The sequence below is a fragment of the Stenotrophomonas sp. B2 genome (assembly GCF_014947095.1).
Taxonomy (GTDB): Bacteria; Pseudomonadota; Gammaproteobacteria; order Xanthomonadales; family Xanthomonadaceae; genus Stenotrophomonas; species Stenotrophomonas maltophilia_P.
In genome coordinates, this window is the sequence record NZ_JADCQA010000002.1 from 58,248 (window position 1) to 173,590 (window position 115,343).

93 protein-coding genes (2 of these 93 cut by a window edge) are annotated in these 115,343 nt (G+C 67.4%); 42 read left to right on the forward strand and 51 right to left on the reverse strand.

Annotation, left to right across the window (positions count from 1 at the left end):
- The 15 genes from recF to IMX13_RS02385 all read left to right on the forward strand — a co-directional run.
- A protein-coding gene (recF, locus tag IMX13_RS02315; RefSeq protein WP_193395676.1) for a DNA replication/repair protein RecF crosses the window boundary here: on the forward strand, positions 1-1,018 show its 3' portion. 77 nt of this gene lie to the left of the window's left edge; 1,018 of the gene's 1,095 nt are visible here — the last part of the coding sequence; its start codon lies beyond the left edge, outside the window; it ends in the stop codon at positions 1,016-1,018.
- A 112-nt stretch (positions 1,019-1,130) separates the two neighbouring features.
- Entirely contained in the window at positions 1,131-3,590 is a 2,460-nt protein-coding gene (gene gyrB, locus IMX13_RS02320; RefSeq protein WP_065174070.1) for a DNA topoisomerase (ATP-hydrolyzing) subunit B, read from the forward strand.
- Positions 3,591-3,657: 67 nt separating this feature from the next.
- The gene (locus tag IMX13_RS02325) at positions 3,658-4,503 is read left to right on the forward strand and encodes a CPBP family intramembrane glutamic endopeptidase (RefSeq protein WP_053517218.1); all 846 of its coding nucleotides are present in this window, start codon (positions 3,658-3,660) and stop codon (positions 4,501-4,503) included.
- Positions 4,504-4,573: 70 nt separating this feature from the next.
- Positions 4,574-5,380: a M48 family metallopeptidase gene (locus IMX13_RS02330; protein ID WP_053517217.1), complete on the forward strand. Its 807-nt coding sequence runs from the start codon at positions 4,574-4,576 to the stop codon at positions 5,378-5,380.
- Between the two features lie 132 nt (positions 5,381-5,512).
- Positions 5,513-6,706 (forward strand): tetratricopeptide repeat protein, encoded by a 1,194-nt coding sequence (locus IMX13_RS02335; RefSeq protein ID WP_128987818.1) that lies wholly within the window; start codon positions 5,513-5,515, stop codon positions 6,704-6,706.
- Between the two features lie 254 nt (positions 6,707-6,960).
- Positions 6,961-7,518, forward strand: a complete 558-nt coding sequence (locus IMX13_RS02340; RefSeq protein ID WP_180876273.1) for an energy transducer TonB — start codon at positions 6,961-6,963, stop codon at positions 7,516-7,518.
- A 92-nt stretch (positions 7,519-7,610) separates the two neighbouring features.
- On the forward strand, positions 7,611-8,372 hold the full coding sequence (gene exbB / locus IMX13_RS02345; RefSeq protein ID WP_053517213.1) for a TonB-system energizer ExbB: 762 nt from the start codon (positions 7,611-7,613) through the stop codon (positions 8,370-8,372).
- A 61-nt stretch (positions 8,373-8,433) separates the two neighbouring features.
- On the forward strand, positions 8,434-8,859 hold the full coding sequence (locus IMX13_RS02350) for a biopolymer transporter ExbD (RefSeq protein ID WP_053517212.1): 426 nt from the start codon (positions 8,434-8,436) through the stop codon (positions 8,857-8,859).
- Between the two features lie 3 nt (positions 8,860-8,862).
- Positions 8,863-9,276, forward strand: coding sequence for a biopolymer transporter ExbD (locus tag IMX13_RS02355; RefSeq protein ID WP_053517211.1), 414 nt, complete (start codon positions 8,863-8,865; stop codon positions 9,274-9,276).
- A gap of 160 nt (positions 9,277-9,436) precedes the next feature.
- Positions 9,437-10,900, forward strand: coding sequence for a cardiolipin synthase (gene cls / locus IMX13_RS02360; RefSeq protein WP_193395677.1), 1,464 nt, complete (start codon positions 9,437-9,439; stop codon positions 10,898-10,900).
- Positions 10,901-10,940: 40 nt separating this feature from the next.
- Entirely contained in the window at positions 10,941-11,210 is a 270-nt protein-coding gene (locus IMX13_RS02365; protein WP_053517208.1) for a hypothetical protein, read from the forward strand.
- Positions 11,211-11,219: 9 nt separating this feature from the next.
- Positions 11,220-11,963, forward strand: coding sequence for a pyridoxine 5'-phosphate synthase (locus tag IMX13_RS02370; protein WP_065182131.1), 744 nt, complete (start codon positions 11,220-11,222; stop codon positions 11,961-11,963).
- A gap of 77 nt (positions 11,964-12,040) precedes the next feature.
- On the forward strand, positions 12,041-13,132 hold the full coding sequence (locus IMX13_RS02375; RefSeq protein ID WP_193395678.1) for a PA0069 family radical SAM protein: 1,092 nt from the start codon (positions 12,041-12,043) through the stop codon (positions 13,130-13,132).
- A 199-nt stretch (positions 13,133-13,331) separates the two neighbouring features.
- Positions 13,332-16,580 (forward strand): DUF6531 domain-containing protein, encoded by a 3,249-nt coding sequence (locus IMX13_RS02380; protein WP_193395679.1) that lies wholly within the window; start codon positions 13,332-13,334, stop codon positions 16,578-16,580.
- Between the two features lie 14 nt (positions 16,581-16,594).
- Positions 16,595-18,808 (forward strand): RHS repeat protein, encoded by a 2,214-nt coding sequence (locus IMX13_RS02385; RefSeq protein ID WP_193395680.1) that lies wholly within the window; start codon positions 16,595-16,597, stop codon positions 18,806-18,808.
- 348 nt (positions 18,809-19,156) lie between these two features.
- Here the strand turns inward: IMX13_RS02385 and IMX13_RS02390 are convergent, their stop codons facing one another.
- The 3 genes from IMX13_RS02390 to IMX13_RS02400 all read right to left on the reverse strand — a co-directional run bounded on the left by IMX13_RS02390 (position 19,157) and on the right by IMX13_RS02400 (position 22,403).
- Positions 19,157-19,867 (reverse strand): 2OG-Fe(II) oxygenase, encoded by a 711-nt coding sequence (locus IMX13_RS02390; RefSeq protein WP_193395681.1) that lies wholly within the window; start codon positions 19,865-19,867, stop codon positions 19,157-19,159.
- A 107-nt stretch (positions 19,868-19,974) separates the two neighbouring features.
- Complete coding sequence (locus IMX13_RS02395; RefSeq protein ID WP_053516088.1) at positions 19,975-20,991, reverse strand: class 1 fructose-bisphosphatase; 1,017 nt, start codon at positions 20,989-20,991, stop codon at positions 19,975-19,977.
- 209 nt (positions 20,992-21,200) lie between these two features.
- Positions 21,201-22,403, reverse strand: a complete 1,203-nt coding sequence (locus IMX13_RS02400; RefSeq protein WP_053516086.1) for an amino acid aminotransferase — start codon at positions 22,401-22,403, stop codon at positions 21,201-21,203.
- A gap of 172 nt (positions 22,404-22,575) precedes the next feature.
- On the opposite strand from IMX13_RS02400, the gene IMX13_RS02405 reads away from it, so the two are divergent.
- Positions 22,576-24,690, forward strand: a complete 2,115-nt coding sequence (locus IMX13_RS02405) for a TonB-dependent receptor (protein ID WP_128987640.1) — start codon at positions 22,576-22,578, stop codon at positions 24,688-24,690.
- A gap of 25 nt (positions 24,691-24,715) precedes the next feature.
- On the opposite strand, the gene IMX13_RS02410 is transcribed toward IMX13_RS02405, so the two are convergent.
- Positions 24,716-25,060, reverse strand: a complete 345-nt coding sequence (locus IMX13_RS02410; RefSeq protein WP_053516103.1) for a hypothetical protein — start codon at positions 25,058-25,060, stop codon at positions 24,716-24,718.
- Positions 25,061-25,205: 145 nt separating this feature from the next.
- Here IMX13_RS02410 and IMX13_RS02415 point away from each other — a divergent pair, with 145 nt between their 5' ends.
- The 3 genes from IMX13_RS02415 (at position 25,206) to ligD (ending at position 29,086) form a co-directional block, all read left to right on the forward strand.
- Positions 25,206-25,604 (forward strand): hypothetical protein, encoded by a 399-nt coding sequence (locus IMX13_RS02415; RefSeq protein ID WP_053516083.1) that lies wholly within the window; start codon positions 25,206-25,208, stop codon positions 25,602-25,604.
- 104 nt (positions 25,605-25,708) lie between these two features.
- Positions 25,709-26,629 (forward strand): Ku protein, encoded by a 921-nt coding sequence (locus IMX13_RS02420; RefSeq protein WP_111187086.1) that lies wholly within the window; start codon positions 25,709-25,711, stop codon positions 26,627-26,629.
- Positions 26,630-26,632: 3 nt separating this feature from the next.
- Positions 26,633-29,086 carry a DNA ligase D gene (ligD, locus tag IMX13_RS02425; protein WP_193395682.1) on the forward strand — a complete coding sequence of 818 codons (2,454 nt, stop codon included), beginning with the start codon at positions 26,633-26,635 and terminating at the stop codon, positions 29,084-29,086.
- 36 nt (positions 29,087-29,122) lie between these two features.
- Here the strand turns inward: ligD and IMX13_RS02430 are convergent, their stop codons facing one another.
- The 5 genes from IMX13_RS02430 to ttcA form a co-directional block, all read right to left on the reverse strand.
- Positions 29,123-31,924, reverse strand: coding sequence for a TonB-dependent receptor (locus tag IMX13_RS02430; protein ID WP_193395683.1), 2,802 nt, complete (start codon positions 31,922-31,924; stop codon positions 29,123-29,125).
- Between the two features lie 119 nt (positions 31,925-32,043).
- Positions 32,044-32,439: a hypothetical protein gene (locus IMX13_RS02435; protein ID WP_193395684.1), complete on the reverse strand. Its 396-nt coding sequence runs from the start codon at positions 32,437-32,439 to the stop codon at positions 32,044-32,046.
- Positions 32,440-32,475: 36 nt separating this feature from the next.
- The gene (locus IMX13_RS02440) at positions 32,476-33,255 is read right to left on the reverse strand and encodes a SprT family zinc-dependent metalloprotease (RefSeq protein ID WP_053516073.1); all 780 of its coding nucleotides are present in this window, start codon (positions 33,253-33,255) and stop codon (positions 32,476-32,478) included.
- A gap of 59 nt (positions 33,256-33,314) precedes the next feature.
- Complete coding sequence (locus IMX13_RS02445; protein ID WP_065174082.1) at positions 33,315-34,220, reverse strand: recombination-associated protein RdgC; 906 nt, start codon at positions 34,218-34,220, stop codon at positions 33,315-33,317.
- Between the two features lie 36 nt (positions 34,221-34,256).
- The gene (gene ttcA, locus IMX13_RS02450) at positions 34,257-35,177 is read right to left on the reverse strand and encodes a tRNA 2-thiocytidine(32) synthetase TtcA (RefSeq protein ID WP_193395685.1); all 921 of its coding nucleotides are present in this window, start codon (positions 35,175-35,177) and stop codon (positions 34,257-34,259) included.
- Between the two features lie 91 nt (positions 35,178-35,268).
- Between ttcA and IMX13_RS02455 the strand changes: the two genes are divergently transcribed.
- Positions 35,269-35,472: a DUF465 domain-containing protein gene (locus IMX13_RS02455; protein WP_053516066.1), complete on the forward strand. Its 204-nt coding sequence runs from the start codon at positions 35,269-35,271 to the stop codon at positions 35,470-35,472.
- A gap of 90 nt (positions 35,473-35,562) precedes the next feature.
- Here IMX13_RS02455 and plsB read toward each other — a convergent pair whose 3' ends face one another.
- From plsB to IMX13_RS02480, 5 genes are all read right to left on the reverse strand, one after another.
- Positions 35,563-38,199 (reverse strand): glycerol-3-phosphate 1-O-acyltransferase PlsB, encoded by a 2,637-nt coding sequence (gene plsB / locus IMX13_RS02460; RefSeq protein ID WP_065174083.1) that lies wholly within the window; start codon positions 38,197-38,199, stop codon positions 35,563-35,565.
- Positions 38,199-39,152: a hypothetical protein gene (locus IMX13_RS02465; RefSeq protein WP_193395686.1), complete on the reverse strand. Its 954-nt coding sequence runs from the start codon at positions 39,150-39,152 to the stop codon at positions 38,199-38,201. The genes plsB and IMX13_RS02465 overlap by 1 nt, the downstream gene beginning before the upstream one ends.
- Positions 39,153-39,465: 313 nt before the next feature.
- The gene (locus tag IMX13_RS02470; protein ID WP_193395687.1) at positions 39,466-40,287 is read right to left on the reverse strand and encodes a serine protease; all 822 of its coding nucleotides are present in this window, start codon (positions 40,285-40,287) and stop codon (positions 39,466-39,468) included.
- Positions 40,288-40,506: 219 nt separating this feature from the next.
- Positions 40,507-41,232, reverse strand: a complete 726-nt coding sequence (gene pyrF, locus IMX13_RS02475) for an orotidine-5'-phosphate decarboxylase (RefSeq protein ID WP_053516059.1) — start codon at positions 41,230-41,232, stop codon at positions 40,507-40,509.
- Entirely contained in the window at positions 41,229-42,155 is a 927-nt protein-coding gene (locus IMX13_RS02480) for a 5'-nucleotidase, lipoprotein e(P4) family (protein WP_204313625.1), read from the reverse strand. The genes pyrF and IMX13_RS02480 overlap by 4 nt, the downstream gene beginning before the upstream one ends.
- Before the next feature lie 90 nt (positions 42,156-42,245).
- Between IMX13_RS02480 and IMX13_RS02485 the strand changes: the two genes are divergently transcribed.
- Complete coding sequence (locus tag IMX13_RS02485) at positions 42,246-42,896, forward strand: YceH family protein (protein WP_111187079.1); 651 nt, start codon at positions 42,246-42,248, stop codon at positions 42,894-42,896.
- A 48-nt stretch (positions 42,897-42,944) separates the two neighbouring features.
- Here IMX13_RS02485 and IMX13_RS02490 read toward each other — a convergent pair whose 3' ends face one another.
- Positions 42,945-43,472: a GNAT family N-acetyltransferase gene (locus IMX13_RS02490; RefSeq protein ID WP_074902445.1), complete on the reverse strand. Its 528-nt coding sequence runs from the start codon at positions 43,470-43,472 to the stop codon at positions 42,945-42,947.
- Positions 43,473-43,558: 86 nt separating this feature from the next.
- Positions 43,559-45,535: a UvrD-helicase domain-containing protein gene (locus IMX13_RS02495; protein WP_065182170.1), complete on the reverse strand. Its 1,977-nt coding sequence runs from the start codon at positions 45,533-45,535 to the stop codon at positions 43,559-43,561.
- 102 nt (positions 45,536-45,637) lie between these two features.
- On the opposite strand from IMX13_RS02495, the gene IMX13_RS02500 reads away from it, so the two are divergent.
- Complete coding sequence (locus IMX13_RS02500) at positions 45,638-46,258, forward strand: thymidine kinase (RefSeq protein WP_053516051.1); 621 nt, start codon at positions 45,638-45,640, stop codon at positions 46,256-46,258.
- 103 nt (positions 46,259-46,361) lie between these two features.
- Positions 46,362-47,072, forward strand: a complete 711-nt coding sequence (locus IMX13_RS02505; RefSeq protein WP_128987650.1) for a sel1 repeat family protein — start codon at positions 46,362-46,364, stop codon at positions 47,070-47,072.
- A gap of 37 nt (positions 47,073-47,109) precedes the next feature.
- On the opposite strand, the gene IMX13_RS02510 is transcribed toward IMX13_RS02505, so the two are convergent.
- The 4 genes from IMX13_RS02510 to IMX13_RS02525 all read right to left on the reverse strand — a co-directional run bounded on the left by IMX13_RS02510 (position 47,110) and on the right by IMX13_RS02525 (position 51,180).
- The gene (locus IMX13_RS02510; protein WP_193395688.1) at positions 47,110-48,714 is read right to left on the reverse strand and encodes a glucan biosynthesis protein D; all 1,605 of its coding nucleotides are present in this window, start codon (positions 48,712-48,714) and stop codon (positions 47,110-47,112) included.
- A 105-nt stretch (positions 48,715-48,819) separates the two neighbouring features.
- Positions 48,820-49,632, reverse strand: coding sequence for a bifunctional DNA-formamidopyrimidine glycosylase/DNA-(apurinic or apyrimidinic site) lyase (gene mutM / locus IMX13_RS02515; RefSeq protein WP_193395689.1), 813 nt, complete (start codon positions 49,630-49,632; stop codon positions 48,820-48,822).
- Between the two features lie 19 nt (positions 49,633-49,651).
- A complete protein-coding gene (locus tag IMX13_RS02520; RefSeq protein ID WP_128987651.1) occupies positions 49,652-49,981 on the reverse strand; it encodes an EF-hand domain-containing protein in 330 nt (109 codons plus the stop codon).
- Positions 49,978-51,180 (reverse strand): fatty acid desaturase, encoded by a 1,203-nt coding sequence (locus tag IMX13_RS02525; protein WP_053516042.1) that lies wholly within the window; start codon positions 51,178-51,180, stop codon positions 49,978-49,980. Before IMX13_RS02525 ends, IMX13_RS02520 begins: the two co-directional genes overlap by 4 nt.
- A gap of 130 nt (positions 51,181-51,310) precedes the next feature.
- On the opposite strand from IMX13_RS02525, the gene IMX13_RS02530 reads away from it, so the two are divergent.
- On the forward strand, positions 51,311-52,153 hold the full coding sequence (locus IMX13_RS02530; RefSeq protein WP_315973559.1) for an ATP-binding cassette domain-containing protein: 843 nt from the start codon (positions 51,311-51,313) through the stop codon (positions 52,151-52,153).
- Between the two features lie 88 nt (positions 52,154-52,241).
- On the opposite strand, the gene IMX13_RS02535 is transcribed toward IMX13_RS02530, so the two are convergent.
- Both IMX13_RS02535 and IMX13_RS02540 read right to left on the reverse strand, forming a co-directional pair.
- Positions 52,242-53,447: a DUF4785 domain-containing protein gene (locus IMX13_RS02535; protein ID WP_193395690.1), complete on the reverse strand. Its 1,206-nt coding sequence runs from the start codon at positions 53,445-53,447 to the stop codon at positions 52,242-52,244.
- A gap of 11 nt (positions 53,448-53,458) precedes the next feature.
- Positions 53,459-54,337 (reverse strand): hypothetical protein, encoded by an 879-nt coding sequence (locus tag IMX13_RS02540; RefSeq protein ID WP_065182116.1) that lies wholly within the window; start codon positions 54,335-54,337, stop codon positions 53,459-53,461.
- 259 nt (positions 54,338-54,596) lie between these two features.
- Between IMX13_RS02540 and IMX13_RS02545 the strand changes: the two genes are divergently transcribed.
- Positions 54,597-55,436: a phosphatase PAP2 family protein gene (locus IMX13_RS02545; RefSeq protein WP_193395691.1), complete on the forward strand. Its 840-nt coding sequence runs from the start codon at positions 54,597-54,599 to the stop codon at positions 55,434-55,436.
- A 106-nt stretch (positions 55,437-55,542) separates the two neighbouring features.
- Here the strand turns inward: IMX13_RS02545 and IMX13_RS02550 are convergent, their stop codons facing one another.
- Complete coding sequence (locus IMX13_RS02550; RefSeq protein ID WP_193395692.1) at positions 55,543-57,810, reverse strand: TonB-dependent receptor; 2,268 nt, start codon at positions 57,808-57,810, stop codon at positions 55,543-55,545.
- 160 nt (positions 57,811-57,970) lie between these two features.
- Between IMX13_RS02550 and IMX13_RS02555 the strand changes: the two genes are divergently transcribed.
- Positions 57,971-58,993 (forward strand): TIGR00266 family protein, encoded by a 1,023-nt coding sequence (locus tag IMX13_RS02555; RefSeq protein WP_193395693.1) that lies wholly within the window; start codon positions 57,971-57,973, stop codon positions 58,991-58,993.
- Positions 58,994-59,175: 182 nt separating this feature from the next.
- Positions 59,176-60,168: a patatin-like phospholipase family protein gene (locus tag IMX13_RS02560; RefSeq protein WP_065174096.1), complete on the forward strand. Its 993-nt coding sequence runs from the start codon at positions 59,176-59,178 to the stop codon at positions 60,166-60,168.
- Positions 60,169-60,192: 24 nt separating this feature from the next.
- On the opposite strand, the gene IMX13_RS02565 is transcribed toward IMX13_RS02560, so the two are convergent.
- Positions 60,193-60,678: an Lrp/AsnC family transcriptional regulator gene (locus tag IMX13_RS02565; protein ID WP_053516027.1), complete on the reverse strand. Its 486-nt coding sequence runs from the start codon at positions 60,676-60,678 to the stop codon at positions 60,193-60,195.
- A 125-nt stretch (positions 60,679-60,803) separates the two neighbouring features.
- Here IMX13_RS02565 and phhA point away from each other — a divergent pair, with 125 nt between their 5' ends.
- Positions 60,804-61,697, forward strand: a complete 894-nt coding sequence (phhA, locus tag IMX13_RS02570) for a phenylalanine 4-monooxygenase (RefSeq protein WP_053516024.1) — start codon at positions 60,804-60,806, stop codon at positions 61,695-61,697.
- Between the two features lie 47 nt (positions 61,698-61,744).
- Here the strand turns inward: phhA and IMX13_RS02575 are convergent, their stop codons facing one another.
- The 9 genes from IMX13_RS02575 to IMX13_RS02615 form a co-directional block, all read right to left on the reverse strand.
- Positions 61,745-62,845, reverse strand: coding sequence for a GDSL-type esterase/lipase family protein (locus IMX13_RS02575; protein WP_193395694.1), 1,101 nt, complete (start codon positions 62,843-62,845; stop codon positions 61,745-61,747).
- A gap of 93 nt (positions 62,846-62,938) precedes the next feature.
- Complete coding sequence (gene kduD / locus IMX13_RS02580; protein WP_193395695.1) at positions 62,939-63,694, reverse strand: 2-dehydro-3-deoxy-D-gluconate 5-dehydrogenase KduD; 756 nt, start codon at positions 63,692-63,694, stop codon at positions 62,939-62,941.
- A gap of 80 nt (positions 63,695-63,774) precedes the next feature.
- Positions 63,775-64,623: a 5-dehydro-4-deoxy-D-glucuronate isomerase gene (gene kduI / locus IMX13_RS02585; protein ID WP_193395696.1), complete on the reverse strand. Its 849-nt coding sequence runs from the start codon at positions 64,621-64,623 to the stop codon at positions 63,775-63,777.
- A 184-nt stretch (positions 64,624-64,807) separates the two neighbouring features.
- Positions 64,808-65,866 (reverse strand): LacI family DNA-binding transcriptional regulator, encoded by a 1,059-nt coding sequence (locus IMX13_RS02590; protein ID WP_053516017.1) that lies wholly within the window; start codon positions 65,864-65,866, stop codon positions 64,808-64,810.
- Positions 65,867-65,906: 40 nt separating this feature from the next.
- Positions 65,907-67,496: a family 43 glycosylhydrolase gene (locus IMX13_RS02595; RefSeq protein ID WP_227255242.1), complete on the reverse strand. Its 1,590-nt coding sequence runs from the start codon at positions 67,494-67,496 to the stop codon at positions 65,907-65,909.
- Positions 67,497-67,512: 16 nt separating this feature from the next.
- Complete coding sequence (locus tag IMX13_RS02600; RefSeq protein ID WP_053516013.1) at positions 67,513-68,796, reverse strand: TRAP transporter large permease; 1,284 nt, start codon at positions 68,794-68,796, stop codon at positions 67,513-67,515.
- 3 nt (positions 68,797-68,799) lie between these two features.
- Positions 68,800-69,339 (reverse strand): TRAP transporter small permease, encoded by a 540-nt coding sequence (locus IMX13_RS02605; RefSeq protein ID WP_053516012.1) that lies wholly within the window; start codon positions 69,337-69,339, stop codon positions 68,800-68,802.
- Positions 69,340-69,349: 10 nt separating this feature from the next.
- Positions 69,350-70,354, reverse strand: coding sequence for a TRAP transporter substrate-binding protein (locus IMX13_RS02610; protein ID WP_065182105.1), 1,005 nt, complete (start codon positions 70,352-70,354; stop codon positions 69,350-69,352).
- Between the two features lie 40 nt (positions 70,355-70,394).
- Positions 70,395-71,219 (reverse strand): 2-keto-4-pentenoate hydratase, encoded by an 825-nt coding sequence (locus IMX13_RS02615; protein ID WP_180876176.1) that lies wholly within the window; start codon positions 71,217-71,219, stop codon positions 70,395-70,397.
- A gap of 173 nt (positions 71,220-71,392) precedes the next feature.
- Here IMX13_RS02615 and IMX13_RS02620 point away from each other — a divergent pair, with 173 nt between their 5' ends.
- From IMX13_RS02620 to IMX13_RS02630, 3 genes are read left to right on the forward strand one after another with little or no spacing between them, the layout of a single operon-like run.
- Positions 71,393-72,358: an alpha/beta hydrolase gene (locus IMX13_RS02620; protein ID WP_227255256.1), complete on the forward strand. Its 966-nt coding sequence runs from the start codon at positions 71,393-71,395 to the stop codon at positions 72,356-72,358.
- The gene (locus IMX13_RS02625; protein WP_193395698.1) at positions 72,355-73,992 is read left to right on the forward strand and encodes a carboxylesterase family protein; all 1,638 of its coding nucleotides are present in this window, start codon (positions 72,355-72,357) and stop codon (positions 73,990-73,992) included. Before IMX13_RS02620 ends, IMX13_RS02625 begins: the two co-directional genes overlap by 4 nt.
- A gap of 51 nt (positions 73,993-74,043) precedes the next feature.
- Entirely contained in the window at positions 74,044-74,631 is a 588-nt protein-coding gene (locus IMX13_RS02630) for a cysteine dioxygenase family protein (protein ID WP_053516003.1), read from the forward strand.
- Between the two features lie 19 nt (positions 74,632-74,650).
- On the opposite strand, the gene IMX13_RS02635 is transcribed toward IMX13_RS02630, so the two are convergent.
- Both IMX13_RS02635 and IMX13_RS02640 read right to left on the reverse strand, forming a co-directional pair.
- A complete protein-coding gene (locus IMX13_RS02635; RefSeq protein ID WP_193395699.1) occupies positions 74,651-78,451 on the reverse strand; it encodes a LamG-like jellyroll fold domain-containing protein in 3,801 nt (1,266 codons plus the stop codon).
- 137 nt (positions 78,452-78,588) lie between these two features.
- Positions 78,589-81,354 (reverse strand): TonB-dependent receptor, encoded by a 2,766-nt coding sequence (locus tag IMX13_RS02640; protein ID WP_053515999.1) that lies wholly within the window; start codon positions 81,352-81,354, stop codon positions 78,589-78,591.
- Positions 81,355-81,633: 279 nt separating this feature from the next.
- Between IMX13_RS02640 and IMX13_RS02645 the strand changes: the two genes are divergently transcribed.
- The 3 genes from IMX13_RS02645 (at position 81,634) to adhP (ending at position 84,407) form a co-directional block, all read left to right on the forward strand.
- Positions 81,634-82,659 (forward strand): sugar kinase, encoded by a 1,026-nt coding sequence (locus IMX13_RS02645; protein ID WP_319637160.1) that lies wholly within the window; start codon positions 81,634-81,636, stop codon positions 82,657-82,659.
- Positions 82,646-83,284 carry a bifunctional 4-hydroxy-2-oxoglutarate aldolase/2-dehydro-3-deoxy-phosphogluconate aldolase gene (gene eda / locus IMX13_RS02650; RefSeq protein ID WP_164151510.1) on the forward strand — a complete coding sequence of 213 codons (639 nt, stop codon included), beginning with the start codon at positions 82,646-82,648 and terminating at the stop codon, positions 83,282-83,284. The genes IMX13_RS02645 and eda overlap by 14 nt, the downstream gene beginning before the upstream one ends.
- A 94-nt stretch (positions 83,285-83,378) precedes the next feature.
- The gene (gene adhP / locus IMX13_RS02655) at positions 83,379-84,407 is read left to right on the forward strand and encodes an alcohol dehydrogenase AdhP (RefSeq protein ID WP_065174106.1); all 1,029 of its coding nucleotides are present in this window, start codon (positions 83,379-83,381) and stop codon (positions 84,405-84,407) included.
- Between the two features lie 92 nt (positions 84,408-84,499).
- Here the strand turns inward: adhP and IMX13_RS02660 are convergent, their stop codons facing one another.
- Positions 84,500-85,375 (reverse strand): methylglyoxal synthase, encoded by an 876-nt coding sequence (locus tag IMX13_RS02660; RefSeq protein WP_065174107.1) that lies wholly within the window; start codon positions 85,373-85,375, stop codon positions 84,500-84,502.
- A gap of 287 nt (positions 85,376-85,662) precedes the next feature.
- On the opposite strand from IMX13_RS02660, the gene IMX13_RS02665 reads away from it, so the two are divergent.
- Entirely contained in the window at positions 85,663-87,996 is a 2,334-nt protein-coding gene (locus IMX13_RS02665) for an ATP-binding protein (RefSeq protein ID WP_227255243.1), read from the forward strand.
- Here IMX13_RS02665 and IMX13_RS02670 read toward each other — a convergent pair.
- From IMX13_RS02670 to IMX13_RS02680, 3 genes are all read right to left on the reverse strand, one after another.
- Complete coding sequence (locus IMX13_RS02670) at positions 87,982-89,427, reverse strand: FAD-dependent oxidoreductase (protein ID WP_065182099.1); 1,446 nt, start codon at positions 89,425-89,427, stop codon at positions 87,982-87,984. The genes IMX13_RS02665 and IMX13_RS02670 overlap by 15 nt on opposite strands.
- Positions 89,428-89,522: 95 nt before the next feature.
- Complete coding sequence (gltB, locus tag IMX13_RS02675; protein WP_053515986.1) at positions 89,523-93,977, reverse strand: glutamate synthase large subunit; 4,455 nt, start codon at positions 93,975-93,977, stop codon at positions 89,523-89,525.
- A gap of 174 nt (positions 93,978-94,151) precedes the next feature.
- Positions 94,152-94,541 (reverse strand): I78 family peptidase inhibitor, encoded by a 390-nt coding sequence (locus IMX13_RS02680; RefSeq protein ID WP_053515984.1) that lies wholly within the window; start codon positions 94,539-94,541, stop codon positions 94,152-94,154.
- Between the two features lie 111 nt (positions 94,542-94,652).
- On the opposite strand from IMX13_RS02680, the gene IMX13_RS02685 reads away from it, so the two are divergent.
- Complete coding sequence (locus IMX13_RS02685) at positions 94,653-95,708, forward strand: DNA topoisomerase IB (protein WP_193395702.1); 1,056 nt, start codon at positions 94,653-94,655, stop codon at positions 95,706-95,708.
- On the opposite strand, the gene IMX13_RS02690 is transcribed toward IMX13_RS02685, so the two are convergent.
- Positions 95,686-95,994, reverse strand: a complete 309-nt coding sequence (locus tag IMX13_RS02690) for a hypothetical protein (protein ID WP_128987665.1) — start codon at positions 95,992-95,994, stop codon at positions 95,686-95,688. The two genes, IMX13_RS02685 and IMX13_RS02690, sit on opposite strands and share 23 nt — an antisense overlap.
- Positions 95,995-96,145: 151 nt before the next feature.
- Between IMX13_RS02690 and IMX13_RS19010 the strand changes: the two genes are divergently transcribed.
- Together IMX13_RS19010 and IMX13_RS02700 are read left to right on the forward strand one after the other, a co-directional pair.
- Complete coding sequence (locus tag IMX13_RS19010; RefSeq protein ID WP_053516095.1) at positions 96,146-96,379, forward strand: hypothetical protein; 234 nt, start codon at positions 96,146-96,148, stop codon at positions 96,377-96,379.
- Between the two features lie 34 nt (positions 96,380-96,413).
- Complete coding sequence (locus tag IMX13_RS02700; protein WP_193395703.1) at positions 96,414-97,529, forward strand: SDR family oxidoreductase; 1,116 nt, start codon at positions 96,414-96,416, stop codon at positions 97,527-97,529.
- Here IMX13_RS02700 and IMX13_RS02705 read toward each other — a convergent pair.
- Entirely contained in the window at positions 97,486-98,583 is a 1,098-nt protein-coding gene (locus IMX13_RS02705; protein ID WP_193395772.1) for a serine hydrolase domain-containing protein, read from the reverse strand. The genes IMX13_RS02700 and IMX13_RS02705 overlap by 44 nt on opposite strands.
- Before the next feature lie 255 nt (positions 98,584-98,838).
- On the opposite strand from IMX13_RS02705, the gene IMX13_RS02710 reads away from it, so the two are divergent.
- Positions 98,839-99,465, forward strand: a complete 627-nt coding sequence (locus IMX13_RS02710; protein ID WP_193395704.1) for a hypothetical protein — start codon at positions 98,839-98,841, stop codon at positions 99,463-99,465.
- A 9-nt stretch (positions 99,466-99,474) separates the two neighbouring features.
- Here IMX13_RS02710 and IMX13_RS02715 read toward each other — a convergent pair whose 3' ends face one another.
- The gene (locus IMX13_RS02715; RefSeq protein ID WP_128987667.1) at positions 99,475-99,927 is read right to left on the reverse strand and encodes a hypothetical protein; all 453 of its coding nucleotides are present in this window, start codon (positions 99,925-99,927) and stop codon (positions 99,475-99,477) included.
- A gap of 2 nt (positions 99,928-99,929) precedes the next feature.
- A complete protein-coding gene (locus IMX13_RS02720; protein ID WP_193395705.1) occupies positions 99,930-100,361 on the reverse strand; it encodes a Rap1a/Tai family immunity protein in 432 nt (143 codons plus the stop codon).
- A gap of 242 nt (positions 100,362-100,603) precedes the next feature.
- Here IMX13_RS02720 and IMX13_RS02725 point away from each other — a divergent pair, with 242 nt between their 5' ends.
- Both IMX13_RS02725 and IMX13_RS02730 read left to right on the forward strand, forming a co-directional pair.
- Positions 100,604-100,990 carry a BlaI/MecI/CopY family transcriptional regulator gene (locus tag IMX13_RS02725; RefSeq protein ID WP_053515971.1) on the forward strand — a complete coding sequence of 129 codons (387 nt, stop codon included), beginning with the start codon at positions 100,604-100,606 and terminating at the stop codon, positions 100,988-100,990.
- A 3-nt stretch (positions 100,991-100,993) separates the two neighbouring features.
- Positions 100,994-102,967 (forward strand): M56 family metallopeptidase, encoded by a 1,974-nt coding sequence (locus IMX13_RS02730; protein ID WP_193395706.1) that lies wholly within the window; start codon positions 100,994-100,996, stop codon positions 102,965-102,967.
- 86 nt (positions 102,968-103,053) lie between these two features.
- Here IMX13_RS02730 and IMX13_RS02735 read toward each other — a convergent pair whose 3' ends face one another.
- The 4 genes from IMX13_RS02735 to IMX13_RS02750 all read right to left on the reverse strand — a co-directional run bounded on the left by IMX13_RS02735 (position 103,054) and on the right by IMX13_RS02750 (position 109,195).
- Entirely contained in the window at positions 103,054-103,389 is a 336-nt protein-coding gene (locus IMX13_RS02735) for an I78 family peptidase inhibitor (protein ID WP_193395707.1), read from the reverse strand.
- A 17-nt stretch (positions 103,390-103,406) separates the two neighbouring features.
- Positions 103,407-105,536, reverse strand: coding sequence for a DUF4132 domain-containing protein (locus IMX13_RS02740; protein WP_193395708.1), 2,130 nt, complete (start codon positions 105,534-105,536; stop codon positions 103,407-103,409).
- Positions 105,537-105,668: 132 nt separating this feature from the next.
- Positions 105,669-106,709, reverse strand: a complete 1,041-nt coding sequence (locus IMX13_RS02745) for a ribonuclease H-like domain-containing protein (RefSeq protein ID WP_065174118.1) — start codon at positions 106,707-106,709, stop codon at positions 105,669-105,671.
- The gene (locus tag IMX13_RS02750; protein WP_065182089.1) at positions 106,706-109,195 is read right to left on the reverse strand and encodes a DEAD/DEAH box helicase; all 2,490 of its coding nucleotides are present in this window, start codon (positions 109,193-109,195) and stop codon (positions 106,706-106,708) included. The genes IMX13_RS02745 and IMX13_RS02750 overlap by 4 nt, the downstream gene beginning before the upstream one ends.
- 304 nt (positions 109,196-109,499) lie before the next feature.
- Between IMX13_RS02750 and IMX13_RS02755 the strand changes: the two genes are divergently transcribed.
- Positions 109,500-110,018, forward strand: coding sequence for a hypothetical protein (locus tag IMX13_RS02755; protein ID WP_193395709.1), 519 nt, complete (start codon positions 109,500-109,502; stop codon positions 110,016-110,018).
- Between the two features lie 18 nt (positions 110,019-110,036).
- On the opposite strand, the gene IMX13_RS02760 is transcribed toward IMX13_RS02755, so the two are convergent.
- The 4 genes in view from IMX13_RS02760 to IMX13_RS02775 are tightly spaced (each overlapping or abutting the next) and all read right to left on the reverse strand, a layout consistent with a single transcriptional unit that may run on beyond the window.
- Positions 110,037-111,866, reverse strand: coding sequence for a hypothetical protein (locus IMX13_RS02760; protein ID WP_193395710.1), 1,830 nt, complete (start codon positions 111,864-111,866; stop codon positions 110,037-110,039).
- Positions 111,863-114,043, reverse strand: a complete 2,181-nt coding sequence (locus IMX13_RS02765; RefSeq protein WP_193395711.1) for a hypothetical protein — start codon at positions 114,041-114,043, stop codon at positions 111,863-111,865. Before IMX13_RS02765 ends, IMX13_RS02760 begins: the two co-directional genes overlap by 4 nt.
- On the reverse strand, positions 114,040-115,167 hold the full coding sequence (locus IMX13_RS02770) for a BatA domain-containing protein (RefSeq protein WP_193395712.1): 1,128 nt from the start codon (positions 115,165-115,167) through the stop codon (positions 114,040-114,042). The genes IMX13_RS02765 and IMX13_RS02770 overlap by 4 nt, the downstream gene beginning before the upstream one ends.
- Positions 115,164-115,343 carry the final stretch of a DUF58 domain-containing protein gene (locus IMX13_RS02775; protein ID WP_193395713.1) on the reverse strand. The gene runs 714 nt beyond the window's last position, so only the last 180 of its 894 coding nucleotides appear in the window; its start codon lies off the right edge, out of view; its stop codon occupies positions 115,164-115,166. The genes IMX13_RS02770 and IMX13_RS02775 overlap by 4 nt, the downstream gene beginning before the upstream one ends.

A 115,343-nucleotide genomic window follows, 5' to 3' on the forward strand; every position in this document is an offset into this window, starting at 1 on the left:
TCTGCTGACGGGCGATAACGGGGCCGGCAAGACCAGTGTGCTGGAGGCGTTGCATCTGATGGCTTACGGGCGCAGCTTCCGTGGTCGGGTGCGCGACGGCCTGGTCCGCCAGGGCCAGGATGCGCTGGACATCTTTGTGGAATGGGAGGAACAGCGCGCCCAGTCATCGCTACACCGCCGCAAGGCCGGTCTCCGCCATACTGGACAGGACTGGAAGGGACGTCTGGATGGTGAAGATGTCAGCCAGCTCGGCAATCTATGTGCTGCACTGGCGGTGGTGACGTTCGAGCCGGGCAGCCATGCTCTGGTCAGCGGTGGTGGTGAGCCCCGTCGCCGTTTCCTCGATTGGGGATTGTTCCACGTGGAACCGGATTTTCTGTCCCTGTGGCGCCGCTACTCACGGGCGCTCAAGCAGCGCAATGCCCTGCTCAAACAGGGAGGGCCAGCAAGGATGCTCGATACGTGGGATCACGAACTGGCAGAGGCCGGCGAACCGTTGACCAGCCGACGTCAGCGTTATCTGGAGCGGCTGCAGGAGCGCACCATCGCGCTGGCGGCCAGTCTTGCCCCCCAGCTGGGTATCCAGGCGCTGGACCTGAGTCCGGGATGGCGCCGCCACGAACTGCCGCTGGCCGATGCACTGCTGCTGGCACGCGAGCGGGACCGGCAGGCGGGCTATACATCCGTTGGGCCCCATCGGGCGGACTGGAGCGTGGACTTCAGCCATATTCCAGGGCGGGACGCGCTGTCGCGCGGCCAGGCCAAACTTACGGCCTTGGCGTGTCTGCTGGCCCAGGCCGAAGACTATGCGGAACAGCGCGGGGAATGGCCGGTCATTGCTCTGGACGATCTGGCCTCCGAACTGGATCGCACCCACCAGGCGCGGGTGCTGGAGCGCCTGCTTGCCGGCCCGGCGCAGATCTTCGTCACGGCAACCGAAACGCCGGCCGCGCTGCAGGCGCTGACCGACATTACCCGGTTCCACGTGGAACATGGACAGATCGAGGCTGTGCCATAGTGGGTACAACAGGGCCGCTCGACCCTGGCTGGTATAATTCGGGTTGCAATCCTTTCATTCTCGGCGCACCGCTTCCTGTGGTGCCCGACCTGCGGAGCCTACGGCAAGCGCAATGAGCGACGAACAGAACACCCCGGTAAACAATGGCAACTACGACGCCAACAGCATCACCGCCCTGGAAGGCCTGGAGGCTGTCCGCAAGCGTCCCGGTATGTACATCGGCGACGTCCATGACGGTACCGGCCTGCACCACATGGTGTTCGAGGTGGTCGACAACTCCATCGATGAGGCGCTGGCCGGTCATGCTGACCATGTCGCGGTGACGATCCACGCCGACGGTTCGGTGTCGGTCTCCGACAACGGTCGTGGTATTCCGGTCGGCAAGCATGAGCAGATGAGCGCCAAGCTGGGCCGCGAAGTCTCGGCAGCCGAAGTGGTGATGACGGTCCTGCACGCCGGTGGCAAGTTCGACGACAACAGCTACAAGGTTTCCGGCGGCCTGCATGGTGTGGGTGTCAGCGTGGTCAATGCGCTGTCGCAGAAGCTGCTGGTGGACGTATTCCAGGGCGGCTTCCATTACCAGCAGGAATTCAGCAACGGCGCTGCCGTCAGCCCGCTGGCCAAGCTGGAAAGCACCACCAAGCGCGGCACGACCGTGCGCTTCTGGCCGTCGACCGTCGCGTTCCACGACAACGTCGAATTCCACTACGACATCCTGGCCCGTCGCCTGCGTGAACTGTCGTTCCTGAACTCCGGCGTCAAGATCGTGCTGGCGGACGAGCGCGGCGACGGCCGTCGCGACGACTTCCACTATGAAGGCGGCATCCGCAGTTTCGTCGAGCATCTGGCGCAGCTGAAGACGCCGCTGCATCCGAACGTCATCGCGGTCAGCGGCGAATCCAACGGCATCACCGTGGAAGTGGCGCTGCAGTGGACCGATTCCTACCAGGAAACGATGTACTGCTTCACCAACAATATTCCGCAGAAGGACGGCGGCACCCATCTGGCCGGTTTCCGCGGTGCGTTGACCCGTGTGCTCAACAACTACATCGAGCAGAACGGCATCGCCAAGCAGGCAAAGATCAACCTGACCGGCGATGACATGCGAGAGGGCATGATCGCGGTGCTGTCGGTGAAGGTGCCCGATCCCAGCTTCTCCAGCCAGACCAAGGAAAAGCTGGTCAGCTCGGACGTGCGTCCGGCCGTGGAAAGTGCCTTCGGCCAGCGTCTGGAAGAATTCCTGCAGGAGAATCCGAACGAAGCGAAGGCGATTGCCGGCAAGATCGTCGATGCCGCGCGCGCGCGCGAAGCGGCCCGCAAGGCCCGTGACCTGACGCGCCGCAAGGGCGCGTTGGATATCGCCGGCCTGCCGGGCAAGCTGGCCGACTGCCAGGAGAAGGATCCGGCGCTGTCCGAGCTGTTCATCGTCGAGGGTGACTCGGCAGGTGGTTCGGCCAAGCAGGGTCGCAACCGCAAGAACCAGGCGGTGCTGCCGCTGCGCGGCAAGATCCTCAACGTGGAACGTGCGCGCTTCGACCGCATGCTGTCGTCCGACCAGGTCGGCACGCTGATCACCGCGCTCGGTACCGGCATCGGCCGTGATGAGTACAACCCGGACAAGCTGCGCTACCACAAGATCATCATCATGACCGACGCCGACGTCGACGGCGCCCATATCCGCACGCTGCTGCTGACGTTCTTCTACCGTCAGATGCCGGAGCTGATCGAGCGCGGCTACGTCTACATCGGCCTGCCGCCGCTGTACAAGATCAAGCAGGGCAAGCAGGAGCTGTACCTGAAGGATGATCCGGCGCTGGACAGCTATCTGGCCAGCAGCGCGGTGGAGAACGCGTCGCTGGTGCCGGCCGCCGGCGAGCCCGGCATCGAAGGCGTTGCCCTGGAGAAGCTGCTGCTGGCCTACGCATCCGCGCAGGACGCGATCGAACGCAATGCGCATCGCTATGATCGCAACCTGCTCGAAGCGCTGGTCGACTTCATGCCGCTGGAACTGGACACCCTGCGCAATGCCGGACAAGGCGAAGGCCTGGACGCGCTGGCCAGGCGCCTGAACCAGGGCAGCCTGGGCAGCCCGCGTTTCAGCCTGGAACTGCAGGAGGCCAATGAACAGCGCCCCGCGGCCGTGCTGGTGACCCGACGTCACATGGGCGAAGAGCACATCCAGGTGCTGCCGCTTTCGGCCCTGGAAACCGGCGAACTGCGCGCGATCCACCAGGCAGCCAAGCTGCTGCATGGCCTGGTACGCGAGGGGGCGACCATCACCCGCGGTGCCAAGTCGATCGAGGTCGATTCGTTCGTGAAGGCGCAGAACTGGTTGCTGGATGAAGCCAAGCGCGGTCGCCAGATCCAGCGCTTCAAGGGCCTGGGTGAAATGAACCCGGAACAGCTGTGGGATACCACCGTGAATCCGGATACCCGCCGCCTGCTGCAGGTACGCATCGAAGACGCCGTGGCCGCCGATCAGATCTTCAGCACCCTGATGGGCGATGTCGTCGAGCCGCGTCGCGACTTCATCGAAGACAACGCACTGAAGGTCGCCAACCTGGATATCTGACACAATCGGGACGTGGCCGGTGCGCGGGGAGGCGCGCCGGCCCTTGCCCCTTGATCGCAGGTATCTGATGTCCGCTTCCGCTCCGGTTTCCGCACCGCCGCCGGTTCCGCCGGCGACCGCCGCCCCCCGCGCCGCTTCGCCGCTGGCGGGATTCTTCATCGATCTGGGCATCGCCGCCGTCACCCTGTTCGGCCTGAGCCTGATCAGTGGCCTGTTCTGGGGCCTGTACCGCGGAATGATGGTCGGCTACGCAAACGCGAAGGCCAACGGCGCCGCACCCGATCCCGGCACCCTGACCGAAGCACTGGGTCAGCCGGGTGCCCTGGCGCAGATCCTGATGGCGCTGTTCGCTACCGGCGGCGCGGCCCTGCTGCTGTATTTCTGGCGACGACCGGCCAATGCGGCCGAACGCCAGGCATCGCGTGACGCGCTGCGCCGCCCCTCCACCTGGGGCTGGACGCTGCTGGTGGCCACGCTGATCGTAGTGGGCAGCAACGGCATCGCCTTCCTGTCCCGGCAGTTCGGCATCGAACCGGTGCCGACCAACGTGGAACTGATGCAGAACGCGGTCGCGCGCTTTCCGCTGTTCCTGATGCTGTTCGCGGTGGTGCTGGCGCCGGCCTACGAGGAACTGCTGTTCCGGCGCGTCCTGTTCGGGCGCTTGTGGCAGGCCGGTCGCCCCTGGCTGGGCATGATACTGAGCAGCCTTGCCTTCGCCCTGATCCATGAAATTCCCGGCACCAGCGCCAACGGCCCGGCCGAGATCGCCCAGCTCTGGCTGGTCTACGGCGGCATGGGCGCTGCATTCTGCTGGCTGTACCGCCGTACCGGAACGCTCTGGGCGGCCATCGCCGCACATGCCCTGAACAATGCCGTGGCACTGGTGGCGCTGGTGTTCTTCGGCGCGACGTAACGGCTGTCCGCTTGACGAAAGATTAAGCAGCGACGATACACACTGCGCTCATGAACACGGGGGTGGACCCATGAAACAACTGCTGCTGGCCCTTGTCATCACCACCCTGGTCAGCGCCTGCGCGACCACCACATCGCCGACCGGACGGCGGCAGATGATCGGTGGCGTCTCGCAGGCACAGCTTGACCAGCTCGGCGCGCAGGCGTTCGCCGAGACGAAGCAGAAGGAAAAGATCAGCACGGACGGCCGGCAGAACGGCTACGTGCAGTGCGTGGTCAACGCGCTGGTCGCCCAGCTGCCTCCACAATACCGTGGCGTACGGTGGGAAACCGCCGTGTTCGTCGACAAGGAACCCAACGCTTTCGCCCTGCCTGGCGGCAAGGTGGGCGTGAACACCGGTATCTTCACCGTAGCCAGGAACCAGGACCAGCTGGCGGCCGTGATCGGCCACGAGATCGGCCATGTCATCGCCCGCCACCACGAGGAGCGCATCACCCGGCAGATGGGCGCGCAGACCGGCCTGGCGGTACTCGGCGCACTGGCCGGCGCTGCCTATGGCGAAGGCGCGGCCAGCACGGTCAACCAGCTTGGCGGCATGGGGGCACAGACGGCGTTCCTGCTGCCGGGCTCGCGGACCCAGGAAAGCGAGGCGGACGTGATCGGCCAGCGGCTGATGGCGCAGGCCGGCTTCAACCCGGCGCAGGCGGTGGACCTGTGGCAGAACATGATGGCCGCCAGCGGCGGACGCAGCCCGCAATGGCTGTCCACCCACCCCGATCCGGCCAACCGGATCCAGGAGCTGCGACGTGATTCCCCTGCCCTGATGCCGGTCTACCAGCAGGCGCAGGCGGCCGGACTGCGACCAAAGTGCGGATGAGTGCGCAGTTTCATGCTGTATTGCAGCACATAAAACGATTTCTCACGCCATCTGTTTCTGATACGTTTGGCGGCTCAGATTTTTCTGACAGTCCGACTTTGCCGCTATCCGGCGGTTCGATCGAGGTGAACGATGATTTTCCGTAAACACAAAGCTGTGCTTTCCGTCCTCGTCGCGACCGCCCTGACCGGCGCCGTGGTCACCGATGCGCTCGCGCAGTCCTCGCGTTCCTCCGACCGTGGCAACCGCGGCGGCAGCAGCAAGCAGGCCAAGGCCGAACCGCTGTACCCCAATGCGACCCGCCAGGAGCCGGCGGCCAAGTCCTCGGCCAAGATGGGTGGCAAGCTGCAGAAACTGGTAGACAGCTACAACAAGGAAAAGTTCCCGGAGACCCGCACCCAGGCCGACGCGATCCTGGCCGACAGCGCCGCGAACGAGTACGACAAGTCGCTGGCCGCGCAGCTGGCTTCGCAGGCCGCCTACCAGACCGACGATGTCGCCGCCGCCATCGCCTACCTGAAGCAGGTGCTGCAGTTCAACGGCCTGGACAACAACGGCCACTTCCAGTCGATGCTGATGCTGGGCCAGCTGCAGCTGCAGGAAGACCAGACCGCCGAAGGCCTGGCCACCCTGGACAAGTACTTCGCCGAGAGCAAGTCGACCAAGCCGGAAGAGCTGATCGCCAAGGGCCAGGCGCTGTACCAGCTGGAGCGCTACCAGGAAGCGATCCCGGTGCTGAAGCAGGCGATCGCCGGCTCCACCGAGCCGAAGGACAGCTGGAACCAGCTGCTGATGGCCGCCCTGTCCGAGGCCGGCCAGACCGGTGAAGCCGTGCAGGCCGCCGAGGCCCTGGCGGCGAAGAACCCGAACGACAAGAAGGCGCAGCTGAACCTGGCCAACATGTACATGCAGGCCGACCAGATGCCCAAGGCCGCCGCGGTGATGGACAAGCTGCGCAGCAGCGGCCAGCTCACCGAAGAGCGCGAGTACAAGCAGCTGTACTCGATCTATGCCAACACCGAGAACAAGGAAAAGGACGTCATCGCGGTCATCAACGAAGGGTTGCAGAAGGGCATCCTGAAGCCGGATTACCAGGTCTACCTGGCGCTGGCCCAGTCCTACTACTACTCCGACCAGGTGCCGCAGGCGATCGATGCGTGGCAGAAGGCCGCCCCGCTGTCCAAGGACGGTGAGACCTACCTGAACCTGGCACGCGTCCTGCATGCCGAAGGTCGCGTCCCCGAGGCCAAGCAGGCCGCCCAGCAGGCGCTGGCGAAGGGCGTGAAGAACCAGGCTGATGCCAAGAAAATCATCAACCTGAAGTAAGTAGGAATAACGCCTGAACGCCTGCTCAGTTGATGCGCAGGCGCTCAGGATTGGTATAAGCTTGGAGGTTCCTGCGGTGTCATGCACCGCTGATCAGGGATTCCGCCCCCGGCATCCCGGCCCCACTATTGAGCTCTTGGCGCATGACGGAACAACTAGTCGTTCACCGGTACGAACAACCCGATGACAAGGGGCTGAGCTGGCCTCGCATCGTCGGCATCGCGTTTGTAATCGCCCTGCATCTGGCCGCCTTCATGATGCTTCTGATCCCTGCCGTGGCTCCCAAGGCCGCTGCGGAGAAGGAACGCAATGTGATGGTGACCATCGTCGACGCACCGCCGCCGCCGCCCCCGCCCCCGCCGCCGCCGCCGCCGACAGATACTCCGCCGCCGCCGGTGAAGAATCTGTCGCCGCCGAAGCCGTCGCCGGTCCCGCCGCCGCCGCAGGCGCCGGTCGTGGACGTGCCGGAACCGCGTCCGAACGATATCGTCACTCCGCCGACCCCGCCGTCGCCGCCAAGCCCGCCGGCGTCGATCGAGGCCAGCGTGGACATCTCGTCCAAGGCGATGAATCCCCCGCGTTATCCGCCGGCAGCATTCCGCGCAGGTATCCAGGGTGAAGTGATCCTGATCATTGATGTCGATGCCAGCGGCAACGTCACCAATGTCACGGTGGAAAAGTCCAGCCGTAACCGCGACCTGGACCGTGCTGCGATGGAAGCAGCACGCAAGTGGCGCTTCAACGCCGCTGAATCTGGCGGTAAGAAGACGGCAGGTCGCGTTCGCGTCCCGGTCAACTTTGCGCTGAACTGATGCGTTCGGGTGGCTTCGGGCCACCCCCGCTCCAGTTCGATTGTTTAGCTTAGCTACACCCTTTATCACCACACACAACAAAGGTAAGCGTCATGCTGCAGGAAATTTTCATCGCCGCTGCTGCCGGGGGCAATCCGTCCAACGCCCTGTCGCAGATGGGCTTCGAGCACCTGATCCACGAAATGACCACCAAGCCGGGTGATTTCGCTGTTTCCTGGGTCGTGCTGCTGACCCTGGTGATCATGTCGGCCATGTCCTGGTACTGGACCGTCATCAACATCTTCCGCGCCACCCGCCTGAAGAGCGCTGCCGATCGCGTCGTCAGCCTGTTCTGGGACACCCCGAACGCACAGGACGCCATCCGTGCGATGGAAGAGCAGCCGGCTTCGGAGCCGTTCTCGAAGATCGCCCTGGACGCTGCCCAGGCAGCTGCCCACCACCAGCGCGCTGAAGGCGGCGGTACCGGTGGCCTGGGTGAGAACCTGAGCCGTTCGGAATTCGTCGACCGCGCCCTGCGTCAGGCCGTCACCCGCGAAAGCAACAAGCTGCAGTCGGGCATGACCCTGCTGGCCACCGTCGGCGCGACCGCTCCGTTCGTCGGTCTGCTGGGTACCGTGTGGGGCATCTACGGCGCGCTGATCAAGATCGGTGCCACCGGCTCCGCTTCGATCGACGCCGTTGCCGGCCCGGTGGGTGAAGCGCTGATCATGACCGCGATCGGTCTGTTCGTCGCGATCCCGGCCGTGTTCGCCTTCAACTTCTTCAGCAAGATCAACAGCGCGACCATCAGCAAGTTCGATACCTTCGCGCACGACCTGCACGACTTCTTCGCCACCGGTTCGCGCGTCCGCTGATTGCGGCGCGCTTCCACCCGCGACGAAGCAAGTAGTCATCAAGATCTAGACGGAGCCCGTTATGGCTTTCAGTAGTGGTAACAGCGGCGGCCCCATGGCCGACATCAACGTTACGCCCCTCGTGGACGTGATGCTGGTGCTGCTGATCATCTTCATCATCACGGCGCCCCTGATGTCCCACAAGGTCAAGGTGGATCTGCCGGAAGCCAACCTGATCCAGAATCCGGATGACGCCGAAAAGCGCTCCGGTCCGATCACCCTGGCAGTCAAGGAAGACGGCTCGATCTACTGGAACGACGAAGAAATCACCAAGCAGACGCTCGAGTCGCGCTTGGCGACCGCCGCCCAGCAGACCCCGCAGCCGCCGCTGAACCTGCGTGGTGACCGCACCACCAAGATGCGCGTCATCAACGACCTGACCAAGGTCGCGCAGGAGCAGGGCATGCTGGACGTCGGCTTCGTCGCGACCAAAGAAAAGGGGCAATAAGCCATGGCATTCAGTAGTGGTGGTGGCAAGGGCCCCATGGCCGACATCAACGTCACGCCCCTCGTGGACGTGATGCTGGTGCTGCTGATCATCTTCATCGTGACCGCGCCGATCATGACCTACCCGATCGCCGTGGACCTGCCGCAGCGCGTGCTCAACCCACCGCCGCAGCTGGTCGAACCGCCGCCGCCGATCGAACTGAAGATCGACGCCAGCAACCAGGTCTCGTGGAACAACAGCCCGATCAGCACCAGCGAGCTGCAGCAGCGGATGGAACAGGAGGTCCAGCGTGACCCGACCAACCAGCCGGAACTGCGGATCGATGCAAGCCCGGATTCCGAGTACGACGTGATGGCCAAGGTTCTGGCTGCCGCGAAGAATGCTCAGATGAAGAAGATCGGCTTCGTACAGCAGTAAACGCAATACCGCAACACAACAGTCATGACGCGACTGCAGACGCCCCTGGAGACAGGGGCGTCTTTTTTTGTGCCTGCGAAGCCCGACGGGGTCAGATCCCTTTCCCTGCGGAAAAGGGATCTGACCCCCTCTGACTTCACGCGCCCGCTATGATCGGCGCATGCTCGCCCTCTTCGACTCCCTCCGCCACTGGCTTGATGGCATTGCCCACCTGGGTTCGATCCTGGCCGTGGCCTACCTGCTGTACCTGCTCGCGCTGGCGGGCTGGATCATGCTGCAGAAGCGCGAACCGGTAGCCACGCTGAGCTGGATCCTGTCGCTGGCCCTGCTGCCCTACCTCGGCCTTTTCATCTATTACCTGCTCGGTCCGCAGAAGGTGAAGCGGCAGCGCCTGCGTCGTGGCCGCGCGCGATCGGGGATGGAGCATTACAGCGACGTCTGCCCGCCCGATGCCGATTGCACCGAGCTGGCCAAGATCGCCCAGGCCACCACCGGACTGGCGCCGAGCAGTGCCACCGAAGTGACCTGGCTGGTCGATGGCGCGGCGACCTATGCCGCGCTGCTGGAAGCGGTGGCGCAGGCGCGTGACCACGTGCATCTGGAGTACTACATCTTCAATCCCGACCATGCCGGAACCGCACTGCGTGATGCCCTGGTCGAACGTGCCCGCGCCGGCGTGCAGGTGCGGCTGCTGCTCGATGCAGTGGGCTCGTCCGCGGTGCCGCGACGCTTCCTGCAGCCGCTGCTCGACGCCGGCGGTGAAGCGGTCTGGTTCCATCCCCGCCAGCTGCTGAAGCCCTTCAAGCGACCGTGGCTGAACCTGCGCACCCACCGCAAGCTGGTGATCGTCGATGGCCGCCTCGCGTTCACCGGCGGCATCAACATCACCGATGACGAGGATGAGAGCCGCAACGCCAACGCCTATCGCGACCTGCACATGCGCATCCGCGGTCACGTGGTCCGCAGCCTGCAACTGGTGTTTGCCGAGGACTGGCTCTACGCCAGCGGTCAGGACCACTCGCATTTCGACATCGCGCGGATGTGGCCGGCGGACATGCCGCTCCGCGGCGAAGGCTCGATCAACGCACAGGTGCTGGTGTCCGGTCCGGACTCGGGCTGGGAGACCATCCACCGGCTCCACGTGGCGGCCATCCAGGAAGCGCAGGAGCGCGTGTGGCTGGTCACGCCCTACTTCGTGCCGGGCGAAGCCGCGCGGATGGCGCTGACCTCGGCCGCGCTGGGGGGACTGGACGTGCGCCTGCTGGTGCCGAAGATGAGCGATTCCTGGTTCGTGACCCAGGCCGCACGGTCCTACTTCGACGAGCTGCTGCACGCCGGGGTGAAGATCTACGAGTACGGCCCCCGCATGCTGCATACCAAGGCCTTCATCGCCGACGACGATGTCTCCATCGTCGGCAGCGCCAACTTCGACCATCGCAGTTTCCGCCTGAACTTCGAACTGTCGATGATGATCAGCGACCGCGAGCGGGTCGCCGCCCTGGCGGGCCTGCTGGAGGCCGAGTTCGAGCGCGCTACCCGCGTGCACGACCAGGCCGCGGCCCGCTCGCTGTGGCTGCAACGCCTGCCTGAGGCCTTCGCGCGCCTGGCCTCGCCGCTGCTGTAAGGCGGCGCTACACTGCGGCGATCATCCGGGGAGCCTGACTATGTACTGGTTGTACCTGCTGCCGGCGCTGGGCTGTTTCGCCTTCGCGCTGAAAACCCCAAGCCCGGGGCTGATGGCGCTGGCGCTGCTGGCGGCCCTCGCCTTCCTGCTGGCCTGGGTGCGTGGCCGCTACGTGGCCCGGTTCGGTGATCTGCAGAGTGATCCCTCAACCCTGATCGATGCCGACGAGCTGCGCCGCCTGCGTGAGCAGGCCGAGGCCCGTGGCGCGGATCAACGCGACGAACACGATCCGTCCCCTCTTTCCAAGTAGTACCGTTCGATGACCCAGCTCAGTGTCAACGTCAACAAGATCGCCGTCCTGCGCAATTCGCGCGGTGGTGCCGAACCCGATGTGGTGCGTGCCGCCCAGGCCTGCCTGGATGCCGGCGCCCATGGCATCACCGTGCATCCGCGACCCGATCGACGCCACATCACCGCCGAGGACGTGCTTGCGCTGTCCACGCTGACCCGCGTCCGTGGCGTCGAATTCAACATCGAAGGCAATCCCTTCGCACCGCCACGCGACGGCTACCCGGGGCTGCTGCCGCTGTGCGCGCAGACGCGTCCGGCGCAGGCCACCCTGGTGCCGGACGGCGATGGCCAGATCACCTCCGACCACGGTTTCGACTTCGAGCGCGACGGCGAGCGCCTGCGTCCGCTGGTGGCGGAGTTGAAGGCGATGGGCTGCCGGGTCAGCCTGTTCGTCGATGCCGGCAACCCGCTGCTGGAACAGGCGGCCGAGGTCGGCGCCGATCGCATCGAGCTGTACACCGGACCCTATGCCGAAGCGCACGCCGCAGGCGACGCCGCAGCGATGCTGGCGCTGTTCGCCACGGCCGCGCGCCGCGCGCAGGCCGTGGGGCTTGGTGTGAACGCCGGCCATGATCTGTCGCAGGACAACCTGCGTGACTTCCTGGCGAACGTGCCGGAGGTGCTGGAGGTCTCGATCGGGCATGCGCTGATCGGCGAGGCCCTGTATGACGGGCTGGATGCGACCGTTCGGGGCTATCTGGCGCTGCTCTGAGGTAGCGCCGGACCCTGCCCGGCGGGGCCAATACTGTTGTCGCAGCCGCTGAGACGGCAGCGGCGTAGGCTACCCACATGGGTATCGCGATCAAAGGCCGAGGGTCCACCTCCCACCTTGCCGGGCGCTTCGAGAGCACCGTCAGCGAGGCGGTGGACGACGGCTGGGACGTGGATGAAAGCGACGAGTTCGCGGCCTCCCGCCTGCGCACCGAGGTACGCGCTGAAACCGCGCGCAGCATCATCAGCCGCAATACGTCCCCGGACGTAGGCTTCAGCCAGTCGGTCAATCCGTATCGTGGCTGTGAGCACGGTTGTTCCTACTGCTTCGCGCGCCCGTCGCATGCCTATCTGAACCTGTCGCCGGGCCTGGATTTCGAGACCAAGCTGTTTGCCAAGACCAATGCACCGCAGCTGCTGCGCAAGGAGCTGTCCCGGCCAGGCTACGCGCCGCAACCGATCGCGCTCGGCATCAACACCGATGCGTACCAGCCGATCGAGCGCAAGTTCAAGCTGACCCGTCAGTTGATCGAGGTGATGCTGGAGACGAAGCATCCGTTCTCGCTGATCACCAAGAACGCGCTGGTCGAGCGCGATATCGACCTGCTTGCGCCACTGGCGGCAGAGAACCTGGTCAGCGTGCATTTCTCGGTGACCTCGCTGGATCCACGCCTGTCGGCGAAGCTCGAGCCGCGCGCCTCTGCACCGCACGCGCGCCTGCGCGCGATGAAGCGTCTGCACGAGGCGGGCATTCCGGTTGGCGTGATGGTCGCGCCGGTGATTCCGTGGATCAACGACAGTGAACTGGAAAGCGTGCTCGAAGCGGCGCACGAGGCGGGTGCGCGTACTGCCGGCTATGTGCTTCTGCGCCTGCCTCTGGAGGTTGCACCGCTGTTCCGCGACTGGCTGGACGCCCACCATCCGGATCGCGCCGCGCACGTGATGAGCACCATCCAGCAGCTGCGCGGTGGCAAGGACTATGACAGCCGCTTCGGCACGCGCATGCGGGGTCAGGGGGTCTATGCGGATCTGTTGAACAACCGCTTCAAGCTGGCGCGCAAGCGCCTGGGCTTCGACGCCCAGAACAGCCACTGGCCGAAACTGGATTGCAGCCGCTTCCAGAAGCCACTGCCGCCGAAGGTGGATTCGCCTCAGGGGTCGTTGTTCTGAAGTAGTGGCACTGGCTACTGCGGAACGCGTATGGAAAACCGTGATCACGATCTGCGCCTCAGCGACGGATACGACATCGCGACTGCGCACATCGCTCTGTTCAACTGTGTGAACTCCAGATTACTATCCACTTCCTCCTGAACTCACGGTTCAGGCGAAAGCGACTTCAGATCTGGCAACACAAGGAATAAAAGCGAGCATGAAGCTCCGTTCGAAAGGCGTGTCTACCACCGCCGCACTTCTGCTGCCCGTGCTGATGTCGGGCTTCCTCCTGGCACCTCCTGCGTCCGCGAAAAAGGCAACCAGGGTCTTCTATCAGAACAACAACGGGGACTCCGGAATCAAGGATCTGGACAAGATCACCGTTACCCATCTGCGTGGTCCATCAGTTGGCACTTCAGGTGTCATCTCGATTGGCATGGGGGTGTCCTACCACTCGGACGCGTCGATGCCCGCCAGGACAGCGGTGGAACAGGAAACCGACGATCGTCGTGATGACTGCGGCGAGCGCAAGGGCAACCCCGTCGTGCTCTACACCGGCAACAAGGTCGAAATCGAACGGGACTTCACCGTTGGTGGGGAGATGGGCCTGTACCTGGAGCGCACCTACAACCATCACTGGAGTGCTGCGGGCCTGTTTGGCAACCACTGGATCAGCAACTTCGACTACAGCATCGCATTCTCGAACGCGCAGAAGACGGCCTGGGCACAGCGGCCGGACGGTCGCAGGCTCAAGTTCGTCTGGAGCGAAGCGAACGGGCGCTGGAACGAGGATCGTGCCAAGCCGATCGCCTACCTGACAAAGAACAGCGATGGCAGCTTCACCCTGTACAACGAGGAGCTGGGCAGCGAGCGGTACGACGCCGCTGGATACATTACCGAGCTTCGCAATGAGCAGGGCGTCTTCTGGACATTCACGTACAGCGACAAGTATCTGCAGAAGGTTACGCATTCCTCCGGCCGCAGCATTCAATTCGTCTGGTCCAACGGATCGCTGACACAGGTCAAGGATCCTGCGGGCAACGTCTACCAGTACACCTATACCCCGAATGCGTTCGGCACGGGGCGTGCGCGTCTTGCCAGCGCAACCCTACCGGGTTCGCCGCAGACCACGATCAGCTACCACTACGAGGACGCGCGATATCCAGGTGGCTTCACCGGCAAGTCCTACAACGGCGTGCGCTACTCCACTTTCGCCTACGATGCCAACAGGCGAGCAACGCTCTCGGAACATGCTGGCGGCATCGAGCGGCATACCTTCAGTTACGCCATCGAGAGCAGCGCGCCGGTGGCGGCACCTCCAGCGCCAGTGCATCCAGGCGGTATCCGGGGCAACGAAGAGACGGGTTGGTGTGAGTACAGACCGGGCCAGGGCAATATCTGCATCCAGCCCCGGTCCTTGCCCGGTGGTCCTGTTCAAATCGCCGCCGACCCGAGCGCCCAAGGCGTGCTGTTGGCCGCCACCGGGGAGCGGACCCGTCCGGTCAAACTGAAGGTCAGCGAGACCAATCCACTCGGTCGCACGACAACGTATGCCTATGAGGACGGACGCCAGGTGTCGGTGACCGGCAACCGATCAACGACCTGTCCCGCCAGCTACAAGGAACGCACCTACGATGCCAATGGCAATCCTGACCTCGTTCACGACTTTGTCGACAACGTCACTGATTTTGATTACAGCCCCGATGGCAATCTGCTGAGGAAGGCCGAGGCCGTTGGCAGTGCTGCGGAACGTGTCACGCTCTATCAGTGGGACGCGGCGGGACGGCATCTGCTGAAGGAAACGCGGGTTGGCGATCGCGAGACCAGCTTCAGCTATGACAGTCGCGGTAATGTCAGCTCGGTCACGACACGAAATCTCAGTGCTGCCGGCGTCAATGGTCAGGCCAGAACCACTCAGTACACCTATACCTACCACGCCAATGGACTGACGGCTTCCGTCAAGGAAGATGGCCCCTTGGCGCAGGACGACATCACGTCCACCTTCAATGCGAAGGGAGATCTGTCCAGTGTCACCAACGCGTTGGGGCACAGGGTGACGTACGCCGCCTACAACGAACTGGGGCAGCCGGGCCGTATCACCGGACCCAATGGCGATGTCCGTGAAATCACCTATGACGCTCGCGGTCGTGTTCTGGTAGACCGGATCAACACAGGGTCCGGCTGGGCAACGACCACAACGACGTACAACGCGACGGGCGACATTGCCAGCATCACCACACCTGTGGGAATCAAGACGCTATACAGCTACGACGCTGGCCGGCGCCTGATGAGCGAAGTGCAGCCGATTGGGGACGGCAACTGGCTGTGGACGCGTCACACGTATGACACCGCATCCAATCGCACACGCACTGAAATCGCGCAGACGGACTATTCCAGCGACAGCGTTGTCAGGGGTGTAATCGACGAGGTCACCCACGACGCGCAATGGAACTGGTTCGTGCGAGGCTGGGCCTGCTCCTCGGGTTCGGCTTCGTCCATCCAGGTTGATGGCTATGCGGAGGGCGGAACCTATCTCGGCAGCGCACAGGCGAACCTTGCCAGCGAGAGCCAGGTAGCATCCGCGTGCCAGGCATCAGGAAATGCATATCGATTCCAGCTCCCCCTCACGCTGGAACAGCGCCAGCAGCTGGGTGGGAAAAAGATCACGCTCTACGGCCATTCTCCGCTGGGCGCGCAGTACAACCGAGCTCTGGACAACTCCAGCACCTTCTCCATTCCCACCGCGCACATCATCGGTGATGTTGCAGGGATCATGAATGATGGGAACTGGAACTATTCCGTGCAGGGATGGGCCTGCTCGGTAGGAGTCAACGCCGCAACCACGGTTCATGTCTACGCGGGTGGGCCTGCAGGGAGCGGCACCTACCTCGGCAGTGTGACCGGTATGTTGATCCCGAATGACGATGTGAAAGAGGCTTGCCAATCACAGGGCTCTTACTGGTTCGGACTTGCATTGGATGCAAATACACGAAGCGTTCATGGCGGCAAGCCGCTCTATGTTCATGGCATCTCTCCCTGGGGCGGCCCCAATCTGGCCATAAATCGGTCCGGTACGTTCACCGTTCCAACCATCTCGCGTACTGCTGAGCTGGTGCAGGCGTCAGCCGGCCCAGAGCACATCTTCAATGGTGAAACGTCCACGGTGACATTCCAGTTCCGGAACACCGGCAACGTCGTCTGGAACCCCGGTGACACCTACTTGGCGCTGACGACGTTGCGGACAAGTCAATCCGTGGGGCTCAACAATACGGTGGCTCCTGGTGCCGTCGCGACCTTCACCATCAACGTCTCGCCGGTCAACAGTGGCAGCGGAGTTGCCCAGTTCCAGTACTTCGGGCAGCTCGCATCCGGTGCAACCGTCTGGGGACCTAAGGGACAGGTAACGATCAGAGCCGAGAACCATACAGGAAGCTGCAACCTGATCTTCTGTGAGCAACCCCGCTAAGGAAAGCCAAGACCATGTCCACAATTGCTTTGGCCATGATGGGGCTCAACACCATCGTCTCGGCCGTGAACTACGACTACGACGAGCTGGGAAGGCTTGTCGCCGAGCGTAATGATCAGGGGCGCAATGTGCGCTATGCCTATGATCTGGAGGATCGGCTGGTGCAGACCACCGATTCCCAGAACCGGGTGAGCCGATACTCCTATGATCCACTGGGCCGATTGCTCGTACAGACGGATGCGAATGGCGGAACGACACGCTTTGCCTACGACAAGGGTGACCGGCTGGCATCTGTGACCGATCCCCGCGGCCTGGTAACGACCTACCAGACCGATGGATTTGGACAGCTATGGACGCAGAACAGTCCGGACACGGGTCGGACAGACCACGAGTACAACGCGGCGGGCCAGCGCATTGCGACGGTGTTGAACGACGGCAGCACTGTCGGTTACGGGTACGACGGGCTGGGCCGCTTGACCAGCCAGAATGCTGAGGGGCAGCAGCAGACCTACACGTACGACAACTGCGTGAACGGCAAGGGGCGTCTGTGTGCCCATTCGGCGCCAGGTGCGAGCGCGCGCTTCACGTACAACGCCGCAGGACAGCTGGTAAGCCGGACTGACCAGCTTTCGCAGGCGAACACCCTGAGTGAGGGAACTGTCAGCTACACCTATGACAGCATCGGGAGGAACAGCACCGTCACCTATCCCGATGGCACGCTCGCGAAGTACGTCTACAACAGTAGAGGCTTTCCGCAGTCCATGACCCTCACCAAGGGCACGGTGACGCAACAGATTGTTGGATCCAGCGTCTACTCGGCCCTGGGAGCGCGACAGCGCATGCCCTTTGGTAATGGCCTGGTGCGCAGCTACGCGTTCGATCAGGGCGGCCGCCTGGAGGCCCAGGCGGTGCGGAATCAGCAGACCACCGCTCTCAGCCGCACGTCATACCGCTACAACGGCGACAACGAGATCATCAAGATCAACGACGATGTGACGAGCAACCTCAGCCAGGTCCTGGGCTATGACGCACTGGGACGCCTGAGCACGCTGACACGAGCTGGCATCGCCTATACGCTTTCCCATGACGCGGGTGGGAACTACACCGCGCTCAACGCAAAAACAGAGGCGACCCGCTACGTCATCGACGCAAGCAGCAACCGGATGCTGCAGTTCATCAACCAGGATGGCACCCGTACGTATCAGTACGATGCGCTCGGCAACAGGATCAGCGAAACATCGGGCAGCCGCATCTCGACGTTCACCTACGGCCCGTTCAACCGGATGATTCAAAGCAACGTAGGCGGGCAACGAACGGACTATCTGCTCAATGCCCAAGGGCAGCGCGTGGGCAAGAGCAGCGCGAGCTCGACCAGTCGCTACTTCTATGCAGGTCAGAACCAGCTTCTGGCCGAACAGACCGGGAACACCTGGACGAACTACCTGTGGTTCGGTGGTGAGCTGGTTGGCATCGACAGGAAGGGGTCGGTGAACTTCGTTCACAACGACCATCTGGGGCGGCCGGAATATGCAACCAACAAGGCGCAGCAGGTGGTGTGGAAAGCGTACAACTATGCCTACGGGCGCAGCGTCCTGAAGGACGATATCGGTGGGCTCAACATTGGTTTCCCGGGGCAGTACTACGACAGTGAGAGTGGGCTCTGGTACAACGGATTCCGTGACTATGACGCGAGCGCTGGGCGTTATGTGCAGAGTGACCCGATTGGGTTGGCGGGGGGGATGAACACCTATGCCTATGCGGAGGGAAACCCAATCAGCGGCTTTGATCCGCTCGGACTCTGCAAAACGGACTACCTTGGAGCGGTGCTGGGGGTAGCCGATATGGTCGCAGGAGCCGGCGCCTTGGCTGCAGGTGGGGCAGACGCCATCATTGCGTCTATCGCCGGAAGCGAAGATGGCGGCCTTATAGGCTTATCTGTAGCTGCCCTTGGCCTTGCAACGTTTCACGACGGCGCCAACAACTTGGCGACAGCCTTCGACGGCAAACAGAGGACGCCAGCGTTGGAAAAAGTCGGTGGTGCGGTACTTGGCGCACACGGAGCTCAGATCGGACGATATGCGAGTGACTTCAACTCAGTCACAGGCCTGACTAAAGGAATCCGGAACATGCTACGAGGAAATGCTAAGTTGTCGGACGCGAACGAAGTCGCAAAAGGGATAAAAGATAACGTAACGGACCCTGCATCGCCCTGCGATTGTGGAAAGTAAAAATTATGAAAACACTTTTCTGGCTTGGCATGGCATTTCTATTGATGCTTCCGGTGAACTTCCTCGTGGTGACTATTGGCAGAATTCTGTCGGGCGAGGCCTGGGGAGAGAAGGACATGGTAGGTCTTGGCATGGCGATATTCGGAGTAGCGGCGGCCGTCATTCTGTATAGACGGCGCCCACTCGGAAGCTCTCGACGACAAGGCAATCGTTGACGCTGATTGTCAGTCGTCCGCTGTGTCGCCTTTTCCTTACGCCGCGTACCGGATGTATTGCTCGACGGCTCTCCAGCAGGCGCTGGCAGGACCACCGACCTGCCAGAACCTATCCGGCGATGTCCGTGATGCCTCACCCACCCCCAAACAACCTCTGCGCACTCTGGAACAGGATCCAGCTCGTCGCGATGAACTTGTCGCCGCCCTGCGGCCGATTGCCGCGATGGGTGTGGGTGAAGGCGGTCGGGGCGATCAGCAGGCTGCCGGTACGCGGTGCGATCTTGCGGCCCTGGAACAGGAACTCGGTTTCGCCTTCGTCGAATCCATCGTTGAGGTACAGCGTCCACAGTACATGCCGGTGCAGCGTTTCGGCCTGCGCATCCTTCGGGTACAGCTCGCAGTGCCAGTACGGGTAACCGCCCTCGCCTGCGGCATACCACTGCAGGTTGATCGCGCCCGGGCGCAGGCAGGTGCGCGCCAGGTCGGCCAGCTGCTGCTCCGGCATGTCGGGGAAGTCCTCGGCCGACAAGCGTCGCGGCTGACCGTCGCTGTCCTGGATCTGCAACATCAACGGTGCGATCAGCGCCTGTGGATAACGGCGTAGATAAGTCAGCAGGCCCTTGAACACGGCCTGCTGCAGCTGTACGTCGACGTCCTGCCAGCCCTCCAGGCCGCTGATGCGCAGGTCCTTGCTGTGCTTGAGTTCCGGGAACACGCCGCTGCCGATGGCACCTGGCATCAGCCCGCGGGTGGCACGCAGGCGCTCGACGATGGCAGCACAGACCTCCGTGGGCACCGCGTTGTGGATGACTTCGATGAAATCGACCGGGCCCTGCTCGTGCATGCGTGCATTCCTTCGGCGGCAATGGCTTGATGGTGCCGTTTGCCGCCGTCGGTGTCACCCCACGGTCATGTCATCGAACTGCCATGAGCGTGGCCGCAGTGCGCCGCTCAGGCCTGTGCGGCGTCGTGCTGGTGGTGGTAGCGCACCGCCTCGGCCACTTCCTCGCGCGAGCCGAGAAACACCGGCACGCGCTGGTGCAGCTGGTCGGGCTGGATGTCGAGGATACGCTCGCGGCCGGTCCAGGCGGCACCGCCGGCCTGCTCGACCAGCAGGCCCATCGGGTTGGCTTCGTACATCAGGCGCAGCTTGCCGGCCTTGGACGGATCCTTCCGGTCCCACGGATAGATGAAGATGCCACCGCGGGTCAGGATGCGATGCACATCGGCCACCATGCTGGCGATCCAGCGCATGTTGAAGTTCTTGCCACGCGCACCTTCCTTGCCGGCCAGCAGATCGCCGACATAGGCCTGCATCGGTGCTTCCCAGTGGCGCTGGTTGGACATGTTGATGGCGAATTCCTGGGTGGCCGCCGGAATCTGCATGTTCTCGGTGGTCAGCACGAACTCGCCCTTCTCGCGATCCAGGGTGAAGGCATGCGTTCCGTGGCCCACGGTGAGCACCAGCTGGGTGCTCGGCCCGTAGATGCAGTAGCCGGCCGCGATCTGCTTGCTGCCCGGCTGCAGGAACGCGTCATCGCCCGGCAGTTCGACGTTGGTCGGGCAGCGCAGCACCGAGAAGATGGTGCCGACGGAGACGTTGACGTCGATGTTGGAGCTGCCATCGAGGGGATCGAACAGCAGCAGGAAATCGCCACGCGGGTAGATGTCCGGCACCGGCTGGCTGTGGTCCATTTCCTCCGAGGCGCAGGCGGCGAGGTGGCCACCCCAGGCGTTGGCTTCGAGCAGGATCTCGTTGCTGATGACATCCAGCTTCTTCTGCGCCTCGCCCTGCACGTTGCCGGTACCGGCGTCGCCGAGCACGCCGCCGAGGGCGCCCTTGCTGACGGCGATGGAGATGCTGGTGCAGGCGCGGGCGACGACCGCGATCAGCTGACGCAGGTCGGCATTGATGCGGCCGGCGTGCTGTTCCTGGATCAGGAAGCGGGTCAACGAGGTACGGGACATGGGCGGACAGGTCTCGGCAGCGGGAAAACGCCTATTGTCGCCCGTCTGGCCGCTGCGTGCGTGAGCGCGGGAAGGCGTAATCGTTTCCAGATGCGCTCGTAGCGCCTTCCTTTTGTCGAGGCTCGTGGGAAGGGGAGGCGATGCAGGACACGCTGCAAAAACAAAGGCGCCTTCCGGCGCCTTTGTCTTCAAGCCACTGGAGCGTGGGTTCAGCCCTTGGCGACGGTGGCCACGGCCTTGGCGACATACTCCAGGTTGTTCTGGTTCAGCGCGGCCACGCAAATGCGGCCAGTGCCGACGGCGTAGATGCCGAACTCGTCGCGCAGGCGCTCGACCTGCTCGCGGCTCAGGCCGGAGTAGGAGAACATGCCCGCCTGCTCGTTGATGAAACCGAACTGCGGGGCGCCGGCGGCCGCCAGCTTCTCGACCAGGCCCTGACGCAGCGCGTGGATGCGTTCGCGCATCTCGGTCAGCTCCTGCTCCCACATCGCACGCAGTTCCGGGTTGGTCAGTACACCGGCCACCAGCGCTGCACCGTGGGTGGAGGGGCTGGAGTAGATGGTGCGGATCACGCGCTTGACCTGCGACTGCACGGCCTTGGCATCGGCGGCGGTCGGCGCCACCATCGACAGTGCACCCACGCGCTCGCCGTACAGCGAGAACGACTTGGAGTACGAGTTGGCGACGATGAAGCTGTCGATACCGGCTTCGGCGATGATGCGCACGGCGGCGCCATCCTGCTCGATGCCCTTGTCGAAGCCCTGGTAGGCCATGTCGATGAAGGGGAACAGCTGGCGGTCCTTGAGCAGCTGCGCGACCTGCGTCCACTGCGTGACCGTGAGGTCGGCACCGGTCGGATTGTGGCAGCAGGCGTGCAGCAGCACCACGCTGCCCGGCTGCAGCTTCTGCAGGTCGGCCAGCATGCCGTCGAAGTCGACACCGTGGGTCGCGGGATCGAAATAGGTGTAATCCACTACCTCGAAGCCGGCGGCACTGAACACCGCGCGGTGGTTTTCCCAGCTCGGGTTGCTCAGCGCGACGGTGGCGTGCGGCAGCAGCTTCTTGAGCACGTCGGCGCCGACGCGCAGCGCACCGCTGCCACCGACGGTCTGTGCGGTGGTGACGCGGCCTGCGGCCAGCAGCGGCGAATCCTTGCCGAACACCAGCTCACGCGTCGCCTGCGTGTACGCCGGAAGGCCGTCGATCGGCAGGTAGCCGCGCGGTTTGGCTTCGGCGGCGAGCTGCTGCTCGATCTGCTTGACGGCGCGCAGCAGCGGAATGCGGCCGCTCTCGTCGTAGTAGATGCCCACACCCAGGTTGACCTTGGTCGGGCGGCTGTCGGCGTTGTATGCCTCGGTCAGGCCCAGGATCGGGTCGCCTGGGACCAGTTCCACGTTTGCAAAGAAGGACACGGCGGTACTCGTTCGGTAGACGGAAAGGGGGGAGGAATTGCGCCACGCGGCTTGCGGCATTTCGGCCGAAACCGGCCCATCGTAACAAAGCCTGCCGGGGCTGGCCGCCACCATCGTCATCCGCGGACCCGTACCATGGCGTGCGTTGCCGACCGATCCATCAACCTGAATCATGAATCCTGCCCCACGCCGCAATCGCCTGCCCCTGTCTGCCCTGCTGCTGTCGCCGCTGGTCGCGATGGCGGAGCCGTCCACGACCGCCCTGCCCCCGGTGCAGGTGCAGGCAGCCCGTGTGCAGGGGATCGATCCGTTCGCCCTGCCCGCCAGCCAGGACACGGTCTGGATCGATGCTGACCGCGCCGGCACCGGGGCGCAGCTGTCCGAAGCATTGGGCGGGGTGCCGGGCCTGCTGGCCCGAGACCGGCAGAACTTCGCGCAGGACACCCAGCTGTCGATCCGGGGCTTTGGCGCCCGCTCGACGTTCGGCGTACGCGGGGTACGCGTGCTGATCGACGGTGTGCCGGCAACCATGCCCGATGGGCAGGGCCAGCTGTCGCACGCCAGCCTGCTGGGTGCCGAACGCGTGGAGGTGCTGCGTGGACCGTTCTCGGCGCTGTACGGCAATTCCTCCGGTGGCGTGCTGCAGGTGTGGAGCGCGCAGGGCCGGGCGGGCGACCCGTGGCGGCTGCGGCTCAGCGCGGGCGCGGACACGACCCTGAGCGTGGGTGCGCAGCTGCGCGGCGCGGGTCAGGTGCTGGACTACAACATCGCGGCCAACCACTTCCGTACCGATGGCTGGCGCGACCACAGCCGTGCCCGGCGCGAATCGCTCAACGCCCGCGTCGGCGGCGAACTGGCAGGCGGGCGGCTGGAGCTGCTGCTCAACGCGCTGGATGCGCCCGATGCGCAGGATCCGCTGGGTCTGACCCGCGCGCAGGTCGCGGCCGACCCGCGCCAGGCCACCGCCGTCGCTCATCAGTACAACACCCGCAAATCAGTGCGCCAGCAGCAGGCCGGCCTGCGCTGGAGCCGCGAGGCCGGCGCGCAGCGGTGGCAGCTGATGGGCTATGCCGGCCAGCGCTCGGTCACCCAGTATCTGGCGATCCCGCCGACGGCCCAGGCCAACCCGTTGCATGCCGGCGGTGTGATCGACCTGGACAGTGGTTATGGCGGCCTGGACGCGCGCTGGAGCTGGCAGGGCGAGGTGGCCGGCCGACCGCTGGACCTGGTCGCCGGGCTCAGTGCGGACCGCCAGCGCCAGCAGCGCACCGGCTACGAGAACTTCGTCGGCAGCACGCTGGGCGTGCGCGGGCGCCTGCGCCGCGACCAGATCGACATCGTGCAGAACGTAGACCAGTTCGCCCAGGCCTGGTGGCAGTGGAGCCCGCGCTGGTCGCTGCTGGCCGGCGTGCGGCACAGTGCCGTGCGCTTCGAATCTGACGACCGCTACATCACCGACCGCAACCCGGACGACAGCGGCCACCGCCGCTACCGGGCCACCACACCCGTGGCCGGGATCAGCTTTGAAGCCCACCCGCAGTGGCGCCTGCATGCCGCCGTGGGCCGTGGCTTCGAGACACCGACCTTCAATGAACTGGGCTATCGCGCCGACGGCCAGGCCGGGCTGGCGCTGGATCTGGCGGCGGCGCGCAGCCGCACGCTGGAGATCGGCAGCAAATGGCATGCACAGGATGGAATGCAGCTGGATGCAAGCCTGTTCCGCGCAGATACCGACGACGAGCTGGCCGTTGCCAGCAATATCGGTGGCCGCAGCACCTACCGCAACATCGGCCGTACGCGGCGCCAGGGCATCGAACTGCAGTACCGGCAGCCGCTGGCCGAGCAGCTGGAACTGCAGTTGGCCTGGACCTGGCTGCAGGCACAGGTGCGGTCGCCGTATCTGACCTGTGCCGGCAGTGGCTGCCGTGTGCCCGATACCCGCGTGGATGCCGGCAGCCGCCTGCCAGGTGTTCCGCGCCAGCAGGCCTTTGCCCGCCTGCAGTGGACCCCCGCGGACTGGCAGTGGGCGGTGGAAGCCACCGCGAGCAGCGATACCGTGGTGAACGACCTGGCCGACGAACGCGCGCCGGGTTACGCCCTGCTGCATCTGGAAGGGGGCCGCCAGTGGCGGCTGCCCGGAGGCGAGCTGCGTGCCTTCGCCCGGTTGGAGAACGTGCTTGACCAGGCCTACATCGGCTCGGTCATCGTCAACGATGGCAATGGCCGCTACTACGAGCCCGGCCCGGGCCGCCGCGCCAGTGTCGGCCTGCAGTGGTCATGGCGCTGACCTGACCGGCGGCGCCTGCGGGACGTCAGTCGGGCGCCTTGGCCGGCACGAACGGTGACGTCGGGTCGCTCGCCGGGAACGTTTCCTCCAGCGCCTCGTCCTGGTTGTCGCTGGCGTGCTGCTTGCGTTCGCGTCGCTTGAGCGGGCTCTCCTGCCCTCCCCGATGGCGGTCGCCGCCGTCCTTGCGGTCCAGCGCGGCCTGTTCAGCCTCGCGCTTCACCGGCAGATGCTCGCCGGACTGTGCGGCGTCGAAGAAGGGCGCGCCCGTGCCACGGAAGTCGGCATCATCGCTGTCGTGCTTGCCGCGCTGCTCGCCGGGAATTGGCGCACGGTTCTCGCGGAGCGGGTCTCGGGAGGTCTCTCGGCTCATGATCAGGTACCTGCGCATGGGGAGGACCACTACACCGCCACTGAGGTAAAGGCACCGCGAACCCTGCGTCATGAACATCTCTGTCACGGCTGGATAACGCTGCCGCCGGTATTCCTGCCCACCCGACCCGCTGCAGGAGCCGGTCATGCCCCGCCTGGAACGCCCCGCCCCGTCCGTGTTCAACGCCCTGCTCGATCCGCTCGGCCAGCGCACCGCGCAGCGCCGGACGCGTCGCCACGAAGATCCGCAGGCCGTGGCCCAGGATTACCTCCAGTACATGCTCAGCGATTACGAGGAACGCCGTGGTCACGGTCATCGCAACTGGCGTGACCTGTGCCCGGTGTATGCCTTCGCACTGACCACACATGCGGCGGACTGGCCGCGTGGGGATGCGGCCGATACCTGCGAGGAGCTGGCCGAGCATTGGGAACAGATGCGAGGGCAGTCGCGGCTGGGCTGGTCGCAGGCGCGGCCGGTGGTGGAAGACGCATGGCGCGCGCTGGATCATATTCCGGCAGCGGCGGTAAGACCCCTGCTGCAGTGACCTGGCCGGGATGCTGCGCGCCTACCCGGCGTGCACGGCATCGACACGGGTGGTTTACACCCGGCACCGGAAGCTGACGGTCCTGCTCAAGCACAGGTGCGCGCATGGCCCGCCCGATCTGGACCGGAACACTCTCCTTCGGCCTGCTCAACGTGCCGGTGTCGCTGATGTCCGGCGAACGCAAGGTCGATCTGCAGTTCCGCATGCTCGATTCGCGCGACCGCAAACCGATTCGTTTCGAACGGGTCAACGCCGATACCGGTGAGGAAGTTCCGTGGAAGGACATCGTCAAGGCCTACGAGTACGACAAGGGCAGCTATGTCGTGCTGGAGGACGGCGACATCCGATCGGCGGCGCCCGAAAGCCATGAGACCGTGGAGGTGGAGACCTTCGTGGACGCGGCGCAGATCGATCCGCGCTACTACGAAAAGCCCTATCTGCTGGTGCCGGGCAAGAAGGCCGAGAAGGGCTATGTACTGCTGCGCGAGACGCTGCGCAGTACCGGCAAGGTCGGCATCGCACGGGTGGTCGTGCGTACCCGCGAGTATCTGTGCGCGGTGATGCCGCACGAGCACGCCCTGGTGCTGATGATCCTCCGCTATCCGCAGGAGCTTGTCGATCCGGAGGACCTCAAGCTGCCCACCGGCACCCTGTCCGAGTACCGCATCACCGGCAAGGAAACGGCGATGGCCGAGCAGCTGATCGAGTCGATGGCTGGCGACTGGGATCCGTCGCAGTATCACGACGAGTTCCGCGAGCGCCTGCAGCAGGTGCTCAACAAACGGATCAAGGCCAAAGGGGGCACCACCCGGGTGGACGAAGAGCCTGCACCGCGCGAGGACGCCACCACCAACGTGGTCGATTTCATGGCCCTGTTGCAGAAGAGCCTGGATGCGAACAAGCGAACCCCCGCGGGCAAGACGGCCGCGCGCAAGGCGCCGGCGAAGAAGGCGGCCGGCAAGACAGGCAGGAAGACCGCGAAGAAGGCAGCGAAGAAGGCAGCGCCACGGCGCAAGGCGGGGTGATCCATGTCGCTGCATCAGTACCGGCGCAAGCGTCGGCTCGGCGGCGGCAACGGGCAGACGCCGGAACCGGACGACCAGCCGGCGCCGGGTGATCGGAAGCGGCGGCCGATCTTCGTCATCCAGCTGCATCACGCCAGTTCGCGCCATTTCGATTTCCGCCTCGAAATGGACGGCGTGCTCAAGAGCTGGGCGGTACCCAAAGGGCCATCGCTGCGCGTTGGCGAGAAGCGGCTGGCGGTGGAAGTGGAAGATCATCCCCTGTCCTATGCCGGCTTCCAGGGCGATATTCCCGAGGGCCACTACGGTGCTGGTCACGTGGAGGTCTTCGACCACGGCACCTGGGCATGCGCGGGTGATCCACTGCAGGCGCTGGCAGCGGGCAAGATCGATTTCGTCCTGCATGGCCAGCGGCTGGCCGGGGGATGGAGACTGGTGCGGACCGCGATGAAGGGACGCCAGGTGCAGTGGCTGTTGATCAAGCGCGAGGACAGCGAGGCCCGCGACGCAGAGGCCGACGACCTGCTGCACGCGCCATTGCGTGAACACCCCGGGAGCGCGAAGAAGATGACGGACAGGAAGACACGCAAGGCGGAGTCGCGCTGGCACGCGCGCGCGCTGAAACTGCAGGGCGCCCGCGACCGCCCGTATCCGCGTGCATTCAAACCACAACTGACCGACCACCGCGATGCCGCGCCCGATGGCGATCGCTGGCTGCACGAGATCAAGTGGGATGGCTATCGCCTGCTGGCCGATCTGCACGGCGGTGAAGTGAAGCTCCGCTCGCGCAACGGGCTGGACTGGACCGGGGACTTCCCTGAAGTCGTGCAGGCCGTGCAGGCGCTGCCGGTTGATGACGCGCGCCTGGACGGTGAACTGGTAGTGCTCGACGAGAAGGGGCGCAGCGATTTCGCCGCCCTGCAGCGGGTCATCGATGGCAGCTCGAAGGTGCCGCTACGCTACCTTCTCTTCGACCTGCCCGGCGTGGCGGGAGTGGACATCAGCGCGGCACCGCTGCTTGAGCGCAAGACGCTGCTCAAGGCGTTGATCGGCGACACGCCCGGAACGCTGGCGTTCAGCGATCACGTCCTCGGCCATGGGCCGCAGGTCTTCGCCGCCAGTGGTAAGGCCGGGTATGAGGGCATCGTCAGCAAGCAGGTGGACGCGCCCTACGTCAACGTGCGTGCGCGCAGCTGGGTGAAGGTCAAGCATGAGGACACCGATGAGTTCCTGATCGTCGGCCATACCGCGCCGAAGGGCTCGCGTGTGGGGTTCGGATCGTTGCTGCTGGCAACTCCCGACAAGGACGGCCTGCGCTACGTGGGTCGCGTCGGCACCGGCTTCGACGATGACAGCCTGCGCGCGCTGGCGCGGACGCTGAAGCCGTTGGCGGTGGAGGACGCTGCGGTGGCGCTGCCCGCGCACGTCCCGTTCCGCGCCGCCAGCGTGCACTGGGTGAAGCCAGTGAGGGTGGCCGAAGTGGCCTTCCGTGGCTGGGGCAAGGAGGGGCTGCTGCGACAGGCCAGCTTCAAGCGGCTGCGCAGCGACAAGAGCGGCGAGGATCTGGCGATGCCTGCAAAGACCACGAGCAGCGACGACGCGGTTGCCATCAGCCACCCTGAGCGTGTGGTCTTCGCGAAGAAGAAGATCCGCAAGGGCGACGTGGCCGACTACTACCGGCAGATGGCGCGCTGGATCCTGCCCGGAATCGTGGGCAGGCCCCTTTCGCTGCTGCGCTGCCCTGATGGCGCGGGCAAGGCCTGCTTCTTCCAGAAGCACCACGGCCCGGGCCTGGGCGACGCCGTGCATGCGGTCCCCCTGCAGCAGAAGAGCGGTCGCGAGGACTACGTCTACATCGACGATGTGCGCGGCCTGCTGCAGCTGGTGCAGATGAACACGCTCGAGCTGCATCCCTGGGGCGCCACGGTCGCCGATCCCGAACATCCGGACCGGCTGGTATTCGATCTGGACCCCGGTGAGGGCGTCGGCTGGAACGAGGTCAAGGTCGGCGCGCGCGACGTGCGCGACCGGTTGCAGGAGATCGGCCTGCGCAGTTTCGTGCGGCTGTCCGGCGGCAAGGGCGTGCATGTGGTGGTCCCCCTGCAGCCCGCCGCCGACTGGGAACAGGCCAAGGCATTCTGCGAGGCCTTCGCGCAGGCGATGGCACAGCAGGCGCCCGAACGCTATGTGGCAACGATGAGCAAGGCCAAGCGCGGCGGTGTGATCTTCATCGATTGGTTGCGCAATACGCGTGGCGCGACCAGCGTCTGCTCCTGGTCGCTGCGCGCCCGCGAAAGTGCGGGCGTGGCGGTGCCGCTGCGCTGGGAAGAGCTTGCGCGGATCAAGGCGGCCGACGCCTTCCCGCTCGACAAGGCGCTGGCACGGGCCAAGCGCCTGAAGGCCGATCCGTGGCAGGGCATCGATGCGGTGAAGCAGACCCTGCCGTCGCTCGATCTGTAGGGCCGGGGCATTGGCCACGGCCCTGCAGCGGCGGGCTCAGAAGTCCGCGCGGATGCCGAAGGTGATGCGACGGCCGGAGAACTCGTACTGGGTCGGGAAGGCCTTGTCGATGGTGTAGCCGGTGGTCTTCTCGTCGAGCAGATTGATCGCCTCCAGGTTCAGCTTCCAGGTGTCGGTGAGGCGGAACCCGATAGAGGCATCGAGCTGGCCATAGGCATCGCGGTAAACCGGATACATGTTCAGATGGATGTACTCGACGTACTTGTCCTTGTAGTTGTACGAGGCGCGCGCGCTGAAGCGATCGTTCTCGTAGTACAGGGTGAAGTTGTACGCCTTCTCGGCCAGGCCTTCCGGCGGCGTCGGGATATCCAGGTCGGATGCACCGGTCAGCGAATTGTCGAGCTGGGTGTAGTTGGCATTGATGCCCCAGCCTTCCAGCGCCGGGTGCAGCATCGACAGCGGCAGCTGCGCGACCAGTTCCACGCCGGTCACCTTGTACGAGCCATCGGCGTTGACCGGCTGGTAGACCTCGAAGTCGTAGTAGCCGTCCAGCGAACCGTTGGCGTTGAGTTTCTCCACGTTCGGCACGATGCCGGTCAACGACTGCCGCACTACGCCGTCGATCTTCTTGGAGAAGTACGACGCGGCCAGCAGGCCACCGTTCTGCAGGTACTTCTCCAGGCCCACTTCCCACTGCCTGGCGGTGGTCGGCTTCAGTGCCGGGTTGCCGTCCATGAAGCGGAAGCTGCTCCAGCTGACGGTGCGGCGGTAGGCAATGTCGGTCAGCGACGGACGCATCAGCGTTTCCGAGGCAGCACCGCGCAGCACCAGGCCGTCGGCGATCTCGGCGGTCATGTTGAAGCTGGGCAGGATCCTGCTGTAGTCGCCGCTGCTGGAGATCGGTGTGGCGGTGAAGCCGTTGCTGCCATCCGGGTTCTGCACCGGATGGAAGCCTGACGAATCGACGTCGGTGTCGATCGAACGCACGCCGAGGTTGGCGTACACCGGCACCTGTCCGATATCGAAGTAGAGATCGGCCATGGCATACAGGGCCAGGGTCTTCTCCTTCACCTCGTAGTACTGGCCCGGATCGATCGGGGTTTCATAGCCCGGGTAGCGGAACGTAGCGCGCGCATAGGCGTTGGAAACCTGCTGCCAGTCCAGGTCGCTCGGGCGATACGCACCACCCGGTGCCAGCTGGCTGATCCACACCGGGTTGCTGTCGGCCAGCGTGCGCGTATTGACCCACGCGGCGCTGCCGGCGGCCGGGCCCTGGATCTTGCCGCTCCCGAACGCGCGTTCCTTGGTCTTGTCGGTGTAGCGCGCGCCGAACTGCACGCCGCTCAGTGCCGGGAAGAAGGCCAGGTTCATCTGCCGCCTCAGGTCGAGCTGCGCGGCGTACTTGTCATCCTTCACCTTCTCCAGCTCGGTCTCGTACGCTTCGAACAGGTACTTGTCCGCGGCGTTGTACATGTCGAAACCGCCGATTGTGCTCGGCACGGTCTCGCCACCGTTGCGGGTCCAGCGCGTGCGCGACGGCGCGTAGGCCACGTGCTTGAGGTTGGCGTAGTCCGAGTCCTTGCGCGCGCCGGAGTAGCCGACCAGCGCGTCGATGTCCCAGTTGCCCACCTTCCAGTCCAGCGTGCTGCTGAACTGACGGTAGTCGGTATCGGCGTTGCGTTCCTTGCTCAGGATTTCGTGCTGGGTGGCGGTGTAGGACACGTCCTTCAGCACGGTGATGCCGTAGGCCGACAGCGTGTCACGGTCGTAATCGTGGATGGTGTCCAGCGTGCTGCGGCTGGAGGCCGAGTACGCTGCGGCATCGTACTCGTCCTCGTGCGTGTCGTAGCCGCCGAGCATGGCGTCGAAGCTGAGCGAGAACGTGTCGCTGGGCTTGAACTGCAGCGAGGCGGTGGCGCCCCACTGGTCCTGCTCGTTGAGGTAGACGCGGTCGCCGACCTTGTCCTGGAAGACAATCCGGCTGGTTTCATCCTTGTCCATCCGGTTGCTGACGACGATGCCGGCATCGCGCGCCAGCACCGCGGCGGCCTGCGAACCGCGCGTACCCGACGCCTCCAGGAAGCGGCCCATGGGACGGAAGTTGATGCCTGAGTTGGAGTCGGTGCGGTTGCTGCGCTTGGCCTTGGAGAACGACACCAGGCCGCCCCAGTTGCCCCAGGTGTCACTGGCGAGGAAGGAGATCTTCGGATCGATCTTGCCGTTGATCGAGTTGTGCGAAGCTTCGGCCGACGCACTGAACTTCGGCTCGGGGAAGTCGAATGGCTTGGCCGTTTCGATGTAGACCGAGCCGGCGATGCCGCCTTCCTCATCGGCGGCGGTCGGCGACTTCTGCACGGTCACCGTCTGCACCACGTCCGAGGCGAAGATGTCGAACTGCACGTCACGTCCGCCACTGCCGGACGCCGTCGCCAGGTTGTTGATCGAGACCAGGGTGAACTCGCTGGGCAGGCCGCGCACGCTGACCCTGCTGCCCAGGCCCTTGTTGCGTTCGATGGTGACGCCCGGCATGCGCTGCAGCGCTTCGGCGAGATTCTGCTCGGGAAAATCGGCCACGTCGGTGGCGACGATCGAGTCGGAGAAGCCGATGTTGGCGCGCTTCAGGTCGACGGCGCGCTCCAGGCTCCGTGCATAGCTGCCGGTCACGGTGACCGTGTCCAGCTGCTGCAGCTGTTGGCGGGTATCGCCTTCGATCGCCTCCTCGGCCATCGCTTCGACGGGCAGCACGGCCAGGCCGCCGATCAGCACCGCATGCACGGCGCGGGACAACAGCTTCGCTTGGGAGGCCGCGGCGGCGGCCTCCCGGGTCTGGTAACGCATCGGATGATTCCCCGGTTCCCTGTGGTGTCTTACGCCGCGCCTGTTCCCGGGTTCCGTGGGTACAGGCCCCTGCGCCGCGTTGCCGACGTTCGGCGGGCACCGAGCCTAGGGGGAGATTGTTAAGCCTGTGTTGCGCTGCGTGAGGGCCGGCGTCCGAACCCCCATCCCAGCAGCAGCTGCACCGGCAGTGATACCAGCAGGCCGATGACGAACCAGCGTGGGAAATCCGCGCCGAGCGTCCACAGGCCGTAGCCTGCGCCCAGCACCAGCAGCGACCAGATCGAGGTGCCGTGCGCGCGCGGCCAGCAGGGCGCGTAGTAGGTGGCGAAGGCGATCGCGGCGATGCCGCCGAGCACGGTGAACGCCAGGTCCCAGCCCAGCTGCGCTTCGCTGCCGGGATGCAGGCCGAGCAGCGCAGGCAGCCAGCCACCGGCACTGGTGACCAGGGCAAGCGCGAGCAGCGCGCCAGCCAGGGCGACGATGGAAAGAAAGACAGTCTTGAGCATGCCGGGCATGGCCGCATTGTACGGCCGGACCGGCAGGGTGATGGCTTACAGCAGCTGCCTCAGCATCGCCTTCAGGCGTCGCCCTTCCTGCTGGAAGTAGTCGCGCTGCTCACGCCAGGCCGGGAACCGTTGCTCGACCTCCTGCCAGAACGCCGGCGAGTGGTTGGGCTGGATGAGGTGGCAGAGCTCATGCACCAGCACATACTCGAATGCCTGCGGACGCCCCAGGACCAGCGCAAGATCCAATGCCATGCTGCCATCGGGAGCCAGCGAACCCCACTGCGAGGACATCACCTTCAAGCGCAGGCGGCTGGGTGCCCGTGGCAGGCCGGGTAGATAGCGCGGCAGCCAGCGGCCCACGTCGGCGCGGGTCTGCGCCTCGAAGAACTCGCGCAGCAGACGGCGCAGGGTCGCGTCACCGGCACGGGTCGGCCACTGCAGGCAGGCGCCGTGCTCGTCGATGTCCAGGCGTGCGTAGCGGCCTTCCTGCCAGCGCAGCGGCAGCAGCTCCCCGCGCAGGGGCAGCACTCCGTCCACGCCGGGCTGCAGCGGTGCGGGCAGGCCCTGGCCCTGGTACTGGCGCAGCTGCAGTGCCAACCAGTCGCGATGCTGCTCCAGGAAACGTTCGCCCATCACCAGGCTGGCGCGCGGCGGCAGGGTCAGGCGCGCGCCGCGTTCGTCGACGCTGAGCTTGATGCGGCGCGCGCGCGGATCGCGTACGCGCAGCACGTCGATCTCGGCATCCTCCAGGCGCAGGCGAACGGTATCGCGCTGCACGGTGGCGGGCGGTGTGGGCGAGATCAGGCGGCGCAGCAGGCGGCTCATGCAGCCAGCATAGCGCTGCTTCGGGCCGCTGGATGACCGGCGGCCCACGCGGTGCCTGTTCAGTCAGCCTTGCTGAGCTTGAACGCCTCTTCCAGCAGCAGGAACAGGCGGCGGATCTCGGCGCTCTGCAGGGCGAACCGTGCGTCGAACTCGGCGCGACGGCCCTCCTCGTCGGCATGCTCGAGCTGGTCCAGGGCGCCGTCGAGGAACTTCAGCTTGCGCACGATCAGGTCGTCGCCGATGACGAAGGACAGGTTGTCTTCGAAGATCAGCGCCAGCTTGGTCACCTGCTTGCCGGCGTCCAGGTGCTTGTCGATCTCGTCGCAGCGCAGCTCCTGGTGCTGGCACTTGACCACCGCACCGCCCTCCACCGGATCCTTCATCTCGCACTCCTCGCCCAGGCTGAGCCCGGTCGGCAGCGGTTCGCCGGCGATCCAGCCGGTCAGGATCGAACGCGGCGCGACTTCGGCGTTCAGCGGCATTGCCGGGAAGCTGCCGAGCAGGCCACGGATGTCGGACATGAAGTACTCGCCGGTCTTGCGGCTGGACGTATCCACCGCGACGTAGCCGTGCTGCAGGTCGATGAAGGCGTCGTTGCGCGAGGACTTCACGAAGGCGCGCGGCAGCAGTTCATGCAGCAGGTCGTCCTTCATGCGCTTGCGTTCGCGGCCGCCGGGGCGCCGGCCTTCCTTCTCCTCGATCTCCTCCAGCTTGCGCTCGAGCAGGTCGTTGACCACGGCTGCCGGCAGGATCTTGTCCTCGCCGCCGACCGTCAGCCACAGGTGCTCGGCGATGCGGTGCGAGAGCAGTTCCTTCTCCTCGCGGCCGAACGGTGAAATGAAGCCGCGCGAATTCATCTCCAGCGCGCCGACCGGCTTGAGCACGGCGTGCGGCAGCAGCGTATCGATTTCAGAAAAATCAGTGGCGGTCGGGAAACGGAAGAACGTCAGGTTGCGAAAGAACATGGATTTCCGGATGGCAAAGAGAAAGGGCGACCGACCTTATGCGGTGGGCGTCTCGGGATCTGCGTCGGCGTCGACCGGGGTACCGGCCAGCCAGGCATGGGCATCGGGCAGCGGTGCGTCATCGCGACGGCCCAGCGCCATGAAGTCGAACAGGGACGTGTCGGCCAGCTGCGAGGGCCGGACCTGGCCCATGGCGCGCGCGATCTGCTCGATGCGGCCGGGGTGGTCCCTGTCCCACTGCTTGAGCATCAGGCCGACCTGGCGGCGCTGCAGGTTTTCCTGGCTGCCGCACAGGTTGCAGGGGATGATCGGGAACCGGCGTGCCTGCGCGTACGCGACGATGTCGCTTTCGCGCACGTAGGCCAGTGGCCGGATCACCACGTGCCGGCCGTCATCGCTGCGCAGCTTCGGCGGCATGCCCGACAGCTTGGCGTGGTGGAACAGGTTCATGAAGAACGTGGCCACCATGTCGTCGCGGTGGTGGCCGAGCGCGATCTTGGTGAAGCCATGGGTCTCGGCATGGTGGTACAGCGCGCCGCGGCGCAGGCGCGAGCACAGTGAACACATCGTCTTGCCTTCCGGAATCACCCGGCTGACCACCGAATAGGTGTCCTGCTCGATGATGTGGTACGGCACCCCGAGCCCGGCCAGGTACTCCGGCAGCACATGCTCGGGGAAGCCCGGCTGCTTCTGGTCCAGGTTCACCGCCACCAGTTCGAACGGCACCGGTGCCTTCTTCTGCAGCTGCACCAGCATGTCCAGCAGGGTATAGCTGTCCTTGCCGCCGGACAGGCAGACCATGATCCTGTCGCCGGCCTCGATCATGCCGAAGTCGGCGATCGCCTCGCCCACCTGGCGGCGCAGGCGCTTGGCCAGCTTGTGCTGCTCGCGCTCGGCCGCGCGCGGATCGCGGGGCGTGCGCGGCAGGGGGTCGGGAAGGGAGATCACGGCACTCATGCCTGCCATTCTACCGGCTTGGAGCGGCCCCGGCCGGGGAACGGTCCGGCCCTCTCCCGGTGGTCATCATCGCTGTGTATGCTCGGAGGCTGTGGACACCTACAGCCCCGCCGAGATCGCCGAACGCCTCGCCGCCCTGCGCGCCGAGCACCGCCTGCTGGATGAACAGATCACCCGCATGGCGGCCAATGGCGAGGACGAGCTCGAGTCCAAACGCCTGAAGCGGCGCAAGCTGCAGCTGAAGGACTGCATTACCCGGCTGGAAAGCCTGCAGATTCCCGACGAGCCGGCGTGAGACGGGCTCAGGTGGGTGCCAACCTTGGTTGGCACGACTGGAAGGTGTGTGGACCAAGGTCCACACCCACCGTAGGACCCGGCGCGACCTTCAATCCTGCGGCGCAGGCTCGTCCGGGCGTGCGGCTTCCGGGCTGACCCGCTCGATGGTGTGGCGCAGTTCGCGACCGAGGATGAACTTGGCGTCCTTGGCCCAGGCATCCAGGCGCTGGTCGAACAGCAGCTTGCTGTTCTCGTCGGGCCATACCAGGCGCAGTTCGCGCAGCTTCTGGATGAAGCTGCGGAACAGGGCCTTGTCGAAGAACTCCGGTGCCGCCGGCGCGTAGAGCAGGCTCAGGCGCTGTGCGGCCTGCTGGCACAGGCTTTCCAGTTCGGCGGCGCCGAGCGTGCCCGGCCCGTTCTTCACCAGCACCGAAATGGCGATGTAGTAGCGCTCGAAGGCCTGCTGCAGGGAGTGGCCGATCGCACGCAGGCGGAACACTTCGTCGGTCTGCCCGGTGTTGCGGGCAAGAATGCCGCCATCGTCCTCGTTGACGTTCTGCAGCAGTCCCTCACGCACGAACACGTCGATGGTCTGGTCGATGCGCTGGGCGAACTCGTCCTCGGTCCACGGCAGGAACAGCTCGGCCTGCAGGAACGGGTAGACGGTGCGGCCCAGCTGGACCAGGCCGGTGCGGCTCATGCGGCGGTTGTTCTGGAAACAGCACGCCACCCACGAGGAGGCGGTGAACAGGTGCAGCACGTTGTTGCGGAAGTAGCTCAGCAGCACCGCGGTGTCGCCGCTCACACTGAGCACGTCGCCCAGCGGGTGCTTGATGCGGGTGAGGACGTTGATCTCCTCGGCGTGGGCGATGATCCGCTCCGGCGAATGCGGAGTCACCGTCACCCGGTCCGAATACGGCATCTCGACCAGCAGGGTCTTGCACAGTTCGATCTGCGCGATCAGGTCCGCCTCGCCCATTGCATGCTTGGGCGTGGACAGCAGGGCCAATGCCAGCAGATTGATCGGATTGACGTCCGCCGCACCATTGATGCGTTCCTGGATGCGCTCGGCCAGTGTATCGACAGTGGTCGACAGCCATGCCGGCTTCTCGTCTTCCGGCACCGCCTCACCCTTCCACTCCGGCGCCTTCTCGGCCAGCACGTCGTTCAGCGCGATCGGCTCGCCGAAGTTGACCACCACCTGCCCGTAGTTCTGCTTGAGCACCTTGGGGATGCCCCACAGCAGCTGCCAGATCGATTCCTTTTCCTTCGGTCGGCCGGAGAGTTCGTCCAGGTAGCTGCCGCCTTCCATCAGCTTCTCGTAGCCGATGTAGACAGGCTGGAACAGCACCGGCTTGCGCGGCTGGCGCAGGAAGGCACGCAGGGTCATCGAGATCATGCCGCCCTTGGGCTGCAGCAGGCGGCCGGTACGCGAACGGCCGCCCTCGACGAAGTACTCGATGGAATAGCCACCGGCCACCAGCTGCGCGACGTACTCGCTGAGCACCGCCGAGTACAGCGCGTTGCCGCGGATCGAGCGGCGGATGAAGAACGCGCCGCCCTTGCGCAGCAGCGTGCCGACCACCGGCAGGTTGAGGTTGATGCCCGCCACGATGTGCGGCGGCACGATGCCGCGGTCGTACAGCAGGTAGGACAGCAGCAGATAGTCCATGTGGCTGCGGTGGCTGGGCACGTACACCACTTCATGGCCCGGCGCGGCCGCCTTGAACTTGTCCAGATGGTGAACCAGCACACCGGCATAGATCCGGTTCCAGACATGGCTGAGCATGAAGCTGGCCGAGCGCACCACCGGGCTGGAATAGTCCGCAGCGATTTCCCAGGCGTAGGCATGCGCCTTCTTCCAGGCATCGGCCGGCTTGGAATTGTCGCGCTTGGCCTGCGCGGCGATCGCTTCGCGTACCGGCTCGGCGGCCAGTACCTGGTCCACCAGCAGGCGGCGGGTGGAAAGGTCCGGGCCGATCACCGATTCGCGGATACGGCGGAAATGGGTGCGCAGCACGCGTTGCAGCTTGCGCACCGTACGTTCGGGCTCCAGGCCCTCGTTGACGGTGGAGCGCAGCGAAATCGGCGGAGCGAAGCGGACGATGGTGCTGCGGCCGTTGAGCAGGACCGCCAGCAGGCGGCGGAAACGGCCGACCAGGGCCCAGTTCTCCGAGAACAGTACGGCAAACCACCCGCTCTGCTTGTCCGGCGCGCGGCCGACGAAGATCGACACGGGCACCAGGTGCACGTCCAGATCCTCATGCACGCGATGCGCCTGCAGGACTTTGGCCAGCGAATCGGAATGAGTCTTGGCGCCACGCTGTTCCGGAATCAGCGAGTTGCTGGAACTGCGCCGCGACAGTGCCAGGTAGGCGCGTTTGCGACCGGTCGGGTCGCCGGCCAGCGGCACCAGCGGTGACGGCAGGCCCGCCTGGCGGCACGCCTTGTCCAGGATCAGCGCGTTGGACAGCCCGTAGTCTTCCAGCACGTACATCACCGGGCGGCCATCGTTGTACTGGCCCGGATCCTCAGGTTCGATCTTCAGCGACAGCCACGGCTCGACCAGGCGGCCGAGCAACCGTGCCCACAGCGGGCGGCGGCCAGGAGGACGGGCGTGCACGGGCGGCGGCACCGGATTCGGGCCGGTACTGGTCGAGGGGGACGCCAGCGCCGTTTCGGCGGGCGTCGACTGGGATTCTTCGCCGGGGAACGGCAGCGGGTTCTGTTTCGACATCGGCGCCATTATGGCTTAGGCGGCGGCATTGCCGCTTCTTCGCCTGCATCGGCGGGTTCGGCCGGGGCGGGCGCGGCTGTCGCACGGGCCGCGTCGGCCTGGCGCAGTATCGCGTCGGTATCGGCCAGAGTGCGGGTCAGGTACCAGTGACCTGCGCGCCGGCTCAGCGGCAGCTGCAGGGTCAGCTCGCGCCCGGCCAGGTCGTACTGCAGGCGGACCAGCGCGTTGTCGCCCTCCAGTGACAGCACTTCGCCGCGGATGCTGCGCAGGGCTTCGTCCACCCCCAGCCCGTAGCTGGCCAGCACGGCCTTGAGCGTGTGGATGAACGGCGCCAGCTGCTGCAGGCTGCCCTCCATCCCCGCGGCCTGCAGGCCGGCATCATCCTCGAAGCCGACCTGGGTGGCGGCGCCGACGAGCGCGGCGATGCTGCTGCGCGCCCGTGCGCGATCGCTGATCGGTGCGCCCTGCGCCCAGCCGGACAGGGCCTCCACCAGGGCGATGTAGTGGGCCTGCTGGCTGGGCGTGTATCCCTTCTGATGGCGCAGGTACTGCACCCCGAAGTTGCCCATCGACTGCGCGGCCTGGCGCACCGCGCCGGACTGCCCGGCCAGCTGGCGGTCGAAACTGCGCTGCAGTTCGGCGCTGGCGCCGGGCCTGCGCAGGGCGGCCAGCATCGGCAGCAGCTGGTCACCCAGCGGCAGTTCGGTCAGCGGCCATTGGCTGTGTCCGTCCGCCCAGGCCTGCTGCAGCCGCTGGTACTGGCTGGGGGGCACCGACAGCTTCGCGTAGCCGAGCAGATCGTCCTCGGCCAGACGCTGCGCCATCGCCTGCACGGCGGCCACCGGTTCGGCTGCCGGTCGGGCCGGATCACTGCCTGGCTCGCGGCACGCGGCCACGGCCAGCAGCACCATGGCCGCCAGCCCCCACCCTCGTGCAGACTTCGTTCGCACTACCGTGCTCATGCCTTCGGACTCCCCGGACCGGTCCGCATCTTGCGGCCTGCAAGGTGACAGCGGCAAGCCGGGACGTCACGGTTTCCAGCCAAGGGGGTCAGATCCCTCTGCTGCGGCAGAAGGGATCTGACCCCAGCGCCGCCACCGGGATAAAAAAAGAGCCCGGATCACGGGGATCACAGGCTCCTCAAGCCGGCTCGAGGCCGGAGGACAGTGTTGTGGCGCAGGTCCGGTCCGAAGACCGGATGGCGCGATCCTACGCCGCCGCACAACTTAAGGCAACACATGATGTAATGTTATTCAAGTTATTGATTTTATTGAATCAATCGCGTTGCCACACGGATTCGATGAAATCCACGGCATGTTTTTCGGCGATTCGGGCATAAACCCCCGGGTAGCCAGCCAGGGCACAGCCTTCGCCCCAGCTGACGATGCCGAACTGGGTCCAGCCCTCCCGCAGGCGCAACAGCAGGGGCCCGCCCGAATCGCCCTGGCAGCTGTCGATGCCCTCGCGACCGGCACAGATCACCTTGCCGCGGGCCAGCTCGCCGGCGTACGCCTGCTGACATTGCGCGAAGGGCACGAAGGGCGTCCGCACCGCCTGCAGCTCGGTCGGGTAGATCACGTCGTCATCGATGCCGGTGTCACCCCAGCCGATCACGGTGAAATCACGACCCGGCTTGAGATAGCTGGCGTCCGGACGCAGGCGCAGGGCAACCGGCTGCACGTCGGCCAGCGGCGCGCTGAGGTGGATCAGGGCCACGTCGTGCTCCAGGGTGTTGCCGCTGTTGAAGGCCGGGTGCACGTGGATCGCCCTGATGTTGGACGCTCGAGGCGATGGCGCGGTGGCCAGCGTGGTGCTGCCGGCCAGCACCGCCAGCCGCGCGGGCGAGTTGCCCTGTACGCAGTGCGCTGCGGTCAGGATCCAGGACGGCGAGATCACCGTGCCGCCGCAGACGTGGCGGTCGAAGTCACTGTCCCCCAGCTCCAGGCCCTGCAGGCTGACCATGAACGGATACTCGCCGGGCACGGCCGGGGCGCCGCCGATGATGTGGGGCGACCCGGTCGCCGGTGCTGCTGCGGTGGCAGGAAAGATGGCAGCGGCCAGCAGGCCACCGAACAGCAAAGAGGTGCTGCGATACATATCCTTGTACTCCCTCTATCGATGATTGGAACCGGCGAAGCCGCGGTCCACGCCGGTGCATCGATTGGAAGGGCGACCACCCCCGCGCACTGCGAGCGGGCTCACAGTTCATCGGTGTGGGGACGGTCGCGTCATTACGGGAGCCACAATTGCGAACGCCATCCCGCATGCAGCGCGATGGCGTTCATGATGTCACCGTGATCGCTGTTGGTGCGGGACTCAGCGTGCAGCCAAAGCCGACGCGATTTCCTGCTGGATCGACCGCGCCGCTGCCTGCGGATCGGCCGCCAGGCGGATCGGTCGACCGACCACGATGGCGTCGGCGCCATCGGCAAACGCCTGGGCGACGCCGACGGTACGCTTCTGGTCGTCGCCGACCGGACCCCCGGGGCGGATGCCCGGGCAGACGATCGAGAAGCCGGCACCGGTCGCGGCACGGATCGGCGCGGCTTCCTGGCCTGATGCGATCACTCCGTCGATACCGGCGGCCTGCGCGGCCAGCGCGCGCTCGACCACCACGTCCACCGGCTCGCGGTCGATTCCCATCTGCGCCAGGTCCGGACGCCCCATCGAGGTCAGCACGGTGACCGCCAGCAGGCGCATGTCGCCGGTGCTGGCCGCGGCGCAGGCTTCCATCATTGCCGGATGCCAGCCGTGGATGGTGGCGTAACTGACCGGCCACTGCGACAGCCGCCGGATCACCGCCGCCGCGGTAGCGGGGATGTCGAAGAACTTCAGATCGACGAACACGCGCTTGTCGCGGCGCGCCAGCTCATCCAGCACCTGGAAGTAGTCACCGGACGCCAGCAGTTCCATGCCGATCTTGTAGAAAGCCACGCTCTCGCCGAGGCGGTCGACCCACTCCAGTGCCTGTACGCGGTCAGGGACATCCAGCGCGAAGATCAGGCGCTCATCGTCGCGCAGCGGCAGCGGTGCGCGGCTCACGGCGCGTAGTCCAGGGCAGCGCGCTTGGCATCATGGCGTGCCTGGCGCGACTGGCTGTAGTCATTGTTGAACTGCGCCGGCTCGAAGCCGCCGTAGGTCGGGTTCGGCAGCATCCACCAGCGCTCGCCGAACCAGTCGTGGTACTGCTGCAGCAGTGCGTCACGCCCTTCATTGGTGTTGGCGGTCACTTCCACGAAGTCGCCCAGCTGGTCGCCGAACTGCATCAGCACGCGGTACTTCTGCCCGGCCAGGCGCCGGCGGCAGTTCTTCTCGCTGCCGGCCTGCTCGCAGCCTTCGACCACGGTGCCCAGGCCCAGGAACACGCTGTCATCGGCGACCGGCAGGCCCTGCTCGCGCAGGTTGGCCAGGGTCGCTTCCTTCAGGTGCACGGCGCGGTTGGAGATGTACAGAAGGGTCACGCCGCGGGCATTGGCCGCCTTGGCGAAATCGACTACGCCGGGAATCGCCTTGGCCTTCTTCTCCGCGACCCACTGGTCCCAGCTCAGCTCGTCGTATTCCTTGCCATCGCGCACCAGGCGCGCCTGGTAGGGCGAGTTGTCCAGCACGGTTTCGTCCACGTCCAGCACCACCGCGGGCTTCAGGCCCTTGGCCTCGTTGCCGCGCTCTTCCGGCACCAGCGCGTCCCAGTGGGCTTCCTTCAGCGCGCCGTCCAGGCGGTCGGCGGCGGCACGGTAGGTCTGCTCGGTGATCGCGCGGTACTCCTGCGCGCGCTGCATCCACAGCACCGCGTTGAGGTTGTCGTTGGCGGTCGCTTCGCCGGCCGCCCCGGTCTTGGCAGCCGGGGCCACCGGAGCGGCCGCGTCGGTGGCCGGGGTCTCGACGCGCTTGCAGGCGGACAGACCCAGCAGCGCCGTGGCGAGCAGGGTGAGGGACAGGGAAACAGGACGACGCATGGCATTCACCGGCAACAGATATCGGCTCATTTTACCGGCAAAGGTGCCATCGGGACGGCTATGCTTGGCGGTTGACCCGATGCCTTCCCGGAGGCCGCCATGACCGATGCCATCCAGACCCCCGACCGTCCCCTGCTCGACCCCGTGCAGGCCCGCCTGCTGGGCTGCCTGGTGGAGAAGGAGGCGACCACGCCGGACACCTACCCGCTGACGGTCAACGCCGCCCAGTCGGCCGCCAACCAGAAGACCGCGCGCGAGCCGGTGATGAACGTCGACGCCGGCAGTGTCCAGCACGCGCTGCGCCAGCTGGAGTCGATGGGCCTGGCGCGCCAGCACTTCTCCTCGCGTGCAGACCGCTACGAGCATCGCCTGCAGGCCGCGCTGGACCTGACCCGGCAGCAGACCGTGCTGCTGGCGATGCTGCTGCTGCGCGGGCCGCAGACACTGGGCGAGCTGGTCACGCGCAGCGAGCGCCTGTACCGCTTCGCCGACACCGACGAAGCCCGCCACGCCATCGAGCGCCTGCAGCAGCGTGAGCTGCTCATCGTGCTGCCGCGCGCCAGCGGCCAGCGCGAGGACCGCTACATGCACCTGCTGTGCGGCGAGGTGGACGCGGCGGCACTGGCGGCACGGTACGCAGGCGGTGCCGGTGGCAGCGAGCCGGCCGACCCGGGCCTGGCTGAACGGGTGGCCCAGCTGGAAGCGGCAGTGGCCGAACTGCAGGCGCAGCTGGCGGACCTGCGCGGCTGAGGCGGCCCGCCGGGCCTGGCCCAACGCTGTCGATGCGGTGCAGGCGGACTAGCCGACCGGCGCCGCTCCCGGCGTGGCATACAGACGGCTGGGCGTGGCGATGCCGGGCAGCTGGATGACCCCCCGTTCGCACATGCCCAGGCCCAGCAGGATTTTCCCGGACACGACGTTGTCCAGGTCGGTGATGCCATAGAGGTCCTGCAGGCCAAGGGCGCCGCGCGCGTGGGTGAAGACCGCCCGCGCTGCTTCCCCCGCGTAGCCGTGCCCCGTGTACTCCGACAACAGTGCATAGCCGATGTCCGGTCCCGGCAGGCCGTCGCGCCGGACCAGCCCGGCATTGCCCAGCCAGGCGCCATCGGACAGACGCTCGATGGCATACATGCCGAACCCGTTCAACGCATAGCTGTGCAGCACGCGCAGGGCGATGTACTCGCGGGCCTGCGCTTCGCTGTGCACGTTGCGGTCACCAATGAAGCGCACGAAACCAGGATCGTTGAGCAGCGCCAGCATCGGCGCTGCATCGCGATCAGGCTCGATGCGGCGGAGCCGCAGGCGTTCGCTTTCGATGGGATGCATGCGCAGACCTGTGGGTGGAGAGGCCCGATTGTAGGGCGATGTGCTGGGGTCAGAGCCCTTCCCTGCGGGAAGGGATCCGACCCCGGTCAGTCGAACAGGGCCTCGATCGCCGCCAGTCCCGCCGTTGCCCGCTCCTTCTTGCGCGCGGCATCGGCCACCGGATCGGCGCCGTCGCGCTGGATCTCCTCGGCCGGGATCTCGTCGAAGAAGCGGCTGGGCTTGAGCCGCACATGCTCGCCGAACTTGCGGGTGAGCTTGCTGTAGCTCATCCACAGCTGGATCTTGGCGCGGGTGATACCCACGTACAGCAGCCGCCGCTCCTCCTGCAGGTTGCCTTCGTCGAGGCTGACCTGGTGCGGCAGCACGCCGTCCTCGCAGCCGACGATGAAGACATACGGGAACTCCAGGCCCTTGGAGGCATGCAGGGTCATCATCCGCACCTGGTTGCCGCCCTCATCCTTGTCGCTGCGCGACAACAGTGCCAGCTGGCCGGCCAGATCGGCGGCGGTGGCACCGCGCGGACCGCCTTCAAACCACTGCGCAAGTTCCTCGATGTTGTTGGCGCGGCGCTGGTAGCTGGCCTCTTCCTTGGCCTGCTGGCGCAGCTCGCTGAGCAGGCCCGATTCCTTGGCGACCTTGCGGATCATGTCACCGGAGCTGACCTGCCGCATCTGTGCGCGCAGGTCGCGCAGGATGTCGGTGAAACGCGCCAGGCTGTTGGCAGCGCGCGGCGGCAGCTGTGACAGCGCGCCGATCGCCTCGGCCGCCTGGGCCATCGGCATGTCTTTTTCCGATGCCAGTTCGGCCAGCTTGGCCAGCGTTCCGGCACCCACGTCACGCTTGGGCGCCTGCACGGCACGCATGAATGCGGTGTCGTCGTCCGGGTTCACCAGCAGCCGCAGCCAGGCCAGCGTGTCCTTCACTTCCTGGCGCTCCAGGAACATGGTGCCGCCGGTCAGGTGATAGGGAATACGCAGCAGCTGCATCGCCTTCTCCAGCGGCCGCGACTGGAAGTTGCCGCGGAACAGGATGCAGAAGTCACTCCACGGCACGTTGCGCGACTGCGCCACGAAGGCGATCTCGGCGGCCACCTTCTCTGCCTCGTGCTCGCTGTTGCGGCATTCCCATACGCGGATGCGCTCACCGTCGGCCTGATCGCTCCACAGCTTCTTCAGGTGCTCGTGCGGGTTGTTGGCGATCAACGCATTGGCCGCGCGCAGCACGCGGTTGGAGCAGCGGTAGTTCTGCTCCAGCTTGATGATCTCCAGCGTGGGATAGTCGCGCCCCATCTGCTGCAGGTTCTCGGGGTTGGCGCCACGCCAGGCGTAGATGGACTGGTCATCGTCACCCACGCAGGTGAAGTTGCCCTTGTCCCCGGCCAGCTGCTTGAGCAGGCGGTACTGCGCGTCGTTGGTGTCCTGGCATTCGTCCACCAGCAGGTAGCCGATGCGTTCGCGCCAGGCCAGGGCGATCTCCGGGTTCTCCTCCAGGATCTGCACCGGCAGGCGGATCAGGTCGTCGAAGTCGACCGCGTTGAACGCGGTCAGGCGCAGCTGGTAGCGCTCGTAGACGCTGGCTGCTTCCTTCTCGCGGTTGCTGCGCGCGGCAGCCATCGCCTGCTCGGGCGAGAGACCGGCATTCTTCGCCCGCGACACCAGGTTCTTCATGTCCTCGATATCGTCGGGCTTGGCGCCATGCATCAGGTCCTTGATCTGCGCGGCGGCGTCGTCGGCATCGAAGATCGAGAAGCCGCGCTTCAGGCCCACCGCCGCATGCTCGATCTGCAGGAACTTCAGGCCCAGGGCGTGGAAGGTGCAGATGGTCACCTCGTCGGCGTCCTGCTCGCGCAGACGCTTGGCCACACGTTCGCGCATCTCCTTGGCCGACTTGTTGGTGAAGGTGATCGCGGCGATGCGGCGGGCCGGGTAGCGGCCGCAGCCGATCAGGTGGGCGATCTTCTCCACGATCACGCGCGTCTTGCCGCTGCCGGCACCGGCCAGCACCAGCAACGGGCCTTCGATGTGCAGGACGGCGGCGGCTTGGGGAGGATTGAGACCGTGCATGGGAGGGGGATTGTAGCGGGGCCGGGTGAGGACCACAGCCGGACCGCCGGTGGGGTTGCTGAACAGCTTCGGCCAACCGTGGCTGCGGCGTACAATCCGTCGATGGCCAAGCTCTACTTCTACTACTCGGCGATGAACGCCGGCAAGACCACCACCCTGCTGCAGAGCGCGCACAATTACCGCGAGCGCGGCATGCGGGTGGCGATCCTGACCCCGCGCCTGGATGATCGCGCGGGCGCAGGCGTGGTGGCCTCGCGGATCGGGCTGCGCGCCGAAGGCATGGCGTTCGACCGCGACACCGACCTGCAGCGCTGGGCCGAACAGGACCTGGCATCGAACGGGCCGATGGGCTGCCTGCTGGTGGACGAAGCACAGTTCCTGACCCGCGCGCAGGTCTGGCAGCTCAGCGAAGTGGTCGACCAGCTGCGCATCCCGGTGCTGTGCTACGGGTTGCGCACCGATTTCCGCGGTGAACTGTTCGAAGGCAGCCAGTACCTGCTGGCATGGGCCGACGAGATGCAGGAGATCAAGACCATCTGCCACAGCGGCAAGAAGGCGATCATGACCGTCCGCGTGGATGAGCATGGGCATGCCGTGCAGGACGGCCCGCAGGTGGAGATCGGCGGCAACGACCGCTATGTGTCGGTGAGCCGGGCCGAGTTCAAGAAGATCACCCGCGGTGAAGGCCGCATCGAGCCGATGCAGGCGCCCTTGCCGCTGTGATCCACCGGCCCATGCCGCTGCACGCGTGACCTCCGGCAGTTTACAGCCGCGGGCCAGTGGTCCTAGGCTGCGGCCACGTCTGCTGCCGAACAGGAAGTCCGCCATGCGTTCCACGCTTCTGTTGTTGCCGCTGCTTCTGCTGCCGCTGGGGCTGCCCGCCTTCGCCGCCGATCGTCCTCCGGTGGAGCAGGATCCCACGTTGCTGGGCGCAGGCTTCATGGACAACCACCCGGACATGATGTACCGGCAGTGGGGCGTAAACGCCCTGCACCGCAATGATGTCAAAGGCGCGATGGATAATTTCCGGCTGGCCGCACGCTACGCGGACAAGCCTGCGCAGGGCTACCTGGGCGAACTGTACTGGTATGGAGTGAACCAGCCGCGCGATCCGCTCATGGCATTTGCCTGGATGGATGTGGCGGCCGAGCGCGGCTACCCCCTGTTCGTGGACCTGCGCAACGAGTACTGGGCCGCGCTGCCACTGGAGCAGCATGAGGCCGCGCGTGCGCAGGCCAACGCGCTGCGGGCCGAGTATGGCGACGAAGTTGCCCGCCCGCGCATGGCGGAAGTGCTGAGGAAGGGACGGCGCGAGATGACCGGCAGCCGTGTCGGCTCGATGTCCAACAATGTGGACATCGTATACATGGACGGCGGCATCTCCCGCACGATCAAGGCTGATCGCATGTACGATCCGAAGTACTGGGATCCCAAGCAGTACGAACGCTGGCAGGACGAAACCTGGATGAAGATCCGCCGTGGCACGGTGGAAGTGGGCGTGCCGACGCAGTCGCACGCCACCGACGCCAAGCCGTGAGTTATCGGTGCCGGCACTTGGCCGGCACCCGTCTGCTTCAGTACAGCGTCCGCTCCGGTGCACCGGCCGGCGGCGGCGTGTACTGGTACAGCCAGGTTTCGGTCAGCGGCTTGCCACCGCTGCGCAGGTACAGGCGGATGTCGATCTGTTCGGTGCTGCCCTCCGGCGGCACCAGGTCGAACATCGCGCGGTAACCGTCGATCTCGCGCAGCGGACGCGCCGATACGATCTCGACACGGCCCCGGCTGGTTTCCACCACTGCCTCGACCTCGGCCTTGTCGATCAGCTTTGCCAGTTCGCCGCCTTCGAAGTCCACGGCGAAGCGCCACGAGAAGTACTCGCGCTTCTTGCCGACCACACCGCCCAGCCCCGTGCGGCTGGCCACGCAATGCGCCAGCGGTGGCCGTGCCGGCGGCTCGGCGCCCCAGTACAGGCGGTAGCCGACCAGCAGCTCCTGTCCCGGCTGCGGCTTCTCCTTCGGATTCCAGAAGGCGACGATGTTGTCGAAGGTCTCATCGACCGTGGGGATCTCCACCAGCTGCACCGAGCCCTCGCCCCATTCGCCCTTCGGCTCGATCCACAGGCAGGGGCGCTTCTCATAGAAGACGCCGTCGTCCTGGTAGTGATCGAAGTTGCGGTCGCGCTGCAGAAGGCCGAAGCCACGCGGATTGCGGTCGACGAACATGTTGAAGCGCAGGTTGCGCGGGTTGCACAGCGGCCGCCAGATCCACTCACCGGCCCCGGTCCACATCGACAGGCCATCGGTATCGTGGATCTCCGGGCGCCAGTCCCAGTCCATGCGGCGGTCGTTCTCACCCACCTGGTACATGCTGGTGCACGGCGCGATGCCAAGGCGCTCGATCGCCTTGCGCGGATAGAGCGCACTGTCGATGTCCATCAGCAGCACATCGCCGTTGGTGATGGCGAAGCGGTAGGCGCCGGCTACGCTGGGCGAGTCCAGCAACGCATAGACGATGATGGTGTCCGAATCGGCGGCAGGCTGTTCGAGGTAATAGGCGATGAAGTCGGGAAACTCCTCCGGCCTGCCCATGCCGGTATCGATCGCCAGGCCGCGCGCGGACTGCCCGTACTGGCCTTCCTTGCCGACCGCGCGGAAATAGCTGGCGCCAAGGAACGCGGCGAAATCGCGGTCGGTATCCTTGCGGGTGTTCAGGCGGAACCCGGCGAAGCCCAGGTCCGCCGGCAGTTCGCCGTTGCGGATCCCGCTCTTGCCGTAGTTGAACGCTGCGCCGTCATAGGCCAGTTCCTGCGCCTGGCCGTCGACCACGTCGAACATGCGCACCGGCGAATGGAAGTACAGGCCCAGGTGGAAGAACTTGGCCTGGAACTTGCCGGGCTGATCGGCCCACAGCGCGTGGTCCTGGCGATAGCTGATGGACTGGTACTGGTCCCAGTCCAGCGCTTCAAGCCGGCCCGGCAGCACCCGCTTGTGGCTCTGGTAGGGCGCCTGTGCCAGTGCGCGTGCCTGCCCCTTCAGGCTGGCGAAGCTGAACGGCTGCGGCTGGCCGAGGCGGCGCAGGCCGACCTGGCCGTTCCTGCTGGCGGCGCAGGCGGGCAGGGACGGCAGGCCGAAGGCTGCCAGGGCCAGGGAGGCGTTGCGGATGAAGTCGCGTCGTTGCATGCAGGCGCGTCAGGCACAGGGAAGGGTCGGCCATCATAGGCAGACAAACGTTAACGGGCAGCGGAGGGCGCAACCTCCCATTCAGCTGCCGCTGGCTGGACCGCCTCAGCGCTGGCAGTGGCTGCACCACACGCTGGCACGCTGGCCGATCATGGCGTGCTTGAGCGGGCGTCCGCAGGTCGGGCAGGGCAGCCCGTCGCGGCCATAGACCAGCAGTTCCTGCTCGAAGTAGCCGGGTGCGCCATCGGGGCTGATGAAATCACGCAGTGTGGTGCCACCGCGGGTGATCGCGTAGCCCAGCGTTTCCTTCACCGCGGTGGCCAGCCGCTGGTAGCGCTCGCGTGAGACCTTGCCGGCCTCGCGCAGCGGGCTGATGCCGGCCTTGAACAGGCTCTCGGCGGCATAGATGTTACCGACGCCCACGACCACCGCCTGGTCCATGAGGAAGGTCTTGACCGGGGCGCTGCGGCCGCGGCTGCGGGCGAACAGGTAATCGCCATGGAAGGCCTCGTCCAGCGGTTCAGGCCCCAGCTCCTGCAGCAGCGGATGGACCTGCCCGGCCGGTTGCCAGAGCAGGCTGCCGAAGCGGCGCGGATCGTTGAAGCGCAGCAGGCGCCCGTTGTCCAGGCTGATATCCACGTGGTCATGTGCCCGCAGTGGGGTATCTCCCGGCAGTACACGCAGGCTGCCGGACATGCCCAGATGCAGTACGGCGCTGCCGATGACCGTGTCCAGCAGCAGGTACTTCGCGCGCCGGCGGATGCCTTCGATGCGCTGTCCCGGCAGCAGCTGCGCAATCTCCGGCGGAATCGGCCAGCGCAGGTCGGCGCGGCGCAGGATCACGCCATGGACGCGGCGGTCCTGCAGATGCGGGGCCAGGCCGCGGCGGGTGGTTTCGACTTCGGGCAGTTCAGGCATGCCCCGATTCTACGCCCGCTCAACGCGGGGGCGCGGACAGCTCACGGGCGTCGAGAAACCCGTCACCGTTGGCATCCTGCTTGTGGAAGCGCTGCACGATGACCTGCCGCTGCTGCTCGCGGGTGATCGCTCTGCCCTTGCCACCGGGCAGTTCATCGGTAGTCAGCACGCCATCGCCATTGCGGTCCATGCGGTCGAAGGCATACAGCATCCACTGCACGTACTCGGTCTCGCTGACCCGGCCGTCGCCGTCGCTGTCCATCTTCTGCAGGTAGCTGCGGGTGTCACTGACCTGGGCCGGGGCGGCGGCCGGCAGCAGCGCGGCCAGCAGCAGCGCCCCTGCCCTCATGCGCCCACCAGCGTGTAGCCCTTCAGCCGTTCGGCATAGGCCTGCAGCGCGGCGATTCCGCTCCCCTCGGCCTCGCGGCACCACGCCTGCAGGTGTCGCAGGCGCTCGGCGGCATCGTGCCCGCGCGCCTCCAGCAGCGCAGCCAGCCGCGCGCGGTATTCGACCAGCACACGGATGCGCGGGCGTTGCGCCACCCACTCGCTGAGCTGGGCACGGTTGTCCGGCTTCAGCCAGCGCCCATCGTTGACCAGGCCGCGGCGCAGCCGCCGCGGCAGCAGCCGGCGCAGCTTGGCGCCTGCCTGGGCGGCTTCCTCGCGCAAGGCCGGCATGAAGACGTTGCGCTGGTAATCGGTCATCGCCTGGAAGCGATGCGACAGCAGTGCCTTCAGGGTCTCGGCGTCGGGCACGGCGATGTTCGGGCGCACATCCATCGCCGGTGCGACGCGCAGCACCCTGGCCAGGCGCAGGGCCTGCAGCAGGCGGATCGCGCACCAGCCGATGTCGACTTCCCAGCGCCGCATGGCAAAGCGTGCCGAACTGGGGAAGGCATGGTGGTTGTTGTGCAGTTCCTCGCCACCGATCCAGACGCCCCACGGTGTCAGGTTGGTGGAGGTGTCGGCCGATTCGTAGTTGCGGTAACCCCACCAGTGCCCCAGGCCATTGACCACGCCGGCCGCCCAGAACGGAATCCACGCCATCTGGATTGCCCACAGTGCTACGCCCGGCAGGCCGAACAGTACGCTGTTGATGGCCAGCAGCAGCACCGGGCCGAGGGTCGCATGCGGGGTATACAGGTGGCGCTCGATGGCATCGTCGGGCGTGCCGCGTCCATACTGCTCGATATCCGCGCGCATGCCGCGTGCTTCCCGATACAGCTCCACTCCCCGCCAGAACACCGTGCCGATGCCGCGCGTGACCGGGCTGTGCGGGTCGTCCTCGGTCTCCACCTTGGCGTGGTGCTTGCGATGGATGGCCACCCACTCGCGGGTGATCATCGAGGTGGTCAGCCACAGCCAGAAGCGGAACACGTGGGCCAGTGCCGGATGGAAATCGACGCCGCGATGGGCCTGGCTGCGATGCAGGTAGAGCGTCACCGAGAAGATGGTGATCTGGGTGAAGACCAGCAGCACCGCCAGCATGGCCCACCCTCCCAGGCCGAGCACGCCACCGGTCAACAGGGATATCAGGGCATCGGACATGGAGGCTCTCCGGATCGCACGGGGATGGCAGACATCATGGCCGCTTGCGTTGCAAACTGCACCTCTGACCGCGGTGCGCCAGCACCGCTTCCGTGGCACCGTTCACAGTTGGGGACCTGAGTTGTCGAGCCTGGATCCGCGCGCCCGCGCCGTTGTCGCCGTCCCGTCCGCCGGGGAGCGGCCGCCGTTGATCGAACTGGACCGCGCCAGCGTGATGCGAGGCCAGGTGAAGGTCCTGCATGGGCTGAGCCTGCGCATCGCGCAGGGCCAGCACACCGCCCTGCTCGGCCCGAATGGCTGCGGCAAATCGACCTTCATCAAGCTGATCACCCGCGAGCTCTACCCGCTGGCGCAGGGCGACGGCGCGGTCGCGGTGAAGGTACTGGGCCAGAACCGCTGGCAGGTGGACCGGCTGCGCTCGCAGCTGGGCATCGTCACCGGTGACCTCAGCAGCACGCTGTCCGAGATGCCGGGGCTGACCGTCGAACAGGCCGTGCTGTCCGGTTTCTTCGCCAGCTGCGTGGTGCCGGCTTTTCGTGAGGTGACCGCCGAGATGCGTGCCCGCGCCGGCGAGACACTGGCGATGACCGGTGCGCTGGCCCTGCGCGAGCGCGCCTATGCAGAGCTCTCTGCCGGCGAGACGCGCCGGGTGCTGATCGCGCGCGCGCTGGTGAACCGGCCGCAGGCGCTGCTGCTGGACGAACCCTCCACCGGCCTGGATCTGGTCGCCCGCCAGCAGCTGATCGCGACCATGCGGGCACTGGCGCAGCAGGGCATCACCCTGGTGCTGGTGACCCATCACATCGAAGAGGTCATTCCCGAGATCGAGCGGGTGGTGCTGCTGCGCGACGGCCGCGTGCTGGCTGACGGCAGTCGGGCCACGCTGCTGTGTGACGAGCCTCTGTCGGCGGTGTTCGGCGGGCCGATCCGGGTGGTTGAACAGGATGGCCGGCTGACGGCGTACGCGGGGTGAGCAGTACGCCTGCGCAGTGCCGGCGTCGGCGTGGCGCTGCAGGCGGTGCAGGGTAGCGGGCCGGCATTCCGGCCCGCCACGTCATGCCTCAGAACCGCAACGCGACTGCGCGTGACTCGATCGGTGCCATCCGGCTCTGGTCATGCAACTGCAGCTCGCGCAGTTCGAAGGGGGCACCGAAGCCGGCCGGCAGCGCTGCCTGGTCGAACGGCAGCACCAGCTGGCCGCGACCGGGACCGTCGAACCATGCGGCGGCGTGCGCCTGCGCGACCGGACGCAGTTGGCCATCCGGGCCCGTGGCGTGCAGGGTGCCGCGCGCTTCGTAGCGCCCGGCGGCGGCGACCTGCAACGGCAGCGCCACGCGCCGGCTGGCCTGGTCCGGTGTGGCCTGCCCGACGAAGCGGGCGGTCGGCCGGGCTACGGCGAAGGCGACCTTGCCGTCGCGCAGTACGCCATCGGCCTGTGCGAACACCTGCAGTTCCCACAGCCCCTGCGTGTTGCTGGCCTCGGCGGGAATCCGTACCTGCGCGTGCAGGCTGCCGTCGGTCGTACGCAGCAACCGCTGCGGCCAGCTGCGGCCATCGGGTGCGACCAGCAAGGCTTCGCCGCCCAGTCCTCCGCGGCGCGCCTGCAACTGGGCGGGACTGGCTCCGTCTTCAAGCAGGCGTGCCCGCAGCTGTACGCTGCCGCCGGCCAGGACCTGCGCCTGGCTGGCCTGCACCTCCAGCCGCAACGGGCTGTTGGGTTCAAGCACCTGTACGACATAGCGGCCCTGCGCCTGCGCGCTCTGCAGGCGGTAATTTCCCGCAGCACTGCCCGTGCCGGTGCGCAGCATGCTGCTGTCTTCGCCCACGGGCATGCCGGCGTCCTGCAGCTGGCGCGCGTCGACGGCGCGGGCGACGCTGCTGCGGCCGGCCGGATCCCGGACCTGCAGTGACTGCGCCGGAACCGCGCGCGCACCGGCTGCCGGGCTCAGCTGGATCACCGCATCGGGGGCGGTCAGCGGCAGCTCCAGGCCACGTTGCAGCTGCGCGCCATCGACCTGCTGCCAGTAGCTGCGGCTGACCGAGGCGTAGGGCGTGGAGGCCTGCAGGGTCTGCGCCGGGTCCAGTGCCCAGGCAAACGCCAGGGGCGCGTGTTCGCTGTCGTCAGGCGGCAGCGGTGCGGCCACCAGCGTGGCTACCACCTGGTCGCCGGGGAGGGCGCGCAGCGGCTGCGCAGCGTGCACCGTGACGGAGGCTGTGGCCAGGGCTGCCAGCACGGCGGTGGTCAGCGGAAGGGAAATCATCGTCATCGTCGTCGTCCTCACTGGGCCAGGTCGTTGCGCAGGATGGCGCCCAGGCCGAAGCACTCGCGGCGGCTCTGGTTGTGGCTCAACGGCTCGGCGCCCTGGGTACGCGCCGTGTCGGTGAACCAGGTGCTGCCCGCTGCCTTCTGGCTGCTGCACTCCAGGAATCCGTCCGAGCACGAGGACAGCCAGTTCTGGGTGAACTCCAGGCCGACGTTGGCCGCGTAGCCGCCGCAGTAGCTGTTGCTGTCCCACACGGCCGATTCGACATCGCTGCCGACCACCGCGCGGAACGGCTTGGGCAGTGCCGGCCGACCGGCCGTGCCGTACAGGTTCTGCGCGTTGTAGGTGGCCATGCTGGCGACCTGCTGCATACGCACGGCATCGTTCTTGTAACCGAGCAGCCAGCCCAGCGAGGTTTCGAAGGTGTTGCCGTTGAGCACGGCATCGGCCAGCGGCGTACCCGCCGATGAGGGTGCCAGCGCGTTGACCTTGCGCACCGTGCGGATGATGTTCGGGTAGCGGCTGTCGTAGGTCGGGTTGGAGAGGATCCAGCGCATCACGTTGCCGCCGTTGGAATGGGTGATGACCACCAGCTGGGTGATGCCGCGGCTGTTGATGAAGCCGGTGAGCTGGTCGGCCAGGCAGCCGGCGGCTTCCGGCTTCCACATGTACTGCGTGAAATCGCAGTTGATGACCACATAGTTGCTGCTGTTCGGCAGCCCCTGGCGGACGGTGTCGATGATCGCCGGTTGCCAGTAGTCCTGGGTGGCGTTGGTCTGCGCGCCGGTGCCGTGCACGAAGGCCACGCCGACCACATCGGCGGCGGTGGCCGGCGTGACGGCCATGGTGGCGAGCAGGACCAGGACGGTACTTCCTGTTGCGGTGCTGCGCATCGCTTCTCTCCCTCTGTCAGCGGATCCCCCCGACCCGGCTGGAATGGAATGGCACGCGTGCCATCGTTGCGCCGATGCTCGATGCCCCGGCGCGTGAAAGTCCGTGCGCTGCGCCCGGATTCGGGAGAATGGCGGAGCGCGATGACGCTTTTGCCCCGTTTTGATGACCATGCCGGGTCTGGCCGTATGACCGACGGCCACTGCGACGCCGGCTGCGGGCTGCGATCATGGCGTGGTGTTTCCTCTGCTGAGCCTGACCATGTCTGTGATCTTCCGCCCTGCCCGTCCCCTGCTTGGCCTGGCCATCGTGCTGGCGCTGGCCGGCTGTGCCGCGTCTGCTGCCCGGCCGACCGCCGTCGAAGCCAACGTCACCACCAAGGCCGTGGGCTATCTGGACGCGCGCGCCGTACCGGCCAGCCTGGCCCTGGTTCCGGCGCCACCCACCGCGGGCTCGGCGGGCTTCGCCCTGGATGAACAGGTCAGCCGCGAAGCGCGTGCACTGCGCGGCAGCCCGCGCTTCGCCCAGGCCACACTGGATGCCGAACTGGGCTTTCCGGAAGGTGCCAACCAGTTTTCCTGCGCGGTCGACATCGATGTGGACGCGGTGAAGACGCCCGCGCTGTACCGCCTGCTGGAGCGCAGCCGGATCGACGCCAGCGCTGCCACCAAGGTCGCCAAGAACCACTACCAGCGCCCCCGCCCGTTCATGGTCAACGGCGAGCCGACCTGCACGCCGGATGATGAAGCGGGCCTGCGCAGCAACGGTTCCTATCCGTCCGGCCACACCTCGATCGGCTGGGCATGGGCCCTGATCCTGTCGGAGATCGCGCCGGATCGTGCCGATGCCATCCAGGCCCGTGGCCGCAACTATGGCGAGAGCCGCCTGGTGTGCAACGTGCACTGGCAGAGCGACATCCTCGAAGGCCGTTTCATGGGGGCTGCCGCCGTTGCCAGGCTGCATGACAATGCCGCGTTCCAGCGCGACCTGCTGGCGGCACGCAGCGAGATCGCCGCCGCGCGCAAGGCCGGCCTGCACTCCAGCCGCAACTGCACCGCCGAAGAGGCAGTGTTGAAGGTACGCCCGCAGAGCGCGCTGTAAGCGCTCGCGGCGCAGAGGTGGCGCCGGGCCATGCCCGGCGGACACCGAACGCAGAAGGGCCGGCATTGCGCCGGCCCTTCTGCATTGCCTCGGTACAGCGACCGCATCAGAACTTCGCGGTGAACTCCACGCCCCAGGTCCGCGGCTCGTTGAGGAAGCCGGTCAGGTTGTTGAAGTCGATCGCACCGACCACGCGGGTCTGGTTGGTGAGGTTGCGGCCGAACACCGCCACGTCGTACTGGCCGTACTCCCAGTTGTAGCCCAGGCGCAGGCCGCCTTCCAGCGAACTGCGGCTGCGGAACTCCGGCGACTCGTAGATGAAGAAGTTCACCGGGCTGCGGTAGGCCCAGTCGGTGTAGGCGTACAGCTCGCTGCCATCGGTGAGCGGGAAGCCCACGCGCAGGGTCATGTTGTGGATCCACTTCGGCGCCTGCGGCAGCGGATTGCCGTTGACCAGGGCGTAGGTGCCGCCGTTGATCACCGTGGTCGGATCGGTGATGGTGCAGCCACCGCCGCAGATCGCCACGGCCAGGTTTCCGTCCTTGATCTCGGTGTCGTTGTAGCTGCTGCCCAGGGTCAGCAGGACGTTGTCGGCCAGGTAGGCTTCCAGGTCCAGCTCCACACCCTGGCCGATGGTCTTGTCGGCGTTGAGCAGGGTGGCGGTATTGTTGCTGCCGCCGACCGCGATCAGCTGCTGGCCGTCGACGTCGTAGCGGAACACGCTGAAGCCCAGGCGGGCGCGGCGATCAAACAGGTCGGCCTTGATGCCGGCTTCGTACGAGATCACCTTCTCGGAATCGGCCTGCGACACGCCACCGAAGGCCAGACGGCCCTGGATCGACGGCGCGCGGAAGCCCTTGGCCACGCGCGCATACGCATTGACGTTGTCGGTCAGCTTGTACACACCGCTGACATCCCAACTGACGTCATCGACGTCGGTGTTGGCCAGGTACGGCCCGCTCACCGGGGTGCCGCCCTGCACGGCCTGCAGCACGCGCGCGGTGAAGTCCTTCTTGTCCTGCGTGTAGCGCACGCCGGCGCGCAGCTTGAAGCGGTCGGTGACATCGAAGTCGCCCGATGCGAACACCGCCCACGCCTTGTTGCGCTGGCTCTGCACGGCATGGCCGGTCTGCGGATTGCCCGGCGTCAGCGAGTCGTAGTTGAAGCTGTCGATGGTGACGTCTTCATCGAAGTAGAAGACACCGGCCTGCCAGTCGAAGCGGCCCCACTCATTGGATTCCACGCGGAATTCCTGGGTCCACTGGCGGTGGTGCGGCAGGCCATCGGCCGATTCGGACGGGAACGGAATGAAGCCCGGGCCATAATTGCCGGCGCCGAGGAACGAAGCACCGTAGCCACCGTCGATATCGCCGCGGTTGAGCGATTCGGCAGTCTCGTAGCCGGTGATGGAGTGCAGGGTCACCGAGCCGAGGTTCCACTGCAGGCGCGCGCTGCCGCCCCAGGTTTCCAGGTCGGAGAAGTTCACGCCGTCGTTGGCCACCTTGTCGCGGTCGAAGTTCTCGACCAGCGCGTTGCTGCCCTTCTGGATGATGTTGGCGCGGAACAGGCGGGCGGTGCCGTTGAGCTTGCGCTTGTGCAGGTTGAACAGGGCCTCGAAATCGTCGCCCTCGTACAGGAACTGCACGCGGCCGGCAGCCTCGTCATAGCCTTCAAAACCACTGTTGGGCGCGCCGACGCGGGTGTTGTCGACCCAGTCGTCGCGGCGCTGGTAGATCGCCGAAACGCGTGCCGACCAGCGGTCGGTCAGCGGGCCGCCGTAGGCGCCCTGCACGTTCCAGCTGTTGTAGCTGCCGTAGCCGACGCGGACGTAGCCATCGGCATCCTGCGACGGACGCGCCGAATCGAACTTGACCACGCCGGCCGGGGTGTTGCGGCCGAACAGGGTGCCCTGCGGCCCACGCAGCACTTCCACGTTGGCCAGGTCGAACAACGGGAAGCCCTTCAGCAGCGGGCTTTCCTGCACCACGTCGTCGTACACCAGCGAGACCGGCTGCGAGGCATTGAGGTCGAAGTCGGTGTTGCCGAGGCCGCGCATGTAGAAGCGCGGGAAGGCACGGCCATAGGACGATTCGATGTTGAGGCTGGGTACGCGCGCGGCCAGGAAGCGGATGTCGTCGCCGGCCGAGCCGAGCACATCGAGCTTCTCGCCCTGGATCGCGGTGATCGCGACCGGCACGTCCTTGGCATTCTCGACGCGGCGCTGGGCCGTCACCTGCAGGGTATCGAGCGCGACCGGATCCTTGGCGGCGGGGGTTTCCTGGGCGGCTGCAACCAGCGGCAGCAGGGCGGAGAGAGCGGCAACGAGGGGGCGCGCGACCGGAATACGGCCGCGGGAAGTGCGGGTCGGGGACATGGCGGTAGGCTGTGTTTGGAGGGGTGGTAAAACGGCGCTACCAGATAATTGTTGCAATACAGCACCTGCGCCGCAAATGGCCGCTGTTCATGGCGCGGTCGCGGGCCACCGGGGAGGGTCGCTAGACTCGGGCTTTCCCACCCCGACCCGGCGCACCGCCATGACCCAGTGGTACTTCCATTCCTCCGCCCAGGCCGACCGCATCGGGCCGCTCGATGACGAAGCCGCGCGCCGCTACGCGCAGGCCAACCCCCGCGCGCTGGCCTGGTGCCAGGGCATGAGCGGCTGGACCGCCATCGCCGAGGTGCCCGAGCTGCAGGCGCCCGCCCCGGGCATGCCCAACACGCCGCCACCCGTGCCGGGCGGGCCTGCGCGGGGCCGGGCCGACGACATCGACTTCCGCATCGTCGGCCATGAGATGCAGTTCGTGGAGATCGAGCTGAATCCCGGCGAGAGCGCCATCGCCGAAGCCGGCGCGCTGATGTTCAAGGACGCCTCGGTGCAGATGGATACGGTGTTCGGCGACGGCACGCACAGCGGCCAGGGCGGCGGCATCATGGACAAGCTGATGTCGGCCGGCAAACGCGTGCTGACCGGCGAGAGCCTGTTCGCCACGCTCTATACGCATACCGGGCAGGGCAAGGCCAAGGTCGCGTTCGCCGCGCCCTACCCCGGCACCGTGCTGGCCATGAAGCTGGACCAGCACGGCGGCCGCCTGGTCTGCCAGAAGGACAGCTTCCTGGCCGGGGCGCGCGGCGTGCAGATCGGCGTGCAGTTCCAGCGCAAGATCATGACCGGCCTGTTCGGCGGCGAAGGCTTCATCATGCAGAAGCTGGAAGGCGATGGCTGGGTGTTCATCCACGCCGGAGGCTGTGTGGTCGAGCGCGAACTGGCCGCCGGCGAGCGCCTGGACGTCGATACCGGCTGCGTGGTCGCCTACCACCCGACGGTGGACATGGACGTGCGCCGGGTCAGTGGCATCAAGAGCATGGTGTTCGGTGGCGAGGGCGTGTTCCTGGCAACCCTGACCGGACCGGGCAAGGTCTGGCTGCAATCGCTGCCGTTCTCGCGCCTGGCCGGCCGGATGTGGATGGCCGCGCCGCAGGGAGGTGGGCAGAACCGCGGCGAAGGCTCGGTGCTGGGCGGCATCGGCCGCATCCTCGACGGCGACAACCGGTTCTGATCGCCTGCGGGTAGCGCCGGGCCATGCCCGGCGAGCGCAGCGGCCCTGAACTGCCCGCCAGGCCATGCCCGGCGCTACCCATGGCGGTCCATGAATAGGGCGTCGTCCTGCCCTGCCCGGCCCGCCGTGGCTTCGGTATGCTGGCGCCCTTCCCTGAATCCGGCGCCGCGAGCGCATTGCCGATGAGCCTGTTCCGTCCCCGCGTGCTGCTGTCCGTTGCCCTGCTTGGCCTGCTGGCCGGTTGCGGTGGCGATCCGGTGCGTCCGGCGCCGCCGCCGGCGCCGACCGTGGTGCCGCAGGCCAAGCCGGTGAAGATCGGCATCGCGCTGGGCGGCGGCGCGGCCAAGGGCTTTGCCCACATCGGCGTGATCAAGATGCTCGAGGCCAACGGCTTCGAGCCGGTGGTGGTGTCCGGCACCAGCGCCGGCAGCGTGGTCGGCGCGTTGTACGCCAGCGGCATGGATGCGTTCCAGATGCAGAGCCGGGCCGTCGCGCTGGATGAAGCCAGCATCCGCGACGTCCGCCTGTTCTCCGGCGGGCTGGTGCAGGGCCAGAAGCTGCAGGACTACGTCAACGAGCAGGTCGCCAACCGTCCGGCAGAGCGCCTGAAGAAGCCGTTCGCCGCCGTCGCCACCCAGCTCGAAACCGGCGAACGCGCGATCTTCGTGCGCGGCAATGTGGGCCAGGCCGTCCGTGCGTCCAGCAGCATCCCCGGCGTGTTCGAGCCGGTGAAGATCGGCGGACGCAACTACGTCGATGGCGGCGTGGTCAGCCCGGTGCCGGTCGATGCCGCGCGCCAGCTCGGTGCCGACTTCGTGATCGCCGTGGACATCTCCAGCAAGGCCAGTGGCAAGGCACCGACTGACATGCTCGGCATCGTCAACCAGTCGATCGCGATCATGGGCCAGCGCCTGGGCGAGCAGGAACTGGCCCGCGCCGACATCGTGATCCGCCCGCGCGTGCTGGATATCGGTGCGGCTGATTTCAGCCAGCGCGGGACCGCGATCCTGGAGGGAGAAAAGGCGGCGATGGCCGCGATGCCGCAGATCCGCGCGAAGATCCAGCAGCTGCAGAAGGCGCGCGCCGCCGCGCTGGCACCGCCGCCGGTAGCCGCGCCGAAGTGCGAGGAGACCTCGCGGCTGGGCAGGCTGATGGGGCGCAAGGACAAGTGCTGAGCCCTCGCCCGCGCTGAGCGGTGCTCAGGGTTCCAGCTGCGACAGTGGCAACGCCTGGAAGCCCTTCACCGTGCGCAGCACGAAGCTGGAATTGGCATCGGCCACGCCACCGGCATTGAGCAGGCGGTCCAGCAGGAAGCGCGAGAAGTGCTCGAGGTCGCGCACGTAGACGTGCAACAGGTAATCCATGTCGCCGGTGAGCGCATGGCAGGCCACCACTTCATCCCAGCCCTGCACGCTGTCCACGAAATGCGCGATGGCCGCCTGGTCGTGCTTTTCCAGTTGCACCCGCACGAACGCCTGCAGCCCCAGCCGCAGCTGCCGGGGTTCCAGGCGCGCGCCATAGCCGACGATCACACCCTCGCTCTCCAGCCGCTGCAGGCGGCGCAGGCAGGCGGAGGGGGAGAGGTTCACCCGGGCCGCGAGCTCGGCATTGGTGGCGCGACCATCCCGCTGGATTTCGGCCAGCAGGCGTATATCCGTGCGATCGAACTGGACTTCTCCGGCCATTGTTGCCCCGCAACATGGTGAGTACGCAAGGATATTGCGCCAGCAAGGTCATTCCGCGCAACTTTTGCAACCCTGTTGCGCCCGCCCTGCCCTAGCATCGTGGACATCCCTTCAAGGAGCGTCCCATGGATCCCGCCCAGCCCCGCCGCGTCGAACACCAGCAGACCGACAAGGGCTACGTGCCGGTGTACACCACCGCGCTCGTCGAGCAGCCGTGGGATACCTACAGCGCCGATGACCATGCGACGTGGAGCACGCTGTACCAGCGCCAGCGCGAGCTGCTGGTCGGCCGTGCGTGCCGGGAGTTCCTGGACGCGCAGGACGAGATGGGCATGAGCGCGCACATGATTCCGCGCTTCGACCAGCTGAATGAAGTACTCGGCGCAGCCACCGGTTGGACGCTGGTGGGCGTGGAGGGGCTGCTGCCGGAGCTGGACTTCTTCGACCACCTGGCCAACCGCCGCTTCCCGGTCACGTGGTGGATCCGTCGCCCCGACCAGATCGACTACATCGCCGAGCCGGACCTGTTCCACGATCTGTTCGGCCATGTGCCGCTGCTGATGAATCCGGTGTTTGCCGATTACATGGAGGCCTACGGCCGTGGCGGCGTCAAAGCCCACGCCATCGGCCCGGAGGCGCTGCAGAACCTCACGCGCCTGTACTGGTACACGGTGGAGTTCGGCCTGATCGATACCCCGGATGGCCTGCGCATCTACGGCGCCGGTATCGTCTCGTCAAAGGGCGAATCGCTGTACTCGCTGGAATCGGCCGCGCCCAACCGCATCGGCTTCGACCTGCAGCGCATCATGCGCACGCGCTACCGCATCGATACCTTCCAGAAGACCTACTTCGTCATCGACAGCTTCGAGCAGCTGATGCAGGCGACGTCGCCGGACTTCACCCCGATCTATGCCTCGCTGGCCGAGCAGCAGCACCTGCCGGCCGGTGACGTGCAGGCCGACGACCGTGTGTTCCAGAAGGGAACCGGCGAAGGCTGGGCCGACGGCGGCGACGTGTGATGCGGCAGGGGCATCCCTAGGGCCGGCTCCACGCCCGGCTCCGCGGGTCAGCGCGGGTATGCCAGCAGCAGCACCAGATCCTCGTCACCCACCTGCTGCAGTGCATGCGAGCTGCCTTTGCGCGTCAGCAGGGCATCGCCTGCGCTGACGTCGTACTGCGTTCCGTCCAGCACGTAGCTGCCCTTCCCGCTGACGATGTAGTAGATCTCGTCCTTGTGCTGCGGATGCAGGCCGATGCCTGCACCCTTGTGCAGCACGCGCTTGCGCAGCACGAACGGCAGGTTCTTCTCTCCGGCGAAGAACGGATAGGCCGTGGTCGGCCCGGCGCCACCATGCGGGCCGGGCTGGCGGATGGCGATGTCATGCTCATGGACCACGCGCGAGGGCTGCGCCGGTTGCCCGCCCTGCCCCGCCGCCGCGCCCACGTCACAGTCGATGTCGCGCACGAGTGCATCTTCCAGCCCCGGCTGCAGCACCCTCCACTCGCGCAGCACCAGGCAGGCAACGGCGTTGGCGCCGGCCACACTGAAGTGGGTGCCGTCGGCCTTGCCCTGCTCGGGCACGAACAGGAAGTAGGGTCGTGCACCCCGTTCGCCCAGCGCGCGTATCCAGCGCGTGCTGCGGTCGTTGAGTTCGATCAGGGCAACGCGCTCGCGCGCGGCCAGCTGCTGCATCGCCCGCGTGTAACGCGCATGCGTATCCAGCAGCGAACCGAAGTCATACAGCAGCCGCGCCACCGGCGTGACCAGCACCGGCGTGGCGCCCTTGTCGCGCGCCACCTGCACGTAACGCATCAGCAGGCGCGGATAGTCGCTGTCCGGATCGGTATAGCGCGTGGGATCTTCGAACTTGGCGTCGTTATGGCCGAACTGGATCAGCAGCACGTCGCCACGGCGCAGCTCGGTGGCGATCGCATCCAGGCGGCCTTCATCGATGAAGCTGCGCGTGCTGCGGCCTCCCCGGGCGTGGTTGCGCACTTCGAACCGCGCCGGATCGAGGTAGCTCTGCAGGGCCTGGCCCCAGCCCGCCTGCGGCGCGCGCTCGGGACCGTACTCGGCCGCGGTGGAGTCACCGGCGATGAACACCCGCACCGGCGCCGCCTGCGCGGTGGTGCACGACAGCAGCAACAACAGCAACAGCCTTCGCATCGCGGCACTCCTGTAGAGCCGAGCCATGCTCGGCTGTTTTTCGATCAGAGCGCGACAGCCGAGCATGGGCTCGGCTCTACAGACCGGTGTGCCTCAGCGCGCCAACCAGCCACCATCGACCGGCAGCACGGCGCCGTTGATGTAATCCGATGCGCTGGATGCCAGGAACACCGCCGCGCCGGCCAGATCCTCCGGTGTGCCCCAACGGCCGGCCGGAATGCGATCCAGGATCGCCTTGTTGCGGTCGGCGTCGGCACGTAGGGCCGCCGTGTTGTCCGTGGCCATGTAGCCCGGCGCGATCGCGTTGATGTTGACGCCCTTGCCGGCCCATTCGTTGGCCAGCAGGCGGGTGATGCCGGCGATGCCACTCTTGCTGGCGGTGTACGACGGCACCCGGATGCCGCCCTGGAACGACAGCATCGAGGCGATGTTGATGATCTTGCCGCTGCCCTGGGCGATGAAATGACGGCCCGCCGCCTGCGAGATGAAGAACGCCGACTTGATGTTGACGTTCATCACGTCATCCCAGTCCTTTTCGCTGAACTCCACCGCGTCGGCGCGGCGGATCAGGCCGGCATTGTTGACCAGGATATCCAGGCCACCCAGTCCCTCGATGGTTTCGCGCACCACGCGCTCGACCGGCTCGATGCTGATCAGGTTGGCTTCCACCGCCAGGCAGCGTCGGCCGAGCGCGGTGATCTTCTCGATGGTTTCGGTGGGCGGCGCGATGCCGGCCACGGCGACATCGGCGCCGGCGGTGGCCAGCGCAACCGCGATACCTTGGCCCAGACCGGTATTACCACCGGTTACCAGAGCGACTTTGCCTTCCAGGCTGAAGGGATTGGCCATTGCGTGTGCGTTCCTTGGTAGAGGTGTGCGTGATGCAGGCGAACGGCCACCGGCACGCGTGCGCGGCGGCCAGGCAGGACTTACTTGAGCTGGCAGATGTCCAGCACGTGCATGTCGGTGTAATCCAGGTTCTCGCCGCCCATCGCCCAGATGAAGGCGTAGTTGCTGGTACCGGCACCCATGTGGATCGACCACGGCGGCGATACCACGGCTTCGTTGTTCTGGATGACGATGTGGCGCTGCGCGTCCGGTTCGCCCATGAAGTGGTACACGCGGTCGTTGTCGCCCAGGTCGAAGTAGAAATAGACCTCGCTGCGGCGGTCATGCAGGTGCGGCGGCATGGTGTTCCACACGCTGCCGGGCTTGAGCACGGTCAGGCCCAGCAGCAGCTGCGAGGACTGGCAGGTGGCCGGCACGATGTACTGGTAGATGGTGCGCTCGTTGCTGGTCTCCAGCGCGCCGCGGTCCAGCGCTACCGCGTCCTTGATCGACAGCTGCCTGGTTTCAAAGCGCGCATGGGCCGGGGTCGAGGCCAGGTAGAACTGAGCGGGGTTGGCGGCGTCCTGCGAGGCGAACACGACGTCCTTGCTGCCCATCGCCACGTACAGACCATCCTTCGGGCCCAGCGTGTAGACGGTGCCGTCGACGGTGACCGTACCGGTACCGCTGCCGACGTTGATCACGCCCAGCTCGCGACGCTCCAGGAACGGATGGCCGGCGGCCGACGCCGGTTCGGTCTGCACCGGCAGCGCCAGCGGCGCATCCAGGGGCGCCGCGCCACCGAGTACGAAGCGCTCGTAGTGGGTGTACTTCAGCGTCACCTGGCCGGGGTTGAACAGGCCGTCGAGCAGGTACAGCTCGCGCAGCTGGTCGTTGCTGGCGCCCTTGATGGCGTCGGGATGGGTGGCGTAGTGGGTCTTGCAGTACATGGCATCTCCAGAGCAGGGGGCGGGCCGATCATTCGGCCCCGGCACGGTTCAGAGGGATTCTAGCGACGTTGGTAACCGGTGTCATTTTGCGCCGCACGATAGCGCTCAACGGTCGCGGCAAGGTGAGGCGGCTTCAGCGGAGTCGCAGGCAGGCCTGCGGGCTACCGGACTGATCCCCGCCGGATCAGTCCTCCGGCGGCTGGCAGGAGTCGCGCACGATCAGGTGCGGGCGCACGCTGGCGATCTGCAGCGCCGGCTGGCCGTCGGGCTGGATCAGCATCGCCGCAGCGGTGCGGCCGGTATCGCGGGTATGGCGCCGTACCGAGGTCAGCGACGGCCAAAGGCGCGAGGCCAGCGGGCTGTCGTCGTAGCCGATGATGGACAGCTGGCGCGGGATGTTGATGCCTGCACGCAGCGCCACCTTGTAGATGCCCGCCGCCATTTCATCGTTCCCGGTGAAGATCGCGGTCGGCCGGCGCTTCCCCAGCAGCAGCTTCTCGGCGGCGGCCACGCCCGATTCAAAGGTGTAGCCCGCCTCGATGATGCGGTCCTTGGGCAGCTCGATGCCACGCTGCGACAGCGCATCGATGAAGCCGGCGGTACGCTCGTGCGCCGAACGATAGGCGCTGGGCCCGGTCACCAGGGCGATGTCGCGGTGGCCCAGCGAGAGCAGGTAGTCGGCGGCTTCGGCGGCGCCGTCACGATCGTGGGTGACCACCATCTGCGAACTCTCGTCCAGCGGCAGCGCAGCCACGCGGGTGAAGCGGCAGCCGATCTCATCCAGCATGTCCGCCAGCGCCTGGTCCTCGGAGGCACGCGGCACCAGGATCACCCCATGCAGCTTCTGCTGCTGCACAAAGCGGCGCACGCCGTCGATGTAGCCCGGGCTGCGGCTGTCGCAGGGATGCACGACCAGCTCGAAGCTGGAACCGCGCAGCGCGTCGAGTGCACCGTACTGCATGTCCACGATGTACTGCGCGGTGGGGTTGTCGTAGACCATGCCGATCAGGAAGGATCGACGGAAGGCCAGGCCGCGCGCCAGCGGATCGGGCGTATAGCCCACCTCGCGCATCAGGGCCTCTACCTTGTCGCGCGTGTCCTTGCGCACCAGCGGTGAGTTGTTGATGATCCTTGAAACCGTTTTCTTGGACACTCCGGACAGTCGCGCGATGTCGTTGATCGTGGCTGCCTTGCCTTTGGCCAATGCCGGCGTGGCGGCATCATTCTTGTTGCGCACTGACATGTAATGGACCAGGTAAGTCGGGGGATTTCCGGCCGCGCACTCAGTCCAGCGCGCGGTAGCGGAAGCTGCGGAAGGTCACCGCACCGTCACCGGCAGCGTACAGCGCCGGCTTCAGGGCGAGAAACTTACCAGCCACATTGTGATGGTAACCCGAGGTTTCCATCTGAACCGGGTACTTCTGCCAGGTCCGGCCGTCGCTGCTGGTATGGAAGGTGACGATATGGCGGTTGTTGGTGACGCGCAGCCAGAGCCGCCCGCCGCGCTCGCTGGGCGCAAGCCGGGCAGGGCGTTCCTCGCCGTAACGGTGCATGATGAACTGCTCGCCGTTGCTGCCCACGCCCACATAAAGACGGTCGCTGTAGAACAGCAGCGCGCCCCCGACTGCGCCTGGCGCTACCTCCAGCTCCACCTCGAACTGGTAGGTCGGATCGCCGGCGATGGTGGTCAGCGGAGACGCATCGCGCGGCGCACTGCCCTTGCCCTGCATCACCAGCCCATCGCCGCTGAAGCGCAGGCGCCGGTATTCGTCACTGCCCGGGTTGAAGAACGCCCACTGTGGCCCGAGCCTGCCGCCGCGGAAATCATCCGAAAGCGCCATGCCGTGCGGTGCCAGGGCGCTTCCGGAAGGCTTGCGCAGCGGCTGGCCGAGGTCACCGCCTCTGGCCACGAACCAGCCATCGTCGGTCCACTCGATCGGGTCCAGCAGGGTCTGCCGGCCCAGGGTCCAGAAGCCGTTCTCATACCCGTGGTACATCATCCACCAGCGACCGTCGGTGCCTTCGATCACTGTCGCATGGCCGCGTGACCACCACGGCTCGGCCGCCGACTGCGTGCGCGTGATCGGATTGTTCGGTGCGTTCTGCCAGGGCCCATGGATGGAACGCGAGCGCGCAGTGATCACCATGTGCCCGGTGGGCGGGCCGGCGGTGCCTCCCACGGCGGTGGTCATGTAGTACCAGCCCTCGCGGAAGTGGATCTTCGGTCCTTCCTGCGCATAGGCCTCCACATCCCAGCTCTGCGGATAGCGCCAGCCGTCGTAGACATGCTTCGGTGTGCCGACCACGCTCAGCCCGTCATCGGCCAGCTGCACATAGTCGCCTCCGCTGAGGAACAGGTAGCGCTTGCCGTCCTCGCCCACCGCATGGCCGGGGTCGATGTAGCCGCCCAGGCCGATGTCGATCGGATCGCTCCACGGCCCGCGGATGTCATCGGCCCACACCACGAAGTTGCTGCGGTGTTCGCCGGTCCGGGCCGGGAAGTAGATGAAGTAGCGACCCTGGTGCTTGACGATGTCCGGTGCCCAGATCGCACCCACGTTGCGGGTGATGGCATGACCCAGCGGCTGCCAGTTGACCAGATCCCGCGAATGCCAGATCGGCAGGCCGGGATAGGCGTCGAAGGAGGACAGGGTGAGGTAGTAGTCCTGTCCGTCCTTCAGTACCGACGGATCGGGGCGGTCGCCGGCCAGCACCGGGTTCAGGTAGGTGCCGTCGCCGAGATCGGCCTGGCGCTGGTTCTCCAGCCCACGTGCCCAGGTTTGTGAGGCCGGGCCGGAGGCCAGCGCCGGAAGCGCGGCCAGAAGCAGGCTGGCCAGGGCCACGGCAGGGATGCGGCGAAGCGGACGGTGCATGGCAGCGGTCTCCGGCTCAGCTGCGCAGCGTGGCCGGCAGCCACAGCGACAGGGCAGGGAAGAAGGTGACCACCAGCAGCACGCCCAGCGCAGCGAACCAGAACGGCCAGATGGTACGCATGCTCTGGCCCACGCTGATCTTGCCGATGGCGGTACCGATGAACAGCACCGAGCCCACCGGCGGTGTCACCAGGCCCAGGCCGCCGGTCAGCACCAGCACCAGCCCGAAGTGGATCGGATCGATGCCGTACGCGCGCGCCACCGGCAGGAAGATCGGCGTGCAGATCAGGATCATCGGTGCCAAGTCCATGAAGGTTCCCAGCAGCAACAGCATCACCACGATCATCAGCAGCACCATGAACTGGCTGTGCGCGAAGGACTGCAGGAAATCCACCGCCGCCGCCGGCACCTGCAGGTAGGCCAGCAGCCAGCCGAATACCGCAGCGGTGGCGATCACGAACAGGATCACGCCGGTGCTGCGTGCGGCGTGGACGACCGTGGCGAAGAACTCGCGCCAGCGCAGTTGCCGGTACAGCACCGTGGTCACCAGCAGTGCGTACACCACGGCGATCGCCGCGCTTTCCACCGCGGTGAAGATGCCAGCGCGGATGCCGACGAAGATCAGCGCGACCAGACCGAGGCCGGGCAGGGCGGAGATCATCCGCAGCATCACCGCGCGCCAGCCCGGGAACACCTCCACGCCATAGCCGCGGCGGCGCGCGACGACGTAGCCGGTGATCATCAATGCCAGCGTCATCAGCAATGCCGGAACGATACCCGCCGCGAACAGATCGGCGATCGAGAGGCCGCCACCGGCTGCGGCCGAGAACAGGATCAGGTTGTGCGAGGGCGGAACCAGCAGCGCGACCAGGGCGGCGGTGATGCTGACATTGACGGCGAAATCGCGGTCATAGCCGCGCTTGACCATCTGCGGAATCATCGTGCCACCCACCGCCGAGACATCCGCGATGGCCGAGCCGGAGACGCCGCCGAAGAACAGCGAAGACAGGATCGAAACCTGGCCCAGGCCACCACGCAGGCGCCCCACCAGCGAGGACGCCAGCGCGATCAGGCGCTCGGAGATGCCGCCGCGCATCATGATCTCGCCAGCGAAGATGAACAGTGGAATGGCGATCAGCGATGCAGACCCGGTACCTGCCGAAATCTGCTGGACCAGAACGATGGACGGGATGTCCAGGTAGAGCAGGGTGGCAAGGGCGGCCGCAGCCAGCGCGTAGGCCACCGGCACGCCCAGCAGCAGGAACACTGCGAACACCGAGAACAGAATGGCGATACCCATGGATCAACGATCTCCTTCAGCGTCATCGGCGGCAGCGTCTGCCGGCGTGGACTGCGTGGCCTTCCACGCACGGTTCAGCGCGAACACCACCATCAGCACGCCGCCCAGCGCCAGCGGCAGGTAGTTGATGCTCTGCGGAAGCTCGGCACCGGCGGTCTTGATGTCCAGGCCGTCGAGAAGAAGCTCGGCCGACCACACTGCGATGAACGCGCCCAGCACGGCCACTACCAGCTGCACCAGCACGTCCACAGCGCGGCGCAGCGCCGGCGCCATGTAGGCATGCAGCAGGAAGAAGCCGAAGTGGCGGTTGGTGTGCACGCCACAGGCCGCGCCCAGGCTCATCGCGGTGCTGAGCAGCAGCAGGGTCACCGGTTCGGTCCAGCTCGGGGAATCGTTGATCACATAGCGCGCGAAGACCTGCCAGCCCTGCACCACCACCAGCCCCAGCAGGGCCGCCACGGCGGTGTAGATGGCAATGTCGGCGACGCGGTCCAGCAGGCGCTGCCCGGGGCCGGGTGGGGAAAATGTCGTCGTTTCGGTCATGGCTGTGTCCTCAGGCTGCACCGCGGATGCGATCGACCAGCGCGGCGATTTCCGCGTGCTGCAGGTACTGCTGCAGCAGGGGCTGCGCGGCGGCGCGGAACGCCGGCATGTCGACCTCGTTGGCCTTCACGCCGTACGCCAGCACCGCGCGTCGTGCCGCATCCTCGGAGGCATCCCACTGGTCGCGCATCACCTTCACCGACGCACGTGCGGTCTCCAGCAGCAGCTGGCGGTCATCCGGCTGCAGCCGCTCGAAACTGGCGCGTGACATCAGCAGCACGTCCGGTGCATAGGAGTGATCGCTCTGCGACCAGTAGTGCGCAGCCTCGAAGTGACGGCTGGAGTGGAAGCTGCGCATGTTGTTCTCGGCACCGTCGATCATGTGCGTCTCCATGCCGGAGAACGTATCGCCCAGCGACATCGGCGTCGGGTTGGCGCCGAGCAGCCGCATCAGCTGGATGAAGATGTCCGATGATGCGACGCGCAGCTTCAGTCCGTGCAGGTCACCGGGCTGCGTGATCGGATGCCGGGTGTTGTAGAAGCAGCGCGCACCGGAATCGTAGATGGCCAGGCCGACCAGGTCGCGGCGTTCGAAGCCGCGCAGCACGGCATCGGCCACGCCGCCATCAAGCGCTGCCCGCTGATGCGCCACCGATTCGAACACGTAGGGCAGGCACAGCGCCTGGGTCAGCGGAAACGCGTTGTTCAGCGCGCCCGCATAGACACGGGTGATGTCGATGGCGCCGAAGCGGGCCATGTCGATCGCTTCGGACTCGCGGCCGAGCTGGCCCGAGTGGTACTGGCGCAGACGCAGGCGTCCCTGGGTCTCACGCTGCAGGGTCTCGCCGATCCACTTCACCGCTGTCACGGTGGGGTAATCGGCCACGTGCACATCGGTCGCCGTCAGCAGTTGGCCGCCGGCTGCGTCAGGGCCCGGCCCGCGGCCACAGGCGGCGAGCAGGGGAGTGGCAAGTGCAGTGGCGCCACCGGCCAGGAAATGTCGTCGTGTGATCATCTGCGCCCTCCCGCGCGTGTTCACTGGATCGTGCCGCGGCTTACCCGGCCGGCACGGCCCTGCAGGCAATCTCGCCGAAGCCGGCGAAGCGCACCAGCGCCGTTTGTCCTGCCTGGATGTCGTGGATGCCGGTCGCATTGCCGGTGGCGATCAGGTCGCCACGCCGCAGGGGCCGGCCGCGAAGCGCGGAACGGGACAACGCGAACGCGTACGCTGCGCGCAGGCCACCGGGCAGGCGGCTCGCGCCGCCGACCCCGACCACCTCACCCTCGATCAGGGTCTCGGCGCGCAACGCCGACTCATCGAGGGACGTCCAGTTGCCGATCTCCGGCCCCAGCACGAGGCCGTTGTTGTTGCCGAAGTCGGATACCACCACGCGCGGGCCCAGCTCGTTGATCGTTGCCAGCGGGCTGCTGGCAACCTCGACACCGAGGTACAGGCGGGCCGGCAACGCTTCAGCCTGTTCCGGCGACCAGTGCAGCTGGTCGGCGGGGGCATCCTCCAGCAGTTCCAGCACGTACTCGGCCTCGATCGCGGCGAAACCACCGACGAACACCGGGACATCCGTTGTTCCACCGGTAGCATTTTTGAGCTGAGGCTTGAAGATCGGGCCCAGCAGCCGTTCGTCCCCGGACGCATCGCGGCGTTCGGCAGCGATGTAGCCGACCTTCCAGCCGACCACCGGCTGGTTCCAGCGGGCGATGGCCAGGTCCTGGACCAGGTAGGCCGCGACCAGGTCCGCCGGGATGTCGCCCGGGAACGCCTTCAGTGCCTGGCCCGCAAGGCGTGCGGTGGTGAAGGCCTGGGCAATCGCGGCCGCATCGGCCGGCGGCGTGTGCCCATGTGTGCCGTGTTCGTTGCTCAAGAACGTCTCCCTCTGGCGTTGTTGCGCTGCCTATCGACAGCGTCTGCAGGACGTGTATATGGTAAACCGGTGTCATCACGCAAGCGGCAGCGCATCACGCCGTCTTTGCCGACGCCGCCAGCGCCCTGTCCTGTCCTGTTGGAGCCCCGTCAGTCATGCGTCTGCCCATCGTGTTGCTGTGCCTGTCCCTGCTGCTGCCGGCGGCGCCCGCCTGCGCGGTCGACACGTCGTTGCGCGAAGGCGAGCGTGTGGCCCAGGCGTTGCCCGGCGAGCAGCTGCCGTTGTGGCCGGCAGGCGCAGTGCCGGGCGAACCCGGCCCCGCACGTCCGACGCGGGTGGTCGAGCGCAGTGCGGACCCTGCACGCCCGGACCGCTACGCCGACCAGATCGACGCGCCCTCTCTGCAGGTGTACACACCCGCCCGGCCGAACGGCCGGGCCCTGCTGGTGATCCCCGGCGGCGGCTACCAGCGGGTGGTGATCGACAAGGAGGGCAGCGCGCTGGTTCCGTTCTGGGTGGACGGCGCCGGCTACACCCTGTTCGTCCTGCGCTACCGCCTGCCGCAGCCGGGGCGCGACCGCCAGGCCGCGCTTGCCGACGCGCAGCGCGCGCTGCGGGTGGTGCGCGACCAGGCGCGACGGCGCGGACTGGACGCGAACGATGTGGCGGTGATGGGCTTCTCGGCGGGCGGCCACGTCGCGGCGCGGCTGGCCACCGGCTTCGCCATCGCCGTCCATCCCGCACGGGATGACCTCGACCGGCTGAGCGCCCGCCCGAGCCGTGCCGTGCTGGTCTACCCGGTGATCGACATGGGCGCGCATGCGCACAGCGGCTCGCGTGCCCGCCTGCTGGGCGAGCATCCGGGTAGCTCGCTGCAGGCAGACTATTCGATGCAGCAGCGGGTACGCGGCGACATGCCGCCGACGCTGCTGGTCCACGCCGCCGACGACGCCGTGGTGTCGGTGCGCAACAGTGAACTCATGGCGCAGGCACTGGCAGGTGCGGGTGTCGAGCACGAACTGCACGTCTTCGCCCATGGCGGCCACGGCTTTGGCATGGACATCCCCGCGCGGTCGACGCTGGCACTCTGGCCGCTGCTCGCGCAACGCTGGCTGGGCCCTGCGGAGGACGCGCGATGAACGATGCGCCGGCCGACCTGCAGCGCCGGCGGTTCCTGCGTGACAGCGCCCGCTGGGCCCTGGCCACCGCGTCCGCTACGGCTGCCTTCACTGCATTGCCAACGCTGGCCAGCGTGCCGGGTGCCCGCGACGACCGCCTGCCATTGGCCCGGGTTCGTGGCGGGCGTGTGCGTGGCCAGCGCGAGCACGGGGTACTGGTGTTCCGTGGGCTTCGCTATGGTGCCGACACCGCTCAACACCGCTTCCAGCCGCCGCGGCATGAAGCTGCCTGGCGTGGCATCGCCGATGCACTGGAGTACGGTCCGGCCGCACCGCAGGGCGGCAGCGAAGGGCCCGGCAGCGAGGACTGCCTGTTCCTCAATGTGTGGACACCCGCGCTCGGCGACGGTGGACGCAGGCCGGTGCTGGTGTACGTGCACGGCGGTGGATTCAACAACGGGTCCGGCAGTGATCCGCTGTACGACGGCGCTGCGCTGTGCCGCCGCGGCGATGTGGTGGTGGTCACCCTCAATCATCGCCTCAACACGTTCGGCTATCTCTACCTGGGGGCGTTGGGCGATCCGCGCTACGCCGCCTCGGGCAACGTCGGCCAGCTCGACCTGGTACAGGCGCTGCAGTGGGTGCGGCAGCACGCGGCGGTCTTCGGTGGCGACGCGGCGAACATCACGGTGTTCGGGCAGTCCGGCGGGGGCGCCAAGATCGCCACGCTGATGGCGATGCCGGCGGCCCGAGGGCTGTTCCAGCGCGCGTGGACGATGAGTGGCCAGCAGGTCACCGCTGCCGGACCGCGCGCGGCCGCGCAGCGGGCTGCGATCGCGATGCAGGCCGTCGCTGCACGAGACGTGCAGGCACTGCTGGACCTGCCGGTCGACGTGCTGCTGGAAGCCACCCGTGCGCGTGATCCCTCGCGCGTGGAAAGCACGTCGCTGTACTTCGGCCCGGTGCTGGACGATGTGGTGCTGCCGGTGCATCCGTTCTGGCCACAGGCGCCGCAGCAGTCGGCGGCGATTCCGATGGTGATCGGCAACACCCGCGACGAGACCCGCGCGTTCCTCGGCAACGATCCCGCCAACTTCGCCCTGACCTGGGAAACACTGCCGGCACAGCTCGAACGACAGCAGTTCGTCGATCTGCGGCCGGAGACCGTGATCGCCGAGTATCGCCGCCTGTATCCGCACTACACGCCGTCCGAAGTGTTTTTTGCTGCAACCACGGCTGGCCGCAGCTGGCGCGGAGCGGTGGAGGAACTGGAAGCGCGGGCGCGCCAGCCCGCGGGTGCAGCACCGACCTGGGCGTACCAGCTGGATTGGGGGTCGCCGGTGGAGGAGGGGCGCCTGCGTGCTTTCCATACGCTGGACATCCCGCTGGTCTTTGACAACGCAGGGCTGCCGGGCGCGCGCACCGGGGGTGGCGATGATGCCCGTGCGCTGGCGGCGACCATGAGCGAGGCCTTGATCGCCTTCGCCCGCAGCGGCGACCCCAATCACGCCGGATTGTCGCAATGGGCCCCTTATACGCTGCCGCAACGGCGGACAATGCTGTTCGATCGCACCAGTCGCGCGGTTGACGATCCGCGCGCAGGCGAGCGCGCGCTCTACGGAAAAGTGCCTTTCGTGCAGCGCGGAACGCAGTGATGACACCGCAGCACAAACATTCTGTTAACTCCGCTCGGCTAGAGTCGGGTCATGGGAGACACGTTCACGCCACTGCCGTTCGCCGGCCGGGAGCGCCTGCTTGCCGCCATTGATGGTGCGGTAGCACTGGCGGATCCGCACGCGATCACCGAGGGCCTGCAGCGCGTGCTGCGTGATGCCATCACCGATCCTTCGATACAGCTGCCGCCGTGTGTACGGCGACCGGTGCGTGGTCACTACGCACGTCGTGAGCTGCACCGCAGCCGGACCCTGGGGTACAGCGTCATCGCCATGTGCTGGGGCCCGGGGCAGGGTACGCCGCTGCACGATCACGATGCGATGTGGTGCGTGGAAGGCGTCTGGCAGGGCGAACTGCTGGTCACGCCGTATGCGCTGCTGGAGCGGAAGGGCACTCGCCACCGCTTTGCCGCGCAGCCGACACTGTACGGCCAGCGCGGCAGCGCCGGCAGCCTGATTCCTCCGCATGAATACCACACGCTGCGCAATGCCAGCGATGCCGACGTGGCCGTGTCGCTGCACGTCTACCAGGGCGTGATGGAGCGCAGCGCGGTGTTCGAGCCGCTGGGCGATGACTGGTACCAGCGACGGGTGAAGCGTATGGAGACCGACGCGGCATAGCCCGCGCCGGCCGCCGCGTTCAGCGCGGCACGTCCACGACGTTGTTGAGCAGGGTCACTTCCTCGCCACCGTCAGCGAGGGCGACGCGCACGCGCAGGCCACCCTGATGACCGGCGGGGATCATCAGTGTCACGTGGGTGGTCTTCGGTTCCAGGTCATCGGGTGCCGCCATCGCGGGCACATCGGCACGCGCGATCTCACGGCCCGTGGTGTCTTCCAGGATCGCCACGCCCGCGCCGGTGGCCACGTGGCCCAGGCTGTGCACGGTCACCCGCACACGCTGGCCGTCCACCTGCACATCACCGCGGCCGACGCCCAGGTCGGCGCGTGTTTCCACCGGGCTGCCGGCGACGACGCGCTCGAACTCGAACAGTTCCGTGCGCCCGGGACGGAACTGCATCGGCACCGCGCGGCTGGTTTCCAGCCGCACCGTGCGCTCCGTCGGCGTGCCATCGATGCGTCCATCTCCATCGGCATCCACGCCGGCACGGATGCGCCACGTGCCGCTGGCAACGTTCCAGCCGGTCATGTCGGCACTGATGGTGCGGTTACCCAGATTGTGGCTGGTGATGGTGAAGCGCTCGCGCGAGGGCGCATGCACCAGCAGTGCAACCTGTTCGGCGGCACCGTCGCGATCGAAGCGCCAGCTGACCGTATGCCCGGGCCAGCTCTGGTTGCGCTTGAGCGCGATGCCCCCCAGCCGGGCGCGCTGCAGGAACTCGCTGGGTGCTTCCACGCGATCGGACCACCAGTGGCCCTCGGTGTTCATGTAGGCCCGCAGCACCTTTGCCTGCAGTCCTTCGGCATGCAGTGCATCGATGTACTTCAGGTCACCACTGGCCTGCCAGGCCATCAGGCTGGCGAAACCGGTCTTTCCGGCGTCGGCTTCGGCAGTCAGCTGCGGATACCAGTCCTGCTGGCGTCCCAGCACCTCGACGATGTTCTCGCCGAGATTGGCCAGCGCGCCCGGTCCCCCGCGTGCCACGCGATAGTCCAGCGCCTGCAGGTACTTCGCATCGCCGGTCCAGCGCCAGGCGGCCCAGAAGGTATGCAGCGTGTCGCCGCCGCCGGAACCGTCGTTGAGTTCACCGCCGCGGGTGGCGCCGGTGGCCCAGTGGATCTCGTTGGGCAGGGTGAAGCGTCCTTTCGCGTCCGTGCCGGCATGGGCGAGGTAGCTGTCGGCCAGGCCGGTCACCAGCCGGCGCCCGGTGGGATCGGCGTTGTACTGGCCCAGCAGGAACGCGGGGTGCAGCACCGGGAACGAATACGGCTTCTGCCATTGCCAGTTCGGTTCGCGGTAGATCCTGTTGCCGCCGAACCAGTTGCTGGAGAACAGCAGGTGTCCCTGCGGATTGGGCAGGATGATCCGCTCGTCGAATGCCTTGACCGTCTCCATCAGCCGTTCCAGCGTCAGCGGATCGCCCCAGTTGAGGTACAGCATCGCGCTGTTGGTGTTGATGCCCTCTTCGTAGGCATGCAGCTCATCGGTTTCGATGGTGCTCAGGCCGTTGCTGAACATGCCATTGCGATACACCGCATCGGACAGGGCGGTGAGCGAGGCATTGAGGCGGTCCGGCTGCACGCCCATCAGCGCCAGGCCCGGCCACTGCTGGGTGAGATCGGAATCATCGGAGATGCCGCCGCCGAAGTCGCCGTAGGGCACCTGGCGATGGTCGATCCACCAGTCGACGAAGCGACGCACCTGTGCGAGGTCCTGCACCTGGTGGAAGGCCCAGGCCGGCACACCGGCGGGCACCGCCGGTGCGGAGTAGGGCGGCCGGCCCTGGCTGTTGTAGCTGATGTAGTTCCAGTACTGCCGCCCCAGTGCGTGGTCCGGATCGACCCGCAGCAGGTCGCTCAGATCGGCGTAGACGCGCGCATACAGGCGCTGTCGCTTGGAGGTGGTGTGCTCCTCCACCAGGAATCCCCAGTTGTCGCGCACCTGGTTGAAGCGGTCGGCCACGTGCTCCTTCAGCGCTTCCGCGCGCGGCTTGAACACCAGCCGGATCTGCGCGCCATCGAGCGCCCGGGCATCGAAGCCGGGGGCGGCCGAGGCGATGCTCAACCACAGGCTGTCAGGGGTGAGGATGCGGTCGCGCAGGTCCAGCCACAGGGTGCGCTTCTGTCCCGGCTGCACCGAGACCGACACGTCGATCATGTCGCGCGCCGGCCAGATCGGGTCCTTGATGCGGATGTTGAGCGGAATCAGGCCTTCATGCGTGGCCGCCAGATCCAGCGCGGGAAGATCGATGGCAACGCCGTCCAGGCCGTCGTGCATGTTCTCCCAGCTGTAGGCCCAGCTGCGGATCAGCGGCTGGTCGGGCGGCGCATCGCCTACCCCGGAAGGAATGAGCACGTGCACGATCGGGCGCGGCTGCGCGGGCAGGGTACCGGCATCGCGGCGGCGTGAGCCGGCCCCCTTGGGCAGCGCCATCACCGTGCTGCGTTCGGCCTCGGGATAGCGACCGTCGATGTAGCGGCGCAGGGCATCCAGATTGGTGTAGTCCGGCAGCGCCTGGCTGTCGATCGTGTAGGTCTGCTTGACCGTGCCGTCCGGCTCGCTGCCCTCGCTCACGGCGTAGGCCCAGATTTCCTGGATCGGCGTTTCCTGCTCGACGTTGCTGAAGCGCAGCACGCCGCCGCTGAGGGACGGGATCGGATCGACGCTGCGCACCACGCCGCGCGGGCGGGTGAACAGGGTGCGGGTGGCGTGCGCGGCGTCGCTGCCATGTGCCAGCGTGCCGAAGGCCGCGCCGCGGATCTCGATGCGGTTGACCGTCTCGCCGTCCGGCAGCGTCAGGTCCAGGTGCTTTCCACCCTCCACGTAGGTGTTCCAGTCCGGCAGCTGGAAGTAGTCGTTGCGTCCGGGCAGCCGCGAGCGGTTGTAGACGCCGGGCCATGTGGTCTCGGCGATGCCGTCGGTGGCCTTCCACATCCACGCCTTCAGGTCGCGGGTGTCGGCGAATTCGACCTTGCGGATGCGGGTGGTCGGCGCGGTCAGCGCCGGTGGTGCGGTGCCGTCCCAGCCGAAGCGATGGCGCCAGGCACGCAGGCCTGCCTCGGGAACCTCGGCGGTGGTGGGCGTGACCCCACGGGCCAGCGCCGCCACGGCCGGTGCATCCAGCATGCGGTCATAGATGCGGATGTGCTGGAAATCGCTGCCGCGCAGGAAGTTGTAACGGCTCTGTACCTGGTACGGTGCCATCACCCGACCGGCCAGGCCAAGCTGGTCCAGCGCGGCATCGTAGTCGCCGGTGGTCTGCGCGCGGGCCACTTCGCGTCCATCGATGAACAGGCGTACACCCTGGTCCTCGTCCCAGGCGAAGGCCAGATGCAGCCACTGGTCCGCGCGTGGCGGCGTGTCCATGCGGAACGAGACGCGGGTGCGGGCAAGATTGGCATCGGTGACGAACGCATCGAAACCGTGGCCGTTCCAGTCGATGCGCAGCCACGCCATGTCCCAGCTGCTGTGATCGGCATAGCCGACGCGGAAGATCACGAACGGGGCTTCGCCCACCGCGTACCGCGCACGCCAATCGAACGCCAGGGTGCCGCGCTGGGCCAGGATGTTGCCCGGTGCATCCCACGCCAGGACGCCATCGTCCTGCCATTGGATGGCCTTGCCGCGTACACCGTCATCGACCACCGCCACCCTGTCGCGGAAGTTCGGTATCGCCTCGCCGTGCGCCACGGTGGCCTGCAGGCCCTGGTTGGCGTCGACGTGGAACAGCAGGGTTGGGCCATCGGCAGCTGTCGCAGGGCCAGCAGCCAGGGCCACTGCCAGCAGCAGGCAGCGGGACAGGGTCGAGCGATGCGGCATCAGATGTTTCCTTTCAACGGGCGACAGCCGGCGTAGGGCCGCCGGACCGTAGCAAGGCCACGCCGCCACGGCACCTTGCGGCGCAGCAGCGGTCGTGGCGAACGGCGATGCACCGGTCGGCGCATCGCCGGCGCTGCTCAGAACTTGTAGCGCACGCCGAGCAGGAACTGACGGCCGGTCTCGGTGTACTGCAACGGCAGGCGGCCGGTCGCGGGCGAATACACCCACTCATCGGACGCTTCGTTGGTCAGGTTCACCCCTTCCAGGCTCAGTTCCAGCTGGTCACTGATCCGGTAACGGACCGACGCATCGATGACCGTGGTACCGGTCATGCCGTGGTAACCGTCCAGATTGAAGCCGGTTTCCTGGCCCGGCACCTGGGTCAGGTAGTCGTCGCGGTTGGTGGCCGAGATGCGCCCGGAGAAGGTGGTGCCTTCGTAGAACAGGGTCGCGTTCCACGAGGTGTTGGACAGGCCCAGCAGATCGTTCTTCATCACCGGCTGACCGGCCGAGTTGATGTACTGGATCTTCGAATCCACCCAGGTGTAGTTCAGCTGCAGACCGAGGTTGGCCCACTTGCCCGGCAGGAAGGTGAAGGGTTGGGTGTAGTTCGCTTCTGCGCCGAACAGCTCGCCACCCGGGGTGTTGACCGGACGGGTGAAGGTGAACTCATCGGTCGGCGATGCGCCGGTGCCGATCAGCAGTTCGGCAGGCAGGCCGCTGTCGGTGTACGGCCGATTCTCGCGCAGCGTCTGTACGGAGGTTTCGATGTCCTTGTAGAACAGGCCAAGGCCGGCCATGGCGCCTTCGGCGAAGTACCACTCGAAACTCAGATCGACATTGGTCGCGCGGGTCGGATCCAGGTTGGGGTTGCCGCTGGAGATGGTGCGTGCGCCACCGGCCACGGCCACAGTGGCACCCGGCGTCAGGCTGCCCAGGCCGGGTCGGGTCATCACCTTGGCCGCACCCAGGCGGATCAGGAAATCGGGGGTGACTTCGGCAACCAGGTTGAACGAGGGCAGGGTGTCGTCGTAGGTGCGGGTGGCGGTGGTGGACGTGGTGCCACTGGCCAGCGTCGACAGCCCGGTGGAGGACTGCTTGGTGCGCACATAGCGTACGCCGACGTTGCCGGACAGCGGCAGCGAGCCGATCTCGGTGGAGAACTCACCCATCAGGTAGGCACCGCGATCCTTCTCTTCCACGCTGCGCACGTTGTTGGCGCGCGGTGCGACGGCGTAGATGCCGCTGTTGCTGTAGATGTCGAACTGATCGGCGACGGCGTCCAGATCCGGCACCACCCAGTTCGAGGGATTGCCGCTGATGCCCTTCAGGCCGGCCTGCGTGGTCATGTCCACCGGAACGATCCTGCTGCCATCGGCGAAGGTGGGCACGGCCAGCTCGCTGCCACGGCGCAGTTCGGTGGTCTTGAACGTGTAGTCCTTGGCCAGCACGCCACCCTTGAGGCGGAAGCCGGGGCTGATGTTCCAGTTGAAGTCGATCTGGCCGGTATCGAAATCATTGTCCACGTACTGCGGTCGCAGGCGGATCTCCGCCAGTTCCCAGCCGTTGGGATCGGTGGGATCGATGCCGTAGTTGAGGATCGGCGAGCGGTTGTTGCCCCGGTAGTCGTAGCTGTAGCCGTCGACGTCGTACTTGTCCATGATGATGGTGGTCTGCACCGGGTTCTCATGCCGGGACCGCGAGACCCCCAGCTTGCCGGACAGGGTGAAGTCGTCGCTGAAGCGGTGCTGGCCGTTGAGGCTGATCTGCTTGAACTCGGTGCTCCACTCGTCGTGGCGGTTCTCGCTGCGGATGTCGACGTTGTCGAACTCGCCGTAGACCAGCGCGTTGTTCTCGATGACGCCGTTCCTGACGATCATCGACGGCTTGCCGGCCAGGCGTGGCTGGCTGGTGTTGGCACCGCGGCTGAAGGAAATCGCCTCGATGTAGTGCTCGTCGCGGGTGGCATCGATTTTCGAGTACAGCGCGTCCAGCGAGATCTCGGTCGCGTCGCTGGGCTTCCACTGCAGCGTACCGGTCACGCCCAGGCGCTTCTGCTCATGTTCCATCTGCACGTAGCGCGGGAAGCGCGGGTGGTAGACGTCGGCACTGCGCGCGGCGGTGAACGGGGACGAGGCACTGAAGTTGCCGTTGCTCGGGCCGTTGGCCCAGCGGCCCGTGTTGGAGCCCTCCTCCAGCGCCTGGCGCTCGGAGTAGGCCACCGACAGCAGGGCGCCGAACGTACCGTCGGCGAAGATGTTCGACACCAGCGCGGCCATGCGCGGGTCGGCCTTCTCCGCCATCGCGTTGTAGCCGGCCTGGCCGCTGGCGGCGAAGGTGAAGCCGTCATAGTCGAACGGCCTCGCCGTGCGCAGATCGACGGTGGCGCCCAGCGAGCCTTCTTCGACATCGGCCGAAGCGGTCTTGCGCACCACCAGCTGCGAGAACAGGTCGGAGGCGAAGACATTGAAGTCGAAGCCACGGCCGCGGTTGGTACCACCGCTCTGGTCACCGGCGCCGACGGTGGTCAGCGCCTCCATGCCGTTGATGCGCACGCGGGTGAAATCCGGGCCGAGGCCGCGCACCGAGATGTTGCGGCCCTCGCCGGCCTCGCGGGTGATGACCACACCCGGGATGCGCTGCAACGACTCGGCCAGGTTCAGATCCGGGAACTTGCCGATGTCCTCGGCGACGATGGCGTCGACCACGCCGGCCTCGCCACGCTTGATGTCCAGCGCCTTCTCCACGCTGGCGCGGTAGCCGGTGACGGTGACCGTATCCAGGTCCGTGGCGCCGGCGGCGCTGCTCTGCTGCTGGGCGGTCGCATTGGCCGCCAGGGCCAGTCCGACGGCCATAGCGAGCAAGGTAACCGGTGTCTTTTTTTGGTGGTTCCGAGACTGCATGCCTTTCCCCTCTCCCAAAGGTCTGGTGCTGCGGCTGTTTCAGCGTGATGACACCGCTGGTCAGAGCGGACGTTAGCAGCACGTCCCGGATCCGGCATCTTGCACCGCAACAGATCTGAAATGTCTCCAAGAGGCTTGCAGGACAATGCTTCCGTCAGTTCCTACGGGTGCGTGGGGCGCATCGGAAGGCTAGAATGACACCGATGGCCAAACGCCGCGCCGACGCGTGGTACACATTCACGCCGTGCAGTTTCACATGCTGGCGGCAAGCGGGGAGGAGTGGAGATGGGGCGTATCGTATGTTTCGGGGAACTGCTGCTGCGGCTCGGCGCGCCCGGTCGCGAGCTGCTGCTGCAGTCGCCGCAGCTGCAGGTGCACGTGGGCGGGGCGGAAGCAAACGTGGGTGTCTCGCTGTCCCGATTCGGACATGACGTGGCCATGGTCAGCACGGTGCCCGGCAATGCCCTGGGGGCGCACGCACTGGGTGAACTGCGCCGCCATGGCGTCGATACGCGGGCGGTGCGCGAGGTGGCGGACGGTCGCATGGGCCTGTACTTCCTCACCACCGGCGCGGTGCAACGTGCCAGCGAGGTGGTGTACGACCGGGCCGATTCAGCCTTCGCGCGCAGCACTGCAGCCGATCATGACTGGCCGGCGCTGCTGCAGGGCACGGACTGGCTGCACCTGTCCGGCGTCAGCCCTGCGCTGGGGCCGCAGGTGGCCGAGGCGACGCTGGCGGCGGCATGCGCCGCGCGTGCCAGTGGCGTGCGCGTTTCCTTCGACGGCAATTTCCGGCCCACGCTGTGGCAGCGCTGGGGCGGCGACGCGCAGGCGATCCTGCATGCCCTGTTCGACCAGGCTGACATTGTGTTCGCCGACTACCGCGATATCGAAGTGATCCTGGGCCAGCGCTTTACCCAGGCCGGCGCCGTGGAGCGCGTGGACGCTGCCGCAGCGGCGGCATTCGCCGCGTTCCCGCGGCTGCAATGGCTGGCATGCACGCAACGGCAGGCGCTGAGCGTGGACCATCATGCGCTGGGCGCCCTGCTGCTGGGCCGTGAGGGCGTGCGTGCGCAGGCGCCCGTGCGGCAGCTGACCGGCATCATCGATCGCATCGGCGGCGGCGATGCCTTCGCGGCAGGCATCCTGCATGGCATCCTGTCAGGCTTCGATGCCGACGCCACCGTGCGTTTCGGCCTGGCTGCCGGCGGACTGAAGCATTCCATCCCCGGCGATTTCAATCCTGTCAGCGAAGCTGACGTGCTGGCCCAGATGGGCGAGGAGCGATTCGATGTCCGGCGCTGATCCGCGCGTTCGCGCGGTACTGAAACTGGCACCGGTGATTCCGGTGTTCACCCCCGATGATGTCGACGATGCCGTGCAGGTGGCGCAGGCGCTGTTCCGGGGCGGTCTGCCGGTGATCGAGGTCACCCTGCGCACACCCCGTGCGATGGATGCCATCCGGGCAATGGTCGAGGCCGTACCCGACGCGGTGGTGGGGGCCGGAACGGTGCTGACGCCTTCGCAGATGGAGGCGGCCAGGGCCGCAGGTGCGCGCTTCGCGGTGTCGCCGGGCGCAACGCCGACGCTGTACGCGGCCGCGCGCGATGCCGACCTGCCGTATCTGCCGGGCGTGGCCACGGGGTCCGAGCTGATCCTTGGCCTCGAGCATGGCCTGGATACCTTCAAGTTCTTCCCCGCGGTGCAGGCCGGCGGCGCGGCACTGCTGGCGGCCTGGCACGGCCCCTTCGCCGACGTGCGCTTCTGCCCGACCGGTGGCATCAGCGCCCAGACCGCGGCGCAGTTCCTGCACCTGCCGAACGTGCTGTGCGTGGGCGGTTCATGGCTGACCACGGCGGCCTTGCTGCAGACCCGCGACTGGGGCGCGATCGAACGCCTGGCACGCGAGGCGTCCGTGCTGGCGGGCTGAACCGGCAGGCAATCTCCCAGGATTTGATCGGGATCAAAGCGCCGGCCTCGTGCCGGCGTCACTCTGTCTGCAAGCGCACGACGGAGGAAAACCCATGAACAGAACCATGAAGGCCGCTGTCGTTCGCGAGTTCGGCAGCCCACTGGTCATCGAGGAAGTTCCGGTACCGCGCCCGGGGGCGGGCGAGGTGCTGGTCAGGATCGAAGCCTGCGGTGTCTGCCACACCGACCTGCACGCCGCCGAGGGCGACTGGCCGGTGAAACCGGACCCGCCGTTCATCCCCGGCCACGAGGGCGTGGGGCACATCGTGGCCGTGGGCGGCGGGGTCGGGCATGTCAAGGAAGGCGACAGGGTCGGCATCCCCTGGTTGTACTCGGCGTGTGGCCATTGCGAACACTGCCTGGGCGGCTGGGAAACGCTGTGCGAGACGCAGCGCAACACCGGCTACTCGGTCAACGGCGGCTTCGCCGAGTTCGCACTGGCCGATGCCAACTATGTCGGCCTGCTTCCGAAGGAGGTGGGCTTCGTCGAGATCGCGCCGGTGCTGTGCGCCGGCGTGACGGTCTACAAGGGCCTGAAGGTGACGGACACGAAGCCCGGTGACTGGGTGGCGATCTCCGGCATCGGTGGCCTGGGCCACATGGCGGTGCAGTACGCGCGTGCGATGGGCCTGAACGTGGCTGCCATCGACGTGGAGGACAGCAAGCTGGCACTCGCGCGGCGGCTGGGCGCGCAGGTCACGGTCAACGCGCGCACGACCGATCCGGCAGCATTCCTGAAGAAGGAGATCGGTGGCGCACACGGAGCGCTGGTCACCGCGGTATCGCCCAAGGCCTTCGAGCAGGCGCTGGGCATGGTCCGGCGGGGCGGCACGGTCTCGCTCAACGGACTGCCACCGGGCAACTTCCCGCTGGACATCTTCGGCATGGTCCTCAATGGCGTGACGGTGCGCGGTTCGATCGTCGGCACGCGGCTGGATCTGCAGGAGTCGCTGCAGTTCGCCGCCGAGGGCAAGGTCGCGGCCACGGTCAGCACCGACCGCCTGGAGAACATCAACGACGTGTTCGCACGCATGCGCGCGGGCACCATCGACGGGCGCGTGGTACTGGACATGGCCGCCTGACACCCGTGCATGGCCGCCGCGGCCCGGCACCCTCTCCCACGGGTGCGGCGGTCATGCCGATCGATGCGCGCCCGGCGCAGCTGCGCAGGTGGTCAGCGCTGTGACCCAGCGCGCCGGGCGGCAGCCGTCGCCCAGCGCGCCGCCACCACCGGAGCCGTGATGCACACCGCCTGGTCGGTCACCGTGGTCACCGCGCGTTCCAGCAGCTGGATGTCTGCCTCGTGCTGGCGTGCCACGTGCGGGTCCTCGAAGAAGATGGCGCGCTGGCAACGGCCCTCCAGCACGCGGTCGGCGATCTGTGCGTCGCCGCCCATCGGTCCGCTCTGGTAGCGCGTCACCCAGGGCGTGTCGCTGGGCCAGCCGCGGCTCCATGCCAGCTCGTTGAGGCGCTGACCGGTGGTCCCGGTCGCCACCCGCTCGCCGAAGCGTGCCAGCACGTCGAAGTGCTCGTCGGCGAAGGCGAGCATCGCCGGCTTCATCGCATCGTGCGCGATCAGTGCCAGGGTCTGGGTACCGAAGGCATGCAGATCGTCGGCACCGGCGTCGGCCTGCAGGCCGGCGTGCACGCGCTCCACCTCGATCCAGTCGCGTGCGGTGGCGACCGTGGAAATGAAAGGTTTGCCGTGGATCACGCACTGCCGCTTGAGCGCGGTCGCTTCGGGAAACACCGAGGACGGATCGACCGGATCGATCAGATAGATGGCACCGTCGAGCGTGCGCTGCGGGCCCATGCCGACCACCTCGGCGACCAGCTTCATCAGCCCGCCCTCGCGGCCGTAGGGATAGCGATGGAGGCCGGCATAGCCGTCGAGGAAGCCGTGGCGTCCGATCGCATCATGGGTGCGGCCGACAGCGTGCAGCGTGATGCCCAGTTCGCGCAGGCCCGGTTCGCAGGCACGCAGCCAGCGGAACAGGGCGGCGCGCGCATCCTGGTGGTGGAGCCGGTTGGCGGCCAGGCCGATACGCATCGAACGCTCCGTGGGCTGGTAGAAGCGGCAGTTTATGTCGCGAATGGCCAATTCTGCGCGCTTTGCAACTTTCCTCATTGTTGCTGTGCCGTGCGTCGCTAGCGTGGCAGGCAGAGCGGTACCGCTGCGCGGCCGTCGTCTCCGCCTGCGATTCGAGGATGCCCATCGTGAATGCCGCCGGCCCTGCGGCCGCATCCATTGCACGCTCCTGCCCGTGGCTGCGATCCCGCATCGTGCTGCCTGCCCTGTTGCTGTGGCCCATGATCACGCGGGCCGACGGGTGCGACATGCCCCTGGTCGTGGCCTGGCCCAGTGACCGCCCGCCACTGTCCTTCAGCGCGCAGGGCCAGCCCGGCGGCCTGGTTGCCGACTACCTGCGGCGGCTGGGCGAGCAGATCGCGCTGCGTCCACATCCGCTTCCCGCCGCGGCCGGCGCGGTCGGGGCGCTGCCGGCCGGTACCCAGGCCGTGCTGGGATGGCCGCGCGAGCAGGTGCCCGACGGCTGGGTCGTGAGCAGGCCCTACCTGCAGCTGTCACAGGTGATCGTGCGCCGTCGCAACGACACGCCACTGCAGGGACTGGGCGGTCTGCGCGGCCGCCGCGTCGCCAGCCTCGACACGGTGCCACTGGCGGCCCACCTGCGTGAGCAGGCGCCGGGCGCATGGCTGCTGCAGGTCGACGCGCTCGATCATGCGCTGCAGCTGCTGGCCATCGGCCAGGTCGACGCGGTAGTTGCCACGTTGGCCGAAGTGGAAGCCGCATTGCGCAGGCCCGGCAGCGATGCCCTGGTGATCGCCGCGCCGGCCGGCTTCGATGATGCCTGGGTGCTGGCGGCTGCGCCGGCCTGTGCGGCCACCGTCGCCGCCTTCGACACCGTGCTGCAGGAACTGGACGACGTGCAGCGCGACGCGCTCCGTGCGACGTGGGCGCCCAGCGGAGCACGCGCGCCGCCCGCACGGTCGCCGTTGCGCTGGCTGGTGCCGGTGCTGCTGGTCGCGCTGGCGCTGATCCTGGTGTATGCCTTCGGCTACTGGAGGCTGCATCGCGAAAGCAGCCAGCGCCGCGCGCTGGAACAGCGACTGCAGGAAGTGACCGCCAACCTGCCTGCGGTGGTCTACCGGGCGCGCCGCAGCGGCGAGGGCGACTACAGCCTGCCGCTGGTCGCCGGCGACGTGCAGTCGCTGTTCGGCATGAGTCTGGACAGTGTGCGGCTGGACCATCGCCGGCTCATGGCGGCGGTGCATGTCGACGATCGCAAGCCGGTGCTGGATCATCTGGAAGCCGCAGCGCGGGCCCGTGCGCCGATCGACATCACCTTCCGCACGCTGGGTCCCCATGGCTGGCGCTGGATCCGTTCGCATGGCAGGCCGTTGCCGGGCGAGAGCGACGACATCGAGTGGAGTGGCTACTGGATGGACGTCAGCCAGGCGCAGGCACGCACCCGTGCCCTGGCCGGGGCACGCCATCAGGCCGAAGAGACTGCAGCGGCGAAGACGCACTTCCTGGCCACCATGAGCCACCAGATCCGCACACCGATGAGCACGCTGCTGGGCATGCTCGAATGCCTGGCGGACAGCCCCCTGGACCCGTGCCAGCGGCAGGTCCTGTCCACCGTCGATGTGGCCGCGCAGATGCTGCGGCAGATTCTCGATGATGTGCTCGACAGTCATCGGTTGCAGGCGCTGCCGTTGCAGCTGCGTGCCACCGACATGGGTGCGCTGGCCACGGCCGTGCAGCAGCTGCTGGCACCGATGGCGGCCAGCCGTGCGTTGCACCTGCGGTGCGTGCTTGATCCTGCGCTGCAGCGGTGGCTGCTGGCCGATGGCCTGCGCGTGCGCCAGGTCCTGTTCAACCTGGTGGGCAACGCACTGAAGTTCACCCTGCACGGAGGTGTGGAACTGCGGCTGCGGGTGCTGCGGACGCAGGCGGCAGGACAATGCCTGCGCCTGCAGGTGAGCGACAGTGGCGTAGGCATCAGTCCCGAGCGGCAGCAGGCCGTGTTCGCCGATTACATCCAGGCCGAGCCGTCGACGGGGCGCCGGTTCGGCGGCAGCGGCCTGGGCCTGGCCATCTGCCGGGACCTGGTGGCCTCGATGGGCGGCGAGCTGCAGCTGCAAAGCTCGCCGGGCAAGGGCACGCGCATCTGGTTCGACCTGGAGTTCGCCAGCTGCCTGGCGCCACTGGAGGCGGTGCCGGCCATGGCCGAGGTGGTCGCGCGACTGCCTGCGGCACGGGTGCTGGTGGCCGAGGACCACCCGACCAACCTGCAACTGCTGGTGCAGCGGCTGCGCGAGCTGGGCCTGCAGGTGCACGCCACTGCCGATGGCCTGCAGGCGCTGGCGGCATGGCGGGCGCAGGGCTTCGATGTTGTCGTTACCGATTGCCACATGCCCGGCATGGACGGGTTCGCGCTGGCGCGTGCGATCCGCGAAGACCCCTGCCCTTCGCGTGCACGGGTGCCGATCATCGCGCTGACGGCCAGCGTGCTGGAGAGCACGCGCGAGGCCTGTCGTGCCGCCGGCATCGACCGGTTCCTGGCCAAGCCGGTCGACACCCAGGGGTTGCGCGCGACGCTGGCCGACGTACTGCCGGCAATGGAACCCGGCTCAGTTGGACAGTAGACGGACGATGCTGGCAGCGGCGTCGCGGCCTTCAGCCACAGCGGTTACCACCAGGTCGGCGCCGCGTACCGCATCACCGCCGGCGAACAGGCGCGGATGCGCGGTCTGGAAGGGCAGCCGGTCCTTGCCGCCGGCAACGATGCGACCGTTCGCCTGGCCCTGCACACCGTGTTCGGCCAGCCAGGCCGGAACGCTCGGCGCGAAACCGAAGGCGATGATGACCACGTCCGCCTCCAGCAGCGACTCGCTGCCCTCGATCGGCACCGCGTTGCGGCGTCCCTGGGCGTCGGCCTCACCCAACCGGGTTTCAACCACGGTCACGCCGATCGCTTCGTCGTCGGCGCCGGCCTCGATCGACAGCGGCTGCCGGTTGAACAGGAAGCGCACGCCTTCCTCGCGCGCATTGGCGACTTCACGCGCGCTGCCGGGCATGTTGGCCTCGTCGCGACGGTACGCGCAGGTGACCTTGGCTGCGCCGAGCCGCACCGCGCTGCGCACGCAGTCCATGCCGGTGTCGCCGCCGCCGAGCACGACCACGCGCTTGCCGTTGAGGTCGGGCAGGGCGATCTGGTCCTCCCAGCCGGCGATCGGTCGACCCTGCGGGTCATCGCCGCCGACGATGCGGCTGTTCTGCACCAGGAACGGCAGGGCCGGCAGCACCCCCTTCAGGTCCTGGCCCGGCAGGCCGCCGTCGGTGTAGCGGTAGGCCCCGGTGCCGACGAACACCGCGTCGTGGCTGTCCAGCAGCTGCTGCACGCTGATGTCGCGGCCGATCTCCACGCCCAGGCGGAACTGCACGCCCATCCCTTCGAGCACCTCGCGGCGACGATGGATGACGTCCTTGTCCAGCTTGAAGCTGGGGATGCCGAACTGCAGCAGGCCGCCGATCTGCTCGTAGCGGTCGTACACCACGGCGGTGATGCCGGCCCGGGCCAGGCGATCGGCACAGGCCAGACCCGCCGGACCGGCACCGATCACCGCCACGCTGTGGCCGGTGGGCTGCACGGCACCCAGGTCCGGACGCCAGCCGCTGGCGAGTGCTGTATCGACGATGTACTTCTCCACCGCACCGATGGTCACCGCACCGAATTCCTCCAGGGTGCAGCTGCCTTCGCACAGGCGATCCTGCGGGCAGACCCGGCCGCACACTTCCGGCAGCGGATTGGTGCTGTGGCACAGCGTGGCGGCCTCGTGGATGCGGTTCTCCTGCACCAGCTGCAGCCACTGTGGAATGGCGTTGTGTACCGGGCATTTCCAGCTGCAGTAAGGGTTGCCGCAGTCCAGGCAGCGCCCGGCCTGGTACTGCGCATCCTCCTTGCCGAACTTTCCGTACAGCTCGCCCCAGTCGCCGGAGGTGCGCAGTTCAACCGGAATGCGCTGCGGCATGGTGCGGGGCAGATCGAGGAACTGGAAGGCGTGCTTGCGGCTCATGGCGGGCTCTGTGATTTCGATGGCCGGCCAGAGGCCGGCACTACTGCGGTGAGGGAGCAGGCGCGCGCCGGTTGCGGGCGGCGCGCCGGAGGCGCTTACGCCGCGCGTCGAAGGGTCTCGGTCAGCGATTCGATGCTGGCGGCCTTCGGTTTGACCAGCCAGAACTTGCCGATGTAATCGCGGAACTCGTCCAGGATCTGCTGCGCCCAGATGCTGCCGGTCAGTTCGCGATGGCGGCCGATCAGGCGGTGCAGGTGCTGGCGGTAGTTCTCGAAGCCTTCGGCGGATACGCGATGGATGTCGATCAGCTCGTGGTTGTAACGGTCCACGAAGTCGCGGTCCACATCCAGCACGTAGGCCAGCCCCCCGGTGAAGCCGGCACCGAAGTTCAGGCCGACCTTGCCCAGCACCAGCACCACGCCGTCGGTCATGTACTCGCAGCAGTGATCGCCGGCGCCTTCCACGACCGCGAGCGCACCGGAATTGCGGACCGCGAAGCGCTCGCCGGCACGTCCGGCGGCGAACAGCTCGCCACCGGTGGCGCCATACAGGCAGGTGTTGCCGATGATCGCAGTGCTGCGCGCCTCGAACCGCGCGCCGCGCGGCGGACGTACCACCAGGCGGCCGCCGGCCATGCCTTTGCCGACGTAGTCGTTGGCTTCGCCCTCCACTTCCAGATGCAGGCCGCCGACATTGAAGGCGCCGAAGCTCTGTCCGGCGCTGCCACGGAAGCGCAGCTCCAGGGGGGCGTCGGCCATGCCCTGGTTGCCGTGCGCGCGCGCCACCGCGCCGGCCAGGCGGGTGCCGATGCTGCGGTCGGTGTTGTGGATCAGGAAGCGATGTTCGCCCCCCCTGCGCTGTTCGATCGCGTCCGCCAGCAGGCCATCCATCTGCGTGGCCAGGCTGTCCGGCGATTCGTACAGGCGCTGCGCCGCGCAGTGGCTGCCTTCGTAGCGCGCATCTGCCAGCAGGCGCGACAGGTCCACGCGCACGCCATCGCGCGGTGCGGCCTCGATCTGCCGCAGCAGGTCGGTGCGGCCGACGATCTCCTCCAGCGAACGCGCGCCCAGGTACGACAGCCAGCCACGCACTTCCTCGGCCAGCAGGCGGAAGAAATTCTCCACGCGCTCGGGCTGGCCGGTGAAGTGGTTCTCGCGCAGGCGTTCGTCCTGGGTGGCCACGCCGGTGGCGCAGTTGTTGAGGTGGCAGATGCGCAGGTACTTGCAGCCCAGCACGATCATCGGCGCGGTGCCGAAGCCGAAGCTGTCCGCACCCAGCAGCGCGGCCTTGACCACGTCCAGGCCGGTCTTCAGGCCACCATCGGTCTGCAGCAGGGTGCGCCCGCGCAGGTCGTTGGCCAGCAGCGCCTGGTGCGCTTCGGCCACGCCCAGTTCCCACGGCACACCGGCGTAGCGGATCGAGCTGACCGGCGAGGCACCGGTGCCGCCGTCGTGGCCGGAGATGGTGATCAGGTCCGCGCCGGCCTTGACCACGCCGGCGGCGATGGTGCCGACGCCGGCATGGCTGACCAGCTTCACCGATACCAGCGCGGTCGGGTTGACCTGCTTGAGATCGTAGATGAGCTGCGCCAGGTCCTCGATGGAATAGATGTCGTGGTGCGGTGGCGGCGAGATCAGGCCGATGCCCGGCCGCGCGTAGCGCAGGCGGGCGATCAGCTCGTTGACCTTGTGCCCCGGCAGCTGGCCGCCTTCGCCGGGCTTGGCGCCCTGCGCGACCTTGATCTGCAGCACCTCGGCATTGACCAGATACTCGGCGGTGACACCGAAGCGACCCGACGCCACCTGCTTGATCTTGCTGCGCCGTGGGGTGCCGTAGCGGGCCGGGTCTTCGCCACCTTCGCCGGAATTGCTGCGGCCGCCGAGGCGGTTCATCGCGATGGCCAGTGCCTCATGCGCTTCCGGCGACAGCGCGCCGAGGCTGATCGCGGCGGTGTCGAAGCGCGGGAACAGTTCGCTGGCCGGCGCCACCTCGTCCAGCGGCGTGGGTGTCGGCGCCGGCACCAGCTGCAGCAGGTCACGCAACGCCGATGGCGGCCGGGCATGCACGGCATCGCAGTACTGCTGCCAGGCGCGGGCATCACCACTGCGCGCCGCGCGCTGCAGGGTGGTGACCACGTCCGGGTTGTACATGTGGTACTCGCCGCCGTGCACGTACTTCAGCAGGCCGCCGACATCGACATCCTGCTGTGCATCCCAGGCCTGCGCGCACAGTTCGCGCGCATCGGCATCCAGCCGCGCGAAGCCGGCGCCGCCGATGCGCGAGGCGGTGTCGGGGAAGCACAGCGCGACCACTTCCGGCTCCAGGCCGATGATCTCGAACAGCTGCGCGCCGCGGTAGCTGGCCACGGTACAGATGCCCATCTTCGAGATGATTTTCGACAGGCCCTTGTAGACGCCCTTGCGGTAGCGGCGGCCGATCTGCGACTGCTCACCGCCCTTGCTGAGCTTGAGGATGCCGCGCCGGCCGAGGTCGAACAGGGTCTGGTAGGCAAGATACGGGTACACCGCGGTGGCCCCGAAGCCGAGCAGGCAGGCCATATGGTGCGGGTCGCGCGCAGTGCCGGTCTCGACGATCAGGTTGACGTCGCAGCGCAGCCCCAGCCGCGAGAGGTGATGATGCACCGCACTGGTGGCCAGCAGGGCGTGCACCATCGGTCGCCCGGCCACCGGATAGCGGTCGGACAGCAGCAGCATCACCATGCCTTCGCGTGCGGCGCGTTCGGCCTCCGCACAGATGCGCTCGATGCCGTTGCGCAGCCCTTCTTCCTCGCTGTAGGACAGGTCGAGCAGGCGGTTGGCCTGCAGATACTGGTCCATCTTCAGCAGCTGGCGCAGCTTGCGTTGGCTCAATACCGGCGAGTTGAGGATGACGTGGTTCACCGTCTCCGGGCCGGCATGGAAGATGTTGGTCTCCTTGCCGAGCTGGGTGGACAGGGACATGGCGCAGTCTTCGCGCAGCGGATCGATCGGCGGATTGGTGACCTGCGCGAATGCCTGCCGGAAATAGTCGTACAGCGGCCGGCTGCGCTGGCTCAGTACCGCCATCGGCGTGTCATCGCCCATCGAGCCGGTGGCTTCCTGCTCGGTCTCGGCCAGCGGGCGCAGCACCTGCTCCACCTCCTCGCTGCTGAGCTGGTACAGCTTGTGGTAACTGCGCAGGGTGCCCTCGTCGAAGGGCTCCTCCACCAGCGAAGGATCGATCAGTTCGGTCTGCAGGTAGGTCACGCCCTGCTGCAGCCACTGCTTGTACGGTGCGCGGCCGCGGTTGATGCGGTCCACCGCGTCCGAATCGAGCAGGTCGCCGCGCTTGAGGTCGATGGCCACCATTTCACCGGGGCCGAGCTTGCCCTTGCGTACCACGCGCTCGGTCGGCACTTCCCACACGCCCGCTTCGGAGGCGACCAGGAAGTGGCGGTCGGCGGTCAGCATCCAGCGCGCCGGGCGCAGGCCGTTGCGGTCCAGCGTACACACCGCATAGCGGCTGTCGCAGGCGACGATGCCGGCCGGGCCGTCCCAGGGCTCGCTGTTGAGGCCATGGAACTCGTAGAACGCGGCCAGGTCCGGATCCTTGAACTCCAGCGACTGCGTCGCCGGTGGCACCAGGATGCGCAGCGCCTGGATCAATTCCATGCCGCCGGCGACCATCAGTTCCAGCATGTTGTCCAGGCTCTGCGAGTCCGAACCATGCATGGAGATCACCGGATCGAACTCGGCGATGTCGAAGCGCGGTGTCTTCCACACCTTGCTGCGCGCCTGCGCCCAGCGACGGTTGCCCTCGATGGTGTTGATCTCGCCGTTGTGCGCGAGCAGGCGGAACGGATGCGCCAGCGGCCAGCGCGGCAGCGTGTTGGTGGAGAAGCGCTGGTGGAACACGATCGCGCTGGAGGCCAGCTCGCGCCGCTGCAGGTCCGGATAGAAGCGGCTGAGCTTGTCCGGCAGGACCATGCCCTTGTAGCTGATCGCATCCGGGGTGAGCGTGGTGACGTAGAAATCGCCATGGTCGCGCAGCTGCTGTTCGCTGCGACGGCGTGCGAGGTACAGCGCCAGGGCGAAGCCGGTGCCGTCCTGGCCGACACCGGCATCGACGAACACCTGCTCGATGCGCGGCAGCGTATCGCGCGCGAGCTGGCCGCAGACACTGTCGTCGATGGGAACCTCGCGCCAGCCCGCCACGCGGCAGCCCACCGCTTCAAGCTGCACCTGCAGCTGCGTCCGGCAGGCCTGCGCGGCGTCGGCGTCGTGCGGAAGGAACACCAGGCCCGCCGCGAAGCGGGTGGCCACGGTGATGCCCGCTTCGCTGGCCAGCAGTTTCAGGAATGCATCGGGGCGACGCAGCAGCAGCCCGCAGCCATCACCGGTGAGCCCGTCAGCGGCGACGCCACCACGATGGGTCATCCGTGAAAGCGCGGCGATGGCGGTATCCACCAGCAGGCGCGACGGCTGGTCGTCGAGCTGCGCGACCATGCCGAATCCACAGGCATCGCGCTCGGAGCGCGGGTCGTAAAGCCCTTGGCGGTTGCGGGGGGCCATCTCTACCTCGATGCGGAATGAAATGAGCGGGGACACTCAAGCCCGCCCAATCCCTGGAGCGCATCGTGAGGCCACCGGATGCCTCGAATAAAGCACAGGTTGCTGCAGCGCCGCAATACACGGTTGCAGGTGCAACGGAAAGCGCCGGCGGTGATCCGCCGGCGCGGGCCGGGATCAGCCGCAGCGGACGCCGCTGACCACGTCCTTGGCGTCCACTTCGATGTTCAGGCGGTCGCCCAGGAACTCCATCGTGGTCGCGTCATTGGGGTGCAGCACGCGCACCTGCTGAGCACCGGCATCTTCCTGGGCCTGCTTGCCCAGCGCATCGGTGTAGGCCTGGCCGACCAGGCTCTGTACCTGGCTGGCGTCGCAGGTGCCCACCGGCGGTGCCTCGGTGGCCTTGCCGGCTTCATCGGCCGGTGCCTTGGCGGCTTCGGCGGCCTGCTGGGCGTGGGCCGTGGCCGAATCCTGTTCATCCAGCGCCGGCGCCTGGCAGGCGGACAAGGCCAGCACGGCCGGCAGCAGCAGGGCGGAGAGCGAACGGGCGCGAATCGGGAACGACATCATGACTCCGGAAGGGACTGTGAAAGCCGGAGCATAGCCGCGAACCCATCCTCACGTGTTTGTCTTGCGTTATTGACGCGGCCGCGTCATGTCGATCGCCACACTGCTGGCATGCCCACGTCCCCCACACCCGAGCGCGCGGCGGCGCGCGCGGCCGGCCTGCGCTACGTTGATGACACCCAACCGGGCTTCACCCGGCTGCGTGCAGGCAAAGGCTTCCGTTACCGTGATGCTGACGGCCACGCAGTGCGCGATGCGGCCACGCTGCGGCGTATCCGCGCATTGGCCATTCCCCCGGCTTACACCGCGGTATGGATCTGTGCGCATGCCAACGGCCACCTGCAGGCGACCGGCCGCGATGCGCGTGGCCGCAAGCAGTACCGGTATCACGCTGACTGGGCGAAGGTGCGCGATGCCGGCAAGTTCGATCGGATCATTGCGTTCGGCGAGGCACTGCCCACGCTGCGGCGGCGGCTGGCACGCGACCTGCGGCAGTCCGGATTTCCGCGGACCAAGGTGCTGGCCGTGGTGGTGGCGCTGCTGGCCGATACGCTGGTACGGATCGGCAATGAGACCTACGCCCGCGAGAACCGCTCGTTCGGGCTGACCACCCTGCGCAACCGCCACCTCGAGCTGCTTCGCGGCGGGCGGGTACGCATGCGGTTCCGGGGCAAGTCCGGCCAACTGCAGGAGGTGACGGTGGGCGACCGCCGCCTGGGCCAGATGGTGCGACGGTTGCAGCAGCTGCCGGGGCAGTCGTTGTTCCAGTACCGCGACGATGATGGCCAGGTGCAGCCGGTCGATTCCGGCGCAGTGAACGAGTACCTGCGCGATGTGATGGGTGAGGACTTCACCGCCAAGGATTTCCGTACCTGGGGCGGCACGGTGGCGGCGGTGCAGGCACTGGCTGCCACCGCGCTGCCCGAGCCCGCCAGCCAGCGCGCACTGGCCGCAGCGCAGCGCGAGGTGGTCTGCCAGGTTGCCGCGCGTCTGGGCAACACCCCTGCGGTGTGCCGCAGGGCATACATCGATCCCTGTGTGTTCGCCGGCTGGGAGCGTGGCGAACTCACCGCGCTGGCGGGCCTGCGCGGCCCGCGGCAGTGGGAACAGGCCACGTTGCGTGTACTGCGGCGGGCACGCCGGCTCAGCCGCAGTAGATCGCCGTGATGTTGTTGGTGCGTCCCTTCTCGATGGTCAGGCGATCACCGCCTTCGCTGGCGGGCGGAACACGCGGACCGTCGTGGCGCAGCACCTGCACGTGCAGGCTGTCGCTGTCCACGCGTGCACGTTCAACGGTGGCCGCCGATGCTGCCAGGCCGACGGCGCCGCGCACCATGTCGCTGTGGCACTGGCCGGAAATCACGCCGTCGATCGGTTGAACCTGTGCGATTGGCGTGCTGCTGCATGCGGCGACGGCAAAGGTCAGTGCGGCTACGCTGAATGCGCGGATCATGATCCTGCTCCATGGTGATGAGGACGCCAGCGTGCCGCGCGCGGCGTGGTGGCGGCATGAACGGCGTGCACATGCGGGACACGGTGCATTCACTGTCGCCGACAGCGGCGATGGCCACACTGCATGTACTGGCACGCCACGGAGGTATGACATGGCCACCTGTGATGTATGCGGCAACGACTACGACAAGAGTTTCACCCTGCAGCAGGGCGGGCGCAGCGGCACGTTCGACTCGTTCGAATGCGCGATCCACGCCTTCGCGCCACGCTGTGCGCACTGCAACTGCACCGTGATCGGCCACGGCGTCGAAGGCAACGGGCAGATCTTCTGCTGTGCGCACTGCGCTGGCCATGCCGGCGTGCAGGGCGTTGCCGATCGCGCCTGAGCCCACCCCATTCCCCACACCTGAAGGAGACCGCATGGCTACGAGCAAGAAGGTTCCCGCCCGCCGCAAGGCGTCGCCCAAAGTACGCAAGGGTACGAAGGCAGCTGCCGAGGGCAGCGCCGCAGCAGCGGCCGAACGCTCCCGCGTGGTGAAGACGGCAACCCGCAAGGCCGCCGCCGGTGATCCACGTGCCGCCCGGGTTGCGGCCCGCCAGCGACGCCTGCAGGACCAGGAAAAGGCCAAGGATGCGCGTGCGGCGAAGAAGGCGACCAGGAAGAAGGCAACCCAGGCGGGCACGCGACGCCAGCCGGAAACCCTGCCCGCCCAGCACCTGGCCAAGCCGGGACATGAGCACGAACTGGACCTGGCCCCGCGCTTCCTGGCACCGGACTACGTCGGCAGCGGCAAGCTGCAGGGCATGCGCGCGATCGTCACCGGCGGCGATTCCGGGATCGGACGCGCCGTCGCTGTCCTGTTCGCGCGCGAGGGGGCGGACGTGGCGGTGCTGCACCTTGATGAGGCCGAGGATGCCGAGATCACCCGCCAGCATGTGGAGAGCGAGGGCGGACGCTGCGTGGTGATTGCGGGCGACGTGCGCGATCCGCGTTTCTGCAACAAGGCGGTGAAGCAGGTCGCCAAGGCCTTCGGGGGCGTCGACATCCTGGTCAACAACGCCGCCTTCCAGCTGCACTGCGAGCGCCTGGAGGACCTGGAGGACGAGCATCTGCAGGAGACGCTGCAGACCAATATCGGCGGCTACGTGCAGATGGCACGGGCCGTGCTGCCACACCTGGGCGAGGGCGCCAGCATCATCAACACGGGTTCGGAAACCGGCCTCTTCGGCAGCAAGGCGCTGATCGACTATTCGGCGACCAAGGGAGCGATCCACGCTTTCACCAAAGCCTTGGCCAGCCAGCTGCTGCCGCGTGGCATCCGGGTCAACTGCGTGGCCCCCGGCCCGGTGTGGACGCCGCTCAATCCTGCGGACAAGCAGGCCCCCGACGTGGCCGAGTTCGGCAAGGACAGTGACATGGGGCGCCCGGCACAGCCGGAGGAGCTGTCTCCGGCCTATGTGTTCCTGGCGTCACCGGCCTGTGCCAGCTACATCAGCGGGGTGATCCTGCCGGTGATGGGCGGCCCGCGGGGCTGACCGGGGGCGCATACAGATCGGCGATGCGCGGAATGAAGCGCTGCGGGTTGGCGCCGACCAGGTTGGTGAGCACCACCACGGCGATGCCGCGGTCAGGGTAGACGACGAAGGCCGAGCGCGCGCCACCGATGCCGGCCACCTGCCGGTCCGGCGCACCCTGCAGTACTGGCCAGCCGGCAGACCACGGGCCCGCCCTGCCATCGGCCAGCGGCTCGGCGGTCCACATCCGTGTGCGCCCGTCCTCGCGCAGCAGTCGCCCGTCCAGCAGTGCGACCAGCCAGCGCGCGGTGTCATCGGCGGTGGTAAGGATGCCGCCGCCGGACCACAGGCTGGGCGGCACGTCGTAGAACCAGTGCGACAGCCGTGGCGGAGTATCGGCGGCTTCGGTCGCGCGCGGGGCCAGGCTGTACATCGTGGCGGCGTCGGGGATCAGGTCGTAACTGTCGCCGAAGGTGGTGCGTTCCATGCCAGCGGCGCCGAACTGCCGGCTGGCCAGGAAGCGGTCGTAGGGCATGCCCGACTGCCGCGCGATGATCCGCGCCAGGAGCAGATAGTTGGTCTGGTTGTAGGCGAAACGCTGGCCAGGTGCTGCATCCATCGGCTGTGCGGTCACGGCCTGCCAGGCCTGTGCCTCGGTGCCTCCGCCCAGCAGCCCGCGCGCGTCAAGGATGTCCGGCAGGCCGGAGGTGTGGGCCAGCAGTTGACGTACGCGCACCGTCTGCCAGGCGGACGGAAGCGCATCCAGATAGCGCGACAACGGTGCATCCAGATCCAGCCGGCCCTGCTGCGCCAGCTGTGCGGCGGCGACGCCGGTAAAGGCCTTGGTGGCGGAGTTCAACGGGAATCGCGTGCTGCGTGTGGCGGGCACGCCGTTTTCCACGTTGGCCAAGCCGAACGCTTCGGACAGCACGACCTGGCCGTCCTTGACCACTGCGATCTGCAGGCCTGGAATGCGCTCGTCCTGCAATGTCTGGCGGATCAGGCGGCGAGCCTGTTCGTTCGCCGGCTCCGGGCTGGCTGACGCCGGCGAGAGGGGCAGAGCAGCAAGCAGCAGGAGCAGAAGGGGGAGCGATGGGCGGAACATGGGTTGTTCCCGGCGGGATGTGCGGATGGGATGCAGCAGGCAGCAGGAGGGTTTAGATGCCGCCGTTGTGAATTTCGGGAGGGAGGACATTCCAGCGGAGCCGGCAGTCCACCCTGATGGCAGTGATGCCGATACTGACAGCGAACGGAGGATGCCTGCTGCCGGACTTGCTACAGTCTGTCCGCTGCACGCAACGCAGACCCATGCACAGGAGGAAGGGCGGCGATGTCCGAACCGTACTCGGCTTTTCTCAGATTGAGCATGTCACGCGCAGATCTTGCGCGGTGGCTTGCGGCAGCACCGCCGGACGTGTCCCGCTGGTCGGACTGGCGCTCCATCGGCGGGCAGTGGAGTCTTCCCGGAGGCGGGGATCTTTCCGACCCGGATGCGCCGGGTCTGCAGACACTCATTTCAGACTGCAACGCGATGTTGGCGCGCCATCGGGACAACCGCGCGGCACTGGAGTTCGTGCTGGGATCGGCAGAGGCGGAGAACATCAAGATTGCGGCCTATGACCATCAGGGAAGACACTTCGTTGCCGGGTCGTTGACCTATTCGGAGAGTCTCTACGACATCCTGTTCTTTCTGGCCCTGGGGCGCAGCGCAGCCGAGTTCCTGGCCACGGACGATGCCGGCCTGGTCGTTGTCCACGACTATCTGTGGGGCGAGGACGGCGAACGGAGAACGGTCGCCGCGCTTGGGCTTGCTGGAAACGGACACTCCGCATTCCTGGGGCCCGACGCCTCCGCTGCCGCCGCCCGCGAGTTCGACGAACGGGTCGAGGCGATGCTGGATGGACAGGACGATCCGGACTTCTTCCCGCGCGATCAGCTGCAGGATCTGCGGGACTGATCCCGCGCATCAGCTATTGTTGAAGGGCACATAGGGTGTAAACGGCCTGGAAGGATCGAAGTCCTTCTGGCCAGGGTACAGAAGGCAATAGAGCCTGCCTTCATGCACGACTGCCAACGGGTAACAGGCATCCTGCCTGCTCATTCCGCCTGCGCCGCATTCCTGGAGGCCTTCCAGCACCTCCATGGCGGTGCACTTTCCGGCCTTGCAGTCATGTTCCCGGATCGCGCTGAAGCCCTTTGAATAGAAGATCCTCGGTGCCCGATAGCCCTGCAGCGGTTGCAGGTGCTTGGCCAGGGCGGCGTAGGCCCTGTCCACTTCCTCCCGCTCACCCAGGTTGAACGTGGAAGGCGAGTCCGATGTGAACCTGAACTTCGCAGGATCCGTCTCGCACTCCCACGCATGTGAGGCGGGAATGTGCAGCACAAGCAATGCGAACGCACTGATCAAGGATCGGGGCATCATCACTCCTGGGCAGGTCTGCTGTTGCTCGATGGAGCCGCATGGGAACACGGGAAAGAGTGAACCAGCGCTTCCCGCGTCAGCGTCGATGCGTCTTCCTCGAGGCGGGCGCGCGGAAGCGCCTTCAGGTGGCTGTACACGCGATCCACAAGCTCATGGGGCAGGACCGTGGCTCGTCCACACCATTGCCCGGCGCTGCTGTCGGCGACTGCCGCGATGTAACCCTGGGCCCAGGACACCGCGCGAGCGCGGCACAGTGCGTCGCTGCACTCACGCCCCTCCTCGTTGCCTGTGATTCGCTCCAGCAGTGCGCGGCCACTGGAAAGTGCATTGCCTGCGTCTGCCGCATGCGCGGGCAGAGCGGCGGACAGGCACGCCGCAAGGAAGGAGGCTGTTGAAGGCCGCCGCAGCCAGCGGCCAACCGGAGTACGCATGCATGCGATTCCTGAAGATGGAGAAGAGAAGGCTCGTCGCCAGCGCCAACTCTATCGGATCGGCCTGCCCGACCGGGATGCACGAGCCCGGCGGAAGGGGGCGCCAGGAAACGCCGTGCACGGAGAGGAGACGGGGATGCTGCGCTTGCCCCCTACCGTTCGTCGGCCCATGACTTCCGGGGGGTTGACTACAGGTGTCGTCACGCCGACAGTGACGACACGTGTAGTCAAGGGAGCCTGTCATGCGCGGCAAAACCATCGGGGACCAGGAGCTGGCCCTGCTGCAGTACATCGATGAACATGCGCCGGCCAGTGTCGGCGAGGTCGCCAGCGGCTATGGCGAGGCGCGCGGGCTGGCCCGTTCCACCGTGCTGACGATGATGGAGCGGCTGCGCACCAAGGGGTACCTGCAGCGACGGCAGCACGAAGGCCTGTACCGCTACCAGGCCACCCGTGGCCCTGACAGCGTGCTGCAGGGTGCGGTGGCCCAGTTCGTCGACAACACCCTGCAGGGCTCGGTGTCGCCGTTCGTGGCCTATCTTTCGCAGCGCCAGCAGGTCAGCGACAACGAGCTGGCCGAGCTGGAAGCGCTGGTCGCCCAGCTCCAATCGCGTCGCCACGAGGGCTGAGCCATGGACACCACGATGCTGATCCCGATGCTGGAACGGCTGGGCTGGACCAGCCTGCAGACCGTGCTGCTGGTGGCGCTGGTGTATGCCGTGTGCCGGCTGATGCCGTCGCTGTCGGCCGCCACGCGTTGTCGGTTGTGGTGGCTGGTTTCGTTGCAGGCCGTGCTCGGCCTGGTGTGGAGCCAGCCGGTGCAGCTGCCCTGGTTGCCCGCGTCGCCGTCGGTGGCGATGACCGCTGCCGATATCGCCGCCGATGTGGTCTATCCGCTGTCTGCGGAAGGCTCCGCGCAGCTGCTGGCCACGATGCCGGTGGAGGTCGTGGCGACGCCCGCAACAGCGTGGTGGGCGCTTGCACTGGCCGCGCTGTGGGCCTCCGGTGTCCTGCTGATGGCCTGGCGCACCCTGGCGGAGTGGCGGCGTTGCCGCGCGCTGCTGGCCGCCGCGTATCCCTGCGAGGACGCGGCGCTGGTGCAGGCGCTGCACCTGGCCGCCGACGCGCATGGACTTCGCCGCCCGCCGCGCCTGTGGATGAGCGCACAGATCGATGCGCCGCAGCTGGTCGGGCCGCTGCGCCCGGTGCTGCTGCTGCCGGCCGGCGCCACTGCACTGCAGGGCGACGCGCTGGACCTGGCATTGACCCATGAACTGCAGCACCTGCAGCGCCGTGACCTGCAGTGGGGATTGTTGCCGGCACTGGCGCAGCACCTGTTCTTCTTCCACCCGCTGCTGCGGCTGTCTGTGCGTGAGTACGCCCAGGCCCGGGAAGAAGCGGTGGATGAGGCGGTGGTGGGCCAGCATGGGGCCAGTCGCCACGCGTACGGGCGTCTGCTGCTGCAGCTGGGCGTTGCACCGCAGCCGCACCTGGGGGTGGCCAGTGCCGCGCCGGACACGACCAGCCTCAAGCGCCGGCTGCTCTCGCTGCAGCCGCGCAAAGCCTGCCCGCGCGTGCTCGCGGTTGCCCTGACGGCCGTGGTGCTGGTGGTGGGTGTGGCACCCATGCGACTGGTCGCAGCGCCGGTGCCGCCGGCGCCTCCCGCACCGCCGGCGGCCCCGAAGCCCCTGTCGCCGCCGCCGGCTCCGAAGGCACCGCCGGCGCCGGCAGCGTCGGCGCACCTGCCGGCCGTGCCGGTTCCCCCCGCGCCGCCGGCTGACGTGACCGGGCCGGACGATGTGACCGGACCCGATGATGCCGATGTGGGGGCCTTCGACGATGGGACCGACGTGGACGAGGACCATGACGGCATGACCTCTACCGGCACCTCCATCACCACCTACGGGACGTTGGATCTGGGCGAGTCGCCGCGCCAGGCCTATGTGCTGGTGGATGGGGATTCGACCTTCGCCAATGGCGGCATCGATGACGTGGCGCAGGCCCGCAGGCAGCTCGGCAAGGGACCGGCACTGTGGTTCCGCCAGGGTGACAAGCGCTACGTGGTGCGTGATCCGATGCTGGTGCAGTCACTGCAACGTGCCTATGCCGGCGCGGCGGAACTGGGCCGTCAGCAGGGCGAACTGGGACGCCAGCAGAGCGTGCTGGGTCGCCAGCAGGGCGAGCTCGGCCGCCGGCAGGGCGAACTGGGCCGGTTGCAGAGCGAACATGCACGCCAGATCGCGCAGGATGCGATGCGCACTGCGCGCAGTGCGATGGCTGCCCATGACATCAATCGTGAAGCGGCGGCCGAAGCGGCCAGGGCCGCGCGTGACTCGGTCGACGATGCAGCGCTCGCGCGGCAGGCCGCCGCTGAAGCGCGGCGCGCCCTTCAGGCTGCTCGTGATGACGAACGCCAGTCGGGGCGGAGCAGCGAGATGGGTCGGCTGGCCGGAGAGCAGGCCGCGCTGGCCAGCCGCCAGGCGGCGCTGGGCAGCCAGCAGGCCGCGCTCGGCGAACGCCAGGCACGCCTGCACGAGCGGGCCTCGCGACAGGCGCAGCAGGTGATCGCCCGTGCGCTGGCCAATGGCAAGGCCCAGCAGCTGTGAAGCGGCGGTAGCGCCGGGCCATGCCCGGCGTGCCCAGCGCCGGGCATGCGGATGGAAACCGCCGGGCCATGCCCGGTGTTAGCGGCTCAACCGCAGTTGGCGCGCACGATCCGGTTCTGCGCGTCGACCTCGATGGTGACCCGGTCCTCGCGGAAATCCATGGTCACCGCCATGCCGGGCTTCACCAGCCGCGCCGTGCGTGCACCACTGGCTTCAACCACCTGCTTCACCGTGGCCTCGTCGGCGGCCCTGCCTGCCAGCCCCTCCAGCTTTTCCGGGTTGCATCGCTGCGGGCTTCCTGCGACATGCGGAGGCCGGGGTGCAGGATCGCTGCTGCTGCCACTGCCTGCACTGCCGCCCGCATGGCTGCAGGCGGCCAGCGGCAGGGTACAACCGAGCATCAACCAGAGACTGGAACGCATCGCGGATCCTCCACGCATCAGGAGCCGACAGTCTCATCGATCGGGGCTTCAGGGGGCGTCAATACCCGTTCGGCGAGCTGTTCGATGCGGCCCAGCAGCTGCGCCAGCACGGCGTCGTCGTAAGGCAGCCAGCGGCGTGGCCGCGCCGGCAGGTCCGGCAAGGCCAGCGTCTGCCCGGCAAGGCTGGCGCGGGCGGTGGCCAGGTGCAGCCTGTAGTGGCCGACCTGCACATGGCGGCGCTGGAAGGTCATCAGGTCACGCTGCGGATGAGCGGCCAGCAGATGCTCCAGGGTTCGCCCGCGCAAGCGGACCATGCGGGCCGGCGGCAGTGGCATGCCCTCGCCACCGCATGCGCAGGTACTGGCCAGCAGGTCGAGTTCGCGCAGCAGTTCGGACGCCACCACTGCGGGCAGCTCGCGCGCCTGCACCGGTTGCCACGCGTCGCGATGCTGCCGCTGGAACTGCACGCGGCCGCTGCGGATCTCACCGGCAAGGCCATGCGACAGCGGTGCTGACAGCTGCCAGCCGATCCGCCACGGGCCTTTGGCCAACATCAGCTGGCCGCCGTCATCGCCGTGCCAGCCTTGCCGACGGGCCAGCCCGGCCAAGGTCGCCACCGACAGCGTCAGCCCATTGAATGCAGCGGTATCGGCGGGTTCGCCGCGGGCGTCCAGATAGTGTTCGCGGAACACCTGGCGAAGCGGTTGCCGGCAGCGCTGCTCGATCAGCCGCGCGCGCCAGGCGGCGCGCAGATGGGGTTGGCTGCGGGCGGGATGCCACAGGCGCAGGCGGTTGCGGCCCTGCAACGCGACCACGATGCCATGCGCATCGGCGAACGCCTCTGCGCCGTCCACCGGCATCGCATCGATCCAGTGCCCGCGCGCATCGGCGAGCTGCCAGACCAGGCCCTGCAGCAGGGTGGCCAATGCCGGTTGCCGGCACGCGTCGCGCCAGTCCTGCAGTGCCCACTCGCCGCCCAGCACGAACGTGGCCTCCAGGGCACGGGCCAGGCTGGCCAGTGAGCGCCTGCCGGCGGCAATGACCGGCAGGCGCAGCAGCAGTTGCGGGCGCTGTGCGAGGCGGCGTTCGGCGGCGGCCAGATGGCGGTCCAGCTTCCGCGCGATACCGGCATGGCGCACCTGCGACCGCGCCAGCGCCAGCGCGGCGATGGCCTCGGGGGTGGGCATCGCATTGACCGCCTTGGCCAGCGCCACAGCCACCGATTGCGAGGGCAGGGTCCGGGCGGCGGTCGGGGCAACGCACACCGGTGGCAGCACCTGCGCCAGCAAGGGCCGCAGCCAGGGCGCATCGCATTCCAGTGCCGCGCGCGTGGCACGCCAGAGCACACCGGCTTCGGCGATGCTGAAGGCACGGTCAGCGATGTAGGGCGCCTGGCCACTGTGGATCGCCTGCAGGCGCTGCGCTGCCTGCTGCAATGCGTGCTCGGCGAACTGCAGGTAGGTGTCGTGTTCGCTCAGTGGCTGCAGATCGGCGGGTGCCGGATCGATGTCGGCCTCGGTGGGGTACAGCTCGGCGATGCGGGCATGGCGCAACAGGTCCTGCAACGGCCAGTGCGCCACCAGGCGCAGCTCATCACGCAGCAGCGGGTGCACGCTGCAGCCGTCCAGCAGCGAGGCCAGCGTTCCGCTGCCGTCGGCACCGGCACAGCGCGCCAATGCCAGCAGCGACAGTGCATCGCTGCCGGCTTCGACGCTTGCCCCGGCGTGCAGGCCGCAGTGCTGCAGCAATGCCAGCGCGGGCGCCTGCAGCCGCTCGTGGCCGGGCTCGGTGCAGCGCGCAAGCAGGGCCACGCCGTCGACCGGACGAAGCGCGCCCGACCGTGTACCGGTGCTGCGCCGGGACAAGCGCAGCAGTGCAGCGGCGCAGATCGCAACGGTAAGACGGGGCTGCCGCTGCGCGTCGGCGTCGAGAATGCGGTGCGCCCACTGGCGCGCGCTATCCGTGAGCGGCAGGCCGTCGCACCCCAGGGCCATCGGCAGCAGGCTGGCCAGTTGCCCGTCATCCAGCCGGGCCAGCAGCGCCGCCTGGTCCTCGCCATGGAATCCGGCCAGCGTACCGGCCGCCTCCGTGCCGGCCAGCAGGGCAGCAAGGGAGCGCAGCTGGGAGCCCGGGACCTGGGTGCTCATGGAACCTCCGTGTCGTGAGCCGCGCCAGTCTCCGGCGGGGCCGCCTGGGGGTCCAGCGGCAGGGCATCATTCTGCCAACCCCATCGCATTCAGTCATAAAGTGACACCGTCCGCGAACACACAGGACCCGGCTCAGGCCATGCCGGGCGGCGCCTGCAGGGCGAGCAGTTCGCGCTCCTGTGCTTCCTCGCGGACCAGCCGCTGCAGCAGCAGGGCCAGGGTCACCACGTCCTGGTGATTGTGATCGGCCACCCGGCGCAGGTTCACCGCGTCGCCGCCGCGCAGGAACCGCAGCCACGCGCCCGGTGCCTCCGATCCCGGCAGATCGTCTTCGCGGATCACGCGCAGCAGCTGGCGCTCGATGGTGGACAGCCTGCAGTTCTCCCAGGTGCCGCGATAGCGGCGGCGGGTCGGATACAGCAGGTCGACATGGTCCAGGGCACTGATCGGGTCGCGTTGGCGCGCCAGCCGGTAGCGCGCCTTCAGCAGGGGCGCATCGTAGCTGCGGCCGTTGTAGCTGCAGAACACCGTGGAGGGCTGCAGCCAGCCGGCGAAGGTGGCCAGCATCGCCTCTTCGGCGGCCATCGTCGATATCAGCAACTGGCGGATGCGCAGGCCTTCGCCGCGCTGCGGGCAGGTGTACCAGTCGGCAGCACCGATCATGAAGGCGCGGGTACCGGTGCCGCCGGCCAGCCCGGTGGTCTCGGTATCGAAGAACAGCAGGTCGTGCGCGGCCACGTGCTCGTTCTCGCGCCGGGCGAACGCCAGCGACAGGGGAACCTTCGGAACCGGCTGCGGCTGCAGGGATTCGATCAGGAACAGGCCTGGCGCGATCTCCTCGCCCGGCAGCCGCCGGTCCTGTGCGGTCGCGTGCAGGGGCGCTGCGCTGCCGCGTGTGCGCAATCCCAGCAGGCGATGCAGGCTGCCGACGTGGGGCTGCCGCAACGGTGGCGTGGTGGGGGCGGGTGTCATGACGGCCGGGCCGGTCGGCTTGTGGCGGATCTCCTGTTCAACCCAGGCGAATACCGAGCGTTCGGCCGGTGGCTGCCGTGCATCATTGGCCGCTGCCGGGACGACCGCTGCGGGCGCCGCCGCCGTGACAGCCGGCGGCCCGGCCTTCGGGTCGCCCGCCTGCTTCCGCAGCAGACGCAGCTTGTCCAGGCTCAGGCTCACGGTGCCAGCAGCTCCACGGCGCCACGGGTGGCGGGCACCGCATCGGGCACGTGCTGGCAGGCGTCGGCATCGAACAGGTCCAGCACGCGCAATGCCAGTGCGCGCGGCGAGGTCTCGTCCTCCTCCTGCGCCGCCAGTACCGGGCCGACGCAGGCCGGACAGCCCGCCGTGCAGTCGCAGCGCTGCACGAGTTCGCGCGCGCGCTGCACCAGCTCCGCCTGGCGCTGCCACAGGGGTTCGCTCAGGCCGACGCCACCCGGGAAGTTGTCGTACAGGTAGACGGTCGGCACGAACACCTGCAGCAGCTCGACCGCGCCCGGATCGCCATCGCTGCCGCGCAGCTGGCCGCGGCCGCTCTGGTCGGCGACCGCGAACCATGCACCGTCGCCATTGCCGACCGACTTCTGCAGATCGCGTGCGTCGGCCATCACCGCCACCGTAGCGACGATGTGCAGCGCGTAGGCGGCACCCAGGAAGCCATCCAGCGCGTCCTGCCGGCTGGCGAACGCACGCAGCAGCAGCGCCTGCGGGAGCTGCCACCACACTGCGGTGGTGTGCAGTTCCTGGTCGGGCAGGTTGACCGGGCCGTAGCCGATGTTCTCGTGGGTGTAGTACCGGATCTTCTTGTAGCCGGCCACGCGGCGCACCACGTGCACCTCGCCGTGGTGCGAATCGCCGCGCCCGGCCACGCCGCCGTCGAAACGATCCAGCACCTTGAGCTTGGTGAAGTCGATGCTGTCGGTGTAGTAGTCCACGTGGGTGCGGGTGACGTAGGCCTTGCGCCCCTCCCAGTCCAGCGTCTCCACCTGGTACGGCGTGGACTGCACCATGTGGATGGCGCCCTCGTACAGGGTCAGCGCGGCGGCGGAGTAATCGACCTCGGCGATGATCTGCTGGCGGCCGTCGCTGCGGTCGACCACCACGAAGTTGCCGTCGGCCACCGCGCGCAGGCTCACCGCGTTGGCCGGATAGCTGTCGGCAATCCACTCCCAGCGCTCGCCTTCGCGATGGACCACGTCGGTCTCGGCCAGGGCTTCCAGGAACACCTCCGGATCGATCGGGCCGAAGCCATCGCCGACCCGGAACGGCAGCTCGAATGCCGCGCAGCGGATGTGGTCGAACAGGATCAGTGGCTGGTCCGGGGCGATGCGCGCATGTTCGGGCGAGGCTTCGGCGAAGAAGTCCGGATGGCGTACCACGTACTGGTCCAGTGGCTGCGAACTGGCCACCATCACGCCCAGCGCGGGCTGCTGGCGGCGTCCGGCGCGGCCGAAACGCTGCCAGGTGGCGGCCACGCTGCCCGGATAGCCGTTGAGGATCACCACGTCCAGGCTGCCGATATCCACGCCCAGCTCCAGCGCCGAGGTGCTGACGATGCCATCGATGCTGCCCGCGCGCATGGCGCGTTCGGTCTCGCGACGCTCGGTGGGCAGGTAACCGCCGCGATAGGCGCGTATGCGCGGTGGCTTGCGCGGATCGTGGTCGAAGATGTCCTTCAGGTACTTGGTGAGGACTTCGACCATCAGCCGCGTCTGCGCGAACACCAGGGTCTTGAGGCCGGACTTGATCGCGATGCGGGCGATGCGGTTGCTCTGCGAACGCGCCGATGCACGCAGGCCCAGGTCCGGGTTGATGACCGGTGGGTTCCACAACAGCACCTGCTTCGGTCCGCTGGGCGCACCGGACTCGGTGATGGCGGTGACCGGTGCTTCGATCAGGGCCTCGGCATGTGCCTGCGGATTGCCGATGGTGGCCGAGCACAGGATGAACTGGGGTTGCACGCCATAGAACGCACAGATGCGCTTGAGCCGGCGCAGTACGTTGGTGACATGGCTGCCGAACACGCCGCGGTAGGTATGCACTTCGTCGATGACGATGTAGCGCAGGTTCTCGAAGAACTGCGCCCACTTGGTGTGATGCGGCAGGATCGCCTGGTGCAGCATGTCGGGATTGGATACCACGATGTCGCCATGCAGGCGGATCGCCTGCCGCGCGTCCCCGGGCGTGTCGCCATCGAAGGTGAACGCCTTCACCCCGAGATCGCCGGCGCGGTTGAGCTCCAGCAGTTCGGCCACCTGGTCCTGCGCCAGCGCCTTGGTGGGGAACAGGTACAGCGCCTTGGCGTTGTCCTGCATGGCCGCGCTGACCACCGGCAGGGTGTAGCACAGCGACTTGCCGCTGGCGGTCGGGGTAACGATGGCCACATGCTCGCCGCGCTGGCTGGCCTCCCAGGCCTCGGCCTGGTGGCTGTACAGCTGTTCGATGCCACGTGCCTTCAATGCGGCGGCAAGGGCCGGCGGTACCGATTCCGGAATGGGCGCATAGCGGCCCTCGCGGCCGGGGATGGCAAAGCTGCCGGTGATGCGGTCGTGGTAGCGGCGCTGCAGGCGCGCGCTGAGCAGGGCACCGTCGCGGGCGGGCAGACCGTCGCGGGTCGCGAGTTGCTGCTCCGCGTCGGCGGTGCGCTTGGCGAGTTCGTAGGCCATGGGTGCACGGATTCCAGGGGGGCACATGGCAACACAGATGGGTCTCAGGATGTGAGACCCCGCAGCGGGACGGAGTGAACCGTTCAGTGCGCGGGCGGCAGCCGGACGTCGAATCCAGTGAAACGCCTGCCGCGTGCGCCGGAACAACGGGCTGGCCCGCCTCGAACAAATGACAGGTGCACCTCGCGGGCGCGGACGTGCAGTCCATTTCAGCGCGGGCTGAACAGCGCGCGCCGTTCCAACGAAATCTGAAGCCGCCATCCGTATCCTCAGGCAAAGGACGCAACCAACAGGGGCGGTAGGGGTGGCACGACGAGCAACGCAGGGAGCACTTCTGGCCGGCCTTGTGCTGGCCGGTACCGCGCAGGCGCAGCAGGCGCCATCACCCGTATCGGTGGTGCCCGAACCCGGGCAGACCGTCGCCGCACCGCCGGAGCCTGTCGTGACCCCCGAAGGCACGCCCGCGCAGGGCAACGTCACCACCCTCGGCGAAGTGCGCGCGCTGAAGCCTGAAGACGATCAGCCACCGGATCTGTACCGCTTCAGGAACCCGGTGAAGATCGAGAACAACCGCTTCAGCCGCAACTGGAGTGAACCGCCGACGCCCGAGCAGGTAAGCATGGCCGGCGGCTACGTGATGATGGGCGTGGTCAAGGGCTTGCTGGCGGCGGGCAAGGGCTTGAACAAGATCACCGGGGGGCCGGATCAGATCCAGTCCGCCATCGCACGGCCACCGCCGGAACTGAGCGCGGAACAGCAGCGTCGCGCGCTGCAGTTCTGTGCGCAGCAGGAGGGTTGCGGTGGTGCACCGCCGCTGAAGTGAGCGAAGGATGGGGGGGAGCTATGCCGTACGGGCAACGCCAGGCGGCCGCCGTTCCAGCCACCACAGCAGCGAGGCACACAGCACGAAGGCCAGCCACCATGGCCAGCGTGATCCCGGCACGGGCTGTGTCGCCTGTGCCTTGACCGGTGCGGAGGTGGCCAGGGCCTGCGCCGTCGCATCGATCATTCCCTGCCGGTGCAGCGCCGCTGCATCCGTCCTGTCGAACACATAGCGCCAGTAGGAGCGTTCGCCCTGCTGCAGCCGGTGCCAACCGGCCTCGCGTGGCCACCAGCCGGCGCAGCGTGCGCTGCCGGTGCCGCCGTCCACGATCAGCGCCACCGACGCGCCCCGTGCATCGAACACCTGCAACGGCGCCTGCACATCGCACAGGGCCTGTCGTTCCCCGGCCCACGCAATCGGCTGCGGCGACCACGGCGCGGTGCTGCCGCCCTGCGCGCGCGCCAGGGTGCCGACCACATCGCTCCACAGCTCGCCATGGCGATCGTCGCGGCCGGCCAGCACCCAGCGCCACGTGTCGGTCAGCGGCAGCAGGCCGATGCGACCCTTGCCGGCATCGCGCCAGCCTCCGATGGCAGCGCCGCTGCGGTCGTGCAGCAGCGCGGTGGTGGCAGGCACCTGCAGCGCAAGCTGTTCCAAGGTGGGCAGCGCGGCGGCATGCGAATCGCGATCAGCCTCTTCGCCATCGCGGGTAGGCAGCGTGCCCGACGCCAGCGGACCGCGTCGGGCTGCCAGCATCGCGCTGTCACCATCGCCGGGCAGCGTGACGCTGCGGCTGGCGCCATCGCCCTGCACGGGCAGGCCGAGCTCACGCAGGCGTTGCCGCGCTCCGGCCGATGGCACGCCGGCACTGCGGACCAGCACACCCAGGCCCTCGTGCATGGCCTGGCGCACCGCTGCGAGCTGGCCACTCCCCAGCGTGGCCAGGCTGCGCTCGTCCAGCAGCAGCAGGTCGGTGCGCGCCAATGATGCCGCGTCCAGACCGACCTGACCTTCGCTGATGCTCAGGCCGGCGCCCGTGTCGGCCTGCATCTGCACGTCGATGCCGGCATCGGTGGCCCAGCGTCGCAGGTATTTCAGTTCGGGTCCCGGCGTGCCGGCGCGGATCTGCAGGCGGACCCGCGTGGCCGGCAGGGTCTGCTGGGGTACCGGAACGGTATCGACGACATGGCCTTCGCCATCCAGCAGGCGCAGGCGGAACACGCTGCGGCCTTCGGCACGGGCCACGCCACTCAGTCGTACCCGTCCGTCCTCGGTCAGCGGGGCGCGGTCGATCACCGTGTCAGCCGGGTCCAGCAGCTCAGCCTGTGCGCGGGGGACGCCGCGGGCCTGCGCCTGCACGTCGAAGCGCGCGCCAGGGGCGACATCCGCGGGCAGCTGCAGCGCGGTCCAGCCGCGAGGGGCGGGCGGTGCCTGCCACTGGACCTGCGCGGGCAGCGTGGCGTCGCGGTCGCGTGCCTCCAGGCCGGCGCCGACCAGGGTCAGCCGCGTCGAGGGATGCTGGCGCAGCGCCGTCGCCAGGTCCGGCACGCGCTTCGCACCCGGCACCTGGGCGGCTTCGGGCAGCAGGAGGAGCGGTCCCTCGCTTGCCGGCTGCGCGCTGGCTCTTCCGGCATCGGCACCCAGCACCACCAGGCCCGCAGCGGGCTGCTGCCGTGCGGGCGGCAGCAGGCATGCGTACAGCAGTGCAGCGGCGATGACCTGCAGGCCGAGCACCGCCAACAGCGGGCCACGCGGTCGCATCGGTGCGCGCAGCTGGCGCGCGCTGGCGACGAACACGATCAGCACCAGGACAAGCGCGACCCACAGAGACGGTGCCGACAGATTCATGGCTGCGCCTCCAGTGCATCCAGGTATCGTTGCCCCATTGCATCGCCCGCGCTGCGGCGTGTGGCCTGCGGCACGGGGCGCTGCAGCGCCCTCCACAGCTGTGACCGCAGGCGCTGCCGGCAGTCGGCACAGCCTGGCTCGATGCGCAGCTGTTCGATGGCGGCCGCCAGGTCGAGCGCGTCGGGTAGGTAGGTCGCATTGCGCTGCTGCCAGCCCGCCAGCGCGTCCAGATCCGGCGTGCCGTCGCCGTCGCCCAGTCGCTGCCAGGCCTCGACGATGGCCGGGTCCGGTGCCGTGCGTGCCGTCAGTGGCAGCTGTCGGCTGGCCAGCCCGGCGCGGTCGCCGCCCAGGCGCCGGCCCTCATCGATCGGCGGCAGTTCCGGGCCGACGCGGGCCAGGTAGATGCGTTCGGCCTGCTGGACCTGCTTGATGAATCCCAATGCCTTGTAGGCGTAGGGCAGCGCCTGCTCCGGGCGCCCCTGGCGCAGCTCGCCTTCGGAGGCCCACATCTGGTCGAGTGCCGCCTTCAACGTCGCGCGGGTCTGCGGATCGAGCAGGGTCGCCGCCTCGGCGTGGTCGTGCGTGTGGCCATACTCGGTCAGCACGTCCGTGGCGCTGCCGAACACCGGTGGCGTATCGGCGTTGCCTGCGTTGCCGCCGTGGTCGTGGCCATGCGCATCGTGGTCGCCGGCCTGCGGCTGCGCCGCGTGGTCGTGATCATGGTCGTGATCGCCGTCGTGGTCGTCTGCGGTGGGGATGTCACTGGTGGGCAGGTCGCTGGTCGGCGGCGGCTTCGGTGCGCCTTCGCTCTCTTCACCAAGGAACTGGCCGTAGCGCAGGCGCAGGATGCGCTGGTCGACGCCGATGGCGTCGCTGCGCTTGACGAAGTCATCGGCGGCCAGGCTGCGCCGCTGGCGGATCAGCGCCTCCGCATCGAGGATGATCTGCCGTTGGCTGCGGAAGTAGGCCGGCAGGGTCTTCTTGATGCGGCCTTCCAGCTCGGCGCCCAGCACCGCCTCGCTGCTGGGCAGGCGCAGGATCACGCTGCTGCTGCGGCCGGTCTGGGGTGTCGGGGCATGGTTGTCGCGCACCTCCAGCTGGGCGATCACATCGTTGCCGGGCTGCGCTCCCAGTGCACCCAGATCCAGCGTGTGAGCGAACCGTCGCGCTGTTGCTTCGCCACTGCCGGTGAGCGTCACGCTGCGCTGGACGAAGGTGATGTTCTCGCCGCTGCCCTGGGTGAGGGTGATCGACAGGCGGGCCTGCGTGGCCACGCCGTGATCGTCGCTGGCCTCGAAGCGCAGTGCCCACTGGCGCTGCCCGGGCGTGCCCAGTACCAGGCTGGCAGCGGGCTCCAGCACGCGTACGGTCGGGGCGCGGTCCGCCACCACGTCCAGGCGGTACAGGCGTGTCGTGGCCAGTGCCGGTTCGCTGACCACGCGGTACAGCACCGGTGCACGGGCCACATCCTGCGCCTGCCAGTGGCCGTCGCGCTCGTTCAGCGGTACGCGCCGGCCATCGTGGAACTGCAGCCATGCGCTGCGGGGCGCACGATCAAAGCGCAGCGACCAGGACAGGCGGCTGTCGGCGGCGACCTTGGCATCGAGTGCATTCTGGTTACGGGGTGGTTGACCCGTATAGGCCGGAGCCTCGATGCGCAGGCGGGTGGACTGCAGCTGCAACGGGCCCGCAGCGGCCGGGGCAGCGGGGCGCGACGAGGACACCCCTGGCGTGGACGGACCGGAACGTGGCCAGCCCAACGCAAGCAGTGCGACGGCGATCCCCCCGACCCAGCACAGCAGCAACGCGCCGCGCGGCCAGCGCGGACGCAGTTCCGGCATGGCGCGTTCGAGCGCGGCCTGCACATGGTCGCGCTGGCGCTGCTGCAGCGGATTGAGTGCGGCAGGATCGGCGAACAGCAGGTCGGCGCTGTCTTCGCTGGCTCCGCTGCCGTCAAGCCGGCGCTGCACCCAGTGGCGGTCCAAGCGGCGGGCACGGACCGTGGCCAGCACCGTGCAGGCGAGCAGAGTGGCCGTCGCAACGATGCAGGCGATATCGAAACCGCCCAGGCGCAGTGCAAGTGTGGTCGTGGCCAGCGCCCACGGCAGTCCCAGCAGCAGAGTGATGGCGCCGCTGCGGCGCCGTGCGCGCTGCCAGGCGCGTTGCAGCATCGTCATGCGGGCAGCCTCCGCCGCGCGCTGCTGGCCATCCAGCGCTCCAGTGCAAACAACAACACGATGGCCAGCAGCAGCCAGGCGGTGGGCTCACGCACGGCAGGCGTGGCAGCCGGCAGGGCGACCTGGCGCGGTGCGTGATCCTGCGCATCGCCTGAGCGCGGCGGCGGCGCGGGTTGCAACGCCTGCAGCAGGGTGTGCGGCAGGCGGGCATCGCGCAGCGCGGCATTGCCTGCGGCGTTCCATTCGCCGGGCAGGAACAGCAGGCGGCCGTGGCCAACGCGCTGCTGCCACAGCAGCGTGGCGCCTTCGGCGTCGCGCAGCAGCGCGCGTGCATCCGCTGCTGGCCGGGCGGCGGTCAGCACGCTGCCACCGTCCTGCAGCCATGCCTGCCAGTGAGCGGGCAGCGCATCGGCGCGGCTCCAGACACCGACTTCACCCGAAGCGGGCAGCGCATCCGCAGGCAAGGCGGGCGCGGGTGATCGGGTGCCCCATGCGCGCTGCAGCGCAGCCAGCCAGCGCTGTGCCGCGGCCGGGGCATCAGCGTGCATTCGCAGTTGCGGCAGCGGGGCGGCCGCGGCCGTTGCGGCGGTCGCACGCGGATGTGTCTGCCATTGCACCGCCCGCGAGAGTTGCAGGCGCATGCCGTCGAGGCCGGGCAGCGGATCGGGCACGTGCACGGTCAGCGCGGTGCCGGTCGGCAGCTGCGCATCCAGTTCGCGCAGCAGGCTGGGCAGGGCCACATCCGTGGCCGGTGGTGGCTGGTCGATGGTGGGGAATCCGGGCGCAAGCCAGCGCCAGTTGTCGTCGCCGGCAGGAGCGCCGGCATGCAGCGCGGTCGCATCCAGACCGGGTGCGACGACCGTCCATGCGCCGGTAGCCGGCGCCGGTCCGGTCAATGCCGGCCGCGCCAGCAGCACGGCCAGCGCGGCAAGCAGCAGCAACCGCACCAGCAGCAGCGGCCAGTCATCGAAGCGGACGCGCTGGCGCGGGCGGATCCGTGCACGCAGCCAGCGCAGCGCGGCGAAGTCCAACGGCGTGTAGGGATGGCGACGCGCGAGATGGATCAGCAGCGGCAGCAGCCACGCCGCCAGTGCGGCCAGCCCGAGCGGAAACAGCAGGCTCACGCGCCGCCCCCGCGGCCGAACAGCGCCTGCAGCGGCTGGTCCACCGGTTGATCGAGCCAGCCGGTGGCACTGGCGATTCCACTGGCCTGCAGCCGCAGGTGCAGTGCCGTGTGTGCAGCGGTGAAACGCTGCAGGTAGTCGGCGCGGATCGCCGCGCCATCGCCGAGCAGTTCCTC

What these genes read in the sequence shown, in the direction of transcription:
- gyrB (WP_065174070.1), top strand. Translation starts at nt 1,131, where the DNA reads ATGAGCGACGAACAGAACACCCCGGTAAACAATGGCAACTACGACGCC.
- IMX13_RS02325 (WP_053517218.1), top strand. Translation starts at nt 3,658, where the DNA reads ATGTCCGCTTCCGCTCCGGTTTCCGCACCGCCGCCGGTTCCGCCGGCG.
- IMX13_RS02330 (WP_053517217.1), top strand. Translation starts at nt 4,574, where the DNA reads ATGAAACAACTGCTGCTGGCCCTTGTCATCACCACCCTGGTCAGCGCC.
- IMX13_RS02335 (WP_128987818.1), top strand. Translation starts at nt 5,513, where the DNA reads ATGATTTTCCGTAAACACAAAGCTGTGCTTTCCGTCCTCGTCGCGACC.
- IMX13_RS02340 (WP_180876273.1), top strand. Translation starts at nt 6,961, where the DNA reads ATGATGCTTCTGATCCCTGCCGTGGCTCCCAAGGCCGCTGCGGAGAAG.
- exbB (WP_053517213.1), top strand. Translation starts at nt 7,611, where the DNA reads ATGCTGCAGGAAATTTTCATCGCCGCTGCTGCCGGGGGCAATCCGTCC.
- IMX13_RS02350 (WP_053517212.1), top strand. Translation starts at nt 8,434, where the DNA reads ATGGCTTTCAGTAGTGGTAACAGCGGCGGCCCCATGGCCGACATCAAC.
- IMX13_RS02355 (WP_053517211.1), top strand. Translation starts at nt 8,863, where the DNA reads ATGGCATTCAGTAGTGGTGGTGGCAAGGGCCCCATGGCCGACATCAAC.
- cls (WP_193395677.1), top strand. Translation starts at nt 9,437, where the DNA reads ATGCTCGCCCTCTTCGACTCCCTCCGCCACTGGCTTGATGGCATTGCC.
- IMX13_RS02365 (WP_053517208.1), top strand. Translation starts at nt 10,941, where the DNA reads ATGTACTGGTTGTACCTGCTGCCGGCGCTGGGCTGTTTCGCCTTCGCG.
- IMX13_RS02370 (WP_065182131.1), top strand. Translation starts at nt 11,220, where the DNA reads ATGACCCAGCTCAGTGTCAACGTCAACAAGATCGCCGTCCTGCGCAAT.
- IMX13_RS02375 (WP_193395678.1), top strand. Translation starts at nt 12,041, where the DNA reads ATGGGTATCGCGATCAAAGGCCGAGGGTCCACCTCCCACCTTGCCGGG.
- IMX13_RS02380 (WP_193395679.1), top strand. Translation starts at nt 13,332, where the DNA reads ATGAAGCTCCGTTCGAAAGGCGTGTCTACCACCGCCGCACTTCTGCTG.
- IMX13_RS02385 (WP_193395680.1), top strand. Translation starts at nt 16,595, where the DNA reads ATGTCCACAATTGCTTTGGCCATGATGGGGCTCAACACCATCGTCTCG.
- IMX13_RS02390 (WP_193395681.1), bottom strand. Translation starts at nt 19,867, where the DNA reads ATGCACGAGCAGGGCCCGGTCGATTTCATCGAAGTCATCCACAACGCG.
- IMX13_RS02395 (WP_053516088.1), bottom strand. Translation starts at nt 20,991, where the DNA reads ATGTCCCGTACCTCGTTGACCCGCTTCCTGATCCAGGAACAGCACGCC.
- IMX13_RS02405 (WP_128987640.1), top strand. Translation starts at nt 22,576, where the DNA reads ATGAATCCTGCCCCACGCCGCAATCGCCTGCCCCTGTCTGCCCTGCTG.
- IMX13_RS02410 (WP_053516103.1), bottom strand. Translation starts at nt 25,060, where the DNA reads ATGAGCCGAGAGACCTCCCGAGACCCGCTCCGCGAGAACCGTGCGCCA.
- IMX13_RS02415 (WP_053516083.1), top strand. Translation starts at nt 25,206, where the DNA reads ATGCCCCGCCTGGAACGCCCCGCCCCGTCCGTGTTCAACGCCCTGCTC.
- IMX13_RS02420 (WP_111187086.1), top strand. Translation starts at nt 25,709, where the DNA reads ATGGCCCGCCCGATCTGGACCGGAACACTCTCCTTCGGCCTGCTCAAC.
- ligD (WP_193395682.1), top strand. Translation starts at nt 26,633, where the DNA reads ATGTCGCTGCATCAGTACCGGCGCAAGCGTCGGCTCGGCGGCGGCAAC.
- IMX13_RS02430 (WP_193395683.1), bottom strand. Translation starts at nt 31,924, where the DNA reads ATGCGTTACCAGACCCGGGAGGCCGCCGCCGCGGCCTCCCAAGCGAAG.
- IMX13_RS02435 (WP_193395684.1), bottom strand. Translation starts at nt 32,439, where the DNA reads ATGCCCGGCATGCTCAAGACTGTCTTTCTTTCCATCGTCGCCCTGGCT.
- IMX13_RS02440 (WP_053516073.1), bottom strand. Translation starts at nt 33,255, where the DNA reads ATGAGCCGCCTGCTGCGCCGCCTGATCTCGCCCACACCGCCCGCCACC.
- IMX13_RS02445 (WP_065174082.1), bottom strand. Translation starts at nt 34,220, where the DNA reads ATGTTCTTTCGCAACCTGACGTTCTTCCGTTTCCCGACCGCCACTGAT.
- ttcA (WP_193395685.1), bottom strand. Translation starts at nt 35,177, where the DNA reads ATGAGTGCCGTGATCTCCCTTCCCGACCCCCTGCCGCGCACGCCCCGC.
- plsB (WP_065174083.1), bottom strand. Translation starts at nt 38,199, where the DNA reads ATGGCGCCGATGTCGAAACAGAACCCGCTGCCGTTCCCCGGCGAAGAA.
- IMX13_RS02465 (WP_193395686.1), bottom strand. Translation starts at nt 39,152, where the DNA reads ATGAGCACGGTAGTGCGAACGAAGTCTGCACGAGGGTGGGGGCTGGCG.
- IMX13_RS02470 (WP_193395687.1), bottom strand. Translation starts at nt 40,287, where the DNA reads ATGTATCGCAGCACCTCTTTGCTGTTCGGTGGCCTGCTGGCCGCTGCC.
- IMX13_RS02485 (WP_111187079.1), top strand. Translation starts at nt 42,246, where the DNA reads ATGACCGATGCCATCCAGACCCCCGACCGTCCCCTGCTCGACCCCGTG.
- IMX13_RS02490 (WP_074902445.1), bottom strand. Translation starts at nt 43,472, where the DNA reads ATGCATCCCATCGAAAGCGAACGCCTGCGGCTCCGCCGCATCGAGCCT.
- IMX13_RS02495 (WP_065182170.1), bottom strand. Translation starts at nt 45,535, where the DNA reads ATGCACGGTCTCAATCCTCCCCAAGCCGCCGCCGTCCTGCACATCGAA.
- IMX13_RS02500 (WP_053516051.1), top strand. Translation starts at nt 45,638, where the DNA reads ATGGCCAAGCTCTACTTCTACTACTCGGCGATGAACGCCGGCAAGACC.
- IMX13_RS02505 (WP_128987650.1), top strand. Translation starts at nt 46,362, where the DNA reads ATGCGTTCCACGCTTCTGTTGTTGCCGCTGCTTCTGCTGCCGCTGGGG.
- IMX13_RS02510 (WP_193395688.1), bottom strand. Translation starts at nt 48,714, where the DNA reads ATGCAACGACGCGACTTCATCCGCAACGCCTCCCTGGCCCTGGCAGCC.
- mutM (WP_193395689.1), bottom strand. Translation starts at nt 49,632, where the DNA reads ATGCCTGAACTGCCCGAAGTCGAAACCACCCGCCGCGGCCTGGCCCCG.
- IMX13_RS02520 (WP_128987651.1), bottom strand. Translation starts at nt 49,981, where the DNA reads ATGAGGGCAGGGGCGCTGCTGCTGGCCGCGCTGCTGCCGGCCGCCGCC.
- IMX13_RS02525 (WP_053516042.1), bottom strand. Translation starts at nt 51,180, where the DNA reads ATGTCCGATGCCCTGATATCCCTGTTGACCGGTGGCGTGCTCGGCCTG.
- IMX13_RS02535 (WP_193395690.1), bottom strand. Translation starts at nt 53,447, where the DNA reads ATGACGATGATTTCCCTTCCGCTGACCACCGCCGTGCTGGCAGCCCTG.
- IMX13_RS02540 (WP_065182116.1), bottom strand. Translation starts at nt 54,337, where the DNA reads ATGCGCAGCACCGCAACAGGAAGTACCGTCCTGGTCCTGCTCGCCACC.
- IMX13_RS02545 (WP_193395691.1), top strand. Translation starts at nt 54,597, where the DNA reads ATGTCTGTGATCTTCCGCCCTGCCCGTCCCCTGCTTGGCCTGGCCATC.
- IMX13_RS02550 (WP_193395692.1), bottom strand. Translation starts at nt 57,810, where the DNA reads ATGTCCCCGACCCGCACTTCCCGCGGCCGTATTCCGGTCGCGCGCCCC.
- IMX13_RS02555 (WP_193395693.1), top strand. Translation starts at nt 57,971, where the DNA reads ATGACCCAGTGGTACTTCCATTCCTCCGCCCAGGCCGACCGCATCGGG.
- IMX13_RS02560 (WP_065174096.1), top strand. Translation starts at nt 59,176, where the DNA reads ATGAGCCTGTTCCGTCCCCGCGTGCTGCTGTCCGTTGCCCTGCTTGGC.
- IMX13_RS02565 (WP_053516027.1), bottom strand. Translation starts at nt 60,678, where the DNA reads ATGGCCGGAGAAGTCCAGTTCGATCGCACGGATATACGCCTGCTGGCC.
- phhA (WP_053516024.1), top strand. Translation starts at nt 60,804, where the DNA reads ATGGATCCCGCCCAGCCCCGCCGCGTCGAACACCAGCAGACCGACAAG.
- IMX13_RS02575 (WP_193395694.1), bottom strand. Translation starts at nt 62,845, where the DNA reads ATGCGAAGGCTGTTGCTGTTGTTGCTGCTGTCGTGCACCACCGCGCAG.
- kduD (WP_193395695.1), bottom strand. Translation starts at nt 63,694, where the DNA reads ATGGCCAATCCCTTCAGCCTGGAAGGCAAAGTCGCTCTGGTAACCGGT.
- kduI (WP_193395696.1), bottom strand. Translation starts at nt 64,623, where the DNA reads ATGTACTGCAAGACCCACTACGCCACCCATCCCGACGCCATCAAGGGC.
- IMX13_RS02590 (WP_053516017.1), bottom strand. Translation starts at nt 65,866, where the DNA reads ATGTCAGTGCGCAACAAGAATGATGCCGCCACGCCGGCATTGGCCAAA.
- IMX13_RS02595 (WP_227255242.1), bottom strand. Translation starts at nt 67,496, where the DNA reads ATGCACCGTCCGCTTCGCCGCATCCCTGCCGTGGCCCTGGCCAGCCTG.
- IMX13_RS02600 (WP_053516013.1), bottom strand. Translation starts at nt 68,796, where the DNA reads ATGGGTATCGCCATTCTGTTCTCGGTGTTCGCAGTGTTCCTGCTGCTG.
- IMX13_RS02605 (WP_053516012.1), bottom strand. Translation starts at nt 69,339, where the DNA reads ATGACCGAAACGACGACATTTTCCCCACCCGGCCCCGGGCAGCGCCTG.
- IMX13_RS02610 (WP_065182105.1), bottom strand. Translation starts at nt 70,354, where the DNA reads ATGATCACACGACGACATTTCCTGGCCGGTGGCGCCACTGCACTTGCC.
- IMX13_RS02625 (WP_193395698.1), top strand. Translation starts at nt 72,355, where the DNA reads ATGAACGATGCGCCGGCCGACCTGCAGCGCCGGCGGTTCCTGCGTGAC.
- IMX13_RS02630 (WP_053516003.1), top strand. Translation starts at nt 74,044, where the DNA reads ATGGGAGACACGTTCACGCCACTGCCGTTCGCCGGCCGGGAGCGCCTG.
- IMX13_RS02635 (WP_193395699.1), bottom strand. Translation starts at nt 78,451, where the DNA reads ATGCCGCATCGCTCGACCCTGTCCCGCTGCCTGCTGCTGGCAGTGGCC.
- IMX13_RS02640 (WP_053515999.1), bottom strand. Translation starts at nt 81,354, where the DNA reads ATGCAGTCTCGGAACCACCAAAAAAAGACACCGGTTACCTTGCTCGCT.
- eda (WP_164151510.1), top strand. Translation starts at nt 82,646, where the DNA reads ATGTCCGGCGCTGATCCGCGCGTTCGCGCGGTACTGAAACTGGCACCG.
- adhP (WP_065174106.1), top strand. Translation starts at nt 83,379, where the DNA reads ATGAACAGAACCATGAAGGCCGCTGTCGTTCGCGAGTTCGGCAGCCCA.
- IMX13_RS02660 (WP_065174107.1), bottom strand. Translation starts at nt 85,375, where the DNA reads ATGCGTATCGGCCTGGCCGCCAACCGGCTCCACCACCAGGATGCGCGC.
- IMX13_RS02665 (WP_227255243.1), top strand. Translation starts at nt 85,663, where the DNA reads ATGCCCCTGGTCGTGGCCTGGCCCAGTGACCGCCCGCCACTGTCCTTC.
- IMX13_RS02670 (WP_065182099.1), bottom strand. Translation starts at nt 89,427, where the DNA reads ATGAGCCGCAAGCACGCCTTCCAGTTCCTCGATCTGCCCCGCACCATG.
- gltB (WP_053515986.1), bottom strand. Translation starts at nt 93,977, where the DNA reads ATGGCCCCCCGCAACCGCCAAGGGCTTTACGACCCGCGCTCCGAGCGC.
- IMX13_RS02680 (WP_053515984.1), bottom strand. Translation starts at nt 94,541, where the DNA reads ATGTCGTTCCCGATTCGCGCCCGTTCGCTCTCCGCCCTGCTGCTGCCG.
- IMX13_RS02685 (WP_193395702.1), top strand. Translation starts at nt 94,653, where the DNA reads ATGCCCACGTCCCCCACACCCGAGCGCGCGGCGGCGCGCGCGGCCGGC.
- IMX13_RS02690 (WP_128987665.1), bottom strand. Translation starts at nt 95,994, where the DNA reads ATGATCCGCGCATTCAGCGTAGCCGCACTGACCTTTGCCGTCGCCGCA.
- IMX13_RS19010 (WP_053516095.1), top strand. Translation starts at nt 96,146, where the DNA reads ATGGCCACCTGTGATGTATGCGGCAACGACTACGACAAGAGTTTCACC.
- IMX13_RS02700 (WP_193395703.1), top strand. Translation starts at nt 96,414, where the DNA reads ATGGCTACGAGCAAGAAGGTTCCCGCCCGCCGCAAGGCGTCGCCCAAA.
- IMX13_RS02710 (WP_193395704.1), top strand. Translation starts at nt 98,839, where the DNA reads ATGTCCGAACCGTACTCGGCTTTTCTCAGATTGAGCATGTCACGCGCA.
- IMX13_RS02715 (WP_128987667.1), bottom strand. Translation starts at nt 99,927, where the DNA reads ATGCCCCGATCCTTGATCAGTGCGTTCGCATTGCTTGTGCTGCACATT.
- IMX13_RS02720 (WP_193395705.1), bottom strand. Translation starts at nt 100,361, where the DNA reads ATGCGTACTCCGGTTGGCCGCTGGCTGCGGCGGCCTTCAACAGCCTCC.
- IMX13_RS02725 (WP_053515971.1), top strand. Translation starts at nt 100,604, where the DNA reads ATGCGCGGCAAAACCATCGGGGACCAGGAGCTGGCCCTGCTGCAGTAC.
- IMX13_RS02730 (WP_193395706.1), top strand. Translation starts at nt 100,994, where the DNA reads ATGGACACCACGATGCTGATCCCGATGCTGGAACGGCTGGGCTGGACC.
- IMX13_RS02735 (WP_193395707.1), bottom strand. Translation starts at nt 103,389, where the DNA reads ATGCGTTCCAGTCTCTGGTTGATGCTCGGTTGTACCCTGCCGCTGGCC.
- IMX13_RS02740 (WP_193395708.1), bottom strand. Translation starts at nt 105,536, where the DNA reads ATGAGCACCCAGGTCCCGGGCTCCCAGCTGCGCTCCCTTGCTGCCCTG.
- IMX13_RS02750 (WP_065182089.1), bottom strand. Translation starts at nt 109,195, where the DNA reads ATGGCCTACGAACTCGCCAAGCGCACCGCCGACGCGGAGCAGCAACTC.
- IMX13_RS02760 (WP_193395710.1), bottom strand. Translation starts at nt 111,866, where the DNA reads ATGAATCTGTCGGCACCGTCTCTGTGGGTCGCGCTTGTCCTGGTGCTG.
- IMX13_RS02765 (WP_193395711.1), bottom strand. Translation starts at nt 114,043, where the DNA reads ATGACGATGCTGCAACGCGCCTGGCAGCGCGCACGGCGCCGCAGCGGC.